Raw genomic sequence first — 115,343 nt, 5'->3', positions numbered from 1 at the left:
CAACCTCTCCTGCCCCTCAGCTTTTGAACCTTCCCATCACAACAGTATCGTAATACTGACCGTCCGCGTGTCGTCGATCCTTTTTCAACGTACCCTCGATCTCGAAGCCCATTCTTTTGTAAAGCTCCATCGCTTTATCATTCGTCCCCAGCACGGTCAAAGTCATCTTCTCAATTCCATTCGTATCTGCCCAATTCATTGAGGTCTCCAGCAGCTTCTTACCTATACCATAACCCCAGAACTCTCTCGCTATGCAGACGCCAAATTCAACTTTATGAGAAAATCGCTTTAGATCCACACCCTCACATCTGGAATACCCGACGATTTCCCCCTTTACGATGGCCACGAGAAATAAGTTTCTCTGCTTCACCGTGTCCAACCGAATAATCTCTTCAAATCCAGCCGAATCGATAACCCCTTCACCTTGTTCGCGATCCATATTCTCGGTTTCTCCATCCATCTGCACACGAAGTGAAGACATTGCGCCGGCATCCTTCTCATCGGCAGACCTAATCGAATAGGTCAATCCGTTTACGTTAAATTCCTGTTGATCAATAATCATACGTTGTAATCCGTCCAATCCACTTTATTTTTGGTCATAAACTATTCATTGCTCTACCCGATTTCAGAAGGACTCTTGCCCGTAAGCATCTTGAACACCTGACTGAAATATGTCGCGTTACGGAACCCGGTCATCTCACTAACCTCGTAGACCATGTAATGCCCTGACTGTAACAGTTCCATCGCCCGTTGAATTCGGTACCCGTTCACATAACTCACAAAATTCTCTCCGGTTACTCTCTTGAACAGCTGACTCAAATATTTGGGGTGTACAAACAGCCCCTTGGCGATTGCTTCAAAACTGATCTCTTCAGCATAATGCATTTCAACGTACTGTTTTACCTGCTCCACCAGTTTATTGCTTTTCTTCTCGCCCATCTCTTTCCGTGTCTGATCCATCCAGTTTCGAATAATGCTGTCCATCCAGCATACCAGATCCTGCAGCGCATATTTTGATTGAATCTCCCGCAAAAAGGTACTCATCGCGAGCGGTGGTGCCAGCATAGGATAATGCCGGTTCCAGCTATGAATTAGCGTGTCGAATAGACTCACAGCCACAACTTGCACATCCTGAATACTCGTACCACTCCCTTCGTCCAACAGAGTGCGCAGATGAACCCATATGTCCTCTGCCAGATCTGTCCTCATATCCGCCCAACACTCATTCCATTGTCGCAGCAATAGCGAGTAATCCGTCACGCATGGCTCTAAAGCATCTGATGAATCATACCGATATACGCGGCTCCCGCCCTGAAATTCTGCTTTCTCCAGCGCTTCCCTGCTCTCCAGATAAGAGTCCATCATCTCACACAAGTGGCCTTTGGACGTACCGATACCTGCACTCATTTCGATCTTGAGATACGTAAAAATCTGATCCATCATCCGGTCAAGCAGGGACTCCATCTGCTCTAGGTGGTCCACGTCCAATAGAAGCAGCACAAATACCTGATCCGAATAATCCACAATCTCCACCTGACCGTCAGACATCTGTACAACTTGCTGTTCCTTGACGGTCTCCTGAATAATATCCGCTGCCCCATACCTTAGCAGCTGCCAGTCCCGCTCTCTCATTCGTGTCAGGAAACCGGGGCGATGAAGCTGCAAACTAATGGCGCGTACCTGAGCGGGCATGCGAATCCCCACATATTCCACACGCTGCGCAGGTAATTCCTCTGCCTGATAGCGCGTGGTTAACAGCTCATGGAGAAACAGTTTGCGCAGATAAGGAACCACCCGTCCAATCTCTTGTTTGTACGTCTGCTCCAGCCGCTCATGCCGCTCCCGCACATCCTGTTCCAGTAATACCTCACGCAGAACAGACTCAATCTCCTCCACCTCTGCAGGCTTCAGCAAAAAATGATTCACGCCCCAGCGCATGGCCGCCCTGGCATTCTCGAATTCGTCATATCCGCTAAGAATGATAATCGGCAGATGGGGGTGATCCCGCCGCAACTTCTGCGTGACCTCAAGTCCTGTCATTCCGGGCAGATAGACGTCCGTCATGACAAGATCCGGACGCAGCCGCTGGAACAGCTCCAGTGCGTCCACGCCATTGGCTGCCGTTCCTGCAATGCTGAGGCCAAGGGATGGCCAATCAATATGTTCGGTCAATGCTTTGACAATATGTGGATCATCATCTACGAGCATAATAGTTTTCATTCATTTTCACCGCCCAGCCACAGAATTAACTGATCTTCCGTCTCAATGCGCGGCAGCGTAATGGTCACTTCTACCCCGCCCAATTCACCTGTGCATAGATCAACCCCATACCCGGTGCCACAATACAGTTGAATACGCTGATGTACATTCCGTATACCGATGCCCGACGTCTCCTCCAGTTTCCAGTCTTCAGGCAAGCCCTGTCCGTTGTCTCTAATGCGAATGATGATTTTGGGTGCATTAGCAGACTTTACGGTTGGACGATAGCCCATGGATGGGCTGCCTAATTCGGACGACTCCGTTGATGATTCGGTGAGAAGGCAGGTTGAAGAATCATTTGCTCCTGATGGATGACTGCTCTCCGACTCACCCATATCAATCTGTATGCGAAGTTTCCCTTCCTTTGGATACCCATGCATAACCGCATTTTCGATAAAGGGCTGCAAAATGATCTTGGGAATATAACAGCCGCGGACACGTGGATCAATCTTTTCCTGATAGTCGATGGAAAAAGGCAACCGCTCGGACTGAATGTTGACGTAACAACGGGCATGCTCCAGTTCATCCCTCACTCGAATAAACAGCCTGCCGCCGCTCAATCCAATGCGTAACAGTTTGCTGAGCTGTACAATCATCCGGCTGATGTCCTTGGCTTCATAATCCAGGGCACGCCAGTGGATCATATCGAGTGTATTGTACAAAAAATGCGGTTTGATTTGCGCCTCCAGTAAACCAGTCTGGGCTTCACGCTTCGCGCGGCTCTCTTCTTTGACCTGATCCATTAACGCCGTCAGCTGTGAAGCCATATGGTTGAACCCATAAGCCAAATGGGCATATTCCTCGGTGAATGATAACTGAACACGGGTATTGAAATCCCCCTTCTCCAGCTGCCTCATCCGTTTGATGAGCTGACGCAAGGGACGAACAATCCGTCGCACGAACAGATACGCGAGTACAACCGAGCATAATAACCCCAGTACGGCTATCCCAAGGACCTGCCAGCCCGCCTGCCTCACTGGAGATAATAAGGTATGCACAGGAATGGTCTGCACCAGACGCCACTGAAGCATGGCTGGCCTTGAATACAGAACAAGCTGCGCTCCTCCGCCCTTGCCGGAAACTACTTCAAATCCGTCCTGCCCGTGCTCGGCGTGCTCCTGAATCCATGCGCTGTCTACAACAGGTTCACTTTCCCCGGGTGCAGAAGCATTTGCAGAGGTATTAATAGAAGATAAAATTTTTGAGTTACCTTTGGTTAAGGTCAAATCTTCATCAGACGTTCCCTCTACATTGTCCTCACCCATCTGCATGACGACATTGCCTGCGGTATCCACCAACAGCACCTGTCCATCCAGTACCATGGGCATATCCGCAAATCTTCGTACAATGTCCTCGCGACTCAGCCTTATGAGAACGTACGCCACCGTGCCACCCCGGCTGTCAAAGATTCGCTGCGCGTATCCGATCAGCGATTGACCAGACTCGTTTTCCCGCAAAGGCACCCAGGCCGCATCCGCCTGCTCCAGTGCAGCAAACCATGAATCGCCGGCAATCGTATCCACTGGATAGATGCGGTCAGCCATCGTGACGGTGACCCCGTTGAAGGCATCCGTATACATCTCCACCGAGGTAATGCCTTCACTGACAACCAGCGTATGATCCAGTATTTTGGATAACTCCCGCCGTTGGTGGATCTGTGTCAGCCTTCCCGTTCTCTTTGTCTCCAGCAGATTCGACAGCTCACGATTGCTCGCCAGAGAGTAGGCTGTCCCTGTCACCCCTGTAATAAAATCAAAACCACGGCGTGTACTCTCGTTCAGGAGAGCCAGCCGCGCGTTGCTGATCTCGGTAAACGTAACAGCAGAGAACGACTGGTACGCCAGCCAGACAATAACTGAGACAAGCATCAGGTTAAATACAATAAAGCAAGTCACCATCAACGTGGAGAGCTTGCTTTGTTGCAGCTTTTGATTTAGGAATAACGAAAATTTTCGTTTCCGCATGCGGAGTCAACTCGTTTCGTCTTGGAATTACCCTTTGAGCCCGGAGGTCGCGATTCCTTCCACGAAGTACTTTTGACACACGATAAATACGACAAAACAAGGCACCAGCGACAGTACTGACATCGCAAACATCGGACCCCAATCCGATTGGGAACTGGAATCAAGGAACAGGCGCAGACCCAGCGGTACCGTGTATTTGCTGACATCACTCAGATAGATCAACTGACTGAAGAAATCATCCCATGTCCATAAAAAGGTGAAGATCATTGTTGTCACCAGTGCGGGAAAAGCCAGCGGGATAATAATTTTGGTGTAAATCCGTACAGGTCCGCATCCATCAATCGTGGCTGCTTCATCCAGCTCTTTGGGCAATCCCCGGAAGAACTGAACCATCAGGAAAATGAAGAATGCATCTGTTGCCAGCCATTTCGGCACCACCAAAGGCAAATACGTGTTTACCCATTCCAAATGGTTGAACAGGATATATTGAGGGATTAGCGTTACATGATGCGGTAACATGATTGTCATGAGCATGAGCCCAAAGCAAATCGCTTTGAAACGAAAATTCAATCTGGCAAAAGCATACGCTGCCATGGAGCAGGAAATGACATTGCCCAGCACAGCACCCAGCGACAGGACAACCGAATTGGTCAGAAAACGGGAGAATGGATTGCCCTGAATCCCCGTCCAGCCATTGATATAATTTTGCCAGTTCCATTCTTGCGGCCAGAACCAGGTCTCGGTGAAAATCATATGTCCCGGTTTGAATGAACTGCCCAGCATCCAGAGCACCGGGTACAGCATAACAAAGGCAATGCCTGAGATCAGTACATGTTTGGCGACTACCCACGCAGCAGAGTTTCGTTGTCCAATCATGATTTTCCACCATCCTCATAGTGCACCCACAGCTTGCTGCTGCGGAATACCAGCAATGTAAAGACACCGATCAGAATTACCAACACCCAGGCCATCGCGGACGCATAACCCATCTGGAAAAACGAGAAGCCTTTTTTGTATAGGTACAGAGAGTACATTAATGTTGAATTGACTGGCCCTCCGCTGCCGTTACTGATGACAAAAGCCTGAGTAAACGACTGGAAAGAGGTAATCAATTGCATCACCAGATTGAAAAAGATAACCGGTGACAAAATCGGCAGGGTGATGTTGAAGAATCGCCGGAAGGGACCAGCGCCGTCAACGGCTGAGGCTTCATCATACTCAGGTGGAATCTGCTTCAAGCCTGCGAGGAAAATAATCATCGACGATCCGAACTGCCATACCGACAGCAGCACGATTGAATACAGGGCATACTTCGGGTTCGCGACCCAATCAGGTGCCTTAATGCCGATCATGGCGAGCACACTGTTGAGCAGGCCGTCACCGCCAAGCATTTTGCGCCACAGCATCGCAATCGCTACACTGCCCCCAAGCAGGGTCGGGATGTAATACACCGTACGGTAAATGCCGAGCCCTCGAATACCCTTGTTCAACAGCATCGCCACCAGCAGGGCAAAGATCAGCTTGATGGGTACGGATACGGCAACATACGTAAATGTGACTTTGAGCGATTGGGTAAACAGTTTATCCGATGTAAACATGGTGGTGTAGTTATCCAGACCGACCCAGGAAGGGGCGGCCAGGATACTATAGTCAGTGAACGAAATGTATAAGGAAACGAGCATCGGGCCAAGTGTAAGAAACAATAATCCAACCAGCCATGGGGCCAGAAACAGAAGTGCAGCTCCATTATGGGCATATCTCCGTTTTACCCGCCGGGCTGTTACATGCTCGGTTCGGGCTTGGCTGACCTGTGTTGTACTCATCTTTGCAACCTCCCGTCAGAATTAGAAATGGAACCAGCCAAATGTTATTGACTTGATGCAAGTGTCGCCTTAGCCCCTTCAATGAACTGGGCAATCACATCCGGTGTGCTGCCTTGACCAAAGGCGATCTGCTCGCTTGCACTCTTGAAGCTGGTATCCACTTCGGAGAATCCTTGCGGGTATGGCGGATCAATCTCACTGGAGTTCTTCGATACTACATCGATAAATTGGAAGATGGCTTGCTCCGATTCGGGCAGCGTAGGCTGCATCTTCTCACGGATGCTGGCATTCACGGGTACTCCGCGCTCCGAACCGAGAATGGCGGTCGCTTCGGGATCATTCACCATGAAGTCGATAAACATCGCCACTTCCTTGGGATGTTTTGTTTTGGCGTATCCGGACAGGAACTGACCTGCTTTCAGGTATTCACCGATTTGCTTTTCCCCCACACCGTGTGGAAGCACTTGTATCCCGAGCTTATGATCCTGGTTTTTGTTCACCTGCTGGAACGTCAGCAATTGATTAGACCACGCAAAATCCATCGCGGCTGTACCAAGCGAGATCGGGCGTGTTTCCAGCGCATTCGTTGTGGATGCCGTCACTTCCGCAGAGGTAGCGCCCCCGTTCTCACGAAGTGCTCCCCACATGTCGAACCACTGCTGAAGCTCCTCGCTGGTTGCTGTCATCGTGCCACCATCAAATAGCCCCTTGCCTGTTTGCCGAATAAATACCTCAAACATGTTGGTGGTTCCCGAAACATCCGCCGAACCGTAGAAACCATCACCCTTCTCTGCTGCAATCTTGGCAGCGATATTGCTGAAATCTTCCCAAGTCCAGCTTTCCTGCGGCTCCTCAATGCCAAGCTCCTTGAATAAAGTCGCGTCATAAATAACCCCAGGTGCATTTACGCCCAATGTAATGGCATATAATTTATCATCGATCGATCCGGCTTTGAGCATGCTCTCGTCATGATCCTCTGTACGCAGCTCCTTGCTTTCAGCAAATGGAGTCAGGTCAAGAAGCGCACCACGGCGGGCAAAGTCGGTTAGAAAAGCGTAATCCATCTGTATGATATCCGGCGCATTGGAACCAGCTACCTGTGTGGTCAGCTTGTCAAAGTAACCATCCCAACCGGAATATTCCGGTTTGATGGTAATGCCGGGGTGTTTCTCTTCAAATAGCTTGATCACTTTGGTCGTGAGATCGTGGCGAGTCTGTGATCCCCACCAGGTCATGCGAAGTTCAATATTGCCGGAAGAGTCACTTTTGCCCCCCTCATTCGATGAAGCTGAAGGTTCTGAAGTTCCTCCTGAACAGGCTGTAGCAAACATGAATAGGGACAGGCATAACAGGGTTACCCACTTTTTGGTATTCAACATGAATGAATTTCCTCCCCTTTTGCTTATATGGAATCGCTTACAAAAACTATTGTAACGACCCATGGCTGCTCATGACATAAACAAAAGTAAGCTTTCCTGTCAAAAAAGTAAGGGGTTGAGACAAATACAGTTATCCATTCATTTCAGATGATCCATATATTTAAAGTGTTTAAATAACCACCAGGAATCTGACTCCAGGTGGTTATTCATATATACAGCAGTCTTTGTGCAGTGCCATGCCTCGTTACATCTCAACGGCATCCACCACATGTCATACAATGAAACGTTCAAGTAGATATCATGTAAGGCTTCGATAAAGGTATTCTGGAGTTGGACTGTCCGTAAAATCTCTAAACTTGGAGTTTGGATGCAGATTAGATTCTACTGGTTGTACTGACACTTTCAGGACTTCGTCACAACAGGTGATGACGCCTTATGCTGAACCAGATGTTTCTTCATCTTCGCTACTTCGGTTCCTGCCAGCATCATAATGCCAATACCATGATTGTCATTCGTCACAGTGAGCAGGTCCTTGTTGTAGTATTCAGCGGTAAACGCATATCTCGACCCGCTGCACACCCCATGTACATTCCCCTGACGGTCAATGGCTTTATTGGTTAATCCGTTCCACGCCTTCTCAGCCGCTTCAATGTAACGCTCAGGCTGATCTAACCAACCAAAACGAACTCCCCGGGCAAAACCATAGGCAAACATCGCTGTACAGGAGGCTTCCTGGTATGTTTCCGGATCATTCAATACCTGATGCCACAACCCGCCTTCTCCTTGCAGAGCTGCATATCCTTCACATAGTTCGTTAAAGAAGGAGATTAATGCCGGGCGCTCCGGGTGTTCTGCTGGCAAAGCTTCCAATACCTCAGATAACGAAAAGAGCGTCCATCCGTTACCCCGCCCCCACGGAATCTGTGTCGCCTGTCCATATTTGAAATCGTATACGTGGGACATGATCTTGAAATCAGGCATGAACAGATACTTCCGGTACAATAAAAATTGTCTGGCGGCTTCGTCCAGTGCTGATTCGTTCTCCGTCAATCGGGCATAACGCACGAGAAACGGTGTGCTCATATAGAGATCGTCCGCCCACATCGTATTCTCGGCAAAATCACCAATACACTCGCGGTAAAATGCGCCGTCTTCCTGTCGTTCCAACCGAGAGAGCATAAAATCTGCAATCCGGTCGGCAATTGGCAAGAACGTTGACTCCTGACATTCGGAGTAGGCTTCCAGCATCGCTGAGCCAAAAGAGCCACAATTGTCCAACATTTTCAGCATAACCAGCTGCTGGTTAACCGCCGGGAAACCATACTGCTCCCGGTCCCATAATGAGTACTCATACATGCGGGTACACGCCTGCACATGTTCTGCCGCATAACGGGTTATGTCCGGTCTCTGCAAATAGCGTCCGGTTTGCAACAGACCATACACGGTGACACCTAATGGATAGTCCCAGCGACCATAATTGGTCACACTGCCTACTGTCCATTTGTTACTGAGCATTGCATTTTCATAATAGGGACGTATCCACGCATCCGGTCTATCCAGTCGCCAATACATGCGTCCGGTCAGAGTCTGGTGGATCCCCGTTTCTTCTGAGTTATCCTGCGTTAAACTACCTTTATACACCCGATCTGTACGGATCAGATCCTGCAAATCAGGTTCGACATCCTCAGATGTAAAAGGTCCGAGATATAACCACGACTCCCCAGAAGCTCCGTGCACACGTTGGGGAAGCTCCAGCTCCAGTTGCTTTTCATTCACCGATGCATTTAAAACAAAAGCCCATGTCCCAGCCGTATCCCCACATTCACTGCGTACCAAAAGGTCACTCCGTCCAAAAGCTGCCGGAATATCTGCCTCAAATGGACCCGCTTTCTTCAATTGCACCGCCAGTTCGCCGTTCAGCCATATATCCAGTGGCCCGGAGGATTGACCAGACAAACGGATAGGGCAATCGCTTGAATCGCTATTGTTCAATCGTGTCCATGCGTAGACTCGTTGACCAGGAAGGTATCCGTATATTCGCTCCAGTGCTGGTTGCGTCTGCTCTTCCTCTGACCATTGGGGGTTAGGCAGCCACTCCAGTCTGTGATCCTCTTCTTTTCCAAGCAGATTCCATTCTGCATAACTGGCCTCCGCTCTGTCGGATATATTGTCCAGGTTAACCGTGAAGAGCTCTTCCGAACTTACCGGCTTCGAATACACCCATCCCGCCTGTCCTTGTCTCTCCTGAAAAGGAGCGAGCACATGCAAAATGCGCACTTTCCCCTCGTCCGAGCCAAACTGGCATCCAAATCCCGCAGGTGTATATTTCATCTCCAGCACCAACGTATTCCATCCCGGCTTGATATCAATTCCCAGCTTCACGGTCGCGTTCGGGTTAATCTCATCCATTACTGTAGAGCGATATACCAGCTGCTCATTAAAATAGAAACGAACAGGTCCATAACAGCGGACCAGCACATCCAGATTCCGATCTTCATCCCCCCAGACCAGTGCTGCAGCGTATGAAACCTGGCCTTTGTGAGCATCAGGAAAGCATTTACTTAAATTCAGATCATACAGACCTTTTTCGTTCTGCAGAATGCCAGACTTCTGAAATACCCGATATACAAAATCAGCCTGCGCATTAGCCCCAATATATCTCTCAGCCAGTACCTTCAACACCTGATCCTGGTCTTCTCCGAATCGATAGTACATGCTCTGCGGTTCACTGAAATATGTTGTCATTGAATGCCCACATTCCTCTCCTGGTGGAATTAATAGGTATAGCGCTTAACCTTTGTGAGATAATCCCTTTTTGGCGAACGTTTATGATACTTCGTTTTCTTTGGAACAATCGAATAATAAACCAAGTATAACTGACCTGCTTCATGGTGGCTACAGAATTTTGATTACGCTTACAGAAATATAAAAACAGATTCCTTTGCTTTCTTTCTCTACTTGTCGTCACTCTCTAGATCAAAGATTAATCTCCGTTTAAATCGGGGTAAGGATACCGGTATATATGATAGCTTATGATAGCTGAAATACACAAAGCCTCCGTTGCACTTTCCTTTTAAGGTAGTGAGCGAAGGCCTTTGTTCCATTATGATCAGAAAATCGTGTACATGGATATCCTTAGTGTTAAATTTCCACAGCTACGCCGTAATGGTCAGAGACCACCGGGCCATTCTTTCCGTTGAGAACTACCGTCGAAGACTTCGCCTGTACCTGGCGATTCGAGAAAATATAATCAATACGCAGATTGCGTTTGTTATCCGCCCAGCCGGCAATGGCTTTGACCACGGTTGCACCGTCATCCTTTTGCTCCGCCGTTGTGTACAGGTCATTCCAGCCCTTGCCCATCATATAATCATAGCCTTCCCCACGTACTTCTGCGACATTATTAAAGTCCCCCATCATATACAGCGGCTGGTCCATATATGGAGCAAGCTTGCTCTCTGTGAGTTCCCACTGCCCCTTAAAAGGTTCTTGTTCATCATCCCACCAGTTATAGTGTCCATTCACAAACCAGGTCGCTTCACCTTGGACGATAGTCTGTACACCTACAATTTTGCGTGTCCGATAGTTCTCGTAATCGCGCATGTGGGATACATATTCTCCAAAAGCCTGTATGATCGGCGTCCGGCTCAGGATTGCTAGCCCTTCATCGTATTTGCTGAAACCAACATGAGCCGGAATCCATGTCCAGTAATAGGTCTCGGTCAGTTGCGCGAGCAGAACGTAGGCGTAGTTATCTTTTTTGATCACAGCATCCGATTCCGTGGCAAAATAATGTTTCAGTTCCTCCGCAGACAGCGCTACTTCTTGCATGGATTGGTTGACCTCCTGCATGGAGATCACATCAAATTGATGTGTATTGATAAAGTCAGCGAGCTGGCTGATCTTGTTCAGTTGGTCTTCTTCTGCCCAAGCGTGGGTATTTAACGTAAGTATTTTCATATGCTCTCTCCTGTTGTTTGAAATTAAGCCGAAGCCCGGCCTGCATCGTTCCTAAAAGGAATACATACGCTAAGCATACACAAGACGAGCCTATTATGCATGGTATATGGTAAAAAATAGAGATTAACACTCTTGGAATTCTACCTATCAAAAAGTCTCATCCAAGTTCTCAGAACCGATGCACGGAGCACACGATAACTGATATGATGGTATATGAAATGTACACCATTACGTCAAGACGTGGTGATTACTGAACCTATGATTTCCCCAGGAGATGGAATGATGAACATACCGAATGACATGAACATGGATGATGCGCAGTGGCAACAGCTGATCAGGCAGGTCGCGGAACATTTTAACAACCTGACGATCATGCGCGGATTCCAATATTATAAACAGAAACGTGTTGGACCATTAACCTACACTGCACAAAACGGAATTTTGGCTGAAGTACAAGGCTCCGATGATTATAAGGTTACTCTAAGCTTGAAATCACTGAACACCAGTCATTGCACCTGTCCGGTAGGTTCTCATTGCAAGCATATGATAGCCGTTCTAATGAGTTATACAGAGCAACTGGGGCGACCCGTGCACGGCATTGTCAATGCTCACTCCAGTACAGCACTGAAACAGGCACCAAAACCTGCTGCTATAGCGTCCGCAGAGCGTTCGGATTACGCATCGCACGAAGAGAATCTCAGCATCCCTGATAATCAGTATAGCCAAATCAGGGAACGTGCAACGGAACTTGCAGAACTTGAGATCACGGAATGGCATGAGCTGTTTCGTGCATGTCTGAAACGACTGGGGACAGGCACGCCAAGTACATCGTATGTGCAGACCGCAGCGGACGAGCTCTATTCCATCAAACCTAGGCTGTCCGCTGGCATGGACCAGTTATTTGAGCTGCATGTTCAGTTGTACCTGATACGCTTCTGTGTGCCTGCCCGCAATTCAATCACACATGCCCCTGTGTATCTGAGCTATCCTGCTCAACTTGCCATGGATGCACTCCAGAAAGGGTTGGAACAGATTCTTAGCCGTCCATTGGATCTCTCCGGTCTGAAGGGCACGAAGCTTGAACAGCATTGGAAGCGGCTTGAGGAAACCTCAGCTTATCTGCGTACGCAGATGATATCCGAGACATCCAGCATCATGTTCTTCACCCCGATATATCGACAACTTTGGTTGAACTGGATCGTTCCTCATCTTCAAGGAGCCCAAAAAATGGTGGATTCGGAGCTGGAATTTCTTCAGGAAATAGAGAACAACCTGAGCCCTGCTTCCAAACCCGCAAATCCCGGTGGGAGCGTGTTGAGCGCAGCCAATTTAACCGAAGACGGGAATGTTACGCCGAACAAATCTGTCCCTCTACCCTTGCCGCTGGTATTGGCGCAGAGCTGGATGTATTTCCATTTGGGACAAGATGAGCAGGCTTGGCAGCGATTAGTCAGCGGAAGCTCGGCATATGGCATCCCGCCGGAGCATCTGCTTCATTTCCTCCACGTACTTGCAGATTCTTCCGACTGGAAACGGCTGGGCGAGTGGTTAGTGCACCTCGGACCTCTTCTGGCAAACCGACGGAACTCCCCTCTGAATGATTACATGCAGTTGTGGGACACAGCCATTCATCATCTGCCCGATGTAGAGCATCGCATGTGGGACACACTGGTTAGCATGCTGCCTCATTCCCGTCCAGCATATGAAGAAGCGATGCATTCACGGGGACAGTGGCGGCGATGGATTGATTTTCAACTAAGCACAGAGACAGAGCCGCTTGAATTTCGTGTAACTGTGCTACAGCCGATTGAAAAGCATGCACCAGAACTGCTGCTGCCTTTTTACCATCAGGCTGTGGAACGTTATATCGGGCACAAAAACAGAGACGGATACAAAGCAGCCGTAAAACTGCTGAAGCGACTATCCAAAATTTATAAAAAATTGAAGCAGGAAGAGCACTGGGAGCAGTTTATCACCACATTGGCCGTTCGCAACAGCCGACTGCGCGCCCTGCAGGAAGAGCTTCGGAAAGGTAAGTTGATCTCATGAGCCTATTGCACCCTTACACCGAAACGATTGAGGTCCACGTTGCATTGACCGGATATGGGGATGCCTTGTTCTATGGAGCACTGAACACCCATCACTTTGTATCGGGGCAGTCTCTCAAGCAGCGCTTATTCGCTTGGCATGCACCCTCTTTCTACGGTACAGAACTGGAAACGAGACAGATCGAAGAGATTGAACTGGTCGTACTGCCTGCGGAAGAAGTGATTCCCTTTTTCAGCGATATGCACACCCTTCTGCACATTGAATGGAAATGGGACGAGCAGGCAGAGCACCTGATCCGGCTGGCTCCGGTACTGGCAGCAACGATTGAAAACCGTAAATATATACCCAGCTTCGCTGCATTCCGTTCAGGACAATTGCAATGGACCTGGGACCCGGACAGCTTGAAAAAGCAGGATCGAACAGCTCTTGGCAAAGCCCTGGAACAGACGGATGAGAGCTATGCTGAAGGACTGAGTGCTGCCTATTCCGCTTCCGTATTCCAGCGATGGTACAGCACGGAAGAAGCTGCCACCGATCTGCGGCGCGAGTTCCCGCAGCTTTTTCCGCAAAGTGGCGCTCCTCCTCAAACAGCCGGAATGGACGCCCAATCCTGGCTGTTATCCATTGGCTGGAAGGCTGATGCAGCACCATTTCGTCCACTCCTGCAATTGCTGGAACCGGAAGATGATGAACCCGCATGGAGACTGCGGCTGGTATTGCAAAATAAACTGGATGCGACCGTATTGGTTCCCGTGCGGTTGGATTCACGTGGCAGGCTGGAAGGTGAATGGCCGGATGTATGGACGCCGTTCATCCTTGACCGTTCAGCTGGCTGGCTGGAGCAATTGCGAGCGCATCTGCCCCGAATTAGCCGCACTATTAGCGGCAGCCGGGATGTGCTGAGTGATCCATTGGGAGATCAGGATGCCTGGCTGTTCCTGACACAAGACAGCGGACGACTGCTCGATGCCGGTTGGCAAGTACTGCTCCCGGGTTGGTGGGAAGCTGCGCGCAAGAAGAGACCCAAGCTGCGTGCCAAGGTGAAACCGGAGGAAGGCAGTGAACGAGGACAGTCGTTCTTTGGCCTGGACTCGATCATTCATTTTGACTGGCGTATTGCGATTGGGGATACGGATCTCAGCGAGGAAGAATTCGCTGACCTTGTCGCCCGTAATGAACGGCTGGTCCGCTTCCGCGGGGAATGGGTTCCCCTCGACCCGGCCTTACTGGAGCAGATCCGCCGGGCCATGAGCGGTGTGGATCAGGAACAGGGACTATCGTTTCAGGATATTCTGCACCTGCATCTACTGCATAATGAGCAGCGCGAATATCGCAACCAGAAACGCAAGGAAGGACAGGCAGAGGAAGAAGAACAGCCACAATCCAATGAGAACATTCGACTTGAGGTGGAACTGAACGAACACCTGAACCGGGTCATCGCACAGCTTGGTGGTGGACAAGGCGGCGCTCCTTCCCTGCCTATTCCGGAAGGGTTGCATGCTGAGCTGCGTTCTTATCAAAAGGAAGGTTTCGCTTGGCTTGGATTTCTGCGCAGGTTTGGCCTTGGAGCTTGTCTCGCCGATGACATGGGACTCGGAAAGACGATTCAGTTCATTACGTATTTACTTCATCTCAAAGAGCATGAGCAGCGATTGCCTGGACAGGCCCCGGCCCTTCTTGTCTGCCCGACTTCCGTATTGGGAAACTGGCAGAAGGAGATCAGTCGCTTCGCGCCTTCAATTAATGTTAGTTTGCACTACGGAGCACGAAGACTGAGCGGAGAAGAGTTCCGGGAACAGACTGAACAGGTGGATATCATCATTACCTCCTATGCAACGGCTACGCTGGATCAGGACATGTTACAGTCGTATACGTGGGCATCGATCTGTCTGGATGAAGCGCAGAATATTAAAAATGCTCAGACGAAGCAATCCATGGCGGTACGCAGCTTCCCGGCAAAACACCGGATTGCACTGACGGGTACGCCGATTGAAAATCGGCTGTCCGAGCTGTGGTCGATCTATGATTTTATCAATCCGGGATATCTGGGCAGTGCACGGGCATTCCAGACTCGCTTTATCAGCGCGATCGAGAAGGATAAGGACGAGCAACGCATGCAGGATTTGCAGCAGTTGGTGAAGCCCTTCATGCTGCGCCGCAAGAAGAAAGATCCGAATATTCAACTTGATCTGCCGGACAAAAACGAGATGAAAACCTACATTCACCTTACGGGTGAACAAAGTGCACTGTATGACCAGTCTGTTCAGGAACTGATGGACAAAATGAAAGAGCTGGAAGGCATTAAGCGCAAAGGCGCTATTCTGTCTGCCTTAACCCAGCTCAAGCAGTTGTGTGACCATCCCCTGCTGCTGACCAAAGAAGCCTTACCCGAGACAATCTCCTCGGATGGATCGTCTGTAACAGCGTATGACATGTACACTCCTCAGGACATGGCCATGCTAATCTGCCGCTCCGCGAAGCTGGAACGACTGATGGAACTGGTCCGTGAATTGCGCGACGAAGGCGAACGGTGCCTGATTTTCACTCAATACATCGGCATGGGACAGATGCTGCAACAGGTATTGAGACAGGAATTGCAGGAACCTGTACTGTATCTGCATGGGGGTACGTCCAAGACGGCACGGGATCGCATGATTGACGAGTTCCAGTCCAGAACGTTGCCTGCGGCGGAGCAACCATCAGTCTTCATTCTGTCCATCAAAGCAGGCGGTGTGGGCTTGAACCTGACCGCAGCGAATCACGTATTTCACTTTGACCGCTGGTGGAACCCTGCCGTGGAAAATCAGGCTACGGACCGCGCCTATCGGATGGGGCAGACAAAGGATGTTCAGGTTCACAAGTTCATCTCGCTCGGTACACTCGAAGAGCGCATCGACGAGATGCTGGAGAGTAAGCAGCAGCTCAGCGACAATATCATCACCAGCTCCGAAAACTGGATTACCGAGCTGTCAACGGACGAGCTGAAGGATCTGTTCACCCGGCGCCGAGACTGGTCGGGCTAACCCAGACTGGATTGATGCACATATGTAAACTTGTAAATAGCAGAATATAAAAAGAGCGAAGTTTCGGAATTTGAATTCCGTCTTCGCTCTTTTTATACCTTAACCCCGGACCTTCCACTTGCAGGCCTTCAATGGTTAGGGTTGCTTTAGTAAGAAAATTCCATCCTAGCGCATATTTCCGATGATGGACGATCTTGAATCCTGCATTTTCTTGATGAAGTTCGTCATCACATCAAAAGCTTCATTGCGTTTGTTGCTCATAGATTGCAAACGCAACATATCCATTTGTTGCGAATTACTAAGTGAATCAATTTGGCCTTTCAGGGCTTGAGCTTGGGAAGTATCCCCTCTCTGAATGGCTGCTTGCAATTGTGCGTTCAGCTCTGCAATCGCTTGATTGCGATTTTGGACTTCTTGAATTTGCGACTGCAATTGGCTATCCAGCAATCTGGTGCGTTCTTGCTGAACCATCATCAAAGCTGTTTCGATATCCATGCTGCTCAGATCAATAGCTGAGAGGGAAGACCCCACCGGATTTACCACAGATACACTTGCTGCAGAAGCAGAAGTTACCACCGATACTGCTGCGATGGCAGCAACAACCGTGGAAGAAATCAATTTGCCTGATTTTTTCATAACGTACACCTCCTTAATGTTAATAGATACCCTCCATTAACTGGCATCTTTCGACATCATATATCGAAGGTCCTAGCTCCTACAACCCAAATTTGCGAAGTTGAGACTAAATTGATACAGATAGATGATTCCATTGCCTCACTATCCATCCATTCCAATACATACAAAAATCTCACTTCAGTTAATCCTGTTACGAATATCAACGTGCTGGTATAAATTCTAGCTTCTCATTTTTGTCATGTCAGGCAATGTTTGCTTCCCAGCGATCCTCTGTACGATAAAGGGAACCAGAATGGAAGTCAGAATGACAGCACATGCAATTTGAGCGATGGCCGAGTCCACATAAGGTACATACGCCGAGTTAAATCCCGCCGCCGTTGAGGGCACAACCATGGAAAGCCCAGCAACGGAACATGTTGCGGCGGCTGCATAACCGGGACGTTTCAGCAATGCACGATCAATGCCAATGAGAGGCAACATGCAGATCAGCAGAAATAATATCGTGACCAGCAAGCCGGACAAACTGGACTGAAACGCAATGCCCAGGTCAATATTGGACCCAAAGCTTGTACCAAGGAAGGGCAGCAGTATCATTGTTCCCGGAGCAAACATCTTTTGGATATTGCTATCCAGATTACCAAGCAGTATACCAATCAGGAAAGGCACCAGCGTAGCAAGAACATTAAGATAATCGATACCGACACCACTTGCCGAATTCAATATCATGACCGGAATGACGGGAACGGCAATCAGATTCAGAATTCCGAACGCGGCACGATCCACATCATCGCCATAGGAGTTCATCAACGCTAGATATAACCCCGGATTACAGCTGGTCAGAACAGCAATGAACGCAACCGCCGAGACGCCTCCAATGCCGTTGATACCGAAAAAGTGTACAAACGACCAGCCGAATAAGCAGCTGATGAGTATGCGGGAAATACAGAGCACACCTGCTCTCTTCAGAGTTAACAGCAGCTGAGACAGGTTCAGTTGTGTTCCGGACACCAGCAGGATCATGCCAATGAGCACCATCGTGCCTTTTGAGGTGAACAGTGCCGTTGTTGGATCACCGATCTGAAAGAAGGCCGGAAACAGGGTGTTGATGACAGCGGCGAGCAGCATAGGGACAATCAGCAAGCCGCCGGGAATTTTTTGGACACGCCCCAGAATATTCATCTTGGGTTACAACTGCTCTCCGTTGGTTTTGATCACATTCTGATACCAGAAGAACGAATCTTTACGGTATCTTTTTAGCGTACCGTTACCATAGTCATCCTGATCGACATAGATGAATCCATAGCGCTTACTCATCTCGGAAGTACCCGAACTGATCATGTCAATCGGTCCCCACATCGTGTATCCCAGAACCTCCACGCCATCGGCAATCGCCAGCCCCATCTGTTCAATATGCTTGCTCAGGAAGTCGATACGATAAGGATCGTTAACGGTTCCGTCCTCATTCAGCTTGTCGTAGAAGCCCGAACTGTTCTCAAGAATAAATACAGGCTTTTTATAGCGGTCATAGACCAGATTAAGCGTGTACCGCAGCCCAACCGGATCGATCTGCCAGCCCCATTCGTTTGCAGGCAAATGCGGGTTTTTGTAAACACTGTGTACGTTCCCGGCCGTCAATTCAAGCTGCTCGGTATCGCTGCTGGAGATCATGGAGTTGTAATACGACATCCCGACAAAATCAGCCGTGTACGCCCGAATACTATCGAGATCGCCGTCTTCCATGTTGATGGCAATGCCTTTGTTTTTGAAATAGGTCTTGCCGTAATACGGATACTCTCCCTGATTCAATACATCCAGGAAGAACTGGTTTTTCATCTGATCATCCTGTTGCATTTGGAGCGCATCCTCCGGCTTGCACGTATATGGATACGTTGTAAAATAGGCCACCATACTTCCGATTTTATTCTCCGGATCGATCTCGTGGGCCATCTTGGTTGCTCTGGACGCAGCCACAAATTGGTGGTGAAGACCCTGAAACAGCATTTCCTCAAAATTCGGCTTGTCATATTCGATAATGCCCAGTGTCTTCGCTCCTGCTTTTACGCTCATGTTAATCTCGTTAAATGTGATCCAATACTTCACTTTCCCTTTGTACCGATTGAACAACACGTCACAGTAATTCACATACAAATCAATCAGCTTGCGGCTGTACCATCCTCCAAACTTGTCAATCAGTACGATTGGCATATCAAAATGACTGATGGTGATGAGAGGCTCCATGCCATGCTTCAGACACTCATCAATGACTTGGTCGTAGAACTGAAGTGCCTTCTCGTTGGGAGCCGCATCATCCCCGTTTGGGAATACTCTGGCCCAGGAGATGGAATAGCGGAATACCTTGAAGCCCATCTCGGCGAACAGCGCAATGTCCTCTCTAAACGTATGATAAAAGTCGATGCCACGGCGCTTCGGATATTTTACGGTATCCGGATCATTCTTCGCTTCTTCGATCATCTCCCGATTGATCCGGATCTGCTTGGTCACCTTGCGATCGTTCTTCTCGTTAAACTTCATCACTTCCGGTATGGTTAGGCTCTTGCCATCCACATTGTAAGCTCCTTCTGCCTGACAGGCAGATAGCGCTCCGCCCCATAAGAAATCTTTTGGAAAATTTGAATTTGTCATTTGGGTTTCCTCCTGTTATTAAGGTCGTCTTATTAAGACTACGTAGCTTGTATCTGGTAGCTTGTTCAGCCAAAAGCTGGACAGCTCTTACGGAATTAGCTTGATTAAAGCTTCGCTCTCACGGATCGGGCCGCTGGTAGATGTGGTCAGTACGTCTCCATACTGCTGCATGTTAGTTACCACAATGGATGTAATGATGTTATAGCCTGCTGACGTAATGCCTTCAGGATCAAACTCCACCAATAAATCACCTGCCTTGATTGTCTGTCCCTGTTCTATGTGAGCTTTAAAATATTTCCCTTTCAGGCTGACGGTGTCCACGCCGATATGAATCAGAATCTCGACACCATTCGCGGCCTTCAAGCCGATGGCGTGTTTGGTGCGATAAAGTGCTTCAACTACTCCGTCAAAAGGAGCGTACACTTTGCCTTCCGTCGGAACAATCGCAATGCCTTTACCCATCAGCTCCTGGGCGAATGCCTGGTCCTCAACTTCAGTGATCGGTTTGATCTCCCCGGTCATTGGACTGACAATCAGCATGTCCGAAGAAGATGCAGATGTCTGAGACGAAGCTTGCTCTGCATTCGCTCCCGTTGCAGCAGCAGTCTGAATGCTGTCCACCGCACCCGTTGCCTGCTGCTTCGGCTTCGCTCCATCCGCATCTTCCTTGATTCCCACCATCAGGGTAAACACAAAGCCGAGTACGACTGCGGCAACAGAGCCAATCACCACATAGATGTAACGATCAGCAGTGTACGTCCCCAAGGCAAGGATGCCGGGCAATGAAATTGCCGTAGCACTGGCATGAACCAGACTGTAAAATCCACCGACCAATCCGGCTGCCGCACAGCCCGCAAAGAATGGCCGTTTATATCGCAGGGTGACCCCGTAGATGGCCGGTTCGGTAATTCCAAACAATGCTGTGAATCCGCTGGACCCGGCGGCAGATTTCATCGTTTTACTTTTCGTCAGTACAAACACACCGAATGCCGCTCCCGCTTGGGCCAGGTTCGCCGCCAGTGCAGCAGGCAGCAGTACGGTTGACCCCAGGCTCGCCACTTGTTGCACCTGAATGGGCATGAGCGCATAGTGCATGCCGAACATAACCATAATCGGTTTGAAAAAGCCGAGAATCAGACCCGCAAGAACACCTGCTGTGGAGAACAGATAGTTAATTCCCTGGGTAAGCCAATCACCGATATAGGAACCGATAGGTCCAAGTACGATGAGTTCTAGCGGAATCATGATAAACAGAACCACCATCGGGGTAAGTAACACCCGTAGAAACTTCGGTATGAACTGATCAACAAATCTGTACACATAGCTCATGATCCATACGGCCAGTATGATGGGAATGACCGAGGATGAATATTTCATCAGCAGAATTGGCATTCCAAGAAAATTAATCGTGGTAACGCCTGTGTCGGCGATTTGGGCAGCTGCATTCAGAATCGTTGGATGCATCAGTCCGGCTGCAAGCGCCACTGCGAGATATGGATTGGTTTTGAATTTATGAGCCGCGCTGACTGCCAGGAAGAAAGGCAGGAAATAGAAGATCAGATCACCAATCATGTTGACGATGACCAAGAATCCCGAGCCTTCCAGCCACCCCAATGCAGCGATCACTGTAGCCACACATTTGATCATCCCACAGCCAATGAGAGCTGGGAGTACTGGAGTGAATATGCCTGCAATGGTCTCCAGCACCACGTTGACCGGGTTACGTTTCTTCTTCGGGCCGCTGCTGTCTGCCGATTCGTCCACTCGATCAATGGTGTCTGAAGTCAGACTTTTCACTTCACTGTATATTGCATCTACCTTCGCTCCGATGACGACCTGAATTTGTCCCCCTGAATTTTGTGCCTTGAGCACTCCCTCCAGTTGATCCAATGTCTTCAAATTTGCTTTGGCATCATCTTTCAAAACAAATCTCAACCGGGTTGCGCAATGCGTCAGTCCCGAGATATTTTGCTCGCCGCCAACAAGTTCAAGAATGTTTTTAGCCAAGTCTTTGTTGTTCATGACCCTTCTCCTTTGTACAGAAAGATAAAATGGTTTGATTTGTATATAAAAAATGACCAAGCCGGGGAATCGTCATTCCCTACGCTTGGTCATGCCTGATCGAATCAGTAACAGTCCATTGTGTAATATTCGATTGTTTAGTTGGATATGAGTCGTTGGATATGAAGAATCAGATATAATTTTTCATCATCGGAACAGGTCCAGCCATAGTTACTCTTCAGGAAATCCGAAATCTTCTCAACACACGCCAGTTCCTTCGGAAACTTCTCCTTTACCATCAGGAACAGAGACTCGTTCTCGTCCTTGAGCGAATTACCGCTCATTTGCCGCATGATGAAGTACCGTATATGTGTCGCAAACCTCATAAAATGAATGGAATCTTCCTGAAAATCAATTTTGAGCGCATACTTGATCACGGATAGAATCTCACCCGTTACTGTCGTCACCTTGGTCGTGTCCGTCATTTCCCCTGAACCGACCTGTGCGTTGACAAAGTGAAGTGCCATGAGTGTCGTTTCTGCCGTCGGCAAGGTTACACCCGTTTGTTCATGGATCAGCTTGAGCGCTGCCTCTCCCACCCGGGTCTCATCGGGGTACAATGTCCGTACCTCCCATTCCAGTGGATTCTTGATGCTAATGCCTTCACGCGTTCGGGTCAAAGCAAAGCTGATGTGGTCGGACAAGGTGAGAAGCAGATTCGGGTTAAATGTTTTATTCAAAATCTGACTGCCGAGCTTGATCACTTCCTCAGCCAAATAAATATCCTCAATGGGAATACTGTTTAACAAGTCATACATGCGAATATTTTTGGGAGCCACAAAGATTTTTTCCACCAAATCCGTCTCCGTCAGCTCGTATGGCGTTTTAAGAAATCCCACCCCTTTGCCCACCACGAATACTTCTTCATTGTTATCATTGATGGCAATGGCAACATTATTATTTACTTTCTTAATAACCTTCAATGTTCTCACCCCCCGACAAAATAAAAAAAGACCGAAAGCGATTACAGTTAAATAATCGAATTCGGTCATGCCTGGTTTCCCCAGTAACAGTCCGTGTTATGAATATATGTATTATTATAGGCCTGTTCAACAGAATGTCAATCCTCCAATATTCGGAGACTCCACCTTCTCTTACCTGAAGGGAAGAGCTCCATTCTACTCGTCATATATACTGAACCTTTTTCCAATAAAAAATAATTGTGACCATATACAGCACCTGAAAGTCTAATCTATGTAAAAACGAACCAAGGGCTGTGTTCATACTCCCCCTAAAGAAAGGAGCTGTTATCCATGGATTCAACCGATCTCATAAACCAAGCCATACAGGGAGATCGCGATGCCTTTATCAGGCTCATAAGAGAGATTGAAAATTCCCTATACAATACTGCAAAATCCATGTTGCGAAAAGAGGAGGATGTGGCTGATGCCATTCAGGAGACTATCCTGAAAGCCTATAAATCGATGCACACCCTTCGTGAACCCCAGTATTTCAGAACCTGGATGTTCCGCATCCTTATCAATGAATGTAATACCATGTTATCCCGACGTTCCCTCTCCAACTCCTATGCGGAGGTGCCAGCACAGCAGAAGGAATATTCCAGTCCCTACGATGAGGTAGATATGAGAGAAGCGGTTGATCGGCTTGACGAACAAAAACGAGTCGTTATCGTGCTGCATTATTTCGAGGATCTCTCCCTGCGGCAAGTAGCTGAGGCGCTCGATATCTCCGAAAGCGCGGTGAAAATGAGATTAAGCCGGGCAAGACAGGAGCTGTATCACAAATTCAAAAACTTTCGGGAGGTAAAACTACATGTCAAACCCGTTTAATATCGATCAGGAATTAAGAGCACAAGCGAAGGAGCGCCCGGTCATGTCAACAACTGTACGCAAACGAATCGATGCCACGTTAGAATCTCTACCAGAATCATCGAGTATGAATTCAGAACCATTTTCACGTAAACCCCGTCTTCGCCAAGGTTTGCGTCGTACAATCGCAGCGACCATCGCTGCCGGAGTGCTGGGTGTAACCGTGTTTGCATCCGGATTTGTGTCTCCCGTTATGGCTGACTCTTTGCGCAGCATCCCGCTGGTTGGCAGCCTCTTCAGCTCCATTGAAGCCGATATGGGATTGCGTACGGCAGGAGACAAAGGTCTTACAAAGCTCGTAAACAGCAATGTCTCTTTCAAGGACGTAAAGCTGGAAGTGTCGGAAACCGTATATGACGGTACTCGTGCAGCCTTCCTGGTTCATGTCACCGCGCCTAACCTGAAGAATGGGGAGTATGACAACGGCAAGGACATCGTGAAGCTTAGCAACGGAATTGATAATGTCTTTTTCAATGTAAATGGTACAGAGCAGGGTGGCGGTTTGTTCTACGGTCCTGCAGGACAAACACAGCCGGATACATTGCTGTTCGAGCAGGTCATTCCCCCAAGCCAAGCCGCTGCTGGGCTACCGGATCAGTTTGACGCCGAGGTCACGTTCACTTTGCAGGGCATTGATCATGAATTCAAGCTGAACATTCCTTTTACAAAAACGACCGAGGATATTCAACATGTTAAACCCCATGCAATCGTCTCCAATGATCAGATAACCGTATCCGTTACGGAGGCCCGGGTTACGCCGATTACAACACGCGTGTCTACGTTGATCTCGCTTAATGGCCAAAGTACGCTCACGGCCAAAGATCAAGATCAGTTACGAAATATAGGGTTTGCGATTTATGATGATCAGGGCAGACAATTGACTGCATTAAACGGTGAGGGCTTGTACGAGGGCAATCAATTAAAATCCGAACGAATCTACGCCACAACTCCAGGAGATACAAAATATTTGATCGTGAAGCCGTTTAAGATTGAAGATGATTTTACGGAAGAGATCACAGATCGGCAATTCATCAAGGGAATGGACATGAAAATCGAGCTTAATCAACCGTAAACTATACATTCAAAAAGGAGTCTTTCCACATGTCCATTCAACTTACGGTTGCGTCCATAACTGTACTGGGTCCACTATTTATTCTCTTCCTAATTGCCCTGGTGTTCTACACCAGGGTGAACCAAATCAGGTACACGTTCAGGCAGTACACCTTAATCATTGCGTTTGCTATCTATATTTTGGCAGTCATGCATTTGGTCTTCTTCCCCATTGATGTCAATTTAGGTATATATGCCAATCAAACGCCCTGGTACAAAACGATCCAGTTCATTCCCATTCTGACGTTGGATATCCCCAGTTTTGCATTGAATATCTTGCTGTTTCTGCCGCTTGGCTTCATTCTTCCTCTGGTCAAGCCTTCGTTAGACTCCGTGAGGGAAGCCGCACGAATCGGATTGATCTTCAGTTTTTCCATAGAAGTGCTGCAGCTCATCATCCGGGTTACCCTCGGTAATGGCCGTTCTACTGACATAAACGATCTGATTGCCAATACAGCGGGCAGCATCATTGGTTATCTCATTTTTCACAGGCTTACAAAAGTTACGATGGGCCAGGACCTAATCCACCCATGGAGGCTCCCGAACCGTTCCCATCAGAAACATTCGTAGAGGACAGTTCCCTCTTAAATCCGGACTTGCATGCAGACAAAATATGGTGAACTCCCTCAGATGAAAAAAGTGATGCGCTATGGTACAATGAAGGAATTGTGTATTCACTGACAGACATAGGGGTAAAGTTGTGAATCCATCCTGATTCATTCAACATTTATCCATGCCTACGCTGTTAATCTAGGGAGGTTTATGGAACAACCATGCTCATTATTGGTATCGCCGGAGGAACCGGCTCCGGTAAAACGACGGTAGCTCGCTCCGTCATTGACCGTCTTGGATCGGGCAAAGTGACTTTCATATCCCAAGACAACTATTACAAAGACCAGTCGCAGCTCACCCCTGAGCAACGTCGACTCACCAATTACGATCATCCGTTTGCATTCGATAATGATCTGTTAATTGAGCATCTTACCCTTTTAAAACAAGGCCACACGGCATATGCTCCCGTATATGACTTCACCATAGATAACCGTGCCGCCGATGAAACGGTTGAACTGGCACCGAACCATATCGTTATTGTGGAAGGACTGCATGTCCTGATCGATGAACATTTGCGTGCCCTTCTGGATATCAAGGTATTTGTCGATACAGATTCCGATGTGCGTATTCTGCGCAGAGTACTGCGGGATATGGAAGAACGCGGCCGTACGATTCAATCCGTGTACAAACAATATCTCGAAACCGTCAAACCGATGCATGATGCATTTATCGAGCCTTCCAAAAAGTATGCAGACATCATCATTCCCGAAGGTGGACATAATGAAGTTGGTATTCAGATGTTATCCATTCTGACTGAGAAATATCTGACCGGTGAAAAATGGAATGGCGCTTAATTCAACATTAAGCTGCTGCAGTAGGCGCGCTATGGCCTACTCGCGTCCCTAGTGAGACAAAATGGACATCGCTCATAAAGTAAGACCTCTGAAATCCAGGTTGCTAATGAATGCAATCTGGATTTTTTCGGCTTTTCTATTTTATAATAGACTCCATAGCTGAAAGGAGACATCACAACATGGCTACTTTTGAAGAGTTTATGCAGCATGATATCCGGGTTGGTACAGTGGTGGAAGCCGAACCTTTTTCAAAGGCTCGCATCCCTGCCATCAAAATGGTTATCGATTTCGGCCCACTCGGCCTTAAGCGCTCCAGCGCCCAAATTACAAAACGATATACCCCCGACATGATGATCGGCAAGCAGATTGTTGCTGTAGTCAATTTTCCGCCGCGCCGAATTGCTGGTTTTGTATCCGAAGTACTGGTGCTTGGCGGTGTACCTGGAGAAGGTGATGTTGTTCTGTTAACGCCAGATCAGACATTACCCAATGGAACGCCGATTGCCTAATTATTCATCATATTGCTATCCATTCTTTTCAAATGTTTGGAAATCGGTTATTCTTGAAGTACATTATTGAACTACATAGGACTGACACCTTAAAGCATAAGGCTATGAATCTGCGGATTCGTGGCCTTTTTTTGCATTTTTTCGAGGTTAAATGGGTCTTGAGGAGGATAGTGCATACCTGGAGTGGATGGAATTTATTGAAAAATAATGCCAATTGCCTAGTTTTACATGGTAGAATATTGTTGATTATGACAAATTTAGTATCTAGTCGTGTGAAGCAGTGGCGTACATACACCAAACAGGTAACAACAATCGAGAGGAGCAGCATTTATGAAAAAGATAATGATTTCCGGGGTAACCGCATTGGCATTATTCACAGGGGGAATTGTAGGTTTGGGAGCGATAGGAAATTCGGTACAAGCCGCTCAAGCTACACTGAAATTCAAAGACGTCCCCTCTACACACTGGGCCGCTGAGGCCATCAATTCGGCAGTTGAGCAAGGATATTTTAAAGGATATGCAGATGGAACATTCAAACCAAGCTCCCCTGTCACCAAGGCAGAAATGGCAAGTATTTTGGGGCGCCTTGCAGATCAGCCTGATGCTACCACACAAGAACAAAACAACTTCACAGATGTGCCCGAGTGGGCTAAGAGCGGTGTTTCGATTGCGATCAAGAAAGGATTTATCAGCCCTTCCAAGTACAATGGAAAACTGGATGCACAGGCAGCACTTCAACGTGGAGAAATGGCCTCATGGTTAACGCAGGGACTGACTGTTGTTGATCCTGAGTACAAACAAGCCCTATCTGATGTAACCAACACCGTTGTGCCTGTGAAAGAGTACTTTACAGGTAAGCTCGCAAGCTCGCAAAAAAATGCGGTTGCAGTTGCTCTGGGTACGGGATTAATGAGCGTGGCAAATGATAAAACCTTTGGTACAGACCGCACAACCACACGGGCTGAGGTTGCTGTTCTCATTGCTCGTTATGCTTCTGTTACTAAAACGAAGCCTGCTGATTTTCAAGGTTTAAATGAGTTGCGTGAGGTGGGGCTGACTGGGACGAACTTGAGTGTTATTGCACCTAAATATAAAAAGGCAGGCAAAGAGAAGTTCTCTGATTCGTATGACTATAGTAAGGTAACTAGTGACTTCGCAAAAGTTCGTAACCAAGAGATAACTACCGTTACTAATTATGCAGATTTGAAAATAAAAAACTGGATCATCGTCAATCCTTATGTGGAGGGAATATCAAGAAGTATCTATTATCCAGTTTTCGTTGACGAAAAAGACATATTGCTAAGAGGAGCCTATTATTCTTTCACAGAATTCGATATTAGTATTAAGAACTCTATGAATCAATTACAAGGAGGAAGTCTTATAAATTCTCCAACAATTAATACTCTAACTTCACCTAGCAGCAAAGCCTTCAGCGAGTATGGACCAAAGCATATCAATGATTTCCTTGGAGCGAAAGGGATATTCACCTTAAAAAATCCCGTCTACTGGGGTCAGGGCCTCCTACACTTTGATAAATCACTTAATCCTGGAGTCCGTCTAACCCTCAAAGATGGGACGAACTATAATGTTATTCCTAATTAAATTATGACAAGGGTGATTTAATGTGCTTTTTCTCAAAAAATTAAAGAAACCACTTCTAGCATTTATCGCATTAAGTATGCTATTCCCAACCCCCTCAGCTATTTTTGCTGGAGGGGGACCGGGGACAAAACCACCATTAGAAGACTCCCGTTTTGTGCCATTAACCGCTGCTAAATCTCAAAAAAAAGTGAGTCAGGTTGAAGGTAGTGGAATGACCAATATCGGTGTATATATCTACCAATTGGATAATATGAAATGGAGCGTAGATGGAGAATGTAATGGTCAATTATTAAGTAATAACTCTTCTACCAATAAACCAAACTCATCACTAGTTTGTATAGATCTGTCTTTGGCAGCTCCAAGTTACAAACCTACAGAATACTTTGATAGTCTTGGTCAAAGTCATCCTCGGGATGAACTCACTTCAGTTTCATTAAAACCTATGTATATGGATAATACAAATTATTACCTACCAGGTAAACCTATTCTAGTAAGTGTGGAATCATTTAATGGTGAGTCGGTAAAATTCACTACACAAATCGGTGGAGCCATCGAACCGACAGCATACGGACCCTATAATCCACCAAAATACTCTGCTGATTACGTTTTTAATACAGATGTATACTGGCGGGCTATCGCAGAAATAACCAAAGAGATCAATCTCACCGAAGGCGGTCGACTTAGCCTCAACCAATCGAAGCAATTAAACGCTACGGTAAAAACGAAAACTGGAGATGGTAATTTCGGAGCTGAAACCAATGTAAACACTGGCAGTGGTGGGACAACGACATGGAGGTCTTCCAATCCAGGTGTGGCTACCATCAGTAATTCCGGTTTGGTTCAAGCCGTCAGCAGGGGAACCACGACTATCACCGTCTTATGGGAGAAGGACGGGTTCACCTTAACTACTACAACAACTGTAGGTGTAGAAGAGGATCCAGGCGATGATGGGGGCAATAATAACGGTGGCGGTGGCTCCTGTACACCAAACGTCGGACCACCTTCTCAAGGAACCACGATGATCATGAGTGATTTAGATCCGAATGCAAATGGAGTAATTAAAGCAGACAATAGATCCGCAGAAAAATTTGATGTGTTAAAAGGCATCCCGACTTCTGAATCTTTGTACACCAATGCATTTGCTGACAGCTACCTATTCAAACAAGCATGGGTCAAAATGACAGGTAAAACAACGTATGATTGTAACGTAACGATATCCTATGCCAGAGAATGGACTGAATCTGGACCAGACATCTGTACCGAGCAAGGTTGCACTCCCGGTCCACCTCTCCCAGCAAATGATACGGTACCGGTACCTTACAACTTCCAGATCACAAGAGACTACTCTTACTGGAAAATCAATAACCTTGAAGTGTACAAAATCGCTAAAGCAACAATGAAAAATTATGCCTTACCTGGTGAAACGGTCACGATGATGCCTTCAGGATACATACCACCAACGTTAGAATCGAAAAATGATGAAGCCGTAGAAAGCCATGTAAAACCGGGCCAAACGAGTGCAATCTCATACACGCCACCCAAATTAACCGGAAGTTTGAATTCACCCCCGAATGTGCCTGATGATACTTCTCGATTAAAAGGAATGGCCGAGTCCAACACACCTCAAAGTAAAGTGAATAATGACTTGGTTAAATTCAATAACACCAAAATTATGGATGATGCAGAAACAACCAAAGATGGCCCAACCCCAACGAATATTCCTAATCCAACGACCATTGGACAGGATGTTCTGTATAAGCCCAATAACATGATTAGTAATACACTCATGAATAAAGAAAATACGACCAGTTCCGGTGAGATCCATTACGAGGTGGTACCGGGTAACGTAAACGGCGGTTCAAACAAAGTGTTACCGATTAATGGCATCAACACCGTTACGGTTCATACCCCTGTCGTCAACTATGCTTTCGTCTCGGATGATCAACCGCACAATCAGAAGACCATTCCAGATACAACTCGTTCAGCTCTGATTCTGGAGCGTCCATTTATCGTGCGTATTCCCACATCAGGACAGCATTTGGAGGTAGCGAGTTACCCGGGTTATGGCAATCGGGACTATGCCAAATATTTTCGCATCAAGCAGGTTCGCTTCCCGTTTGATGTCTATAACGCAGACCGAAGACAGTTTATCCCTACCAAGACCTGGGTAGATATTCCGGTGAATCAGTTGGATACCACCTTTTATCTCCCGGTTTGGGTGGATGAGGGGAACTACCAAGTCGAATTCCGCAACATTGCGGAGAACGCACCGGCGACATTCACTGAGCAACCGGATGCCAATACCAATCTGGCGTACCATGTCGCCTCGGATACGGTCCCTGTTGAAGTCATCGGACGCTTGTATGATTTTCATGTCACCGATATATCGGACTATAACTGGGAAAATGTATTTCGCAAGCAGCTTGGCAGCTCGGAACCTACGGGGGTTAGCTACTGGACTGGATTAAATCATATTGATGGTGATCCACGAGGCAATCTGGCACCCTTCATATTGCCTATACGACCAGGCAGCCATCCGGTACAAGGGTTCCGCAACGTAGCTGTGAAGACCGGGTACCACATTAAGTTTGACCTGAAAACCAAAGGCAATATGTTTGGCAAACAGGATGGTGTTCGGATTACACCGACTTTCTATTTTGTGAGCAAAGATGGATCTTCTCGGCAGGAAGTGGATCTGTACTACCACCGGGGTCAGGAACGGCTGATCCGTATCGGAGCTGCGGAGGATTTGGAGAAACGGTTTGTCGTCCTTAATTCGCGTCTGCGAAATGTACCCGGCACGGAGCTGGGCGATACCGCGCGTTACCAGTATACCTATGAACTGACAGCCGAGGAACAGAACCGAACTACACTGGCTGAATATATGGTTCGACTGGTGGATCAGATCTCTCACCAGAAAACGTGGGTGGGACGCTATGATTGGATGATCCTGTCCGCTCCCATTCGCACATTGATTGGACCAAAAACAAACATTCCCACTGGGGTTAATGTGGATCGAGCCAATGCTGCCATTCAGCGCTGGTACGGGGAGTACAGTCTTCCCGCAGATGTCTACGCCGTGCCGAAGGGAACAGATCTCGAACCGCTTGCCCGACAAAATCAGTTGGATGAAAAGGCCGCTGTATTTCTAAAGAACGGTTATATCGTGGTCAACTTCAATCTGGAGACGTTAAGGGACGGCAATACGGATGCACCGCATCTGCAATACATTCATGCACCACTCATGAATCAGTGGCAGATGGAAGGCTTCAGTAACATTCCTGTAGACAGCCAAGGCAAAACCTGGCCTGTAAAGGATGGCGATGTGGTCTTTTATCATGCAGATCAGTCCAGCCGGAACGATTTCCAATCCCAAGTGCCGCATTAATCATCAACAAAAGGGTTGCTTCATAAGTCATGAATATGACTTTGCAGCAACCCTTTTGAATTTAAACTCTCGAACTTCATGAAGGCATCTCATCTCGTGATTCAGTGATTTTATGAAAAGTATCGTATCGCATCGCATCTATCTTCCCCTAAAGTTCAAGAAGAGCCTGATGCGATCAAAACGTTTATATACAAATAGTCCCTCTGCCACGTTGTATTTTTTTCTCTCCCACGTAAACGTTCCAAACAACATATTGACGGCTATTCTCCCTGTTCGATACTTCTCGATCCTTTCGGGGACACACCCGTCACTCGCTTAAACATCTTGGAAAACAGTAATGGATCTGTGTATCCCACAGAGTGGGCCACTTCGCTGATCGATAGGGCCGAATGCTGCAGCAGTTCAGCTGCACGATTCATCCGGTATTCAAGAAAGAAAGCCTGTAAAGACTTGCCGTACCTCTCCTTGAAAAGTCCTGACAGATAGGTGCGATCCAGACCTACAGCTCGGGCAATATCAAGGATAGAAGTCCTCTGACTATACCTGTTCTCTATAAATTGAACCGCCTGCCTGATGTATTCCTCTTTGGTCGACAGAGGCCGTTGTACCTGCTCTCCTGCAGGAGAAGATGCAATCAGCTCCGCGATCAATCGGTACAGCAAGCTCTGGTTGAACACATCTCCTCCATTGTGTTTGGATGATTGAACCATCTCGGTATACAAACGGTCGAATGTGTCCGAATCTCTGGCATCAAATACAGGATGTCCCGGACTGATATGAGCTCGCTGCATGAACGCCTTGGCATGAACACCTTTGAACCCGAACCAGGAATATGTCCATGGTTCCTTCGCATCCGCTTCATAATGAATAAGCGTGTCAGGAAGAATCACAAAGCCCTGGCCCTGTGTAAGCTCGTAATGCTGATCGGCCATAAACACAGTGCCCCGTCCTTCATGAATGTAATGAACAATATAGGCATCCCGAACACCCGGCCCCCAATAATGCGACGGATCACATGCCTGCCAACCGAAAAATAACAGTACCAATTCCATCTGCTTCAAATCCATCGGAACCACGTTCGTTTCGATTAGTTTCAACACTTCACGCTCCCTCTGTTCAACATAACGAACAATCTCTCCATTAAAATTATAACAGGTAAATAGATGAATTATTAGCTGTAAGCGAATCCATAAATGGGATTATGCCATGTTTCAGAGAGGTTGAGCCATAGTTATATTGGCTCGATCCACCTATATTGGAGATACACCATTTATTCAGGGAGGCTAAACTTGAGATGAACAAAATTACGTTCCTCGGTGCGGGAAGCACCGTTTTTGTCAAAAATGTATTGGGTGACGTCATGATGACCGAAGCACTTCAGGATTTTGAGCTGGCGTTGTTCGATATTGATGCTGAACGCCTAAGCGACTCGGAGCGCTTGCTTACAAGTATGGCCCGTTCGCTTGGAAGCGGCTGTGCCATCAAAGCTTATACCGACCGCAAGGAAGCACTGCGCGGGGCCAAATATGTGATCAATGCCATCCAGGTGGGCGGTTATGATCCTTGTACAATTACGGATTTTGAAATTCCGAAGAAATATGGATTGCGTCAGACCATTGCCGATACACTCGGGATTGGCGGGATTTTCCGTAATTTGCGGACGATTCCGGTGATGCTTGATTTTGCACGGGATATGCAGGAAGTGTGCCCTGATGCGTGGTTCCTGAACTACACCAACCCGATGGCGGTACTGACAAATGTCATGAACGTGCATGGCGGAATTAAAACAGTAGGTCTGTGTCACAGTGTACAGGTATGTGTACCGCATCTGTTTGATGCACTGGGGATTGATCAGACGGGTGTGGTCGCGAAGGTTGCGGGTATCAACCATATGGCCTGGCTGCTGGAAGTAACACGGGATGGTCAGGATCTGTATCCGGAGATTAAACGTCTGGCGAAGGAAAAGCAGAAAGAGCAGCATGACGACATGGTACGTTATGAACTGATGCAGCGCTTTGGATACTATGTAACCGAGTCTTCCGAGCATAATGCCGAGTACCATCCTTATTTTATCAAACGAAACTACCCGGAGCTGATCGAACGCTTCAACATTCCGCTGGATGAGTATCCGCGCCGCTGCGTGAACCAGATTGAAGGCTGGAAAGAAATGCGTGAGAAGCTGTTATCCAGCGAAAATATTGAACATACGCGCAGCCGGGAATACGCTTCGCATATTATGGAGGCCATGGAGACGGATCGCCCTTACAAAATCGGCGGTAATGTCATGAATAACGGACTGATCACCAACCTGCCTCGTGAAGCCTGTGTAGAGGTGCCTTGTCTTGTTGACGGGTCAGGCATCAGCCCGACGTATATCGGGGATCTGCCTCCACAACTTGCGGCATTGAATCGTACGAATATTAATACCCAACTGTTGACCATTGAAGCGGCGATTACGGGCAAAAGAGAGCACATCTATCATGCAGCGATGCTTGACCCGCACACAGCTGCCGAGCTGTCCATCGATGATATCGTGGCGATGTGTGATGAACTGATCGAGGCTCATGGGGACTGGTTGCCGAAGTACACATCATAGGCAGTTCATAATTGTTCATACTTGAAAGCGCCGGTTTCCTCTGATCAGGAGAATCTGGCGCTTTTTTGGGCTTCATGTTGTGTTGTTTTCCAATCTAATCCTGAAGCAGAAAGCGATAGCCGATTCCCGGCTCGGTCTGAATAAAACGCGGACGCGTGGGATCTTCCTGCAACTTTTTGCGCAGATGGCCCACATATACCCGCAAATAATGGCTATCCGACTCATGATGATGCCCTCCCCACACTTGTTGCAGCAGCTGGCGTTGAGTAATAATTTTGCCTGCATGGGCTGCGAGTACCTTCAGCATTTCATACTCGGTTGGTGTTAATTTCACGGGTGATCCATCCAAATCGACCTGTCTCTGGGCCAGATCAATGGTAAGCGGACCAAAGCGCAAAACAGGCTCATCCGTTGTCTTAGCTACATGACGAAGGGCAACCCGGATACGGGCCACCAGTTCTCCCATGCCAAACGGTTTGGTGACATAATCATCTGCCCCGCCGTCGAGTGCAGCGATTTTATCCTCTTCGCGATCCTTTGCAGTCAGCACAATGACCGGTACATGCGACCATTCCCGGATTCTCTGAAGTACATCCATTCCGGACATGCCGGGCAAACCCAGATCAAGCACAATCAGATCAGGATGCACAATGCTCGCCTGGACGACCGCTTCTTCGCCGTCTGCACATTCGTGAATCTCAAATTGGTGCGCCTGAAGCGTAACTTTCAGCAGTTTGCGGATTTGCGGTTCATCATCCACAACCAATATGCGTGCGCCTTGCGGTGACGTCATGTCATTCTTCCTCTCCTTGTCCCACATACGGGAATGATGCTTCGGGTTCCTCTGTGGGCAAACAGATGCATACCCGCGTCCCGCCCCCTGGATTCGGTTCTGCGGTAATCGTACCTCCGTGAACTTCGACGATTCCCCTACAGATGGCAAGCCCGAGTCCCGTACCTGTCACATGCCGTGACGATTCGGATCGATAAAATTTCTCAAATACCCGTTCGCGGTCTTCTTCCGGAATCCCTACACCCGAATCAGCCACCGCAATGGTCATTCGTCCATGCGGCTCATCCACCTTCACCATAATGACGATTTCACTGTCTTCTGGTGAATACTTAATGGCATTGCTGATCACATTGACCAGAACCTGCTCCAGCAAAACCTCATCCCCAGATACAAACGGTGGCTGATCGGGCAATTCTACCCGAATGTGGCGGTGCTGAATAAATTGCTGAACCTGGGTTAACACAATGCCAATCATGTCCCCTACATCGCACCATTTTCTACGCAGCTGCAACATGCCGCTCTCCAGCTTCACCATGCCCAGCAAATTGGTTACCAGCCTGTTCATACGCAGAGCTCCATCTCGAATATTGCCTGTCAGTTCTTTTCGATCCTCCGGGGTAAAAAGAGAGTCATTCTCCAACAGGCCTGTCGCTGAACCAATGATAGCTGTAAGGGGTGTGCGCAGCTCATGGGACACCGAGTCCAGCAAAGCGGTGCGAATTCGTTCCGATTCAGCCGTCACCTGCGCAAGTCTCGCTTCTTCAGCCAGCTTGACGCGGGCAATGGCGCTCGCTGCCAGCCCGCCACACGCTTCCAGCAAACGCAGCTCTTCCCGCTGCTCCTGAAGATCGCTGGATTCCAGATTCACGGCGAGCACCCCATGAATCTGATCCTCTGTACGCAGCGGCACATACAGACCCGCCGATTCCCGCAGGCTCGATGACCCGCGTCCGGCGATTTCGCCATGTTTATATACCCATCTGGCAATAGCAACTTCGGCTTCTCCTTCCCCCCAGCCTGTTGAATCCGAATCCTTCGAAGAGGAGGTAACCTGGAGTTCTCCTTGAACATTTGGCAGATATAATGCCGCCGAAGCCCCAAGCGTCATTGACACTTGTCTCGCAATGTTGTCAAGCAGGGTATGCAAATCAGTAACAGCCGTCATCTGACGGCTTAAAGCATACAGCGAATTCGTCGTAGCCTCGCGCTGCTTCACGACCTCCAGCTGCTGCCGCAAACGCCCTGCCAGACTCGCCGTTAACACCGCCACCGCCAAATACACAACAAAAGATAAAATATACCTTAAATCTTCAACCGTAAAACTAAGATACGGCGGAACAAAAAAGAAATCAAAGGCAACGACGCTAAGACTTGCTGCATATATGGCTGGACCCATTCCCCAGTACACAGCGCTCATCAATACCGGGAAAAGATAAATGAGCCCCACGTTAACCAGGTCTTCGCTAATACCTATCGCATGGAGCAGAATGGTTAGCAATGTGATGCCAAGGGTTACCCATATATATTTGGGAATACGGTTTAGCTTCAGCCAGACATCTTCCCCTTTATTCCGTTCAGACACAGCACATCTCACATCCCGCTCAGATCATAATCGTAGTCCGCAACGATCAATACGTCCATATGTCTGGATAACCGCACCAGCCTGCTGACCACCGTTCCCTTTCCACGATAGCCGTTCAGCCACCAGACCCGTTTCGCTTGACCAACCACCAACTGCGTTGCTTTTTCTTCAGAAGCTTTACCCGCCAAAATACCTGGCACATCTCTCAGCCTCTGGCTATGATGAATATGAAATTTGCCGCCCAGTCGAACGGTCAGCTGTTCCAGCTCCTCCAACTGGCTTTTCACTTCGTCATTCATGAGCATGCCTACGTGAACATGGTGCACATGCCAAACCGCCTTTAACCGATAGGCTGTGCGGAATCCGCGGCGGATCAGCCGTTCCGCATGTCCATCACTGCTTACGCAGACAAAGACCGCTTCCTGTCTGCGCCAGGGACCACGAAGTGCACTTTTGTGCTCCTGAGATTCCAGGCGTTCATCCACATCATCAGCCAATTCGCGCAGGGCAAGTTCCCGTAAGGCAATCAGATTGCCAATGCGAAAGAAATGACCGAGCGCCTGTTCCACCTTGGCTGCTGCATAGATTTTACCCTCCCTCATGCGTTGTCGCAAGGCTTGGGGGGCCACGTCGATAAGCTGGACCTCATCTGCCATCTGCAAAACCTGATCCGGCACTGTCTCTCTGACCCTGATTCCCGTAATATGCTCCACCGCATCGTTCAGACTTTCCAGATGCTGTACATTCACGGTGGTGATGACAGAGATTCCCGCATCCAACAGGATTTGCACATCTTCATACCGTTTTTGCTGCGTGCTTCCTGGAACATTCGTATGCGCAAGCTCATCCACCAATACCACTTCAGGACATAGACGAAGAATTGCTTCAGTGTCCATCTCCTCAAGCTGCACCCCCTGGTATACCCGCTGATCCCGTGGAATAATGGATAATTGGCCGATCTGCTCCACCGTCTCCGTCCGATTATGCGTCTCCAGCAGACCAATCCGTACGTCGATGCCCTTGCGAAGCAAATCATTGCCTTCCCGGAGCATCATATAGGTTTTTCCCACACCTGGCGCAGCACCGATGTATACCTTGAACTTGCCACGCCGAATCTGACCAATCTGTGCCTTCATTTCCTGCTCGCTTAACCTGCGATAGGTTGGAGTCTCTGTATCCGTCAATCGGGTCGGAAGCACCCGCTCGCCCTCATGCTGTGCCCGATCGGCCAGCAGAAACAGATCGACGCCCCGCACGCTTCGCAGCAAGGAATTAACGAATGATCCCCGCCACAGCTCCTGCCAGCGACTATGCCGTGAATGCCCCATAACGATGCGGGTAATCTGATGCTGGACTGCATATCGTGCAAGTGTAGTTGGAATGTTACGGCGGTGCAGCACAGGCAATTCCTCAAACTGCCCCCCGAATTTCTCCACCAGTTTGATCATATTGCGACGAAAAACGGTAGCTTCCTTGGTTAGCGGCTGCTTCATATTGCGAAAGGTTACGGCATGCAGATCCCCGTTTAATCTCTTCGCAATCTGCTGTCCCCGCCGAATATAGATGGACCCGTTCCAGTGATATTGGGTGGACACCAAAATGCGTTCCATGATGCCTGTCGTAACCGTAATCCCCATCTCTTCCCGGTGCTCACGCAGCGATTCGTTAACCCCTTCGGCCACAAGCCGGAGAGCCAGTTCGCGCAAAATGCCCAAATTGCCATGCCGAAACACTGCTTCACCCTCATATCCCCGAAGATGCCCCTCCGCGAGGCGGCTTAAAACCGTTTCCGGGGTCACATCGATCAGCTTCACTTCATCGGCCAGTTCAAGGGTATCGGCAGGCACGGTATGCTCTGCTGCTATTCCCGTAAGCTTGCGTGCAAGCTCCGTATATCCCTCCAGCTCATATACATTCACTGTTGTGATGACGCTGATGTTGTGCCTGAGCAAATACTGAATGTCTTCCAGCCGGGTTGCATGACGAGCCCCTTTCCGGTTTCGATGAGCAAGTCCGTCAACGAGCACAACCTCCGGATTACGTGCCAACAGAGCATCCAGATTCAGATCCTTCATCTCCATACCATCCTTCAAGTGAGACCAATGAATGCTTGGAATCCGCTCCAACTCGCCGAGCTGCTCCACGGTCTCCGGTCTTCGCATGGTCGACACAGCGCAGATGACCACATCGATCCCCTGCTGGCGCAAAGTGTTTCCTTCCCTGAGCATATGATACGTTTTGCCCGAACCACTGACCGGACCGATATAAATCTTCAAGGTGCCCTGCTGTAGCTTCGTGATCATCTTCAAGATGTCTTCCGGGGACTTCCGCTTGAAGTCTTCCATCCTGTTCCCCCCTAGCATACCTTTAACTTCACATGGAGAAAGCCCCTCCCGAAGCTCGGAAGAAGGCCTGATACGAATCCTGTAAAGATAACTGCATCTTCTGTGCAATGCAAACATGTATATTGTAGATCGGGGAAAAACAACACCCCCTTTAGCCTGTATCCAAAACACATCAACCCCACCCGGACAGGATGCCTGTTATTTCAGCTCCGCCTTCAACGCCAAATTCAGAGCAGTCACATTCACACGCGGCTCACCGAATAGGCCCAACGATCGCCCTTGTGTATGTTCCTCCACGATCTTGACAAGCTCTTGCTCCCCAAGGCCCGTTGCCAGGCTAATCCGCGGAATCTGTGCTTTTGCCGCTTCGGGCGAAAGGTCGGGATCAAGACCGGAACCAGAACCCGTCACAAGATCAGCGGGAATTTGCTGCAATCCCGGATTCTCTTTCTTGAGTTGAGCCACCTTTTCCTTCATTTCAACAATATACGCCTCCGAGGCGACGGCACGATTGGAACCTGCCGATGCGGTTCCATCATAGTTGGCGTTCGATGCCCGGGGCTGGAACAGCCCCGGCGATTTTACTTCCTGCGCCAGCAGCGCCGAACCGATGGTTTTTCCGTTGGCTGTAATCAGACTGCCGTTAGCCTGATTCGGGAAGAGCAGCTGCGCCACTCCGGTTGTAACCAGTGGGTAGACAATACCGCAAATCAGCATAAGTACGACAGACAGCCGAATGGCGGGCAGTACCTGTTTCATATGAATCACATCCTGATTTCGTTATTAGTTAAACCATCACACCAGATGAAGACCCGACAGCACCAGATCAATCAGCTTAATCCCGATGAACGGTACGATTACACCGCCCACACCATAAATGAACACATTCCGTCCAAGCAGCCGCGCCGCGGACATGGCCCGATACTTCACACCCCTCATGGCAATTGGGATTAGCAAAGGGATAATAATGGCATTAAAGATCAACGCTGACAGAATCGCGGACTGCGGTGAAGCGAGATTCATAATATTCAGTGCCTGGAGCTGCGGCATAGCAAGAATGAACATGGCCGGAATAATGGCGAAATACTTGGCTATATCATTGGATATCGAAAATGTTGTCAGTGCTCCGCGGGTAATGAGCAGCTGCTTACCAATGGAGACCACCGACAACAACTTGGTCGGGTCAGAGTCCAGATCGATCATGTTGGCCGCTTCCTTGGCCGCCATGGTGCCCGAATTCATCGCCAGGCCCACATCGGCCTGCGCCAGAGCAGGAGCATCGTTGGTGCCGTCGCCGGTCATGGCGACGAGCTTGCCCTCCTGCTGCTCTTTTTTGATCGCGGTAATTTTGTCTTCCGGTTTGGCTTCGGCAATAAAATCATCCACGCCCGCTTCCAGCGCAATGGTCGCCGCCGTCAAGGGATTATCCCCTGTACACATGATCGTCTTGATGCCCATGGAACGCATCTCTGCGAATTTCTCTTTCAGCCCCGGCTTTACCGTATCTTTCAGATAGATCACGCCATAAATCCGGTCATCAATCGCAACAGCAAGCGGTGTACCCCCAGCCTTCGCAATTCGGTTGGCTATATCGTCCAAATCGCCTGGTATCCGCCCGCCACGGGAGGAAATATGGCGTTTGAGCGCATCCACTGCACCTTTGCGGATCTGCGTCCCGCCACTTAGATTTAGACCCGACATACGGGTCTCTGCCGTGAAATTCACATGTTCTGCATCTGCATATTCTGTCTGCGCCCAGTTCTCGCCCTGCTTGCCGGCCAATTCAACGACTGAGCGCCCTTCTGGTGTCTCATCCACTACGGAAGCTTGCAGTGCAGCCCGGGTCATCTCCTGTACAGATACGCCCTGAACAGGGATAAACTCCGCCGCCATGCGGTTTCCGTACGTGATCGTTCCGGTTTTGTCTAGGATCAGCGTATCAATATCGCCTGCCGCTTCCACTGCTTTCCCCGACATGGCGAGTACGTTGAACTGTGTTACGCGGTCCATGCCTGCGATCCCAATGGCGGATAACAGCCCGCCGATCGTTGTTGGAATCAGACAGACAAGCAACGCGATCAGTGTCGCCAGATCAAGCCGGATGCCCAAATAGTTCGCCATGGGCACCATGGTGATGATGACAATCAGGAATATCAGGGTCAACACGGCGAGCAGTGTAGTCAGTGCAATTTCATTCGGCGTTTTCTGGCGCTGTGCGCCTTCAACGAGTGAGATCATTCGGTCGAGGAACGACTCCCCCGGATCGGTCTGCACACGCATCACGATATAGTCGGAAGTAACCCGTGTGCCTCCCGTAACGGAGGAAAAGTCACCGCCCGCCTCCTTGATTACAGGAGCCGATTCCCCGGTAATGGCAGACTCGTCGATAGAGGCCAGCCCTGCAATAATCTCACCGTCCGTGGGAATCAGTTCTCCTGCTTCTACACGGACGATATCTCCTTTTTTCAACTGGGTCGAAGGCACTTGCTTAATTGTTCCGTCCTTCTGTACCAGATTCGCCGTTGTGTCCGATTTCGTCTTGCGCAATGTGTCAGCCTGAGCTTTGCCCCGCCCCTCTGCCAGTGCTTCAGCAAAGTTGGCAAACAGCAATGTGAACAACAGGATGAGAAACACTGTGATGTTGTATCCCCGCCCCGCCTCGGATGCAACAAACAGATCTGGATTGATACATAACAACAAGGTGATGAGTGTGCCGACTTCGACGATAAACATCACCGGATTTTTGATCATGACGATCGGATTCAACTTCTTGAAGGCATCCAGAGATGCTTGGAGCAGAATGTCACGACTTAATGTTTTGGTTCTTTTGGGTGTTCCGGGGTCCGTACCCATACCTCTCGTTCCTTTTCCCTGAGTTCTGATCATACCTCTGTCTAATCCTTCCACCGTCTGCTCCCTCTTTCGTTCTACAGCATTCATTGTGATAGTCCACCTCCGCACTTTACATCCTTGCTCCTATTCCCATATCCGATTACCGTACCGTCCATCACCGGATCATCGCCAAATGTTCTGCAATCGGTCCAAGCGCCAGTGAGGGGAAGAATGTGAGCGCCCCAACTACCACAATCATCATCACCAGAATGCCTGCAAAAAGAGGCGTGTGCGTACGCAATGTACCCGTTGTTACGGGAACCATCCGTTTGGTGGCCAGTGATCCGGCAATGGCGAGCATCGCGATCATGGAAATGTATCTTCCGAGCAGCATCACCACACCAATGGCGATGTTGTAAAAATCTGTGTTAGCATTCAATCCGGCAAACGCCGATCCATTATTGGCCGCTCCGGATGCAAAGGCGTATAACACCTCGGTCAGACCATGCATGCCTGAATTCGAAATTGAAGCGACAGATTCAGGAAGCATAAGCGCCAGCGCGGTCGGAGCAAGGATAATCAAAGGATGAACAAGCAGCGCGATGGACGCGAGCTTCACTTCCTTGCCCTCAATTTTTTTGCCCAGAAATTCAGGGGTTCGCCCAACCATCAGCCCACAGATAAACACGGCCAGAATCACATAGAGCAATCCGTTGAGTAGACCTACCCCTTTACCGCCGAATACGTTGTTGAGCATCATCTCGGCCAGTGCGACCATGCCACCAAGCGGGGTGAGGGATTCATGCATATTGTTCACTGACCCGGTTGTGGCTGCTGTGGTCACCGCTGTGAAAAGTGCAGATTCGGACAACCCAAACCTGACTTCCTTACCTTCCATATTGCCTTGGATTCCCACTGCATCCAGCGCTGGCACACCGCGATATTCCGAAACAAATACCGTGGTCAGCATCACGAGGAAAAGTAAACTCATGGCCGCAAACAGCGTCCAGCCCTGCTTCCGGTTGTTCACCATAATGCCGAAGGCATAGACCAGTGCAGTAGGCAGCAGCATCATGCAGACAATATGCACCAGGTTCGACAGCGCCGTAGGGTTCTCAAACGGATGTGCGGCATTGGTTCCGAACCAGCCTCCACCATTGGTACCCAAGTGCTTGATCGACTCCAGTGAAGCGACCAGCCCGCGGCTAATCGTTTGCTGCGCTCCGTCCAGCGTGGTTGCGTTCACCGCTCCCGCCAATGTCTGGGGCACGCCCTGGAATACCAGGAACAACGCTACAATGAAGCTCAGCGGCAAAAAGATTCTCGTAATTGACCGTACCAGGTCGACGTAAAAGTTCCCCAGTTCATCCCGGCTGCCCACCAGGCCGCGAATGAATGCAATAGCGACCGCGAAGCCGGTTGCGGCTGAGGTGAACATCGGAAACGTCACTGCCAGCATCTGTGACAGATACGACAGGGCGTTCTCGCCTGTGTATGACTGCCAGTTGGTGTTGGTCATGAACGATGCAGCTGTATTAAAGGCTTGGGCCGCAGGCATATTGCTAATGCCATCCGGGTTGAGCGGCAAATATTGTTGCAGCCGCAGCACCAGAAACATCAATAACAGCATAACGAAGTTTGAGATGAGAACAGCGGACAGGTACTTTTTCCAACCCATCGACTCGTTTTCCTTGACCCCCATCAATCGATACAGCAATCGCTCAGGCCCACCAAATACCCGATCCAGACCTGTTCTCTTGCCGTCAAACACCTTCACCAAGTAACTCCCTACTGGCTTCACCAGCAGTATGATGATCAGCAGCGTCACCGCCACCTGTAATAAACCGCTACTCATATCCGTATGTCCTCCCTAAAATCGACGATCCGAGTGCCTTTGGATTTGTGCAATATGCGACCATCAGAATTTCTCCGGCCTCACCAGCACATAACCGAGGTAGATTACCAGCGCGAGCACAATCATCCCAATGAAGATCATATGACTCCTCCCCTTTCATGCCCTATGCATTCAAGCCTTCTCGCAAAATTTCACAAATCCCCAGAACACCACAAACAACAGTACAACGAGCCCGATTATCGTGGCATCATTCATCAACGCTCTCCTCCCTCTGTCTACCGTTCTTGCAACCTTCTACATATGAAATCGTAATACGAAACGCTGTAAAAAGGGGGTAAAGAAATCCCAGCCAGGGTGTAAAAAAAGCGTAAAAAAGACCCGCTCACCTCAGCGATGAGCTGAAGGAACGGGCCTATGGATATTGCAGTTTAGATAATACTATCACATATTCGGTCTTATGAACTTCGTTTAGGCATTTTCATGACTTTACGGGCGTTGTTGTCCGGTTTACTTGTCATATACTTGTTAAAAAAGTCTGTGCTTATTCCAGTCATATGATGAAAGAAGGAAGTCTCCACTTTCCAATCCTCCTCAATCATATAACGAATATCCACAAGACCTTTCTTGGAGAGCAAGTCAATGATGGTTTTGATTCGCATCGGTTTTTGCAGCGGAATTGTATGATCGAAAGGTTCCTTTTCCAGATATCCTCTTCGGTGCATCGCTGCATAGAAGTTCCGATGATCCTTTGCTTCCATCATTCCTAGATGCGCTGCTCTGTATCCCAGTACTTGTAGTGAGGTCTTCCATTTCTTTTTCAAGTCAAGATATTGATCGGGATTCGTCTTGTGAGTGATACCATTCATGTCCAATGAGAATTCTTCCTCAGGCAATAAAAATGCACCCGCAAACAGATTGGCTTCATTCTCAATCAATTTGTGTTCTTTTCGGTCCAGATTGACAAACTCAAGACGATAATGAAGCAGCAAATGGCCAAGTTCGTGCGCAATATCAAAGTTTCTGCGCACTGCTGAGCGTTTTATGTTGCCAAGTATGATAAACGGGCGATCATTTCGCGTCCAAAGGCTGTACGCATCAATTTCTTCACCGATCGCTTTCTCAAACACAAATACACCGCTCTTTTCGATCCAAAACATGAGGTTCTCATTCGTAGATGGCTCCAGATTAAGCCGTTGCCGCGCAAGATGTGCAACATAATGAATTTGAGTAGAACGATCATCGTCTGAATGATGTATATACTCAATAACCTCTTCCCGAAGCTTGATAATGTTCAGCGTAGGAATGCTAATCTGAGCAGTAATATAATTGATGAACGTATCCAAATACTCTACGTGCTTTGCTTCTGTCTGTGTCTTGGAGATCACATTCAACACCTTCGAACGATAGGCAATGTTCATAACATTGATATTGGCAGAGTTATTATGCTCTGCAAGCATATCCTTTGTATAAAAATACTTGCTTTTTACACTGAAGATGCGTTTCAACTCATTCACGATTGGCACTTTGGGAGAGGTATACGCATTTTCATATTGCCAGATTGCTTGTTCTGTCACACCTAATTGTTCGGAGAGCTGCTTTCTCGAATACCCATGCATGATCCGCAAATTGGTCAAATTTTCACCAACGAACATGCTGCTCCCTCCTTACTGAACTACCCGGGGAATTTTCCCCACTGTTCTTCTTCCAAAATTTCAATATCATATGCTGCCGGATCAACGATATCTTCCATCTCTGGTGCAAGTACCTCACGGTCACTCTCATTTAGCTCAGCACCTGAGATCAGATCCGACAAGTCTTCTATAAAATAAGCAATATTATCATGCGGATTGGGCAAATAATGCTGAACCTTCGAAATTTGATATGCATCATCAATAGCATAAGTGAGTATATGAAATTCATTATACGTAGATGCAAAGTGTTCAAGTTCTTCTTTCACACGACTGACCTGACTCTCTGAAATGGGAAAAGACAGTTGTTCGACTCTCTCCAGCTTACCTTGTCCTGTATTGATTGGCTGGGTTAAAGAGAATTTCAAATCTTTATTAATCTTGGAGAGATCATGTAGATACGTACGGAAAGCACCCTTGTTGTCACCACCCGTAGGTATCGTAGCTCTGGAGAAACTATTTAAATTAAAATAGGCGGCGTTCCTAATCAGAAACAGAACTTTTGAATCTTCGTGTGTGAACTGAAGATAGTCCCACGTTAAACCTGCTTTGGATTTTTTGTGAGTGAATCCTTGTTCACCGCAATAGTCTGCGATTTTGCTCTCAATAAAGTTGCCCTTAGTCCAGGCAAACGCTGAACTAATCTTCATTTTATCTTTCCGATCTTTACGGTGCTCAATATAGTCATGGTATCCTTCAACAATAGCATCCACAATCATCTGACTATGTTCCGACTTGAACTTATATTGTTCCATATGGATCACTCCGATTCAGAAATATGAAGGCCATTTATATTTTAATCGATATTCTCATGTAAGGATATGATTTTTTTTGTTATTTTTAAAGTGAAACTAATTTCTGCACCCTTCATCCAAACGGATTCTGCGCCCATTGCAGCAGTCTTTTCCGGGTAATTTTTCCGTGTGACGTATGTTGAATGACCTTTCCGCCGTCCAGCAGCAGAACTTGAGGCGATTCATGGTGAACCTCGGTATCTTCCGCAATGCGGCGGGACAGCGAGCGACTTTCGATGACTTTGACAATCCGGTACTCCATCTTCTGTGCGGGATCTGATGCATTCGAGCCCACAAACGCCATAAACTCCCTATACGCTCTCGCACTGGTTGGACAAGTTGTACTATGTTTCAGCAGCAGCACCGGATGATCTTGCGAACGCTCCAGCACCTCTTCCCATTCCTCCTGCTTATGCAGTTCCTTGACATGCTCACTCAGCATATCATCCAGTCCCGAGCCTGCACGTTTGCTAACGACCGATCCAACCACAACGCCCAGTGCCGCACCAAAGGCAACCCCCAGAGCCAGCTGATTTGCAGCCACACCCATACTTATTCCAATGGCGATACCCAGGACAAGCCAAAGTGCTTGGGGATTTGTTTTTTTGTCCATGAAAATCGTCCTCTCTGAAGATTAGACTTTTATATGTATACTCAATCATTCACTTTAATACAGGAACATTTATTTGTTTGTTTGCATAACCGCAGGCTCAGCCTGTGTAACAACAGGTTTTGTCTTGTGTAAAATTATAACATAGGGCGCCTACGCAGGCGCTTTATACTCTTCTATGGGTACACTTTTGTGATACACTGAATGTAATTTGGCAACGATGAATATGAAGAAAAAGATTGGAAAGGCGGAAAACTCGTTATGGCATATGCTTTTATGATTGAACCGCAGTATTATACCGCTTTGGAGAACGAGGATGAGCTGATTGAAAAGTGTCAGGAGTGGGGCCTGCTTTCGGAGAAAGCCACTAAGGCCAAAACCTTCTATTATAAAGGAAATGGGCTGAATGTGCCTTGCACCATCATTGGCTTTGTCGATCATATGGCCGCAGTCATTCAACTGGACAATGATCAAAAGCACTGTATTCATCCGTCGTATCTGAAAGAAATGCAGGCGTCCAGCTATAGTATAAAAAATCCGATTGCAGCTGGGACTGGAACAGACAAGCCTAACGAACCGGTTGCTGCACCCCCATCAGAGGATATCCTCAGCCAGTATGCTGGCTCTGATTCGGAGGAAATTCCAGCCGGTTTGAATGAGATTCATTCGAATCTGGATACGGACGATGATGATGACGATAACTCAACTGGTCTAAAAGGTGACCCGGACGGTCTGGTGGAAGAGTATATTGGACCCACAAACGGGGCAACCAGTACAGCCAAACCAAAAGCAAAAACCGCAGCCAAGGCCAAGTCGACCAAAATTGATTTGCCGGAGGGTAAGGTGAAAATGTCTGCAGTTGTGAAGGAATTTACGACTGTGCCCAATCATTTTTCCGACAACGACGACGAGGTCATCATCTACGAAGCCGTTACGATTATGGAGCCTGATGTCGTTGACATTGGCGAAGCCTGGTCCAGCCACAGTGCTACCATGAAAAAAAAGGAGCTTGAGGTTGGTGATGTGCTGACTTTTGAAGCCAAAATCATCAAGAAAAAGCTGACCAAGAACCCGGTTCCCTATAAAATCAACAATCCTTCCAAGATTCAAAAGGAAGATTAATCTCTAAAAAGGGTACTTAAAAAACCTCCACGATTGCCTTAAGCAGATCGTGGAGGTTTTTTCCATTGTAAAGCGATACGGCCGAGGGAAAGCTGTCCTACGCTTGTCCAGGTGTAGCGCTAATCTGAAACTGTACGCCAAACTTGTCCGTTACCATGCCATAGGCTGGACTCCAGAATGTCTCCTGGATGGGCATGCCCACTTCACCGCCAACTTCAAGTTTGTTGAAAATCTGTTTGGCCTCATCAGCCGTATCCGTATTGACGGTCACGCTAATGTGGTTCCCGATGATATGCGGCATGCCAGGTAACGTATCGGACAACATTAACACCGAACCACCAATCTGCAAAGAAGCGTGCATAATCCAATCTTTAGCCTCGGGCGGGATCGGGTGATCAGGACTCGACGGGCCTTCGCCGAAGGTCTGAATAGCGAGCACTTTCGCATCGAAAACCTCTTTGTAGAAATCAACGGCTTCACGTCCGTTTCCATTGGTTACAAGATACACATTCAAGCTGATCGACATGCGGTTCTTCATCTCCTTGGACTTATGTAATTATACGTTCATGCCACTTGCGACATGAGTATATATGAACCAGATCCCCTTTGACAAGCGCTTATTTCTTCACTCATCTCTACGGGCTGTTACCTGATTAGGGTTGCCAAAATATTCTTTTTCTATCCCGCTGGCAATCAGGTCACGCCTCTTGTCTCGGCACAAGAGATTTTAGATCAGAACGCGCCCCTCTCCTCAAAAAAAAAACCACTCTCCCGAATCCTGTCGGTCAAATGGCTGTGTTCAATCCTATGAGCTTATCGCGTATTGACGATGCTATCTATTTCACTTTTCAATAAGAGGTATCGGTGAACACTTCTCATGATCGGAACCTTCGTTAGTTTGTTCTTGTCCACATACAGTTTCATCTGGTCCTTGGTCAAACCGAGCAAACTTCCTGCTTCCGATACCGTCAATACGACCTCGGGATTCGTCGCATTAAACGTCTTCTTTACTTTTTGATTCCAGTCCTCGAATACCTGCATAGATCAGCGACCTCTCCCATCCATAGCCAGTTATTTTCCAGGCTGAATATATCCATTATACCATACTTGTGGCGCTCGTAACTTAATCCTTGCATAAGTCCATATTCTGTTAGTCATATTTCCTGCTTGACCCTGACGTTAACTAGAGGGTTTATACTGGCAGCAGGAGGGGATTAGCATGAGCAAGTTACCTGAACATATCACCCAGAAACGACGCAGCAGTGGTATGGCTGTGATTGGAATGAGTTGGTTAACGATGACATCGGGTCTGTTTTTTGCTACACTCGCAGGGGAACTCACCCGTACTATGGGTGCTGCTGAATGGATGATTCATCTCATCCAGGCTGTCGTCATGATTAGTATTGTCTTACCCGTACTATATGTCATTCGGAGACGCTTCCATATGAAGTCCGTTCTTCTTCCTCTGACAGGCAAAGGCGTAATTCACTTGCTTTCCGGGGCATTATTTGCCACTTCTCTGGCCTTCATCGGTTTGGCGATGGGAAGTGTGAGCGGCTGGATTACTATTACGGAATGGCACTTCTCCGCTGATTTCTTGCTTGCTGTCGCACTCAATAGCTGTATTGCTTTCTTGTATGAAGCTTTGCCGGAGGAACTATCCCTGCGAGGTATGATATATGATGGATTGCGATCCAAACTGCGACTTCCTGTGTTTTTCGCTTATGTATGTCAAATCATTCTCTTTCTGCTGGTTCCGATGAGCGTCAGCCTGTTACAAGAACTCGTCGGTATGGATGCAGGAAACCGGATAACCCTGGACTATATGATCCTGCTCTTGACCTATGGAACGACGTTACAGCTTCTGCGTAGTTTGACCAAATCTTTATGGGCCTCCGTCGGATTTCATATCGCTTACCTGGAAGTAGCCAGATTCGTTGTTATTCTAGGTGATAGACCTGCATTGTTAAGCTACACCGAACAAGATAACGGATTGGCCGAAGTATTTATTTTATATATTATGATGATCTTCGTCGGTGCGATTATTCTGACGCTGCTCAATTCATGGCGCTGGTGGAGAATACATCAATCATGAGGGAGGCACTGCCTGTTGTATACTGTTGGGCAACTATCCAAACATACCGGATTATCCATCCGCACACTGCATTATTATGAGAAGCTGGGTCTGCTGCGACCAGCCCGTAATGAGAACAATCAATATCGCACATATGGTGAAGAGGACATCTTGCGGCTTCAGCAAATTACGGTTCTGAAGAAAATGCATTTTAAATTGACGGAGATTGGAGCATTCCTCGATCAGGATGTTACCCACACCACGCCAGAGAATTCAACCTCTCTATGGAATAATGCGTTGGAACAACAACTGGCCGTCGTCAAAGAACAGCAGGAGAGATTAAGCAAGGTCGAGCATCTTCTTTTTTCAACCATATATGCCATCAGAGCTTCCGGTACGATCAGCCTGGAAGAGATGTTGGGTTTCATCCGAGAGCTGGAGCATCCCCCGGGCAGATCCCGTCGAGATGTTTTTACACCTGAAGAACTGGAAACTTTGCCCCTGAATGATCAGAACCATCCACTAACGATGGAATGGGCCGATATTCTCAGAGAAATTCATACATGCAAGATGGAACCTGCGGATTCCGAAGCCTCACGTTTACTGGCTGTGCGGATCTATGATTATGCTGAGAGGACTTTTCAAGGAAATGCAGATTTGGCGCAAAAATATTGGGATTATATTACCCCGAAGGATAATCAGCCAGCTCTTGTGTATGGTATGACAACGGAAACCATGCGTTACATTGAAACGATCCTGGATCGATGGGCAGCCCAGGACTGAGGGATCAACCTTAAGAGCCACTTCGAAAAGTGGCCCTTGATCCATTCCATCGCTATGCTTATTACGCCTCTTCCCAGAATCGGCGCAGGTTGCTCATGGCGATTTTGGACGCTGATTTGCATTCCTCCATGCCTTCGAACTCTACTGTAATGTTACCATCATACCCGGAGTCTTTGATCAGCTTCACAATTTTGCGGATTGGAATATCCCCCTGCCCAACAATGGCACCACGCAGGAAGTTCCCGTAAGCGGTTGTGAACCACTCCCCTTCGCCTGGATGCTCATCAAAAGGACGGAAATAAAAGTCTTTGAAGTGGACCAGAGAAGCGTACGGCAGATTTTTCATGACCCCGATAATCGGATTCTCATCCACGCACATAAAGTTGCCAATATCGAGTGTCGTTTTGAAGTTGGGACGATCTACGGCATGAAGCACGCGCTGCACACGGTCACTGGCCTGCACACTGAAGCCGTGATTCTCAATGGTTGTTGTAATGCCAAACTGCGCAGCATAATCAGCAATGATCTGGCTTCCCTTCACCATCAGAGGCAAATTCTCCTCAAACCAGGCAATGGTCATTTTCTCCTTAGGCAAAGTAAACGCCGTTACGTCATGACGCATATGCTTTACACCCATCCGGTGTACAACATCGACATGTCTTTTGACCCGAGCTATCTCTTCTTCAAAAGCTTCTTCCGTCTCCTGCACGAAATTCGCAGGCATCGAATAGTTGGACAGCTCAATCCCCGCAGAAGCAGCCCGCTCCCGAATGGCATCGGCGAGTTCAGGATTGTCTTCCACGGTGTAGCCATACGGAACCATCTCCATATGCTCGCCACCATTTGCAGCAATCCAGTCGATGATATCCAGAACCGTCATCTCACCCGAATTCAGATCGTTCAACAAGCTATACGTACTCAGGCCCACTTTCATCTGCTCAGCTCCCTATCGGTATTGTTGGATAAATTTAACCGCTTTGCGAATGTCCAGCTCTGGCTGGTCGCCTACCTCGCGTTCAATCGTCAGATACCCCGTATAGCCAATATCCCGGAGGGCTGCAAAGTATCCGTCAAAATCCACGCTGCCCTCACCCAGCGGCACCTCTCGGAAGAACGTTCCAGAAGAGACCATTTCGGCAATTTTCTCATGATCCATGGGCGCGTACCCTACTGCACCGTATACATCCCTGGGGTCTACTTCCTTTAGGCGCACCCCATCTTTCACATGGGTATGCACAATATAATCCTTGAGAAGATGAACACCCCGTGCAGGGTCATCTCCGGTAACCATCACCATGTTCGCCGGGTCAAAATTTACCGAAACCCCGTTGGTGGACAGCGTATCCAGAAACCCTTTCAGGTCTGCTGCCGTCTCTGGTCCCGTCTCAATAGCGAAGTACGCACCTGCGCTTTTCGCGTATTGGCCCAGCTCTTCACATGCGGCATGCAGCGTGGCGTACACTTCGGAGGAAGGATCATGCGGGACAATTCCGATATGTGTTGTAACGATATTCGTGCCCAAATCAAGAGCAAGATCCACGATGCGCTTGGACTTCTCGACTTTCCACGGGTTATCTTCCTTGACCTGAAACCCGTGACCGCCCAAATCGCCAACCAGGGCAGAAATTTCAAGACCGAGAGAATCGATATAACTTCTTAACTCCTTGCGGGCTGTCGGAGAGAGGTTTTCGGGGTCCATCTCTCCATGGACTGCATAGATCTGTACGCCTTCTGCACCTACATCCTTCGCTTTGCTTAATCCTTCACGCACACCTACACCGAAGCTATCCACGATAACGCCAATCTTGTTTGTTAATTTCATGCCATACCCTCCCGTTAAATCGGTATTTGATTTTTCATTCCTGGTGAGCCTTCATGATGAACGGAATGCTCTATTCAATTTTCGACCCCTACCCGGTCACTCCTTTTTCTCCGATCATTTCTTATCCGGTTTCCTGAGACTAATCTGTTGAAACCAGCTTCACGGTTTGAATTTCATATGGCTTGAACGTCAGCTCAAACTTCCCTTCATGACAAGCTAGTGGTCTGATTTCATCCTCCAACAGATTGATTACAGATGTCTGTATACTCGCGTCAGCCCATTGAATCTGAACCGTCTCTCTTCCACCAGATGACTCATAGAAACGAAGTACCGTTCCTGTGCCGTCTTCGGAAGCCTTGATTGTATCCAGAATGACATGTTCACTATGGAAATGAACCCAGCTATGTTCTGCCAGCGATGTGCCAGAGTGTCGTTCACTCGCAACAACCCGAACCGGGTGGTTTAGTTCCATCGCACGTCGTACCACACCCGCTTCCCGCCAATCCCCCTGATGCGGCAGCAGGGAATAAGTGAAATCATGCTCACCCTGGTCAGCATGTTCATCCGGCCATTTGGGAGCACGGAGCAGGGAAAGACGGATCGTCTGATCCTTGATGTCATATCCATATTTGCAATCGTTCAGCAGGCTAACACCACTGTTGCCCTCGGAGATATCCGCCCAGCGGTGACCACACACCTCAAACTGGGCCTGCTCCCAGCTGGTGTTGTTATGGGTTGGCCGCTCCAGCGCACCAAACGGGATTTCGTAGGCTGCTTTGGCTGAAACCAGATCAACGGGAAAAGCCACTTTGAGCAGCTTATGGCTCTCAGCCCAGTTTACCTTTGTCTTGAAATCAACACGTCGCTGATGACGATATAGAATGATATCCTGGTGAATCTCCGAGTCGTTTAACTTCCAGTGAAACCGAAGGATATCCTGCGTTACTCCACGCTGTACTACTTCTCTGGAGATCAGCTCTGCCGCTCCTGCACGTTGCGATTCAAACCGCGGATCAATATCCCAAGCATCCCAGTACGTTGGCCTGTCATGGAAAAACTGCAACTCGTTCGTTTTATCGCCCGGTTTCAGCCACTCCCGTTGGATGGACTTGTCATACCATCTGATGATCTCTCCCACATCGTTAAATTCAAGCGTGTAAAAGTCCGTTTCCCAAACCGAAGGGAAGGATTCATCCTGCTTCAATGCAGGGAGACTGGCAGCCGGTGCCTGACGTAGCCATATCGTTGTATATCCAAAGGCCGGAATGGATGCGACATAAACGGACAAGGTCAGCACGTCTCCATGCTGCTCAAGGTCACTCGCCAGACGATTACCCTGATGGCCGAATGCCGCTAAACCGCTCAGTTTCTCGTCGCCTGTAATCGTGACGACCTCTCCCCGCTCCCGCCCCAGGCTATTAAATACAATATAGGGCAGACCCTCGAAGCCATCTGTCGCAATACGTTCCTTAATACTGCCAAGGGTACCTTCCATAACCGATGTCCCCAGAGCGAACACTTTCGTATACTCCTCTGCGGATGTTACGTATACTTCGGGAATGGACGTCCCCGGGATAATGTCATGGAATTGGTTGAGCATGATCAGCTTCCAGCCTTCATCCAGATCATTCTTCACCTGTGCCGCTTCAACTCCGGCAAACTGCCCCCAGATTTCCGCTTCGCGATACAGCACTTCGGCTTTTCGATTGCTTCGTTTATTGCGCGCATGGGTTGTATAGGTGCCTCGGTGCAGTTCCAGATATAAGTCGCCATGCCATTTTGGCAGCTTAGGGTTGTTGTTCGTAATCTCTTCGAAAAACGCGCCAGCTGTACTGAAATTGCTGATGGGCTGCCCAACCATGAAATGGGATCGTTCGGCGAATGCAACCATTTCGTTCGTTACCCCGCCCCCACCATCACCATGTCCGTAAAGCAGCATTTGCTCAGGATGTACATCCTTCTGCTTGTAGGATCGCCAATGCTCATTGATATCCTTGGGCCTTGTGTGCTCATTCACACCATGATTGAGATACGCAAGCACCGAGGTGCCGTCAATGCCTACCCAATGGAACAGATCATGCGGGAAAACGTTGGTATCATTCCAATTGAGCTTGGTGGTCATGAAATAGGGGATATCCGCCAGCTTGAGCAGTTGCGGCAGTGAAGCACAGTAGCCAAACGTATCCGGAAGCCACTCGATGCTCGAACGTTTGCCAAACTCCTCCTGATAGAAGTTCTGCCCGTACAGGATCTGCCGCACAAGCGACTCGCCACTCGGAATGTTCAGATCCGGCTCTACCCACATGCCACCAACCAGTTCCCAGCGCCCTTCGGCAATTCGGGCTTTGATTCGTTCGTACAGCTCAGGATAATGCTCCTTCACGAATGCGTACAGCTGGGGTTGACTTTGCGAATACACGAATTCCGGGTACTCATCCATCAAGGTACACATCGTGGAGAAGGTGCGGCTGGACTTGCGAACGGTTTCTCGCACAGGCCACAGCCAAGCAATATCAATATGGGACTGCCCAACCAGATGCATGAATCCGTCCCGGTACTCTTCCGGATCTTCCTCCTGTACCGACTGTGCAAGCCATTCTTCCAAATGCTGTACCCAATCCGCTTCAATCCAGCGCTCCGGCTCGTTGTACATCTTATCCATCACCTGATGAATGTCCCGGACAAGACGGGTCCGCTTCATGGCTTTCTCCGGCAATACTTTGAGTGATTCGGCAAGTACCGTAATGCTATACATTAGACTCTGTAAAGGTGAATTAACACGAACCAAAGCGGCTCGGATGCCCGGAATTGGCGGCTGGATGACCGCCTGTCGATTCAAGGGGTCATGTGGTTCCGGTATCGGATCATATAACTCAATCTCCAGCAAAGGCGCATTTCCCACACGGCTCTTCGGCAGCGGTACATACCGATGATTACGGTCCAGTCCGTGATAAGGCGTGCCGTTCACCTTCAGCAGCCCTTCACCCCCGGCCTCGAAAATCAATCCGACACCCTGATCATGCCAATCGGCCGGAATCTCCACGGTTTTACTCAGAAAATAAGTTGTTCCATGTACGCTGTTCAGTGGATTCAAACTCTGCATTGTCTTGTCAGCTTGCCTATCTTCATTTTCATATGCCTGCTCATACTCGTATTCCCCTGGCTGAATGTATCTGGCTCTCTGCATCTGCCACTCTGGAAGCTCGATCGTATCCAGCCACTGCCGCTGCTTCAGATCTTCGATGAATCGCTGAATTCGAATCATGCCTCCACCCCCACCTTCTGGATGTGCAGACTGCAGGCCGTCCAGTCCATGGAATTGCGGCCAACCATTAGCCTGAATTCACCCGGTTCCACGACAGACTGGAGACGGGAGTCGATCAGTGCGAGGTGTTCTTTTTGCACAGGGAATGTAACGGTTTGGGTCTGACCTGGCTCCAGATGGATTTTACGAAAACCCTTCAGTGACATTTCAGCCCGGGTGACTGAAGCCGACACATCAGTGATATACAATTGCACAACCTCACTTCCCGCGACTGCTCCCGTATTCGTGATTTCCACCTGTACTTCCGCTTCATCGTCAGACCCGAATACTTCCGGCACTACCCTTACATTCTCGTATTTGAAATCGGTATAACTCAGCCCAAAGCCGAACGGATATTGCGGTGCAAGATCTGTCTCCAGATACCGCTTGCCCCGGGTGCGTTTGGCATTGTAGCAGACTGGAAGCTGCCCTACATGCTTGGGAATGGAGACGGTAAGACGTCCAGATGGATTCACATCACCGAACAGAATATCCGCAATGGCGTTGCCCCCCTCCTGTCCTGGGTACCACGCTTCCACAATGGCATGGACATGCTCATCAATCCAGGGTTCGGCAATGGGACGTCCGTTAATATAAACGACAATAACCGGTTTCCCCAGCTTAAGTACTTCCTTCACCAGTTCCAGTTGAACACCCATCAGGCTCAGAGACGATCGGTCTATGCCCTCACCGCACTCCATATCGTTCCATGGATCATCCGTAACAACGGATGCCCCCGTCCGCAGATCAATGGTCCCTTCGCCAAAATCACGTGCGCTGGACCCGCCCATCACCATAACGATGGTATCTGCTTCTTCAGCACACGCAAAGCCCTCCCTGGAATCGCCCTTGATCCGGCAGCCCGGTGCGTACAGCACCTTTTCGGTGTCAGCACCAAGCTTGCGTGTAATGCCATCCAGTACCGTGACGATCTGTCCCCTAGGCTGCGGCGAGGTGTAGTCACCAAGCTGGTTATAGATATGGTTTGCATTCGGGCCAATGACCGCCAGTTTTGTACCTGTTTTGCTGAGCGGAAGCGTGCTATCTTCATTTTTGAGTAAAATGATTCCCTCTTGCGCGACTTTCCTCGCCAGCTGAATATGGTCCTCACATCCGATTACTTGCTCTGCAAAGTCGGGATCAACGAAGGGTTGTTCGAATAAGCCCAATCTGAACTTCATCTCCAGAACCCGCTTTACCGCTGTGTCCAAATCCTGCTCCCCAATTAATCCTTGCTCCAGCGCCTGCCCGAGATGCTTTCGGTACATGTACCCGGACATTTCCATGTCCACACCTGCCTTAAGCGACTGAGCGACGGCCTGCTCCCCGTTCTCCGCGGTGTTATGTCCATTGACGAGCATCTGAATCGCACCAAAATCGGTAATGACAAATCCGTCAAAGCCCCATTGCTCGCGCAGGAGATCATTCAGCAGATACGAACTCGACGTACAAGGCACACCATCAATTTCGTTATACGCCGTCATGACAGAACATGCTCCTGCTTCCACCGCTTTCTTGAATGGCAGCAGATCCACCTCATGGAGCTCGCGCAATCCCATATGCACCGGAGCAGCATTACGCCCACCCTCCGAGCTGCCATAGGCTGCAAAATGTTTGAGCGTCGCCACAATTGTCCGGTCGGAATCGAGCCGGTCACCCTGCAAACCTTTCATGGCTTCAACCGCCAATTCACCGATCAGGTAGGGATCTTCGGCAAAACATTCCTCCGTACGCCCCCATCTCGGGTCCCGCACGACATCAAGCACAGGCGAATATGTAGCCGCTCCCCCTTGGCTCCGCGTCTCCACAGCAATCGCTTCGCACATCTTGCGGTACAATTCCATATTCCAGGCACTTCCTACCGCAAGCGGCACCGGAAATACAGTTGCCCCAATGGCCATATGCCCGTGAGAACACTCTTCCCCGAACAAAATGGGAATCCCCAGCCGGGAGTTCTCCATGGCATACCGCTGAATTTCATTCGTGGCAACAGCTCCCTGCCTGGGGGTCAGCCCAGTCTCCAGTGTCACTTCCGTCCAGGGATCGGCACGAAGTGCTCCATATAACGACCCAATCCCGCCCTCTGCGATGTCCGCTTTAAACTCCTCTGTAACCTGTACCGTGCCATCTGCTTCCTTCACATAAGTCTTCCAGCCCATTGGCTGGATCAGCTGTCCAATCTTCTCCTCTGTAGTCATCCGACCGAGCAAATCCTGTACCCGCTCTAGAATAGGAAGCGAAGCATCTTTATAGTCCATGTACACATTCTCCTTATGAGTTCGGCTTGGTCTGACAACCTTGGTAAATGCGATAACGGTGTTGACTCTGACAGGACGTACTCACATGGCTTTTCTGTAGTCACTTGGCGCCACACCCACCACATTTTTGAACGCCCGATTGAAGGAATTATAATTCGTATACCCAACTTCCTCGCTGATCTCCTGAATGGCCTTGTCAGTCTCCAGCATGAGCTGCTTCGCCTTCTCAATACGGTGACTAATTAGAAGATCCACGAACTTCTCACCAATTTCGTCCTTGAACAGCTTGCTTAAATATTTCGGATTAATATCGAATAAATCACTTAGATAGTTCAACGACAGCTCGGGGTTGTTGTAGTTCTGTTCAATATACTTGCGAATCTCAAGAATATGAGATCTGTGTTTTCTGGAACAATGCAGCGTCTGCATCTGCTGAGCCAGCTCCCGGAAGCCTTTCCAGCACAGATCGCGTAAATCATCCAACGTTTCCCAGCCTTCCAACCTGGGAAGCAGCGGTGTAAATACAGCGGCCCATCTCTCCTGATAATCCTGGGATAGTTCCGCGAACTCCCGATTATAATGCTGGAACAGCAATTGGACGGTATTCATAATCTCCTGGCGGGAAAGCACAGATTCACGGATCTGTTCGAACAATCGTTCAAAATGCGTTTCCCAGACTTCGTCTGACAGACGCATTGCCTGCACCAGCAGAGAGATGGTCTTCAGGAATTCATACACATCATTGGTTGAGGTCGGAACCTCTCCGCATGGGATGATTCGATTCATGCCGAGTACAGCCTTGTACTCCAAGGCATGCACAGCCTCCTTCAACGAAGCTCTCAAACCACGAACATCCACGGCCACTCTCCCAGTCCCAATGGTTACGGTGAAGTTCAGATACTGCCCCACTCTGTCCAGATAACCGGAGAGCAGGCTCCGTTCTGTTTCCTCACCCATTTCCGTCCCGGGAATCCAGACAATCGCGTACAGCCGCTGATCCGATATCCACTCTGCCCAACATTCTGTACCTTCCTGCCTTGCACTCTCTTGCAGAATGCTGGATAACACGAATTTCAGAAGGGATTGGTCTTGAGCATGATACTCTTCCAAGAACCGGGAATACTGATCAATCTCTACAACGATTACAGCCCATCGGTTCTCCAACTGTGGCAGTTTAAACTTTGCCATCTCCGTTGTCAGTTCATTGCCAATAAAGTCCCGTGTACCCTCCAGCAGCTCCTGAAAGAAATATTTCTTCTGCAAAATCAGGTTCTCTTCATGCTCCTCCTGATATTGTTTGGTTTGATCAATCATTCGCTCCAGCGTGGTCTGGATAAAACGGAACTCGTTATCCTTCGTATAGCCCATGCCCGGCTGTTTCTGCGAAGCCACCGTCTCTATCAACGTAACGATCTGCTGGATGGGTTTGTAATTTCTTCGTGTAACGTAGATCACCCACACGACACCGATCAACACAACAACAACAGCAAACACCAACCAGATATTATAAAATTGCAGGGTGAATTTGACGATTTTGCCATTGTTCAAGCCTGTCTGTACCTTCCAGCCGCTGTAGCTGGATGTAAACTCGGAGAACACTTCACCGGAGTCCGTTTTGGGAGAAACTGCTGTAATGCCATCCTGCATTCCTCCGTCCCACAAATTGCCCCCCGAGCGATTGAAGATATTTACGAAGGTAAACTCAGGGTCATACATCTGCATAATGGACTTCTGCAAAGTCGGCAGATCAACGTTAACCACCACAAGCCCCGTGCCGTTTCCAACACCGCGAATGAGTGTAATCACCTGTTTTCCTTCCACTGTCGGGAATGCCTTAAAGGATCTGGCCCCCACCCACTTTTGCGTTGCCGCTGCACGGCTGTCTTTAATAAAAGCAGCATCCGGGAACTCCTCGATCGGTACCGCCTTACCATTGCTGAAGACCGTATCGTCGTTGTATCTTACCAGATATATGGAATCAATCAGCGGATACTCTATTTTCAATTCATCAATAACCTGGACCGCTTGAATTCCGGCATATACATCCTCGCTTCCGGTTACCGAATAATAATTTTTCAGGTTGGGATTGGTCAAAATATCACGCAGCACTTTGAAGTCGATGGAGCGCAGTGAATTGTCCAGGTATTGCGTTACCTGTGATGCCAGAAATTCATTGGCCTTGAGTGCTTCTCTTCGGTTCTGTTCATTGAACACCTGGAAGAAGATAATAAACAGGATTGTGGTCACGATAAAAAAAACAGGCAAATACGATAGCAGCAAACGTCTAAACCAACTGTTGTTCATCTCCGAGGCCCCCCACCACTGTTTATACGCATGAGCATTTTGCATAAGCTGGAATGACAACAACCACGCCTTCTGGTCGCTAATTTTCCCATAAATATTCAGTAAATTATATCTAATGAAGTGGGGTTGTCAAAAGGAGAAGACCGTCCCGATTTCAGTGCTAACATCGGGACAGCCTCAATCATGAATCCATCAACTTTTATTGATTTTTCTCAATCGCACGCTGGTAAATCTCAAGGTAATTGCTGAGCCCCAGACCATCAAAACCTTTTACGTACGCGTCCCATTCCTTATCGATGCTCTTGCTGCCGATAATGAATTGAGCCATATTGGTCATCACGTAATCCTTGACGGCCGTCGTAAGCTGCGCAGCAGTTTCTGTATCTTCAGGACGGATAAATACGTTCGCAGGATAAACCTCTTTTGGTGCATATGGTTCATATACATTGGTCGCTTGTGCCAGTCGTGTACCGTAACCTTCGGCTTCCAGCGGGTTCTGACCTTCTGCAAACAGGTTGCGGAACGTATTGGACAAGTCATGTGCTCCGATCTGCGACCAACTCTCGTTGACTACAACATTTGGGTCACGCTCAGGCAGGTTATAGTAGCTGTATTTGGCAGGCTCGCCATTGATGTTTTTCTCATCAGCATCCGCTTTCTTCCAGCCCTTCCCTTCTGTCGGTCCGTACTCTGCATACAGAGCGCCTTCTTCACTGAACATGTAATCTACAATTTTGATCGCGGCAATCTGTTGTGCTTCGGTCGCTTTGTTGGTGATGGCAAACTCGAACTCACCTACACTTTGCGTGGCACCTGTCGTCTGAACACCATCCGGCCCTTTCAGCGGAGGCACGATGTCCCAGTGCTGGTGGCGGGTGATATCCTTGTCGTACGTGTTGACGAGGTAGCTGACCAGCGCTGTTGTAATGGAGCCGACCACTTCGTCGCCTTCCTTGTTACCCAGCTGTCCGATCGCCTGATCGTTCTGTGTGAAGGAAGCCGGATCAATCAGACCTTCTGCATACAGCTTGTGCATGTACTCCAGTCCTTTTTTCCACTCTTCCTTATTCGCAGCAAAATCAACCTTGCCATCGTTTACGATCAGATATTTATCGTTGTCATTATAGATAAAGCTGTTCATCAGATAGGCATCGATGTTGCCGTTCCACACGTACTTGTTGGGTGCACCCGTGAGTGGAATCTCATCGGCTTTGCCATTGCCATTCGGGTCTTGTTCCTTAAACGCCTTTAGAACCGTGTAGAGTTCGTCGGTCGTGGTTGGCATTTTAAGGCCCAGATTGTCGAGCCATTCTGTGTTGATCCAATATTTCTGCGCATACGTGCAGTGGTAACATTCATTGAAAATAGGCAAAGCGTAGATATTTCCATCTGGTGCAGTTACTGCTTCCTTGAAGTACGGCTTCTCCTCCATAATCTTGGTCAGATTCGGACCGTACTGCTTGATCAGATCCTGTAACGGGAGGAACACGCCCTGTTTTCCGTACGTTTGAAGGTCTGAGGTGGTGAACTTGCCATGGAGGAACACTTCGGGATAATCGCCACTTGCCAGCAGCAACTGTCTGCGGTCTTGCAAGGCGTCCGTCGGAGCCAGGTCCCATTTCAGGGTAACATCGAACTTGTCTTCGATAAATTTGGTGAACTCATTATCTTCCATGGACGCTTTACCTTGTGGGGCAAAGAAAGTCATCGTTACAGGGCCACCGCTCTCCTCGCTACCGTCGCTCCCTGTACCCGTCTCCTCGGATGAACCGCATGCGGACAACAAAGCCATCGAAGCAAAGACCAGAAACAACATCGAAATCCAAGATTTTTTCAATCTGACTCCTCCTTTTTGTTGAAAACGGCATAACCATCTGGTTACTGTACTCGTGTTAAACCCGATTCCGGAAGCCGGAGTGTTCCCCACCTCCTCTCAAGCGGCGTAAGGGGCGTAGATTACAAAGGTCATCCTTTGAGCGAGCCAACCATGACCCCTTTGACAAAATGCTTCTGCACAAACGGATACATGATGAGAATCGGAATGCTGGCGACGACGATCAAAGCGTATTTCAGTACCTGCTCAAACCCTTGATCCCGCAGCTGCTGGCTCGTATTGGCCAACATCGCCGGATCTGCGGCGTTTAATATGAGCAGATTCCGCAGCACATATTGGAGCGGGAACAACTTCTCGGAACGAAGATAGATCAGGGCATCAAAGTACGCATTCCAGTGGCCCACCGCATACATCAGGGTCATGACCGCCAGAATCGGCTTCGATAATGGAAGAACCACGCTGATCAAATAGCGGATATCCCGGCAGCCGTCCATTTCCGCCGCCTCCCCAAGCTCTTCCGGGATGGAAGACTGGAAGAAGGTTCTCGCTACAATGACCTGGAACACCGCGAGCGCCCCTGGCAGCCACATCGCCCAGCGTGTATCCAGCAGATGAAGGTCTTTCATCAAAAGATAGGTTGGAATCAGGCCGCCATCAAAGAACATCGTGATCATCATGAAAATGATGATGGCTCCCCGTCCGTAAAATGATTTGCGTGACAAGGGATACGCGAGCATGACGGTGAGTGCCACATTGATAAATGTGCCTACAACGGTATAAATGATCGTGTTGTAGAAACCGAGCATGAGCTGTTGGCTTTTGAAAATGGAAATGTAAGCCTTGATGTTAAAGTCTACCGGGAACAGCCACACCTGACCGGATGTAACGGCACGCGAGGAGCTGAACGAAGAACTGATGATATACAGGAGTGGGTAAAACACCGTTAAAAGTATGGCAAACAGAAAGATATAGTTGAATGTCATGAAGATGCGGTCACCGAGCGGGTCCTTGATCCGGTTACGATTTAACAGGTTGAACATGGATGAGCTCCTCCTTTACCACAAGCTGTTCTGGGATACTTTGCGGGAAATGCCGTTGACGATAACCAGCAGGATCAGGTTGATCACGGAGTTGAACAATCCTACCGCCGAGGAGAAGCTGAAGTTAGCCCCGATCAGACCCACCTTGTACACATATGTGGAGATGACCTCCGAAGCGCTTGTGTTGAGCGGATTCTGCATCAGGTATATTTTTTCGAAGCCCACGCCCATAATGCTGCCCAAACTCAGAATCAGCATGATGACGGTGACTGGTACGAGCGTTGGAAGATCGATATGCCAGATTTTCCGAAGCCTTGAAGCACCATCCATCTTCGCCGCCTCGTAAAGGGATGGATCAACGCCAGCAAGAGCCGCGATATAAATGATTGATGAATAACCCATGCCCTGCCATACACCCGACCAGACATAGATCGATTTGAAGTATTCCGGAATGCCCATGAAGTTGGTCATCGGGAAGCCGAGTAACGTAAACAGCTTGTCTACCACGCCCACATGCGGAGAGAGCATCAGAATGATAATGGATACCATCACGACCGTGGAGATAAAATGCGGAGCGTAGGTGACCATCTGCACGGTCTTTTTAAAGTAACCCGTTCGGATCTCATTCAGCGCAAGCGCCAGCAGGATCGGAATGGGAAATCCGGCGAGTAACGAGTAGAAACTGATACCAATCGTGTTTTTGATTAGCAGCCAGAAATTCGGGGAATCGAAAAAGGCTTCGAAGTGTTTGAATCCAACCCACGGGCTTCCCCAGATTCCTTTGACAACACTGAAGTCTTTAAAGGCAATCTGTACACCGACCATCGGAATGTACTTGAATATCAACAGATACAATACGGGAGGCAGCACGAGCAGATAGAGCTCCCAATGCTTCTTGAGGCTTTTGATAAATGGATGCTGCCTTTTGGGTTCTACATCATTCCTTAAATGCTGGAGCTCCACCGGTGCAGGTATGCTTTCCGTAGCTCGACTCATTCGCGTCACCCCTTCTACACCTTAAGTGTAATAATACATTACATTTACATCCCTTAAACATCCTTTTCTTTGGTCCATTCTTTTGTTCCAACGCTTTCTATGTGAGTATTAGTGTCAGGTAACGCTTTCTTAAATCGATAGTACCTTGAGTGGTGTTCTTTGATCAATTCGCAATTTTCTCTCACCTCTCCTTATTCCCAAAACCCTTGTCAGACAAGGGGAAATTGCACTTTAAACGATGTATTTTGCGAAAATCACCAAACCAAAAAATCCGGAAGACTGTATATGTCCCCCGGGATTTGGATTGTGAACTTATTGGTTTGTGAACAATCTGAACGTAAGTGTGATAGGTGCTAATGCTGTAACTGCTGTTTGCGGCAGCTCTACAGCAAGTCCATCTTCCGTCCGTTGGAACGACAGTACACCATCTGTGCCGACGAGTTCGATCCGCTCCACTTTTTCCACATATGGAATGACCAGCTGTGGTTGTACCGCCTCGTTCTCATTTCTGTACAGACGGAAGGCATATGTAACGTTGATATCTTCCTTACGTGTGAAAGCCCACTCTCCAGTGTAGTATGGTCCGCAAATTCGTGTGGCGTAAATGCCCTCACCGTGGGTACCAAGCCATTCTCCAAGGGCTTTAATGCTCTGAACTGCCCCATTTGGAAGACGTCCATCCGGTTGCGGCCCGACATTCAGTGCGAGATTACCGCCTTTGGATACTACCTCAAGCAGAATATGTGCCAGCTGTCTTGCTGGCTTATATTGATCATCAAATCCAAACGCAAAGGAATTCCCCACCGTGATACAACTCTCCCAAGGAATATTCATTGGATGCTCAGGGATGGTCTGTTCCGGAGTTACGATATTCTCATACGGCCCGCCCACCGTGCGATCGGCTGCCAGGAGCCACGGCTGTGTGGTCTGACGCGCACGCTCCACTACCTCGCCCAGTCGGATATCCTGACCATGGCGTCCTTCACGCACCCAGCCTGCATCCAGCCATAGACACTCGATCCGTCCGTAGTTGGTCAGCAGCTCCATGATCTGCTCATGCGTGAACTCGACGAATTTTTCCCACAGCCACGGGTACTCTTTCGGATCATAGGATGGCCCGCGCCACATATGACTTCCACGCTCCATGCCAGGTGTCCAGTAATATGGCGTATGCCAGTCTGCTTTGGAGAAGTAAGCCGAGATGCCGAGACCCTTGGCACGAAAAGCGTCAAAAAGCGCCCGGCAAATATCTGCATACTTATGGGTGTGAAAAGGAGTATCCTTGCCTGTGATACGATAATCGGTTGTGTGTGTATCCCACATGCAGAATCCATCATGATGTTTGGTGGTGAACAGGAAATATTTGAACCCGTTATCCGCGGCCATCTGTGCCCATTCCTCCGGCTGAAAGCGAATCGGATTGAACGTTTTGTTGAGATCAAAGTATTCCCGCTTGAAATGCTCCATGTCGTCAGTCCAGTCGATATCATTGCGCGACCAATCACCATCTTCGTCACTTAGCGCCCAGGACTCCACGAGTCCAAGCTGGGAATAGGGCCCCCAGTGCATCATCAATCCCAGCTTCTGATCCTTGAACCACTCCAGGCGTTCATTCAGCAACGGATCCTCAGGCTTCACCCATTCCTCTTCTTTGCTAAAATTGTGAACACCGGCTTCCACGACCTGTTCTTCCTGTTCCAGCACCGATTCTTTGGTTTCGCTCATCCCGTTCATCTCCTTTTGGATTGGATGTCATACGCTGAATAAATAGCATTACACTGGACCACTACGCGGTCAGAACAATCTTCCGATCGCTGTTATCCCCAGATTTTTTTTGATTCCCTTTCCTAAGAGGAAAATCCGGGGATAAAGGCGAGATTATGCTTACGAAGTAGCTTTCCTTCAGAAAGCTTTTAGCTTCGCTTCTTCAGATTCGTTCTGCCCTCCCCGTTATTGTGTAAATGTTTCGTTCAACTAAGAAAGACATATTAAGCCCAGTCATTTCGATTGCAGTGCCTTCTTCAGATTGGTCCTAACTCCATTTCGGCGAAATGTTTGGTTCAACAAGTATAGACTTGTTAGACCTCACTACTTCGAGTGGTGTTGCCATTTTCAGATCGCAACACTATATCTACAGTGAAATTTCGCGTCCTTCACGCGCCGACTCGTAGATGGCGCAGAGAATCTTCATGATTTCAACGCCATCCTCAACGGGACTAAGCGTCTCTTTGCGCCCTTGGGTACTGTCGATAAAATGATTGACTTCATTACGGAAAGAACCTGCAAAATCAAGGGATTTGAAATCCACCTGTGGTGTCATATTTAAAATGGTATCGAATTTCTCACCAATCAGTGAAATTTCCGGTTCCAGTTCAGCACCACCTTTATCGCCATAGAGTCTGACCGAAGTTTCATCCTGCTTGGCGTGCAGCGTGAAACTTACATCCACCAGCAGGCTTGCCCCGTTCTCGAAGCGAATCAATGCGTTGGCCATATCCTCCACGGTGTTTTTGTTCGCATCATAGTCCGCCGCCTGGTAGAACGACAGATTACGGATATTGGCACGGTTACCCAATCGATTGGAGACATTCGCAGAGACGGTTTTCACCTTCGGTTTGCCCATCAGGTACCAGGAGATATCAATAATGTGTACGCCGATATCGATCAACGGGCCGCCGCCAGAACGCTCAACATCTGCAAACCAGCCGCCCGGATTGCCCAAACGCCGCAGACAGGATGCCTTGGCATAATAGATCTCTCCCAGCTCGCCTTCATCAATGAACTTCTTCAGGATTTGCGCATTGTCGCTATAACGGCGTACAAAGCCAACTTGAAGCAGCTTTCCACTGCGGTGAACAGCCTTCTCTACCTCCAGCGCTTCTTCTACCGTTTGACAGAGCGGCTTCTCGCAAAGCACGTTTTTACCCGCATCCAGAGCAGCAATGCTAATCTCGGCGTGAGTGTCATTCCAGGTACAGACGCTGATCGAATGGATTTCAGGCAGTGCCAGAAGCTCCTTATAGTCTGTGAATACATGAGTAGCGTTATATTTTTTCGCTGCTTCCTGGGCACGAGCTTCATTCAGGTCACATATGGCGTATATTTCAACTTCGGGATTGCTGGCATAAGCTTGTAAATGAAAATCGGATATCGATCCCGCACCGACAACGGCAACTTTAAGTTTGGACATGGAATTTCCCCTCCATAATCTGATGAATGATGGTCACATCAGTTGATTCAAAACATATGATAATCGGCTTAACGTAACTACGGTGAATGTTTGGACTTTCGGCCACTGTTGTCTACAGATTTCTTGTATCAACCGCTCTCAGCGGTTGAAATCCGCAGACAAAGGCGGGCGCTACCACTCCTACAGTTCCAAACTTCCCCTCTGTTACTTCAGCCTTACATATAAAAATTGATTCCACTTATATAGTAGTGCAGTCGCTGCCTATGCTTCCTCCCAGAAGCGGCGGACGTTATCCATCGCGATGCGGGATGCTGTTTTGCAATTTTCCATGCCCTCGAATTCTACAGAGATATATCCGTCATAACCGGACTGCTTCAACACACGGAATACTTCTGGCATGTCAATATCGCCGTGTCCCACAATTGCACCGCGCAGGTAATTGCCGTGTGAGGTCTGGAACCAGCCCTCCCCGGGATTACGGTAAGAGGGTCTCAGATAGAAATCTTTGGCGTGCACCATGGATGCATAAGGAATGTTGTTTTTCACAGCGCTAACCGGGTCTTCATCTACACACAGGAAGTTGCCGATATCCAGCGTTGTCTTGAAATTTTCCCGAGCCGTCTCATGCACCAACCGCCGGATTCGTTCACTGGACTGCACATAGTAACCATGGTTCTCCACACTTGTGGTAATTCCGTGACTCGCTGCGTAATCGGCAATTCGCTGGCAAGCCTTCACCAGAACAGGCAGGTCGGCCTCAAATTGGGCAACGGTCCCCTCCTCTGCAGGACGAAACGCTACATCATGACGCATTCTTGTCACCCCAAGAGCTGCAGCGACATCCACATGCTTCATGACAGCGGCGATCTCATGTTCAAGTGCATCCGGGCCTTCCCCTGTAACAAAGTTGGCACCAATTGCATAATTGGAGATATCAATCCCCACGTCTTGCGCAGCCTCTCGAATCTGGTCAATTAATTCCGGTTGGTCGATCAGGCTGTACCCCATTGGAACAATCTCCACATGTTCTCCGCCCTGCTCGGCGATGTAGCGGATGGCATCCGGTACAGTCAGTTCTTTGCTATTCAGTGCCTGTTGCAGACTGTATGTGCTGAGTCCTACTTTCATATCCTCTCATCCTCTCCTGCTGGTGTGTGGCTCTACCTTACGTATACCTTTTTGCACCAGATCATTCAATTCCCAATAATCGTTCACTACTCTATTTTCCATGGGATGAATCCAAAACTGGCTTATCTACATAATGTTACGGTCCGGTCCCCAGTTCCATGCAACTCTAATATCACAATTTCATTTTCGCCTTGGCAAAGAAGCGGCGCAGGCACATCCAATGTAACCTAAGGACCTTTATTCCCAATAACGGCCTAACATTAAAACCATTTACGAAGGTAGCCTTCCGGTCCTGTCTGTCCCGTTCACATATGGCAACGAAGACAGATCATCCTTAGGCCCCTCCTTCTGTTTGCTTAGATATATACCCAGCCAGGACAATGTAGGATACCATCTGGACTCATGAATGGTTATACGAATGGTTTTGGCGGTGAGGGCATCGAAACGACAGATTCGTTTGTGACCAACAACCGTCCCGTGATACAACTTCTGCCAATCACCACTCTCACCCTTTGCCTCCAGCGTAAAACGCTCAATTCGTTGACCCGAACGGATATGTTCCATGAGGACCACTCGGTCGAACAGCTTTTCCTCCGGCAGCTCCACCTCCAGCCAAGCCAGTTCAGTTCCTTCGGATGGACACCAGAATGTATCCGATCCCTCACGCAATACCTGGGTAGCCGCATGTTCTTCACCCATGGTATCCGATGCTTGAATCCTCGCTCCAACAGCCAGACTTTGCCGATAAGTACTGCGCAAGAAGTCACCGAGCTGCTGCAGCCGCTCAACATCCTGTTCGTGAATAAGGCCGCGTGGGTCTGGCGGAAGATTAAGCAGAAAGTTGGCGTTCCCCCCGACCGCTCCATCATAGATGCCAAGCAGTTCCTCCAGTGATTTGACTTGATCATCCTCACTTGCATGATAGAACCAGCCCGGACGGATGGACGTGTTCACTTCTGCTGGATACCAGATAAGCCTGTCCTCATGCTGCCGGATCACTTCCCGACTTCCCAGATCTGCATCCTGTGTATTTATTTTGCTGGCAAACTCTCCATCGTCCACCTGTTGGGACTGCTCCTGGATCTTCTCGTTATCCTGCAAGTAAGCAGGTACAACGCTCCATTCGGAAGCCCGGGCATGCCCTGCCTCATTGCCACACCAGCGAACATCCGGGCCGCATACCGAGATCACCGCCTCTGGCTGCAACTCGCGAATGATTGCATAATAGGCCTCCCAATCATAGACCTGCCTTTTACCATTCGGCCCCTCTCCACATGCCCCATCGAACCACACGCAGAAAAGTTCACCATATTGGGTTAGCAGTTCACGCAGCTGATTCATGAAAAACTCGTTATATCGCTCCGAATCCCCGTAGGATGCTTCATGCCGGTCCCACGGCGACAGATAGACGCCGAACTTCAACCCGCCTTCCCTGCATGCATCGGCGACTTCTTTCACCAGATCACCTGTACCATTACGCCATGGGCTGGCAGCAACCGTATGATCCGTGTACTCGCTTGGCCATAAACAAAACCCGTCATGGTGCTTGCACGTAAGAATCAATCCTGTCATACCGGCAGACTTGCACGCCTGGACCCATTGCCGGGCACTCAGATCAGAAGGGTTAAAGATAGCGGGATCTTCATTCCCCATGCCCCATTCCTGATCTGTAAACGTATTCACAGTAAAATGAATAAATGCATAGAACTCCATCTGCTGCCACTTCAACTGGCGCTCCGATGGCACAACCTGTGCCGCCGTATTCACCCAATCGGTTGTATTCACTGGATTTTTCTCCTCTCATGCCGGTTCTCCGCCGAGACTAGTCCGACAAATGCCATAAAGGACCGACAGAGCACATCATCTCCAGCGGTCCTTGATTATGTTCATCTGTCATTGACAGTCAGCTTCCCAAAAGAAACTCGATTCATTTTCCACGTATACGCTGCCAATCTCGGCGGAACCGCCCATGCCCCTCCGTGCTTTCGCAACATCCAGATCGCTACATCACTTGCCTTCTCATGCTTGCCTGCAAACCGCGCCGCCTCAACCTCTCCAATTGGCAACATCGCAACCATAGACGCATGACTGCTCTGAAACGGCTGACCTTCCTGAAAGACATATTGTTTGTCCGCCATAATCTTCATGAGTGGGCCTCCTTTCGGAAAATGATTGGCATTGGGTCACGAGTTTTTGTTATTTTTGTTATTTTAAAAATGTTATTCTTTTATTCATAACCAGTCTAAGACGTTGTGATTAAAACGTCAATACACAAAAAAGACACCCCCAAGGGTGTCTCTCGCTTGATCCATATTTTGTACCTATACGATTATTTACGCTTTGCCTTTGTCATTCGATTAAACATGATCAGTGCAGCAATCAACATGGCTACAATCGCGATATTACTTGCTGCATCATGCGACATGCCGAACAGAACGCCCAGATTGGTAACCAAGCCTCTCACAATCAGCGCGACCGCAATCAGCAGAATGGGACTCCAAAAATTGTACCTTCTCATCCTTCGCAACACTCCTGACCTGATTGTTCAGAAATTCCGGATCTCATAACACAATCATAACAGTCGTCATGTTCAGTTACAACATATCAGACCATCATGCATTACACTTGTTTAAATTCAATCCAGTCGATCTGCAGACCCGGTTTGGTGAAGTCCAGCTTCAATTCGTACAATCCTGCCTCCAGCTCTACTTTGACAAGTTTCTGTCTGATCCATTTGCCCTCGGTACCATTGGTTTGAATGGTCGTCATCAATTGATCATTAAGAATGACATTACATGCACTTTGAGCCAGTTCAGGCTCAGGAGACATGATCTGTACAATAATCCGATATTGACCGGCTTCATCCACTTTCATGTAGACAGGTTCGCCCACAACGGGTTTGACCTGTGCATTGTCAGCCAGCACTTGTGCCTGTTCTGAGGAAAGTGAAGCTTTCGCTTGGAATGAAGCAACATTTTCGACAATCTCATGTTTTCTGGAGAAGACAGGCGCATTCATGATGAACTCACAAATATTCATGGCCGAACGCTGAAGCTCCCCACGTGTCAATGTACCATTTTCCAGAGATTCAATCGTGTTGTCATCCCAGCCGTTGATTTCTGCACCATAGTTAGGTACAACCATGTACAGGTCGTTTTGAGCGCGAACCATCCAATTGGTGTTTTTCCGATCTGCTGGTCCACCTTCAACGCCGTCATTCATAATAGCCCACCAGTCGGTCATTACGATACCTTGGAAGCCCCACTCTCCACGAAGAATAGTCGTGTTCAGATCGTAGTTGGAAGCCGCCCAATGTCCATTAATCGGATTGTAGGAGGTCATGATCGAATTCGCACCGCCTTCTTTCACGGCAATCTCGAACCCTTTCAGATAGATCTCACGCAATGCACGTTCGGATACAACGGCATCCACTTTACTGCGATGCTTCTCCTGATTGTTGCAGGCGAAATGTTTCAGCGTGGCATTAGAGCCACCCTTCATGATTCCTTTTGTACATGCAGCAGCAAATACACCGGAAATCAGCGGATCTTCCGAGAAATATTCAAAGTTACGTCCGTTCATCGGACTCCGGCGAATATTCAATCCAGGCCCGAGCAGTGCATCCACCTGATTTCTCAGCAATTCCTGGCCTTCCATCACATACAGCTCTTCGACGAGTTCTGCATTCCATGTTGCTGCCAGCAAAGTTCCAATGGAAACTTGTGTAGCCTTCTCCCCGCTATCCATACGAATACCGGATGGGCCATCAGCAGTACATGCGACAGGGATTCCGTAATTGAACAGACTGTCACTCACGCCGCCAAATGCGGAAGCTGTACCCGATGTAACGAGTGGGCTGCTCATACCTTCGCCTCTCACGATAGCTGCCAGATCCTGATCACTTAATTGGGCGATGAACGTTTCCAGGCTGACTTTGCCATCCTTCACATCTCTCAGCTTGTAGCCCTGATTGCCGGTTTGCTCCAGCGTTTGCGGCAAGCATTGTTCAATTCGTTCAGCCATGGATACTTGGCGAGTCGGAACATCTGCAAAAATCAGCTCATAAGATCCGTCTTCTTTGCGCGCTCCCGGCTTCATTCTCGTAAAGCTTTCAGTCGGTGCCATTGCTTCCTTGAGCTGTTCCACGAGTTGAATCGTTTCTACAACGTACCCATCTTGGCCATCAATACTGACATGCTCCACATTTTTGACACTGGTTCCCACGTACAAACGATATGTTCCTGCCTCAAGTACATACGCCGATGCATGTCCTGTTACGCCAGCATCATCATAGGAAGCCATGGAATCTACAGGGAAGCTCACAGTCAGACGCTGAGACTCACCCGGCTGAAGCAGATTCGTTTTGCCGAAGGCCACCAAAGCTTTTGCAGGTTTCCCCAATTGACCTTGTGGGGCTTCATAATAGATCTGCACTACTTCTTTACCGGCATAGGTCGTGCCCGTATTGGTTACGGTTACATTCACCTTAATGCTGTTTTCTCCGTCTTGGGAGATCCATTTTGCGTCTTCAGCCTTGGTTATGAATGTGGTATAGGACAAGCCGTATCCAAATTCAAATTGTACTTTTTCAGGTCGAAACGTTTCGAAATAACGATAGCCTACGTAGATATCTTCTTGATAAAGGTTCTTAAACTCATTCCCGTAATTGCTTGTGGAAGGATAATCTTCAATGGAATACGCAATCGTATCAGTCAATTTACCACTTGGTGTAACGTCTCCGGCCAGTACATCGGCGATCGCATTACCACCCTCCATACCGCCATGCCACGAATAAATGACACTTTGGATCGGATGAACGTAGCTTTCATCATTCAACCAGCTCATGTCCATGATGTTCGAGACATTCAACACGACGATTGTTTGTTCAAAATGGTTCGTGACCTGTTTCAGCATCGCTTTCTCATCTTCCGTCAACCGGTAGCTGCCTGGCGCATCGACGTTATCCTGATCTTCACCTGCTGTGCGTCCAATAACCACGATCGCTTTGCTGGATTTCGTTCTGGCCTGGGATACCAATTCATCCGTTAAAGGCATCTCCTTCTGATTCCACGGCTCTGCCGCCCATACTTTTCCGCCATCATCAAATGGGTTTTCTTCAATCCACTTTTCATAGACAGCTGCCAAATCTTCATTAACCGTAAGTCCTTTTTTGCTACGCAGGCCATCGAGCAAATTGGTTGTATACGCCACATGAACGCTACCACCTGAGCCTGTGCCACTGCGATAATAATTGACTTGAATCCGTCCAAACACTGAAACGTTTTCGTCTTTCTGAATCGGAAGAGCTTGTCCTTCGTTCTTCAAAAGCACTGCGCCTTCAGCGGCAACCGTTCGGCTAAACTCTGCAAACCCTTCCAATGGAACTCCGATTTGATGTGTGCTCAATGATTTCCCTCCTGATTGTCATCTCCATCTCCACGAATCACTATGTATAAAATGAATTTATGAAACTCACACTTGGGTCACTCTGATGACAGAACAACCTTCCGATCACTGTTACCCCCAGATTTCTTTAATACCTTTTTAAAAGGTTGAAATCCGGTGATAAAGGTGAACGCTTCGCTTCTTCAGGTTATTTCTGTCCTCTCCGTTATCGTGTAACTCTTCTTAGGTTCATTTTATAAAGAAAGATATTCGATGATCTGGTAGATTCACTTGTATCTAGTCTCATATTAACAGATTCTATAGTAGAAAATAAATCAGGTTAAACGTTTTTTCTCACAGTAGACATGATTTTGTAATTATCCAACTTAAAAAGCCACGAACGTTATTCGTCCGTGACTTTTATTCTTGTGTGACCGATGCATTAGGTCGTTAATTTGGCATAGACAAGGAAGAACACCATGTTCTCTCCCACAATTGCATAATTAGGCACCTGGTAGATGAGATCCACAAGAACGAACGCAGCCAGTAATCCCAGCATAATCGCCAAGTGAAGCGGACGGAGCCGCATATGGGCATGTCTGTAGCGATGGAACACAAGTGAGGTCGACAAGAAATACAGCAGCACTGATCCAAACATAAACCCGATCATGAACACATAGTTCAGTTGATTCTGATACAACAACTGGATCGAAGCGGCGATCATGCTCATGGATATGTAGATAAATAGATGACCATATATAATCGCTTGCCCGGCAGTCCGAATCTCTTTGCTTACTTTTTTCTCTACATTCTCGAAGTACTGCCACCACATAGCAATGACAAATATCGAAGTAAAAACGGCAAACAGGATTGACTTCATATCCCAATGGTCTGCTTGCAGCACAGCGATAATACTAATCACCGATTCACCCAGCAGGATGAGTGTAAAGAGTGCGAAACGCTCCAGCAAGTGATGTGTCTGAACGGGCACTTTCACCAGATTCTTGCGTCCAATCAACGGAAGTACGATATCCACGGCGATCCCCGCATACAAAATCACGTAGCGCAGCCAGGAATCGAAAAACAGAGAACCCGATGAAATCAATATACCAATGACAAAACAGGTGCCCAGGTAACGGGCAGCATGTTGTTGATGTGTACTTTTGGACTTATGAACGGTCAGGTACTGAATGGCCGTAAACGCCCTCGATCCGATATACCCAATGAAGAAGGACAGGTAGTATTGATCAAAATGAGTCGAGAGGCTTGCTGTCATCACCAGAACAGACAGGAGCTGAAGGATGAGGAATATGCGATGGCTCAGGATATCCTGACCATAACGGTTAATGAATAGGGTCTGGCCGACCCATGCCCACCAAACAGGAATGAAAATCAACACAAATTTCATCAGATATTCAAACGAAATCACGCCATGTTCGGCATGCAGCAGGACATGCCCTGCTTTGGAGACTGCGGCTACAAAAAGCAAATCATAGAACAGCTCCAGCCAGGTAACCTTTTTCTCCATCATCCTTCAATGCTCCTTTGGGTTATACTCTTATTAAGATTGTTCATTCTTTACATTCCATTTATAGGACAATTGATGCACCTCAATTATTTCAGTTCAGGCGACCTGGATCAACCATTACCGATCTGAAACAGACATTGCTGGCTCTAACGTTCTTACTTGGATCGGCTGCAAATTGCCTTCGATTTGGGCACGGTATGGTTCAAACCATTCCGGCAGCATGAGTTTTTGTCCAAGCGACTCCGCGGGCTCATCTTTCGTGAATCCAGGAGGATCGGTAGCAATTTCGAACAGGATACCACCAGCTTCTCTGAAATAGATTGCGTTAAAATATTGGCGGTCCCGAACCGGGGTCGGCTGATAGCCATACTGTTGTACAGCCTCTCTCCATTGTTCATGCTCTGCAAAATCTTTGGCACGCCACGCGATATGGTGGACCGTCCCTGCTCCACCAACGCCCAGAGCCATCCGGGTGACAGGAACATCCACAACATTACCGATATCTCCGAAGGACCGGAATCGTACATACTCCTCGTCTTCATCTACTTTGGTGAATCCGAGTATTTTATCCAGCGCATCCATCGTTCTTTGCGGATTGACGCTGAACAGCACGGCACCTCCAAACCCTTTGATGGCTTTGTCCGCGGGAATGCCTTCATGAACCCAGGTGCTCGCTGCGCCCTCTTCACGTTCAACCAGTTCAAGACGCAAACCCTCGCTGTCTTCGAACTGCAGCAGCTCTTCGTTGAAGCGATTCGTTTTGGTTACCTCAATGTTATACTGTTCCAGCCGATCCTGCCAGAAGCCAATAGTCCCAGGCGGAATCACATATGAGGTAATGCCGACCTGACCGCCACCGATTTTTCCTCGCGGTGATCCGGCTGATGGGAAGAATGTAATGATGGTGCCCGGACTTCCGTTCTCATCCCCAAAATACAGATGGTATACATCAGGTGCATCAAAGTTGATCGTTTTTTTCACAAGACGAAGTCCCAGAACTCCAGCATAAAAGTCGACATTGGCCTGCGGATCTCCCGCAAAAGCTGTAATATGGTGAATACCTGCAGTTTGAATAGTCATCGTAATTTCCTCCTTGGTTTATCGAACAATTTTGAGTGGTTTGTAGTTGAGTAATGTCGCATAGACATTTTGTTTATGTTTATAGTGGTTGAATATTATCTTTACATTAAGATATTTAGTCGGAATACATTAATTATTGTTCTGTTGAGCCTGTTCCTCTTTCAATCGATCTGGAGTAACATCGTCGCCGTTCGGATCATAGATGGTCACATTCAGCAGAATATCATTGATCGAACCGCGAAAGGTTTGCAGATATTCCTGGCGCATACGAATTTGCTCCGCTTTCTCCATCTCCGTCAACCCTGCAGCTTTGGCTTTTCTTGAAAGTTCATTTATTCTGGTCAATGTTGGGATCATCATCTTGATCTCTCCTCGTAAATCGGAATTAAGATATTTGATATTCTTGGTGTGTTTTATCTTTATATTTAATATCTTAATTTAAAGATAAATCATTTATGATCCGTTGTCAACCTTTTATCCCATATAAAAATAAAATACAAAAAAAGGCTCACTCAAAAGTAGTGCACCTCTGAGCAAGCCTTCCTGTATTTCAGTGCATTAAGCCAGTTTTTGACCACAGTTAGGACAGAAATTTGCGCCTTCATTCTTGGCCCCACAGTTCGGACAGAAGTTCGGCTTTTTATTGTCTCCAGACGAAGAAGATGCACCTGCATCGCCGTTTTGATTTGCCGCAGGCTTTTGATCCGAATTCTGGTTCTGACTGTTCTGGTTCTGATTCATGTTTTTCATCATTTCATTTGCCATGTTCATCCCCATCATCATGCCCGCCATATCCGAAGCAGCCCCGCCACCCTTAACTTTACCGGAGGATATTCCGTCAGTCATGCTGACCTGCTGATATTTTTGCAAATTGCCGATCATTTCATGTGAAGCCGTCTTCGTAATCATATCCTGGATCTCCTGCGGATAATTGAAACTCATCACCTGGAAACCTGTGATTCCGATCCCGATGTCCATCATTTGCATATCCAGATCTTCCTGAATGCCTTTCGCAATATCCGAAGCATTCGCCTGCAGGTTAAACATGTCCTTACCCTCACGGCTAATCCACTTCATCAGCAGCTGATCCAGCACAGACGTAATCCGGATTTTGACATCCTCGACCAGATAGCTCTGCTTGATACCCGCGATTTTATCGATCAATGTGACATAGTCACTCACTTTAAAATTAAACGTGCCATTCGCACGAATCGGCATCCCGCCTGGAAGTTGAGGCGTCGGAATCAATACCGGGCTTTGTGTACCCCACCGAACGGTAAATTCCTTCGTATTCACAAACAGCACCTCGACCCGCATGCCGCTGTTGAATCCGAATTTGAAGCCTTTTAAGGTAGACAGAAACGGAATGATCTCGGAATCGATATTAAACGAGCCCTCGTCCTCGAAAATTCCTTCCACCTTACCGTTATTCAGGAAAATCGCATCCTGTCCTGAACGGATAATCAGTTTACTTCCCTTCTTGATCTCCCGATTACTCCACTTCCAGAAAATCATGTCATCTCTGAACTCTTCCCATTCCACCACATTCGAAAATTGATTTTTGAAAAATCCCATACATGTTTCCATCCCTTCTATAGTAAGCATTTTGCGCATCATGTGCCCTACACTCGCTTGTATTGATTCACTCTTCTAAAAAGATCCTCTACTACCACTGTGCGAATGGCCGCCTCGGCTGGTGCCTCCGCCCCCTCCACCTCCGCCACCATTATTGTTGTTCTTCTCAATTTTGCGTTTGGTTACGGTTGTGCGAATATATCGATCCTGACGATCGATTACGCTGGAAGTATTCGAATCCTCGTAGGTCGCCCGGTTGACCGTCACACGTCCGCCAGAACGGTAAGCCATAATCCCAACAGCAATGCCTCCGATCACTACAGATGCCCCCAATTGGAACCAGCCATTAAATAAAATATTGTTCGGGTTCACACCAGGTTCATACCCCATGTATTTATAGGAGAGCTTAATATACTTCTCAAAAGCGAGCTTATAATCGCCATTAGATAATTCAGATGTAATCTTGCTTCGGATTGATTGCAGCCGACCATTGTCCAGATAATCTTCGGCTTTATAGAATCCAGCCAGATAAACATCCCGATTGTACATATCCAACGTCAGAATAACCGCATTTCCATGCGCTTTATCATACCCCAGAGCGTGCTCGTCATAGAAATCCTCGGTCATCAGCTGTACATCCTGATTCTCCGTATTATTCGTTGTTAGAATAACAAAATCCGTCTGCCTCTCCGCCCCATACTCATTCGCCAGTGCATTCAGTTCACTTTTCTCCTGCTCGTTCAGCAGATTAGCTTCATCGTAAATCAGGTTTTTGCTGTCGGCTGCCGATGCCACTGACATTGAAATCAATGGAGACACGAGATTAATCACCAATACAATGAGTGTCGCCATCCATGCCAGATGTTTTCTTTTCCTCACAGGAACCCACCTCCCATCATCCAGGAGACCAGTTTCAACGACAACAGAGAAACGGCTGATATCCCTGCGAACCATCCGGCAACTTTAGCTTTGCTAATAGGCGGTTTACCCACCACTTTACCCGTTTGACCATTCATCGCAAAGGTATACTGTGAACGATTAAAGTCATAGTAAACCATCCACACCGGAAGCAGCACATAATCCGCATTTTTTAACGTGGTATCAATCTGTTTGTCTGTGTAACTGACACTGTTATAGCCTGAAACCGTTGATGCAATATAAGAATCGATATAAGAGCTCGTTTTTTCCTTGGCGCGCGGGTAAAGCTCCTCGTCGGTATAACTATATTTTTCCGCAATGTACCCGGCGAGATACGGCGTTTTGAAAAGCTTCAACTGGTTATAAGGAAATGGCTCCAGCTTATCCATCAGTTCATCTTTCATTTTCTCCGAAGCATCAATGGGCAGATTCACATAATTAAGCCGGATTCTCCGGTAAATATCGAAATGCTGCGTTTCCGTATAATGATAATCACCCTGCGTGTAGGTCCTGATCTTTGTGCCACGGCCATGAACTTCGATTTTGTTATGTAACTCATATAACCAAAAAGGTACGTATATCCCGGTAATACTCTGGACCCGGTCAGCCGACATGAATCCGCTTGGCGTCAGCAGACCGTTTCTGCACCACTTTTTGAACGCCTGCTTGGCCTCTTCCTTGCTGATTGCAAAGGGAAGGACCATGGCCGGTGCCAGATTTCCTGTCAGTCGATCACTCAGCACAACGGCAGCTCCGCAGAAACTGCATGTCGTTGCACTTGTCTCCGGCTCAGTCACGATGTCCGCACCGCAGCTGTTGCAGTGATACTCCTTGACCTCATTCTCCGTGAACACCTGTTTCTTCAACGGATCGGGGATCTGTTCGATATTATCCTGTCGTCCGCAGCTAGGGCAGGATAACGCTCCAGTTGCACTATCAAAAAGCATTCCACTGCCACAGTTGGGGCACTTGTACTCGATTACCGGCATTTGCTCACCTCAATGTTTAACGAAATGTACTACATTATATATATCGTTATTTATCTTCCAATCTCTTCTGAATTGCTGCGAGCTCTTCCTCTGGACTCGGCGTCACCTGTCCATTATTACCCGCTTCGGCATTCATTTGCTGCTCCAACTGTGCAATGAGCACATCCAGATCATCTTCCTGTGCCCCAGCACGAAGTTCAGCCAAAGCCTCAGCTTCGTTAAGCGCCTGATTCGCCTTGTCTTCCATCGCCTTCAAAGCAGCATTCGCAGCGGAAGCGTTCCGTTCATTGGCCTGTTGTTGCGCATTGGCAGCCGCCATTCTACCCTTAAGCTCCGTATGCCGAGCTTCCAATTGCCCCATATCCGCAACCAGCTTCTCGTGCATATGCTGCATCATTTTGGCTCTGGCGGAGGCCCGATCATAGGCAGTTTGCAATTCATTCAGTCTCACAGTCTGCGCTACCTTCTTTTCCAGAAAACCACGTGCCTTGTCTTCATCCCCAGACTCCGCAGATTTCTCTGCATACCGCTGTAATTTCTTAATCTCTGCACTGCATTCGTCCAAAGCCCTCTTCGCCCTGCTCTCATCCGAGAGAACTGCAGCCGTCTCTGCCTTCACCTGACCCAAATCGCTGCTCAAGCTCCGCATATATTCATTCACGGTCTTCTCCGGATCTTGCGCCCAAGCCAGCACATGGTTCACATTCGCTTTCATCACGTCCCTAAACCTCGATAAGATTCCCATCATCCGTTCCTCCTTCGAATAGTTTACATTTACCCTATAATACATGAAATTTGTAAGGTACGTTTCACTTTTAACGATTGAGGATCAGCCAGCATCATGAACGTAATGACCCTTATTAATAACAGATAGCGCCCATTCTTCACAGACTCAACATCGTTTACTACGTAATTTTGCCCGTTCTCAACAGGTAATTCTTCTCCATTTGATAAGTAATCAAACCATCCCGATCACATTATTCACCCAGTCGGAGCTTCTCCGAGTGCTCCCTCCGGCGATATGCGCTCGGTGACATACCACTCAGCTTATTGAAGCTTCGATTGAATTGCGAGAAGCTGGCGAAGCCGCACTGCTCTGCAATTTCCGTTATTTTCATGCTGGAGTTCAGGAGCAACTGCTGGGCGTTACGAATACGAGTCATTTGGATATATTGGGTGAGTGTGAAGCCGGTAACCTTGTTGAACTGACGCGACAAGTGATGGGCACTTACGAAAAACGCCTTCGAAATGCCCTCCAGTGACAACTCCTGCTGATAATGGCTGTGAATATAGGATGTAATGGCATAAATCTGTCTGGACATGGATGATCCTGTCTCTTGAACAACGTAACCATTTTCATGGGAATAACGGTGGATGGTATACAGAAAATCGACGAATTTGCTATGGATTGCGACCGAATTGACGGCAGATGGGTGCTGAGAAAGCGCAAAGATATCGTTTAACGGTGTGAATATATCCTTGCACCGCTCTTCCGTGAACCTGAAAATCGGCAGGGATTCCTCAAATATAGAGAACAGTTCGTTGTAACCGCTCTCAAGTCCAGGTACACTGCGTGGCATAGCAAAATTAATAATCACCCGTTTGGGTGGAGCTCCCTTGGGATACTGTGTTTTGTGCAGCAATGAAGGCTTAAGCAATACAATATCAAACGGCTGAATCTCATATAAACTGCCTTCAATGATATGTGCAGCCGTCCGATCAAGCAGAATGTGCATTTCATAAAAATCGTGAAAATGCTGAAACTCCATATTTACATCGTGAGACCGTTCATCATAATCCACATAATAAAAGAGGGGATCCCCAGGCTGGTTTACCTGGATGGCATATCCCTGCTTGTAGGCCAGAACAAATGGTGTCACGGACATGGACATGCACCTCCTCAACCATTTCATTGGGATCATTTTAGCATGAAATGCAATAAAAAGACGTTATTTTAAGCATAGAATACATAGTTCATTACAATCCTCGTTTGCTATAGTGAAGTTGATAACCAACAAGCGCAGCCTGTAAATACTTCAGACCAAGGTGGGAAACGAAATGAAAACCAGTTCCTTATATACTCGAATCCATACCATTGTTAAACATTTGGAACGTGCCCGATTGACCTCAAAAATGGATGTACACGAGCTTTATCATAAAGAATGCGGTTATCACACATGGGAGCTGGTCCACGAAGACCCTTCCTCCTGGGATATTTTTCGGAAGGGAGACGGCTGGGGTGGCAAGGATGTGCACAGTTGTTTCAAAACCCGAATTCGCATACCAGACCGCATGATCGGAAAAAAAGTGGTTTGTGGCATCGTCACTGGTGCTGACGATATATGGAACTACGACAATCCGCAATTTCTGGCTTTTCTGAACGGTGAACTGGTCTGTGGATTGGACGTTAACCATACGGAAATTGACCTGACGGCAGCGGCGAACGCTGGCGAAGAGTTTGAGCTTGCGCTGTATGCGTATTGCAGCACTTCGGCGGCTGATGTCTTTTTGAACGTGTATATCGCTGAACACCATCAGCCTGTGACCGATTTATATTACGATCTCAAGGCGGCCCTTGATGCCGCTGATCTGCTGCGTGAGGATGATCTGGAGCGAATGAAGCTGATCGAGCAATTGAATCAGGCCGTGAATCATCTCGATCTGCGCCAGGAAAACAGTGACGCTTTCCATGCCTCGGTGCTGGAAGCTCGCCGCTATATGCAAGAGAATGTCTATGGCGAAGCCCGTCCTGCTGGAGACCAGATGCCTACGGTCCACTGCATCGGTCATACCCACATTGATGTGGCGTGGCTGTGGACGCTGGATCAAACGCGGGAAAAAGTAATACGCAGCTTTGCCAGCGTGCTGTATTTAATGGACAAGTTCCCGGAGTACACCTTCATGTCCTCTCAGCCCAAGCTGTATGAGTACCTGAAGCACGACTATCCACCCTTGTACGATAAGATCAAACAGAAAGTCGCGGAAGGCCGCTGGGAAGCCGAAGGCTCCATGTGGCTGGAGGCAGACTGCAACCTGATCTCCGGCGAGTCGATGGTCCGTCAGATTATATACGGGAAACGTTTCTTCAAGGAAGAATTCGGCGTAGACAATCGCGTATTATGGTTGCCGGACGTCTTTGGTTACAGTGCAGCCATGCCGCAGATTATGCGCAAGAGCGGCATCGATTATTTTATGACAACCAAAATTGCCTGGAATGATACTAACCAAATTCCGAACGACACGATGTACTGGAGAGGTATTGACGGCTCGGAGGTATTAACCCATTTCATCACAACCACGGATTATGACAAGCATCCCGACCTTAAACTTCGCCGCCGGTTCGAAACAACATATAATGGCCGTTTCAACGCAAGCCAGGTCAAAGGAACATGGCAGCGCTATCAGAACAAAAGTATCAATTCGGATGTTTTACAGTGCTTCGGATTCGGAGATGGCGGGGGTGGGCCAACCGAGGAGATGCTGGAACACGGCAGACGACTTGAAAAAGGATTGCCTGGGGTACCAACGGTTAAGCGTACCTTCGTACGGGAGTTTTTCGAGAAGCTGGAGGACAACTTAGCCGATGTTCGTTCAGTTCCTCGCTGGTCCGGCGAGCTCTATCTGGAATATCATCGTGGAACCTACACCTCCATGGCCCGCAATAAACGCTATAATCGTCATGGCGAATTCGCGCTGGCCGATGCCGAGCTTTTCTCCGTCATTCGTCAGCAGATGGATTCGGGAGCCGTTTATCCTGCAGAAGCACTGGAACATGCGTGGAAATTGACGATGCTGAATCAGTTTCATGACATTCTGCCCGGCAGTTCCATTGGGCAGGTGTATGAGGATTCCAGGGAACAATATGAAGAGGTCCTTCGTGTCACGGATGATCTGAAGGCAAGTGCGCTGAGCGATATTGTGAGCGAGATTCAATCTGATGGAGGAGCGATCGTTGTATTTAACACCACAGGTTTCGAACGGACCGATGTCGTGGAAATTCCTTCTTTTGATCAAAAGGTAGCTGTGTATGACGGAGAGCGACGTGTTCCGAGTCAGCACACACCGGATGGAGGATTGGTGTTTCTGGCCGGAGGTGTTCCGGCTTCCGGGTACAAAAGCTTCCGAATCACTACGGCGACCGCCGATGATGCAACGTCTAACGAGTCTTTGACGCAAGGAGAACCGAGCTTGATCCAGACGCCTTTCTACGAGATTCGTCTGAATGACAGCGCCGAATTTGTATCGATATGGGACAAGGCCGAAGGCCGGGAACTGCTCCAGCCAGGCAAACGCGGTAACGTATTGCAGGTGTTCGAGGATCGTCCTGCGGAATACGAAGCATGGAACATTGATGACTACTATGAAGAGAACATGTGGGAAGTCAGCGATCTTCAACAGCTCGAATGGATAGAAAGCGGCCCCGTGCGTTCCCTGCTCAAAGTAAAACGTCAATTCCTTGATTCCGTCATTGAGCAGACGATCATCTTTTATGCACATACGCGCCGTATTGATTTCCGTACCTTTGTAGATTGGAAACAAGAACATCTGCTGCTGAAAGTGGCATTCCCGCTCGATATATGGAGTGAAAAGGCCGTCTACGAAATTCAGTACGGCAACGTGGAGCGAGCAACACACCGTAACACCAGTTGGGATCAGGCCCGATTCGAGGTGTGCGGTCAGAAATGGGCCGACCTGGCAGAGAACGGGTATGGTGCCGCCCTTTTGAACGACTGTAAATACGGGTATGACATTCATAATTCCGTCATGCGCCTGTCGCTGATTAAAAGTGCAACCTATCCTAATGAAACAGCGGACAAAGAGCAGCACATATTCACGTACTCCCTCTATCCGCACAAGGGAGATTTTCGGGAAGGGCGTGTCATCCAGGCCGCATACGATATCAACCGACCTTTGGTTGCTCGCGAGATTCCACAGCAAACAGGCATGATGCCTGCGGCGTGGTCATTCGTATCGGTCGATCAGGACAATGTCGTCTTGGAAGTAGTTAAAAAAGCCGAGAATAACGATGATCTGATCATCAGGCTCTATGAAGCACATGGACGTCGCAGCCGGGCAGCGATCAAGCTGCCGCAGGGATTATCCTCCACCGCTTATGCCTGTGATTTGCTGGAGAATAATGAAGCCACATACGACGTGGTCAGCGACCAGATTTCTTTTGAGATTAAGCCGTATGAAATTTTGACCTTTCGTGTTCCGACCGCTCAGTAGTCAATTGCCTTGCCAGTAACTTGGCGCTTGTTGAATCACTTGACGTTAGTCCCATAGCCTGGCGCTTGTCCAATAGCATTACGCCTGTTCCATAACATGGCATTAATCTAATCGGACAGTGTTTATCCATACCAAAAGGGGATGTCCCATAAGTCATGAATATGACAGGGAACGTCCCCTTTTAACGTTATTTTTTAAGGAACCTGACACACGCTATTCGCTCCCATTTGCGCAGATCTGAGATCTTACGAATCACAGAGACGTTATTTTATCGATTCGATCGATTTTTTAGGTTTTTACACTGTTTTATGATGGAATAGCGTTACTGAGGTTCGTTAAATCTTGCATACGTAGATGACCCGCCTTTTAAGTTACGGTAGGTTCGTTAGCGCTTGGAGCGAGGGGAATTCTTTTGAGACATCCCCTCTTCAACAACGTAAATTCAACATCCCTATGCTGTCACTTGCGCTTCATCAGGAATTAGCCCTTGATTGCACCAGCAATCATGCTTTTCTGTACCTGTTTGTTCAGCAGCAAATAAATAACGATGGTTGGCAGAGTAGTGATCATCAGTCCAGCTCCAATAATGCCCCATTGGGTGATATAAGTCCCCACCATGGACATCATGCCCACCGTCAGCGTTTGATACGCCTCGTTGTTAATAAATGTAACGGCAAACATCAGCTCATTCCAGCAGGCGAGAAAAGTAAAGATGGCAACCGTGGACACCGCAGGACGAACAAGCGGCATGATGATGAAGAAAAAGGTTCTGTATATACCACAGCCATCGATGACCGCCGCTTCCTCCAGTTCACGTGGAACCCCTTTGAAAAAGCTGCCCAAAATAAACACAGCCATCGGAATACCAAAAGCAACGTAAGGAATAATCAATGACCAATAGGTATTCAGCAATCCCAAATTCTTCAATATGATGAACAGGGGAAGGAGTGCGGCGTGAATAGGAACCATGATGCCCAGAAGGATCAGCGTCATCGTGAAGCCGCTCCATTTCCAGTTCATCCTCGTAATGGCGTATCCCGTCATAGAGGCGAGAATCAATACAAGAATAATGGAGATGACCGTCACGATTACACTGTTAAAGAAATAACTCAACACATGCCCATCCGACAACGCCTTGGTATAATTGCTCCAAAGAAAGGATTTGGGGAGTGCTGCCACATCGCCGCTAAATATCTCGCTATTATCCTTCAGGGAGAAAAAAGCCAGCCAGACGAGCGGATACATCTGTAAGACGGCTACAATGATCAAAAACAGATGCAACATTATTTTCCCCACCGGTTTTGATCTTGGAGACGACAACACCACTTCAACTGTACTCAGTTTTTCCACCCCCTAGTCCGTCTTGAACCATTTATTGATTAAGACTGTACAGATCAGACATTCCAGAATGATAAAGACGGATATCGCACTTCCATAACCATACTGGTATGTACTAAAAATCGTCGTATACATTAACGTACTTGGCACTTCGGTCGTAAACAGCGGGCCACCACCCGTCAGTACATAGATCAGGTCGAATACCTTAAACGCTCCGATGACCGAAAAGATAAGACAAACTTTGAGAATGGGCTTCATCAGTGGAATGGTAATCGAAAACGCCGTACGCAAACGTGAAGCCCCGTCCATTTTGGCCGCCTCCACAATATCCTGAGAGATCGACTTGGCCCCTGCGTACATTAGCAGCATGTGATAGCCAATATACTGCCACAACGTTGGCACAAATGAGGCCGCGAGGGCTGTATTTTTCTGTCCAAGCCAGTCCTGAGCCAGGTGGGACAACCCTATACTTTCAAGCAGAGCGTTCAAAAGACCGTAGTCCGCATTATAGATTTTGGACCATAACTGTGCAATCACAACGGTAGAGATCAGAACCGGTATAAAGTAGACCGTGCGATAAAATCCTTCACCCTTCACACTTGATGCCAGTACAAGAGCCAACAGCAGTGAGATCGGCAATTGAACGAACACCGATGCACCTGCGAACAGCAGTGAATTCTTGATCGAATTCAATACACGTGGGTCTTTAAACATCTCAACATAATTATCCAGTCCGATAAACACACCTTTGCCTATGCCATTCCAATCCAGCAAACTATAATAACTGGACACAAAAATCGGAATGAGTACAATACCGCAGAACAGCACCAGCGTGGGCAAAACAAATATGGCGATCGTGATTTTATTGGAAAATACAGCGTTCATTATCGTTCTCCTCTCCAAGTTGCAGCCAGGGATTACCCCTGACTACAGTCTTGTGTGGGTATTCATGGATCAAAGACTCAACTCCGTTGGTTTCAGCTGAGCCATCTGTTCGCAGAATTCCTCTGGAGTAACGTCTCCGGCCAAAAGCTGTGCAATCAGGTTTTTGTGTGCCTCTGCGGATTCGGCGGGCAAAATGTTATCCCACCATGCAATGAACGAAGTCGCCGTTTTCATAATTTCCGCACTAGACTGGTCAAGCGTGGATAATCCGGATGTATCCAGATCGTCCGTATTCCAGCTAGGGAGCCCTGCGCCTGCCAGATAACCTTGCGTGCCGAGCTGTTCACTCAGATACTTGAGGAATTCAACCGCCTCTTCGGGATGCTGAGTGTTATTGCTAATATAGAAGCCATCCACGGCTCCGCCGAATATTTCAGTGTTGTTCCCTTTGCCATCTTCAAATACAGGAAAGGGAATGACCTTTACATTGCCCTTGGTTGCCGACGAAGGATCTTCAATACCCGCATTCACCCAGTTGGCCTGGAACATCATAGCTCCATTCCCTGCGTTGAATGCACCCAACATTTCATCGTAGCCCATGCTGAACATACTGCTGTTGAATGCCGCTGCTTTGGCGAGATCCTGCATTTTGGTGGCCGCTGCAATAAAGTCGGGCGAATTCCATTTGGCTGGGTCCTTGAATGCTTCAATAACTGCTTCATTACCTGCCTGCCGCATCGCAATGATGTCGTACCAGTACATGCCTGGCCAGCGATCCTTTTCCCCCAGGAGAGCCGGAGTAATTCCTGCCGCTTTCAATTTCTCTACCGCATCAAGCAATTCCGTATAGGTGGTCGGCAGCTTAGCTCCTGCCTGCTCGAACAGCGCTGTATTCACATACAAATTGGCGATATGGGTGTAGACCGGAAGGGTGTAGATTTTCCCATCCTTTTCAATCGCCTCTGCCATGCCTGGGGCCATTCGTTTTTTCAGGTCATCCGTAATATACTTGGTGATCTCCAGCACATTTCCAGACTGGATATAGGGCTCCATAAAACTTCCTCCACCCATGCCGTAAAACAGATCAGGGGCCTCACCTGCCGCAATGGATGTCTTGACTTTGGTTTTGTACTGCTCACCTGTTGTGCCTGTCCGTACAATCTGGATGTCGGGATGTTCCTTGTTCCATTTCTCGATGATTTGCGGCAATAATTTCGCCGACGGGTCTGTATTGCCAACGGACTGATCCCATAACGTCAAGGTAACGCTTCCATCTTTGCCTGCACTTGTTCCCTCCGATGACCCGGATGAACATGCGACCAAGCTGCCTGCAATACCCAAAGCCAACACCATACCCAACGATCTTTTTAATAGCGCTTTCATCTTTTGACCTCCCCTAGTCAGGTTTTGTTCTACTTGTCCTATTTTAGGCAGCTATTACCAATATCACCATTTAGAAAACGAGCAATTCCTTTTAAAATTCGAACATATTCCAGGTCATGATTTGCGCTGTCTGTACTCATTCATGGATCTGCCCATGATTTTTTTAAATAAAACGCTAAAATAGTGTGGGTCCGTGATCCCGACCTGCTCGCCGATCTCATATCCCTTTAATTGAGTCTGCTTCAGCAATGCCTCTGCCTTTTTCATACGCAAATTCGTAAGATACTCGACAAAGGTTCTTCCCGTCTCCTTCTTCATCAGCCTTCCCAAATGACCTGGACTAACAAAGAAAGCCGCAGCGGTATTCGCAAGTCCAATGTTGGGATCGCCCATATGATCCTCCAGGTACGTCTTGACCTGACTGATCAGATTGTCTTCCTTGGTCTGGTTCTTGGCATATACCGTTTCGGATACATATCGGACGTAACTCTCCAATCGGTTTAACAGTTCCGGCAAATGATCGACAGTAAGAATAGAAACGAGCGTTTCTTTGTTAAACACCTGATCACTTTCAAGCTGCTGCTCCATTGCCGATCGCTGACATTCCGTAATGACATCCATTGCTGCCAGGCGAAACTGTGACACACTCGAAAAAGATACATCAAAAATATGATGCAGGACTTCAATTGCACGCGAGGAAGAACCAACGCTGATGTAAAATTGGAATCGCTGAAGAAGATCAGCATTTGACCGATAACACTGCTCCCGGTTATCTACAATATCCTCGAAGCAGACCACCTGATTTTTTCCGACAAAGGCCTGATACGCCAGAGCGCGGCAGGCTTCCTGATAGACTGCCGGCGCATCCTCTACAAGACCATGTTTACGCCCAATCCCCATGCTCACAGCACAGGGATAGGAAGTGGTAAGAAGGGAAATGAGTTCTTCTCCATCTTCAATAAAATCCACATTCGGATTTAAGCTGATGATCACAATTCGGTTTCGAGTATCCGTCAAACGAATAACACCTGGTTCTTTTTCATAAAATGCATCGATTTCGTTGCTGCACTCCATGCTGAGCAAAATCAACTGCTCCTCTGTTTCTTTGGCTGATGCCGTTGAAATTTCAATAACTGCTACTTGAATGCCATCGCTCTCCAGAAGCATTGGAATATTAAAATAGGCCGCTTTCTCTCGGATTTCTGCCTGCGTAGGGAGCACGCCATTCAACCATTGCAGCAAAAATTTTTCCCGGAGATACGGGAAGTTGCGTTCCAGGTCTGCCCGGAGTTTCCGAATCTCCTGTCCACGCTTTCGCTCATCATCAATCATGACTCTCAGCTTGTCTGTCACTGTATGCAGTTCGGCAGCACGAATAGGCTTCAATAGATAATCCACGATGCCTATTTGAATGCTTTTGCGTGCGTATTCAAACTCATCATGCCCTGTGACCACGACGATCTTAATATCCGGATACTTCTCCAGAATCACTCGACTTAATTCAATCCCATCCATGTTCGGCATATAAATATCGGTAAAAATAATATCTGGCTGCTGCTTGTCCACCAAAGCCAGAGCTTCTTGTGCGTCCGAAGCTTCGCCCATGATCCTCATGCCCTGCTCTGCCCAGTCAATGCGCATACGGAGTAAGTTGCGTATCAGATATTCATCGTCTACAATCAGCACATTTAATTGTCCCATGATGCCTCCGCTCCATTCGGTATTCTGATCAGGATGGTTGTTCCTCGTCCAGGTTCACTATGAATCGTGATGCCGTCCTGTATTCCATAGAACATTCGCAAGCGTTCCAGTGTACCCCACAGACCAAAGCTTCTGATTTCGCCTTTTCTCTCCATGTGGAGAATCTGATCAATCTCTTCTCCCGACATGCCAACACCATCATCAGAAATGAACAGATTCACGCCACCCTTTGTTTTACTCGCATGAATCTGGATGGTTCCCTTCGTTCCTTTCGGACGTATACCGTGGTAGAGTGAATTTTCAGCCAAAGGTTGCAGCACAAGCTTGGGGATCGGCGTCTGTAGACAGTCCTCATCCACATCGAATTCAATCTCAAACGTATCCTGATAACGTGTTTTCTGAATTTTCATGTAATTCCGTACAATCTCGATTTCCTCCCCAAGAGTGATCACCTCACGACCTTTGCTGACACTCATGCGATAATACGTGCCCAGCGCCTCCAATAGCTCGCAAACCTGATCATTGCGGCCTGACAGGGCCAAGGAGGTGATAGAGTCCAGCGTGTTGTACAGGAAATGTGGCTTGATCTGGGCTTGGAGTGTACTCAGTTCAGCTCTGCGAATCATCTTCTGTTCTTCCATCTTGCGTTTTAACATCTGGTCCATTTGTTCAATCATTTGGTTGTACCCCTTAAATAGCTGTTCAAATTCATAACTGTTCAGTTCCGCATTCACTTTTCTGAAGTTGCCGCTTGGTGCTTTGTTCATGGATCGCAGAAGTTTATGAATGGGTTTGATAATGCTGTTTGAAATAATGAACGAGCTGACAAAAAACACCGTTCCGTTGATGATTAACATCACCAGCGCCAGTAATACAAGTGACTTGTTACGGGAATCTACCCTGCCATATGAATTCATACTGATGAACTTCCATTGGTCATTTCCATCCGTGCGATATGAGACGGCATATTTCTGTGATCCGTTATTCAGCGTTAGCGACCCTGAGCTGCTCTGCGCAAAATGTTGTTCCAGTTCATCTTGGTGCCCAGACAGAATGTCCTGAAAAGAAGTATTGTCTGGATCAACGGTGGAGTTATCAACAATGATTTGATTATGCTCATCCAGAATAGCCATCTGAAATGAATCCTGATTGAGGAGGCTCGCGTAGGCTTGTGCAAAGGACTCTCCTTTGATATTCATCACCAGAATCCCGAGCGGGGAGGTATTATCGATATCCCTAATCATTCGAATGAAGGAGACAAACGGTTTATCTTCGGCATTGGTGGAACCAGACTCGCTTCCATTGCGAATCAGCACATATTTCCCCTTATTACGCACGACCTGTTCATACCACGAGGTTTCCTCAACGTTCGCTTCCAGAAATGAAGGCAGTTCCTCTGTACCGACGGAAAATCGATGTCCAGAATTGTCATAAATATATACCGAATCAATCATTGGAACCGCTTGCATAAGATTCACCAAATAGGTACTGACCTTGGCCTGGGTTTGCAGGTTGGCATATACATCTCCTTGTCTTAGCAGGTTTTGCAGGTTGTGATCCGAGAAAATCATTTTGGAATAGTTGTTTACATTGTCAATAATCAGCTCCACATTGGTCTGGATGGAGGTGAGCGTCTGCAAGGACGTCTCATTGATTTTTTTCTGGGCCGAGTTCGCAGAGATTTGTGTTAGTACCCAGTAACTGAATACAACCGTGAGCAAAATGATTAGAAAGTAGGCAAATGGTATTTTAAAGGCCAGTTTTTTCGGTTTGCTGCGAATAAAAGAATGCCATGTACTCATTTTTTTTATGATCACTGTATCCCCCCACTTGATATGACCTTGTTCTGCCGTCACCATATATCATTATAGCCGCAGCTCCGTTTATCTCAATGCACGATATGTGGCGCACTCCGTTAAAATAACATCGGGGTCTGCATGAGCCATAGATGCCATTCCTCTGCAAGTTGGCTATAATAAGGGAAGTCTTCTCATTCCGCAACATCCGAGATGGCCAATGAATGATTTTTATAAAAGGCAGGAAAATTATGCGAACACGAGTTCATATTATCGCTCCTTACGAATCCATGACTACGATTATAGAAGAATGCATTCCGCTATTTCCGCAATTAGCCATTCAGTGTGAAGTAGGCGATTTAATGAAAGGCGCCGAGCTGGCGGCCCAAGCCGAACGAAATGGTGCGGAAATTATTATTAGCCGCGGCGGTACTGCCCAACTGATCAAGGAAGCCGTAACCATTCCCGTCATTGATGTGCAGTTGACTGGATATGACATGATTCGTTCCCTTACGCTCGCCAGCCAGTTCAACGGCCTCACGGCCATCGTTGGCTTTTCCAACATTACTTCAGGCGCACAATCCATTATTGATTTAATGGACTTACCTTTAAAGGTATATACCATACGTAGTTCCGAAGACGTGGCAAGATTGCTGCTGGAGCTGAAAGCTTCCGGATACCGGCAGATTGTTGGAGATGTCATCACTGTAAATACGGCCAAGACTTATGGAATGGAAGGTTTATTGATCCAATCCGGTAAGGAATCGATTCTTAGGGCCCTTGAAGATGCACAGTTGGTATATCGTTATTTGAGCAAAAATCATGCGATATCGATCATCCTAAACGACCTGGTTACCAAGGAGCATCCCAATCTCATGATCCTGGACGACCAGAACGAAGTTGTATTTGAGAACTTGACTGATTTCGAGCAGAATCCACTAACGGATAATCACATTTATCTTACCAATACCAACCTGGAGTTCCACCGATCGAAAATTCAAAATGTATTCATCGTTGACGATTACCAACTGACGGTAACAGCCTACGAAACTGCGTTGGATAACAAAAGTTATAAAGTCTATTTTCTTGAAAAAGGACAGCCTTACGCTTTTGCACAATATGGCATAACAGCATATAACGACATATCCATGGAACCGATTGTTGCCGAATCTCCTGCCATGCAGGCCGTATTGAGGAACATCCGTACTCTGTATGAAAATCACGAACCCATCTATCTGCTAGGCGAGGCGGACTCAGGGAAATCTTTTCTGGTGAAACATATTCATCAGATGTACTCTGGCGGCGGGTTACTTTTACAAATGGATTTGACACAAATGCCTCCAGGTCATTTGCACAAAATACCACTTTCCAAGGTTCGAAATGTGGAGATTAACCATATGGAAGATCGGCTGGAGGATGAGGAGCTGATCTCATTCATTCAGACCTGTCTACACAGGCGAATCGGTGTGTTTATCCTCGGTGAACAGCGATTGAATCCGAATCGAACCCTGCATATCGAGCTCAATACAATCATTATGCCGAGCCTTGTGGACAGGCAGGAGGATCTTGCACTTCTGATCCAGCATTTTCTCAGCGATTACTACCAGAAGTATGGGACGGTTGCCGTGAAAATAAAAGAGGAAGCACTGCAGCTGATCAGAGATCAAATCCCGCATATGACAGTCAACCAATTGAGGCATCTCATCAAACAGGCTGCACTGAATGAACAGGAATACGTGATCTCCGCTTCGACCTTGTCACATCTGCTTGGTCAACAACCCTCATCCAATACAATGAAGTTAAATGGTACGTTGAAGGAGATCGAAAAAGAGATTATTCAATACGTTCTGCAAGAGGAAAACAATAATCAATCCAAGGCGGCCGACCGCTTGGGGATTAACCGTGCCACGTTATGGCGTAAACTTAAAGAGTAACTTTAGGTTTACGCCTTTTTTATGATTATGAGTGTTGCATTATTAAACAGTTATAAAGATTACTTAAAATTTACAATAAATAAGTGTTGCTATAATAAACAATATGGGATAACATAATCCATGCAAACGCTTCATAAAAACGATTACTTCATAAGGGAGCCACTACTATGAACATTAAAGCAACATTAGATCGTATTCCTGGCGGCATGATGGTTGTTCCCCTGTTGCTCGGCGCAACCATTAACACATTCTTTCCGAATGCTTTGCGGATTGGGGGTTTCACAGAAGCCCTGTTCGTAAACAGTTCAAGCACATTGATCGCCCTGTTCCTGTTGATTGCCGGTACGCAAATCACGTTCAAGACGGCCGGTTCTTCGGTTGGTAAAGGCGTTACACTGCTTGTGTTCAAGTGGGCAGTTGGTGCAATATTAGGTTTGATCGCCATATTCTTTGCGGACTCCAATGGTTTATTCCTTGGTTTGGCGCCACTCGCCATTATCGCCGCAATGACGAATTCCAATGGTGGACTGTACATCGCGCTGGCCGGACAATACGGCAAAGAAGATGACAAAGCGGCTTATCCGTTCCTCGCGCTCAGCGACGGACCATTTCTCACCATGGTTGCTCTTTCCATCTTTGGTGCGATGGGTTTTGCCAATGGCATGTTCTCCCCGATGTCCTTTGTAGCTGTACTGCTTCCGCTAATCGTCGGCGTTGTTATTGGTAACCTGGATCGCAACATGGCTGAATGGCTGCATAAAGGCAGTGATAAGCTCGTTCCATTCTTCGCCTTTTCACTGGGTATGGGAATTAACTTCTCATCGATCATTCAAGGCGGACTCAGCGGTATCTTGCTGGGGGTACTGACTGTATTGATCACTGGTGGCATCGGTTTCTTGTTGTTCAGAGCTATTGGCTGGAACCCGATTGTCGGTGCTTCCGAAGGCTCCACAGCCGGTAACGCTGTAGGTACGCCTGCTGCCATCGTGGCTGCAAACGCTTCTTTTGCCCCGATTGCCGAGATTGCTACGGTACAGATTGCTGCAAGTGTTGTGACAACCGCCATTCTGCTGCCGATCTTCATCGGGTTCCTCTCCAAGAGACTGGAGAAATCAGGCGGCGTCGAAAAATACAATCAAAGACCGTCCACCTAAATGCACTGAATTTAATTGACCGGACTTATAAATATTTTGCTTTCAAAGGAGGGATGACTGCATGAAATTAGCCATTATTGCAGATGATTTGACCGGCGCTAATGACAGCGGGGTGCAGCTTGCCCGTCATGGATTAAAGACAAGCGTGCTTTTCAACATGGACGAAGATAACATTCGTCATTACGATGCGGTCGTGTTCGATACCGATAGCCGTTCCATCACACCGGAGGATGCGTATCAGCGGGTTAGCGGAGCAGCCGAACTGCTGCTCCGGAACGGATTTGGCACCATTTTCAAAAAAATGGACTCGACCATGCGCGGAAACATCGGGATTGAGATCGACGCCTTGTACGACGTGGTCAAACCTGATTTTATGATGATCGCCCCTGGCTATCCCAAGAACAATCGCACCATTCTTAATGGCACGCATTATCTGAACGGCATTCCACTGGCTGATACCGAGATTGCGAATGATCCAAAGACACCTGTGACTCTTTCGTATCTTCCGGATTTGCTCAAGCTCCAGACCAAGTACGAGGTGGGCGAGATGAAGATAAGCGATCTTGAATCGGGTACAGATCATATTAAGACGCTACTGGAAACCTATAAGGCAAATGGCATTCCCTATATCCTCGTCGACTCGACGGATGAGAAGCACTTGGAGCAGGTTCTGAATATCACCAGCGAGCTGGATTATACCTTTGCCTGGGCAGGCTCGGCGGGTATTGCCAACTACCTTCCAACGCATTACGGCTTGGGAGCCAAGTCCGCGGAATTGACCATCCCAGCAAATCCGGGTCCAATCCTCACCGTTGTGGGGAGTGTGAATAAAAACTCCCGTGAGCAGCTTAAGCAGTTACTACAGAAAACCAACGTATCATCCATCCGGTTCCACTCCTTCAAAGCCGTATCGGGTTCGGCAGATCGTGAGCAAGAAATCGATCGTGTGTATGAAGAAGTGAAGGACAAAGCCGTGGAAGGCAATGACGTTGTCCTCTATTCGACCGCTGAACAGGTCGATATTGAACTAGCACGTGCTACGGGTGAAGTCAGAGGACTTAATCACACCGAAGTCAGCAATGAGATTGTACGGGCCATAGGTGAAATCTGCGCCAGACTGCTGGAGAATGGGTATTTCAAAGGTGTATCCATGACGGGCGGAGATACGGCCAAACAAATCTGTATGAAGTGGAATATCAGCGGTTTCGAACTGCTCGATGAGCTTGAAATTGGTGTACCGATATCGAAATTTATTGGAATTGAAGATTTGCACGTGATCACTAAAGCGGGCGGATTCGGCAAGCCCGACGTCTTTATCCATGCGATTGAAAAATTAAAAGGAGGAGTTCCGGCATGAAACCAACCGTTGGAATTACAATGGGCGATGCAGCAGGCATTGGACCCGAGATCATTATGAAAGCACTGGGTCATCAGGAGGTCTACAACAACTGCAATCCACTTGTCATTGGCGATGCGAAAATATTGGAGCGTGTCCTGCCTGTCATCGGATCGAATCTGAAGGTAAATGCCATTCATGAGCCATCCGAAGCCAAGTATGCATTCGGTACTGTGGACGTTATTGATCTGGACCTCGTTCCCGCAGATCTGGAATACGGTATAGTATCTGCCGTTGCGGGAGATGCAGCGTTTCAGTTTCTGGCGAAAGCTATTGATCTGGCCAAAAAAAAGCAGATTCACTCTATCTGTACGGCGCCTCTGAACAAGGAAGCTCTGCATCTGGGTGGGCACCTGTATCCGGGTCACACCGAGATTTTGGCTGATCTGACCGATACCGAGGATTTCTCCATGATGTTGACCACGCCCAATCTGCGAGTGATCCACCTTACGACGCATATGGGCCTGATAGACGCGATTGCTAGTATCAACCCGGAAAGAACGTACACTGTGGTTAAACTGGCCCATGATACATTGAAAAAAGCCGGCTTCGAGAATCCGCGCGTTGCAGTATGCGGTATCAATCCGCATGCAGGCGAGAACGGATTGTTCGGTCATGGTGAGGAAGAAGAAAAACTGCAGCCCGGCATCGAACGTGCGCAAAAGGAAGGCATTAACGTCGTTGGTCCACTTCCGGCGGACACGTTATTCTTCCGCGCAGGGCGCGGTGATTTCGATATCGTCGTTGCCTGTTACCACGACCAGGGGCATGCACCGATCAAAGTTATGGGTATTGAAGAAGGCGTGAATATCACGGTGGGTCTCAAAGGCGGCATCATCCGCACTTCTGTAGACCATGGAACGGCCTTTGACATCGCAGGCAAAAACATCGCTGATGATAAAAGTATGCTGGCCGCTATCCGTTCCGCCATTGAGCTTGCGCCCAAAACACAAATTTAAAGTAATAAAAGAGATTGTTACAGCAACGACCGTTTCCCATTCTTCTACTGGGCAACGGTCGTTTTGTATTCAAGTGTGGTAAAGAGCATATGGACTTTTCGCAATCATCATCACATACCTTAAAGTAAAAAACGATTGAGGGTGTGTGAACTCCGTGAACAATACTTCCCTGCCATCTTCTACTATGGAGAAACCCAACTTTCTCATCATTCTTGTGGATGAAGAGCGTTATCCTCCTCTATATGAAAGCAAAGAAATCCAGGCATGGCGCAGAGAAAATCTGATTACCCAGGAACGTTTAAAGTCCCACAGTATGGAATTCCATCGACATTATATCGGAACAACCGCCTGCTGTCCCAGCCGGGCTACCATTTTCACAGGTCAGTATCCGTCACTGCACGGTGTCAGTCAAACTGTTGGCATTGCCAAGGAATCGTATGACTCTGACATGTTCTGGCTGAATCCCAATACGGTACCTACAATGGGGAATTACTTTAGAGCAGCAGGATACCAGACGTACTATAAGGGAAAGTGGCATATATCCAATGCGGATATCATCTCTCCCGGCACCCACCAAAGTGTTCCCAGTTATCACCCCCTAACCGGGGTTCCTGAGCCCCAGTTAGAAAGCCTATACCTTCAAGCGAGCCGCTTGGAGGACTTCGGATTCTCCGATTGGATCGGCCCTGATCCCATAGGCAGAAATCCTAGGAACTCCGCTTCCTCCGCCGCTTTTGGCTTAAGTGGACGGGATGAGGTATATGCCGCCGAAACGGTTCATCTCATCGAGGCCCTTGATCGCAAGAAGAACGAACACCAACATGTTGAGCCCTGGCTCATTATCTCTTCCTTTGTGAACCCGCATGATATTACGTTATATGGTGATCTCAGCGCGCGCCTACCCGATTTCAAATTCGAGGTAGATCCGATGCCCGCAGTCGACGCTCCGCCGACAATGCATGAGTGGCTAGGCACCAAACCACGTTGTCAGGCAAGTTACCGAGACTTATACCCAAGAGCTTTACAGCCTATCACCGATCAGAGTTTCTACCGCCAGCTCTATTACCAATTGCAAAAAAATGCGGATCGCGAAATGTTCAAAGTGTATGAGGCACTTACGCGCTCCTCCTTCTATGACAATACCATTGTTATTTTCACATCAGATCATGGCGATTTGTTGGGTGCTCACGGCAATCTTCATCAAAAATGGTACTGTGCCTATGAGGAATACCTTCATGTTCCTTTTCTAATTCACAATAAACGGCTGTTTCCCGAGCAACAACATGTGCATAGCCTGACAAGTCATGTCGATCTTCTGCCAACCATGCTAGGTCTGGCCAATATTAACGTTTCCGAAATCCATGGACGATTGCAAAAAGAATTCAGTGAAGCCCGCCATTTGGTAGGTCAGGATCTCACGCCTCTTGTCTACGGAGACCATAATCCGGCGCTGACCCAGCAACCGATCTATTTTATGACCGACGATGATGTCACACGTGGTCAGCACCAAACCAATCCATTGGGCGTGCCCTATTCGTCTGTTGAACAACCCAACCACATCGAAACCGTAATGACCACCCTTTATAAAAACAAAAAACCGGAAATCTGGAAGTTTTCCCGGTACTTTGACAATGCTCAATTTTGGAGTCAGCCTGGGGCAAAAGATGTCCTCACACAGCCTGTTGGATATCCTGCTTCAGGACAATGCGTCACGACCACGAAAACCATTCCCGTACAGGACGAATATGAATTGTACAATTTGACGGACGATCCGCTGGAAACCTGTAATCTGGCCCATGCCGCCTATGCCACTTCGCAAACGATGACCATTCAGCACTGGATGATGCAGCTTCTGGAGGAACAGCGGCAGCAAAAACGTTTGTATCCTCAACAACCTACGATATAAAGGATAGGGAAAATAACATCTTTTTGATTCGTTAAACCAAACCGGCAGACTTATGGATATCGCAGCAATAACATGTGCTCGGTTCGTTAAACCGAATTAACGCCAAAAAGGATGCCCTCGTCATGTTCATGACTTAAGGACATCCGCTTTTGCGTATAAATTTTGATTATTTTAAATGTAACTCAACAAACTTCCACCCTATCGATCATACCAGTACCCGGGAATGCCTCGTTCCAGACGCATCAACGCCTCAAGATAGAAATAATCACCCCAGATCGTGTAATCGTCAGGTGAATCTCCGCCTCTTACGGAGTAGGAACCATGCTTCAGCAAACCCTCCGCTGTATCTGAGCCCTGCGTGGAATAATGATTAACTAAGGATTTCATGGAGGATTCCGCTGCATTCTGGAAAACCTTCCGCTCAGGATCAGCTTCATCCAGCCATCCGGCAATTTCCAACAGGCCACAGGCAGCAATGGCCGATGCAGAGCTGTCCCTTTCCGTAGTAGGCGTCTGCGGAGCATCAAAATCCCAATAGGCTACTTCATCCTCCGGAAGATGGGCAATGAAATAACGTGCGAGACGCTTGGCTGTCTCCAGCATTTCTGCACTTTGCAGATAACGGCTGCACAGTGCAAATCCGTATATTCCCCATGCCTGTCCGCGCGTCCAGGTGGAGCCGTCGTGGTAACCCTGATGTGTGCCGCCCCGGATAGCTTCTCCCGTAACCTGATCAAAATAAAAGGTATGATAACTTGAGTCATCCCCACGAACGAGGAAACGGCGACTTTTCAGCGCATGCAGCTCGGCAACGCGGCGATACTCCTCGTTATTCGTCTGCTCATACGCCCAAAACAGCAGCGGAAGATTGAGCAGGCAATCGATAATAATTCGCCCTCCGTTGTGCACATCGCCTTTGCGTCCCCAAGCCTGGATCAGTTCAGCTTCCTCCCGCCATCGTTTCATCAGCATATCGGCAGCTTCCAGCGTCAGTTTCCTTGCGGCAGCGTCATGCTCCACAATCCATTGTGCCTTGGATGACAATGAATAGAGGAAACCAATATCATGATGGTCGAATATGATTTTCTGCTCCATTCGCCGACGGAAGTTATCGACGGTACTTGCTGCTGCCTCACGAAACAACGGGTCTTGTGTATACTCCGTGCATAACCACAGGATGCCCGACCAGAAGCCTGCCGTCCACTCCGTATTATCGTTAAGCACATAATGCTCATCCCCGTTGCTAACATGGGGAAAGCGTCCCTCAAATCGTTCTATATTATGCCGGGTGACATGGAGCGCATCTTCAATAGCCTTTTTCCACATGGAACAGTTCCTCCTCTAAGCATGTGATATTATTCAATCCTCTTGCTGGGCAAGTCTGCTGTTTTGCTTATATTGGCCGGGTGTAATTCCCTCATATTTTTTGAAGACACGAATGAACGAATTGCTGTTCAGGAAACCCACCCGCTCGGAAACGTCCTGAATCGTCAGTTCCTCTGCCTGTAAAATTTTTTTGGATTGCTCAATTCGATATTGGTTGATGTAATCGATCACGTTGACTCCGGTCTGTTCCTTAAAGTACTTGGAGACATAGGTTGGATGAAAACGAAACCGCTCCGACAAATGGGTCAGGCCCAAATTGACATCTGCATAACTCTCATGGATAAATTCCACCAGTTGATCCCTCAATTCCTCACTGCGGAATCGCTTGCGCTCATGCACCGTCTGGCATACCGTCTCCAGTATTCGCAACAGCTCAGCTTCGATCTCCTCAAAGGTCTCACATGCAAACAATTGCCGGATCAGATCGTTACGCTGCGTCATCTCGTTATGGTCATCTGTCTTGATCTGTTCAGTGGCTTTCAGAAAGGTACCGATCAACTCAAACATCAGACAGCGAGCAAGTTCAACAGACAAGGGCTCTCCTGCAAAATTGGTCATGAGAATTTCGTTCATCACTTCCGTGGAACGGGCATAATTCCCGGTAGCAATATAGTTGATGAGCTGTCTTTCCAGATCGAGAGGGTAATACAGCTCCTCCTTCGGTCGACGAATCCGGTTCGGGTCAATAATCTGACCGATGCCCAGAATCAGCCGGTATTCCAGCGCCTCTTCCGATTCCCGGAAACAATCCGCGATCTCCACCATACGGTGGTGAACATGGCTTACGCCAACAGAAAAGTATACGCAGAATCGGGAACCGATGAAACGCTGGGCTTCTTCGACTGCACGAATTAACCGTTGACTGGTATCCTCTTCACAGTCCCGAATATTGATCAGGAATGCGATTCTTCCATTAATGTCCACAGAGTATACGTGACCAATCGATCCGATCATCTCCTCCAGCACATTGGTCAGGATCAGATGCACAAATTGGTGTTTCTCCTCCTGGTCCTGCTCACGTCCTCTGGAACGGAACAGTCCTTCAACATCCTCAATGTGCAGGAGCAATACGGCAAATGAATCCGTCACGAACCGAATGCCCGACCGTTCCAGCGCCGCAGCAAACCCCTCACCCACCTGTACCCTTCCCTTCATCAGCTTGGAGAGAAGACTGCCCCGCACAACGTTTTGCTGATCCTTAAGCCTGTTTGCAAATTGATCCTGCTCCTCCCAGGCTTGCATTAGGACGGACTGCAAGATGCCATATTCATTATCTGGCTGCTCCAGTTTCCATTTGACCTTATCGGAGATAATGTTCATGATCCGTCCCAGCGGACGGTAATTCCTCCTGGTAAACCACCAGGCTGCCACCCCACCGAGGATAAGTCCTGCGGCAACGCCTCCAAGCGTAATATCGCGGATGACCGTCAGCTTCTTGGCATAGATTCGGGTAGGTATGATGGATACATACTTCCAATCCTGAATCTTGGAAGAAATCTGCGATACGGTCACGGATTCTCCGTTCCAATCGATCGTTTCCGTTCTTTTCCCGCCATTCTGAAAAAGGTTCAGATCATCACCCTGTATGTAAGGGGTTTCAAATGATCCGGTGGAAAATAACGTGTTTCCGTCGTGATCCAGAATGAACACGGTGCTCTCTTTTTCCAAACGTACGTGATCAATGGCTTGCTGGAATCGGTTGGGGTCCAGGTTAACAACGAAGGTCGCAGGGCTGTCAGCGCCATTCTGAATAGGAAACGGCTGAATATAGACCAGCGTGTCTTCGATCCGTCGGTCTTCACTCCGGACCTCCATCTTGCGGTACATGCTCTTACCAGAATCGTGCATAAGCCGGGTCCACGCTTCCTCAGTTACATCCGTACCCTGATAGAATATGTCATATAGATATTTTTTCTGAATGAGTGAAGAAGAGGATAAGGCGATATCGGATTGTTTGATATAAATATACAGTTCACTAATCAAGCCGTTTCCGACGCGTGTGGATTTCAAGTTCTTGATCAGATCAATCCCCATGAACCTCCAACGAGCATCTTGTTCCGAGGCATGATTAATGAAGCTCATGAGTTGGGAGTCAGCCATTAATTGATTACTGATGCTGCCAATATCACCAATCTGGTTATCAATGGTTTCCTGTACCTGAGATAACAGCACCATGTTGGAACGATTAACTTCTTCCTCAAGCAGCATGCGAGACTCGGCAAAAACAGCAGCACCGATCACTATAGGTATGAGCAGAATGACCATGTAAGAAATGCCCCAGGACAACAGGATGCTTTTCCTCTTCATGCGTCTCCTCCTCACATTGTGTTATTGGATAGGGTATAAGGCTGATTTATTCCTTGATTGCTCCGATCATAACACCTTTAACAAAGTATTTCTGCAGAAACGGATAGATGAACAATATAGGCAGGGTGGCTACCATGACGGTTGCATATTTTACACTTTCCCCGATGGCCTCTTTGTCCATAGCGGTCGCTCCTGTTGTCATCGAATCTGTACTGTTCTGAATCAGAATTTCTCGCAGCACCAGTTGAAGTGGAAACAGGTTCCGGTCACGAATATACAGGATCGCACTGAACCATGAATTCCAGTGACCGACGCCGTAAAAGAGAATCATCACCGCAATGACGGGCATGGACAATGGCACAACGATCCGCCAGAGAATGAGCATCTCCCCAGCCCCGTCTATACGGGCCGATTCTAGCAGACTTTCCGAGATTTCCGCAAAAGAAGTCCGCATAATAATCAGATTATAGCTGCTGATCAAACCGGGTACAATCAAAGCCCACAGGCTGTTCCCCATATGAAGCGTGTTATTGATTAACAGATAGGACGGGATAATTCCTCCGTTAAAAAACATCGTGAATACAATCGCCAGCATAATCGGATTGCGGAGCATAAAGCTTTTTCGGGACAACGTATACGCCCCCAGAATCGTAAACAGCAGATTAAGCGCCGTGCCCACCACCACAATGAATATCGTATTCCGGTATCCAGACAGAATGTTGGGGTTGCTTAGCACCAGCTTGTAGCTCTCCATTGTAATTCCTTTGGGGAAAAGCAGCAGGCCTCTATGGGCCATGAGTTGACCTGAGTCGCTAAGCGATGCATTCAGCACATGCAGCAGCGGATACAAGGTTACGACAATCAGCCCTGTCATCAGAATCGCGTTGGCACCACCAAACAGCCGCTCTCCAATGGATCTTTTCATTTGCAAAGAAATCCCTCCCTTCACCTCGTTCTTGGCTAGAACAGCTTGGTATTGGATATCACCTTGGACAGGCGATTGGCACCGATTAGCAGCGTAAAGTTAATGACCGACTGGAAGAGACCCACCGCGGTTGTATAGCTGAACTCGGCACTTTCACTAATCCCTTTGCGGTAGACAAACGTTGAGATCACATCTGCCGTATCATACACATTCGGATTATAGAGCAGAATTATTTTCTCGAACCCAATCTCCATCAGTCCACCAATGCGGAGTATGAGGAGAATCATAATCATCGGGATGATGCCGGGAAGCGTAATATGCCACACCTGGCGAAGCCGACTCGCTCCGTCCACGTTGGCAGCATCGTAGAGCTCGGGGTTAATGCCGCTTAGCGCAGCCAAATAAATAATGCTGGAGAAGCCAAGCTCCTGCCAAACCGATGAAGCCGTGTAAATGGTACGAAAATTGGCCGGATCGCTGAGAAGCGCGCTGCTCTGACCACCAAAATAACCAATAATGGTGTTGAATAGCCCATCACGCGACGAGAAATCAACAATCATGCCACAAATGACGACAATCGAAATAAAGTGGGGAATGTACGAGATCGTCTGCACCGTGCGTTTAAAGATTTGACTTCGAAGCTCATTAAGCAGAAGGGCAAGGAGAATGGGAGCCGGGAAACCGAACAACAGCTGATAAAAACTTAACAATAGAGTATTCTTCAGGATTCGCCAGAAATAATAACTTTGAAAGAAATCACGGAAATGCTGCAATCCGACCCAATCACTGCCCCATATGCCTTTGCCCACCGAGTAGTCCTTGAACGCAATTATAGCTCCGTACATCGGCAGATATTTGAAGACGAGAAAATATAAAACGACGGGAAGAGCCATCCAATAGATGGCTTTATTCTTTTTGTAGTTGAGCCATAACAAGGAGAGCTTGTGCGACACCTTCTTCATCCCCTTCCTTTTTCATTCCAAAGAGGGCATCCACGGCGGTAAAAGCGGTAAGTGCTTTACCACCCGTGGACATCTCTTCCTTATCTGGCGTTATAACGATCCAGGGCAGCTTGCTGAATTTCAATAGCCCGTTTCACGTTAAACTTGTTGATCTGATCCACAAACTTGTCAAAGTTCTCAATCGGCTCGACCCCAATGACAAATTTGACGAACATCTCGTCCCGATAGGTTCCAATATCACTCATAATTTTGCTGTATTCCGAAGATTCCTCCGTTGTCAGACTGGTAGGAGGAAGTCCTACTTTCAGCGTATTCTCACTGTATTTGGAGAACAGAACAGCTGCATCCTTCTGCTGCTGGAGCTGATAATATTGCTCGTTGTACCGATCATCATCCTCCCCTACGAAGGGATAGTTCGCAATAAAATGTTTGGCCATGGCCTGAGCAACCGACAAACCATCCGGATTTTTTAAAATCTCATCGGTATAGGTCGGGTAACCGTCCTTCATCGTATACGTTAGGCCCTCCACACCGAAATTTTTCAGCATATGCCCTTCTTCACTGAAGAAATAATCGAGTGCCTTGACCGTTTCTTCCGGGTGTTTGTTGCTATTGGTGATCACAACGCCGCTACTGCTCCACTCCCAGGAACGTCCGGTAAACATCGGTTCATCCCCTTTGGTCAGCACCGGATATTGCACGGCTGTCAAATTGGCGCTCGGGTCCGTTTCCTGCAGAGCGGGCAGGTAGCGGCCTACGCCTCCACCGATGAAGGTGAAAAACGCACCAGCTTGACTGCTTAAAATTTTGGCATCGTATGTTTTCTGATCATTGGTAGCAAAATCGGGATCAATCAATCCCTCCTGATACCAGCGATGGAACATCGTTAGAAATTCCTTGTATTCCGGCTCGATTGGTCCATAGACCACCTTGCCATCTTTCATAAACGTATTATTAGTGATGCCATAAGCCTCCAGATACGTCGGTGCGGCTGGTCCCATCGTGGTCATTTTGGGTGGTGCACCAAACAACAGGGGCGCTGCTACACCTTTTTTCTCCTTGAAGGCCTTGAGTACCGTCTCCCACTCCTCAATCGTTTCCGGTTTCTCCAGCTTCAGCTCATCCAGCCAATCCTGACGGATGAACGTACCGCCGAAGGTTTTGTATTCCCCCAGACGCAGATGCGGTATCGCATAGATATCTCCGTTGTCCGCTTTTAACTGTTTGGCAACCTCGGGATTCTCATCCAGGATTTTTTTCAAATTGGGAGCGTATTCATCAATGAGTTCGTTAAGTCGAATGATGATGCCATCATTGAACAGTTTGGCGTAATCTCCATTGACAAACATGGCATCAGGCAGCTGATTCGAGGCAATCATGACATTGAACTGTTCGGTCTCGGCACCCACAGCAGGATGCTGGAATTCGATTTTGGTATTGGTTTTCTTCTCCCATTCCTTAATCGCCGTAATTTCATTCATGCTCTTGAGTGTGATGGACGCATTCGTATTCATCGACATCCAGATTGAAATGGGTGTAGGTCCATCTCCTTCTGCTTCACCTGCACTTCCGTTGTCTCCCGAGCAGCCTGCAAGAGCAGTAATACTCATCATCAGGCAGATTCCAATTGCCAGTCGTTTTCTCCATGACCGTTTCATTGCTTCACGTCCCCCCATTGAATTCGTATCGTTGATAAGCAGCCCTGTTATTGCTCCCCATAAAGTTACCGCTTGCCCGTTACAATGGCTATCTTCCATTCTTGCCGACATATCCAAAATTTGATATTTCCTTGTGCAGCGCAGGATTTGCACATGAATGCAAGAGATCAAGATCATATTTCCAGATTGAATGGTAAGCAAAAGAAGGAGATCGATCAAGCCTGTTTCCAAAATCAGAGGGTGTTTGACCAGTCGCTAGGACATATATGGAATAAACTAATATCACTTCTTACTTGAACGTGTTCTTTCATAAGGAGCATCCAACCACGTAAAGGAGGAAACAGGAATGGCGATCCGCTACAGCGTCATTATCCCAACCTATAACCGTGCCCATCAGTTATTGCTTACACTGGCAGCCCTCGAGACACAAACCTATCCGAAACACCTTTTCGAAGTCATCGTAGCTGATGATGGTTCCACTGATGGAACGAAAGAACAGATCCAGGCATTCCAGTCTTCATATTCTTTGACCTACGTATCGCAAACGGAGCAACGTGGCAGATCAGCGATTCGGAATTTGGGGCTTCAGCATGCCAAAGGTCTGTATGTTATCTTCTGTGATGCTGACTTTCTGGCATTACCCGAATTCATCCAAACAGTGCGTCAATATCATCGTAAAAATTCCAGAGCTGTCGTTTCGGGTTTTCCGCATTCCTTTGCCGATGCTTATACTCACTACTATCCAGACTTCTCGCCATCGGAAAAAGAACATTGTCGTTCGATCCTTACCCCTTCAAACTTATGGCGTCCTGAATTTGATGCAGCGAATGAAATTGTCCCACTGGTCACCCCAGAAGATATCATTCATCAGACAGATGCATTGTCCAAAGTGATATTCCCATCCAAAATACCGCCTGGTGTCATCAAGCAATTTGCCAGCACCGATGTGGCTCCATGGATGTTGCTTGTCACACGGTGTGTATCCATCCGCCGAAGCTTTCTGAATCGAGTTGGAGGTTTCAACGAGCGGTTTGTACTCTATGGGCTTGAAGACTGGGATCTTGGCTACAGGCTGCATCGTTTGAAAGTGCCCTTCTACTGCATGAAAGAGGTCGTAGGTTATCATCAGGAACATCCCACTCATTTCCGAGGGGAAGTGCTCAATACAGAGAATCTGAAAATCATGCTTGAAACCTATGGATTCAATGATTCCGCACTCAATTTATTCTGCGTTGTACCACCATCAGCTGACCTCGAAACCTACAAAAAAACGCTGCGAATTTTGCGCAGAGGCCTCCGGTCCAGAACAACGCGTTCTTCCGCACGATTGTTAAAGAAAACATTACGGATTGCCGCCAAACACTTCGCGCTTCAAACAGATGTGGAAGCGTATAAAAAATCTCTCGCAAGAATACAGAGAATAGCAAAAGGCAGAAAAAGTAAGGTGGCTCGCGTTTTACAGGATATGGCACAGAGGTCTGAAAAACTGGTGGAGTAGTTTTAAAACTTATTTTGCAAATATGAAAATTCAAAGTACTACTAGATACATGAATAACTTCGCCCATACTACTCCTGCTCCAACTGCATTCAACTCTTTTAATACAACAAAAAGCCCCCTATCTACAACTTCGTAGAATAGGAGGCTACGTTTCCTTCATACTCGTTTTACTCACCTTACGGTGAATCGCACGTTTTTCAAATTTAGCAATTTAAAACTCTTCGTATTCACTCGGGTCCTGATTCCACAACCGTCCATCCTCACGGTTATAAGAAGAAATGACTTCCATCTCCTTCTCGCTCAGCTCGAAATCGAAAATATCGATATTCTCTTGCTGGTGTTGAAGAGAGCCAGCTTTAGGAATAGGAATTGACCCGAGCTGGGTATGCCAGCGCAAAATAACCTGAGTACCCGTTTTCCCATGTGCCTCGGCAATACGAAGGATCTTTTCGTCTTTTACGATATCCTGTACCGCATCATTGCCACGCCCAATGGGACTCCACGATTCATTAACAATACCATGTTGCGAATCCTTCTCCCGCTGATCCGCTTGATCAAAGAATGGATGCAGCTCAATCTGATTCAGACTTGGCGCTACTCCGGTCTCTTTAATCAAGCGTTCATTATGTTCGGGAAGAAAATTACTAACTCCGATGGAACGGATATATCCGCGTTTCTTCGCTTCGATGAGTGCCTGCCACGCTTCCACATACATATCCTGCTTGGGGTTCGGCCAGTGAATCAGATATAGATCATAATAATCCAGATCTGCTCTGTATAGGGATTCCTGAATGGCTACAATCGCCTTTTCAAAAGCATGGTAACGCCCTGGCAGCTTGGATGAGATCAGCAGCTCTTCTCTGGAAACTGGGCTCTGCTTGATCGCCTTTCCGACAGTCGCCTCGTTCTCATAGTTATACGCGGTGTCGATCAAGCGATAACCTGCATCCATCGCGGATGCTATGGATTTGACGCCCTCTTCTCCTTTTAAGCTGTAGGTACCAAACCCAATGGCAGGTACTCTCAAGCCATCATTCAACGTATATTCCGGGATTGTATGATTCATCTAAAGAACTCTCCTTTGCGAAAAGTATGTAAACGATATGGAAAAAGTAATATGCCCTCTCGTTTATTCTACCCCTCCGTACGCGGATGAATCAAATGAAAGCCACCAACCCGTTTAACGGGGTAGTGGCTTTCTCGCTAGTTCTATTGAAGGGCAGTCCCCTCTTCATTCAACCGAAGAGATGGTTGTGACCGATATCGACTGCTTACCCATAAGGTCCTTTATCGCCCTAGCAGCCTGCTTGTACCCGCCAGCTTCGCGGAGCGTTCTCCCAATAACCTCTGCCTGTTCCTTATAGGAGGCGTTACCAAGCACCTCTAATACCGCGCTTCTCAATACATCGGCTGTGAGGTTATTTTTATCCACGATAACCCCTGCCCCCAGCTCCTCTACCCGGCCTGCTACACGCGGCTGGTCTGAAGTTAACGGGAGCATTACCAACGGTACATTGTAATATAAAGCTTCGCTTGTACTGTTCATACCTGCATGTGTCAGAAAAACATCTACATGCTGCAACACTTCCAATTGTGGGAGATAGGGTCTTATGATGAAATTTTCAGGAATGAGATCTGCAATGGGTTCTATATCAGTATCCTTCCCCGAAGACAGTATAAACTGCACAGGCAGATCATGAAAAGCCGTAAAGCAAAGTTTATAAAAATCAAGATCCTTATTTAAAATGGTTCCCATCGAAATATAAACTGCCTGTTTATATAGAGCATGCAGAGATTCGTTTGCAAAAGATGGTGCATCCTTGCGAGGTGTAATAGATGGGCCGGTGAATACAAAGCTGTCGTCCAGCTTGTCCCCCATGGGTTGAAAATAACGACTTGTATAGACAATCTTCAATTGCCCTGAATGTCCTGAAAGTTCCGCCAGAGAAGGCACAGCCACATTAAACTGGGAAGCTATTTGCTGGGACATCTCCATGATTCCGTTATACAGCTCCTTGACCTCCTCCGTGTCATCCTTAAGCTTGCCTGATCCAAAAGGCTCTACAAAGACAAAAGTGGTGGTTGAGCATACCGTTGGTATACCCAGCTTTTCGCCTAAAATTTGCCCTCCCCAACCTATTAAGGAGTCAAAAATTAAATAATCATAGGTTTCATTTTCGATCAGATTCAGAACATCCGGAATAAACCGTTGAATTATTTTTTCCAACATCATATACAAAAATTGATAAGGGTGCTTAATTTCAAATGGCTTCAGATTTGGGTTGTTGAGCAGGGTTGCCTCGTTGAAGGAGTAAGCTTTAAACTGTGCGCCTAACGCTTCAATCTTCATCCGGTATTTTTCCGTGCAACAGTAGACGACTTCATCCCCGTTCTCAACCAGTTCCTTGATTACCCCGAGCGACGGATTGATATGTCCTTCTGCAGGCATCATTACAACTAATACACGTGCCACAAAATTCACCTCCATTAAATTTTCCAATCTTCAAAGCGGGACATTGTATTTCTAGCTGCAAGATGATAAGGGTAAAAAAACTGGAAATCACACCCATATAATTATACTATTAATTATTTCCATTTTTGTAAATAGTATATATGTCACTTTTTAAACAAAAAAAAAGCACCTTTACGGTGCTTCCTCTGTTCATATTTATTGAATCAGTTAAATAACAGCTCTCAATATCCTCTCGAATATTGTGGGCTTTCTTTGAGTTGCACGATATCATGACCCGTTGGATTCTGGAAGGCACGAAGGCCAAATGTCGGCGCAACCGCAAAGATGTGGTCAAAGATATCCGCTTGAACCGATTCATACACACCCCAATTGATATCATTACTGAATGCATAGATTTCAAGCGGCAGTCCGTTATCTCCCGGCGCTAACTGTCTCACGATCAACGTCATATCTTTATGAATTTTCGGATGATTTCTCAAATATTGATGAATGTATTCTCTGAATACACCCACATTCGTAAGCTGTCTACCGTTCACAATACTTTCCGTATTAATGTGGTGTTCCATGTTGTATTCGTTAATCTCATTTAATTTGGTCACGAGATAATCCGTAAGATAGTGGATCTTCTGAAATTCCCCAATCATTTCCTTGGTACAGAAGCTTATGCTGCTTGTATCGATATAGACACTTCGCTTAATCCTTCTGCCACCGGATACCTGCATGCCTCTCCAATTCTTAAACGAATCCGAGATGAGCGCATAGCTTGGGATCATGGTGATCGTTTTATCGAAATTCATTACCTTTACCGTGTTTAATGTAATATCGATGACGTCGCCGTCGGCATTATACTTGGGCATTTCAATCCAGTCACCGACACGCACCATGTCATTCGATGATAATTGCACGCCCGCCACCAATCCCAATATGGAATCCTTGAAGACCAGCATCAGAACGGCTGACAACGCACCAAGTCCACTAAGAATAATTAACGGATTCTGACCAATGAGGCTCGAGATGACGATAATGCCCCCAATGATAAAAAGAACGATTTTGGCCACCTGAATGTATCCCTTAATCGGTCTGATCTTGGAGACTTCATATGAACGATATATCGTGTCAAAAGCATTGAGTAATGCATTCAATACCGTGATAGTTACGACGATCATATACGTTAAAGCTGCTTTTTCAATCAAAGCTTGATAGGACGGAAAGATATACGCCGAATAATAGATGATGATTGCCGGTACGAGATGCGAGAGCTTGTGGAACACTTTTTTCTCCACAATGATTTTATCCCACGTGTACCGATTGTTGTTGACGATTTGGATAATAATCTTCAGCACGATTTTTTTGGCTATAAAATTGGCCAGTATGGAGACCACAGCTATAAATACCACCATGATCATGTTCGCAAGATATCCAATGGTTTGTTCACTCATGCCCGTTCCGTCTAGTTGATTTTTGATAAAGTCCATTGTATCCTCCTGACGCAGTTTATATTAGCCTATTATTATAGATTAGATTCTAGTACGAAGTAAAATTTCAAAAAAAGTCCTTTAATCTACCCAAAAAGGGCCCTACCATTCTAAAGAATGAAGGGCCAGCAGTTCAGGTTCGTTTCGTCAAACATCACTGGAGTTTGCCAACATTTCGCTTACCGTTACGAAGCGGTACCCCGCTGCGGCCAGTTCCTCGACCAGCACACGAACCGCCTCCACGGTCTGGGAACGATCTCCGTACCCGTCATGGAACAGGAAAACGCTGCCTGGCTTCACCGTAGACCGGGTATGTTCCAGAATATGATCGACACCGGGATTATCCCAATCCTTCGCAGCGCCGTTGACCGCACCTATTGATCGATATCCCCGCTCCGCAGCCAGAGATAGAATGTCATCATTCACGCCAAAATACGGTGGTCTGAAACACTTCGTAGGTTCCCCCGTCACCTCCCGGATGAGGATTTCCGCACGTTGCAGTTCTTCTCCGGCTTGCTCCAGCGTCAGCTTGGTTAGATCCGGATGAGTATAGGTGTGATTAGCAATCTCATGCCCTTCACGATGCACCTCAGCCGCTATTCCCGGGTATTCTTCCACTTCCTTGCCAATCATAAAAAAAGTCGCCCGCCCACCCACATTACGGAAAATCTCAAGCAATTGAAGCGTATATACAGGATGTGGTCCATCATCAAACGTGAAGGCCACGGCCTTTTCCCGGATAGAAACCTGCTCTATTAACGATATGTTGACCATGAAACCACGATCTCCTCTCCATTACAGCTTGACTATGCTAACCCTTATTATTCCATGTCCAGAGCCTTAGGTCTGTTCCGGTTAACCCTAATTGTTTTTTACTCATGGCAATCAAATTCCTGTCTTTGTCCTGTTGTATCAGAAATGATCTCGAGTCTGTATCCTTCTGCATCTTCACGTACACGTTTGTTGTTTTTAATATAATAAATGGATGCACCTGATTCTTTGACTTGCTTTTTTTAAAATTTCTTGGAGCTGTTCTCGATTTTCAAACATCTTGAGTCCCTCCATCTAACTATAAAATAATTATATCATAAACTGAAAAACCACCAACCAGAACTGGTCAAGACCCCATTTTGTAGACATTATAAAAAGACCCTAGGCTGCAAACTGGCGTCGGTATTCTACCGGTATCAGTTTTTTTAGTTTTCGTTGTGGCCGTTTTCGGTTGTAAAAACGGATAGATTTTTCGATTTTGCTTTGTGCCTCGGTAACCGTTCGGATATGTTAAGGATAGGGTCCTTCCGTTTTGAGATGCGAGAAGAAACTCTACATAGAGGCATCGTCATAACAATTTCCTCGGCGAGACATGCTGATTCGGGCGCCAACCTTTAGCAGCATGTCGTGGTAAGCATGAGACGTGTACTGGAACACTTGGTCGCTATGAACGACCAGTCCGGTCACGTCTTTTTGCTTCGCAAACGCCTTGCTGAATGTGCGAAGCACCAGTTCATTATCGTTGCGTTCACCACGAGATACTTCCCAAACCGTTGATAGCTCCCGCTCATCCACCATCAATTCTAACGCCATACTGTACTTTGCTGGCATTCCCCGTACCAAGAGGGAGCGTTCTTCTTCAAATGAGCGTAGAAAACAAGCTCATGCTGCCAACGGTACTGTGACCACCCAAACGATGCTGCGTTCTTAACCTAAACACATTGACTACGAACGACAATGCCGGCAGTGTTCATGGCATCCTTCAAATTTCCGTTGATAAGAGGAAGGGTAAGACACATAGATCCCGGCTGCAGAGTTCATCAAGTTCGCGTACTGTTCAAATACTGCATGCAAGAAGCCCGCAAATTCCTCTGCGGGCATGTCGTCGTTTTGTATGATACTCCGGCTGTCAGCGGCCAAGCGCGCCGAATCACTCTTTATAACTGTAAGGCGGTTCGGTCACTACCAGGTTGGCCAGCTCCCCATCCATCAGGAAACCGACATCCTCTTCACTGGTAGAATCTCCGCACATCAACTTATGGGGACCAAGCTGCCAGATATCACCCCGCTGCGCCTCAGGTACCTGAATGTTATCTAATGCACCTTGAACATCGAAATCATCCTCAACGACTGGAACTTCAATCTCCGTATCTGGAACAGTACCAATCTCTGCTATCAGATCCTCGAATTCCTCCTGGTCAAATCCAGACAACACCAGGTCGGCCCCATCAGCCCGCAACTCACCCAGCAATCTACCCAGAGCCTCATCATCCCAACGACCAGATACCTTGTTCAAAGCAATATTCAGGAGCCGTTCCTGCGGATTGTCCAGATCCACCACGGATACCCGCAGCTCAGTGTGGCCCAGCTCGTTGACCATGATCTTATACCGTTGATGGCCGCCGACAATGTTCCCGGTCCGTTCGTTCCAGACAATCGGCTCCACATAACCGAATTCCTCTGTGCTGCGTCGAAACTTTTCACACTCCAGATCCCCAGGCTAGAGATCAACGAGGGGGTTGTAGGCTGCTGCATTAATCTGATCGATTGGCACATTCTGATGTTCATGTTCTCTACCTCCAAAAATAATTTTAAAAGCCTCCTAAAGCACCAATAGATGTTCCCGTATAAGGTCATGAGGCAAGTTAAGTAACTCTCACCGCACCCTTTCGCTGAGATGGACCGACTACTAGAGTATGGAATGAATTGCTAAAAAAGTTTTCATTCAATACCAGCACATTTTAATCTCTCAGCAACTCTAACTGGAGAAAGCACGATGAATAAGGCAAGAAAACATTAGGAGGACTATCCACTATGACAGTTATTGAAATGATTTATGAACTCTTGAATGCTTTACTAAGCGACACTCTTCCCAAAATGTTCGTTGCTGTTAAAGCTTACTATTGGTTTCGTGGCCTACA

The 115,343-nt window shown here is 47.7% G+C and carries 87 protein-coding genes (1 of these 87 only partly in view); 21 read left to right on the top strand and 66 right to left on the bottom strand.

Annotated features, from left to right (window positions below; all coding sequences use genetic code 11):
* Positions 1 to 16: 16 nt before the first annotated feature.
* From ACFTRD_RS30005 to ACFTRD_RS29970, 8 genes are all read right to left on the bottom strand, one after another.
* Positions 17 to 562 carry a GNAT family N-acetyltransferase gene (locus ACFTRD_RS30005; RefSeq protein ID WP_379386366.1) on the bottom strand — a complete coding sequence of 182 codons (546 nt, stop codon included), beginning with the start codon at positions 560 to 562 and terminating at the stop codon, positions 17 to 19.
* Between the two features lie 53 nt (positions 563 to 615).
* The gene (locus tag ACFTRD_RS30000) at positions 616 to 2,220 is read right to left on the bottom strand and encodes a response regulator (protein WP_379386364.1); all 1,605 of its coding nucleotides are present in this window, start codon (positions 2,218 to 2,220) and stop codon (positions 616 to 618) included.
* Positions 2,217 to 4,223 (bottom strand): sensor histidine kinase, encoded by a 2,007-nt coding sequence (locus tag ACFTRD_RS29995; protein WP_379386361.1) that lies wholly within the window; start codon positions 4,221 to 4,223, stop codon positions 2,217 to 2,219. The genes ACFTRD_RS30000 and ACFTRD_RS29995 overlap by 4 nt, the downstream gene beginning before the upstream one ends.
* 27 nt (positions 4,224 to 4,250) lie before the next feature.
* Complete coding sequence (locus tag ACFTRD_RS29990) at positions 4,251 to 5,099, bottom strand: carbohydrate ABC transporter permease (RefSeq protein WP_379386359.1); 849 nt, start codon at positions 5,097 to 5,099, stop codon at positions 4,251 to 4,253.
* Complete coding sequence (locus ACFTRD_RS29985; protein ID WP_379386357.1) at positions 5,096 to 6,046, bottom strand: carbohydrate ABC transporter permease; 951 nt, start codon at positions 6,044 to 6,046, stop codon at positions 5,096 to 5,098. The genes ACFTRD_RS29990 and ACFTRD_RS29985 overlap by 4 nt, the downstream gene beginning before the upstream one ends.
* Before the next feature lie 44 nt (positions 6,047 to 6,090).
* Positions 6,091 to 7,425, bottom strand: a complete 1,335-nt coding sequence (locus ACFTRD_RS29980; protein WP_379386355.1) for an ABC transporter substrate-binding protein — start codon at positions 7,423 to 7,425, stop codon at positions 6,091 to 6,093.
* A 402-nt stretch (positions 7,426 to 7,827) separates the two neighbouring features.
* Positions 7,828 to 10,170: a glycoside hydrolase family 88/105 protein gene (locus ACFTRD_RS29975; protein ID WP_379386353.1), complete on the bottom strand. Its 2,343-nt coding sequence runs from the start codon at positions 10,168 to 10,170 to the stop codon at positions 7,828 to 7,830.
* Between the two features lie 396 nt (positions 10,171 to 10,566).
* Positions 10,567 to 11,385, bottom strand: a complete 819-nt coding sequence (locus ACFTRD_RS29970) for an endonuclease/exonuclease/phosphatase family protein (protein WP_379386351.1) — start codon at positions 11,383 to 11,385, stop codon at positions 10,567 to 10,569.
* 279 nt (positions 11,386 to 11,664) lie between these two features.
* On the opposite strand from ACFTRD_RS29970, the gene ACFTRD_RS29965 reads away from it, so the two are divergent.
* Complete coding sequence (locus ACFTRD_RS29965; RefSeq protein WP_379386348.1) at positions 11,665 to 13,434, top strand: SWIM zinc finger family protein; 1,770 nt, start codon at positions 11,665 to 11,667, stop codon at positions 13,432 to 13,434.
* Entirely contained in the window at positions 13,431 to 16,457 is a 3,027-nt protein-coding gene (locus ACFTRD_RS29960; RefSeq protein ID WP_379386346.1) for a DEAD/DEAH box helicase, read from the top strand. The genes ACFTRD_RS29965 and ACFTRD_RS29960 overlap by 4 nt, the downstream gene beginning before the upstream one ends.
* A gap of 165 nt (positions 16,458 to 16,622) precedes the next feature.
* Here ACFTRD_RS29960 and ACFTRD_RS29955 read toward each other — a convergent pair whose 3' ends face one another.
* From ACFTRD_RS29955 to ACFTRD_RS29935, 5 genes are all read right to left on the bottom strand, one after another.
* Entirely contained in the window at positions 16,623 to 17,093 is a 471-nt protein-coding gene (locus ACFTRD_RS29955) for a hypothetical protein (RefSeq protein WP_379386344.1), read from the bottom strand.
* Between the two features lie 219 nt (positions 17,094 to 17,312).
* Positions 17,313 to 18,272, bottom strand: coding sequence for a 2-keto-3-deoxygluconate permease (locus ACFTRD_RS29950; RefSeq protein WP_379386342.1), 960 nt, complete (start codon positions 18,270 to 18,272; stop codon positions 17,313 to 17,315).
* 6 nt (positions 18,273 to 18,278) lie between these two features.
* Positions 18,279 to 19,736: a glycoside hydrolase family 1 protein gene (locus ACFTRD_RS29945; RefSeq protein ID WP_379386340.1), complete on the bottom strand. Its 1,458-nt coding sequence runs from the start codon at positions 19,734 to 19,736 to the stop codon at positions 18,279 to 18,281.
* Positions 19,737 to 19,823: 87 nt separating this feature from the next.
* The gene (locus ACFTRD_RS29940) at positions 19,824 to 21,758 is read right to left on the bottom strand and encodes a beta-glucoside-specific PTS transporter subunit IIABC (RefSeq protein ID WP_379386338.1); all 1,935 of its coding nucleotides are present in this window, start codon (positions 21,756 to 21,758) and stop codon (positions 19,824 to 19,826) included.
* 137 nt (positions 21,759 to 21,895) lie between these two features.
* Positions 21,896 to 22,729, bottom strand: a complete 834-nt coding sequence (locus tag ACFTRD_RS29935; protein ID WP_379386336.1) for a PRD domain-containing protein — start codon at positions 22,727 to 22,729, stop codon at positions 21,896 to 21,898.
* A gap of 321 nt (positions 22,730 to 23,050) precedes the next feature.
* Here ACFTRD_RS29935 and ACFTRD_RS29930 point away from each other — a divergent pair, with 321 nt between their 5' ends.
* The 7 genes from ACFTRD_RS29930 (at position 23,051) to ACFTRD_RS29900 (ending at position 31,641) form a co-directional block, all read left to right on the top strand.
* Positions 23,051 to 23,587 (top strand): RNA polymerase sigma factor, encoded by a 537-nt coding sequence (locus ACFTRD_RS29930; RefSeq protein ID WP_379386334.1) that lies wholly within the window; start codon positions 23,051 to 23,053, stop codon positions 23,585 to 23,587.
* Positions 23,571 to 24,698: a DUF4179 domain-containing protein gene (locus tag ACFTRD_RS29925; RefSeq protein WP_379386332.1), complete on the top strand. Its 1,128-nt coding sequence runs from the start codon at positions 23,571 to 23,573 to the stop codon at positions 24,696 to 24,698. The genes ACFTRD_RS29930 and ACFTRD_RS29925 overlap by 17 nt, the downstream gene beginning before the upstream one ends.
* A gap of 29 nt (positions 24,699 to 24,727) precedes the next feature.
* A complete protein-coding gene (locus ACFTRD_RS29920; protein ID WP_379386330.1) occupies positions 24,728 to 25,306 on the top strand; it encodes a VanZ family protein in 579 nt (192 codons plus the stop codon).
* Positions 25,307 to 25,509: 203 nt separating this feature from the next.
* Complete coding sequence (gene udk / locus ACFTRD_RS29915) at positions 25,510 to 26,142, top strand: uridine kinase (protein WP_379386328.1); 633 nt, start codon at positions 25,510 to 25,512, stop codon at positions 26,140 to 26,142.
* 179 nt (positions 26,143 to 26,321) lie between these two features.
* Positions 26,322 to 26,651 (top strand): chaperone CsaA, encoded by a 330-nt coding sequence (csaA, locus tag ACFTRD_RS29910; RefSeq protein ID WP_192272506.1) that lies wholly within the window; start codon positions 26,322 to 26,324, stop codon positions 26,649 to 26,651.
* Between the two features lie 330 nt (positions 26,652 to 26,981).
* Positions 26,982 to 28,253 carry an S-layer homology domain-containing protein gene (locus tag ACFTRD_RS29905; protein ID WP_379386326.1) on the top strand — a complete coding sequence of 424 codons (1,272 nt, stop codon included), beginning with the start codon at positions 26,982 to 26,984 and terminating at the stop codon, positions 28,251 to 28,253.
* Positions 28,254 to 28,464: 211 nt separating this feature from the next.
* Positions 28,465 to 31,641 (top strand): DUF5704 domain-containing protein, encoded by a 3,177-nt coding sequence (locus ACFTRD_RS29900; RefSeq protein ID WP_379386324.1) that lies wholly within the window; start codon positions 28,465 to 28,467, stop codon positions 31,639 to 31,641.
* Positions 31,642 to 31,901: 260 nt separating this feature from the next.
* Here the strand turns inward: ACFTRD_RS29900 and ACFTRD_RS29895 are convergent, their stop codons facing one another.
* Positions 31,902 to 32,738 (bottom strand): AraC family ligand binding domain-containing protein, encoded by an 837-nt coding sequence (locus tag ACFTRD_RS29895; protein ID WP_379386322.1) that lies wholly within the window; start codon positions 32,736 to 32,738, stop codon positions 31,902 to 31,904.
* Between the two features lie 197 nt (positions 32,739 to 32,935).
* On the opposite strand from ACFTRD_RS29895, the gene melA reads away from it, so the two are divergent.
* On the top strand, positions 32,936 to 34,237 hold the full coding sequence (gene melA / locus ACFTRD_RS29890; protein WP_053783005.1) for an alpha-glucosidase/alpha-galactosidase: 1,302 nt from the start codon (positions 32,936 to 32,938) through the stop codon (positions 34,235 to 34,237).
* A 94-nt stretch (positions 34,238 to 34,331) separates the two neighbouring features.
* Here the strand turns inward: melA and ACFTRD_RS29885 are convergent, their stop codons facing one another.
* The 10 genes from ACFTRD_RS29885 to ytxJ all read right to left on the bottom strand — a co-directional run bounded on the left by ACFTRD_RS29885 (position 34,332) and on the right by ytxJ (position 46,739).
* The gene (locus ACFTRD_RS29885; RefSeq protein ID WP_379386320.1) at positions 34,332 to 35,030 is read right to left on the bottom strand and encodes a response regulator; all 699 of its coding nucleotides are present in this window, start codon (positions 35,028 to 35,030) and stop codon (positions 34,332 to 34,334) included.
* A 1-nt stretch (position 35,031) separates the two neighbouring features.
* The gene (locus ACFTRD_RS29880) at positions 35,032 to 36,612 is read right to left on the bottom strand and encodes an ATP-binding protein (RefSeq protein WP_379386319.1); all 1,581 of its coding nucleotides are present in this window, start codon (positions 36,610 to 36,612) and stop codon (positions 35,032 to 35,034) included.
* Between the two features lie 8 nt (positions 36,613 to 36,620).
* Complete coding sequence (locus tag ACFTRD_RS29875) at positions 36,621 to 38,957, bottom strand: histidine kinase (RefSeq protein ID WP_379386318.1); 2,337 nt, start codon at positions 38,955 to 38,957, stop codon at positions 36,621 to 36,623.
* 198 nt (positions 38,958 to 39,155) lie between these two features.
* Positions 39,156 to 39,716, bottom strand: coding sequence for a potassium-transporting ATPase subunit KdpC (gene kdpC / locus ACFTRD_RS29870; RefSeq protein WP_379386316.1), 561 nt, complete (start codon positions 39,714 to 39,716; stop codon positions 39,156 to 39,158).
* Between the two features lie 36 nt (positions 39,717 to 39,752).
* Positions 39,753 to 41,843 carry a potassium-transporting ATPase subunit KdpB gene (gene kdpB / locus ACFTRD_RS29865; protein ID WP_379386383.1) on the bottom strand — a complete coding sequence of 697 codons (2,091 nt, stop codon included), beginning with the start codon at positions 41,841 to 41,843 and terminating at the stop codon, positions 39,753 to 39,755.
* Between the two features lie 121 nt (positions 41,844 to 41,964).
* Complete coding sequence (gene kdpA / locus ACFTRD_RS29860; RefSeq protein ID WP_379386314.1) at positions 41,965 to 43,644, bottom strand: potassium-transporting ATPase subunit KdpA; 1,680 nt, start codon at positions 43,642 to 43,644, stop codon at positions 41,965 to 41,967.
* A gap of 63 nt (positions 43,645 to 43,707) precedes the next feature.
* Complete coding sequence (locus ACFTRD_RS29855; RefSeq protein ID WP_363325773.1) at positions 43,708 to 43,770, bottom strand: potassium-transporting ATPase subunit F; 63 nt, start codon at positions 43,768 to 43,770, stop codon at positions 43,708 to 43,710.
* A 329-nt stretch (positions 43,771 to 44,099) separates the two neighbouring features.
* Positions 44,100 to 45,296, bottom strand: a complete 1,197-nt coding sequence (locus tag ACFTRD_RS29850) for a spr1629 family repressor/antitoxin (RefSeq protein ID WP_379386312.1) — start codon at positions 45,294 to 45,296, stop codon at positions 44,100 to 44,102.
* 20 nt (positions 45,297 to 45,316) lie between these two features.
* Positions 45,317 to 46,087 carry a spr1630 family ClpXP-sensitive toxin gene (locus ACFTRD_RS29845; protein WP_379386310.1) on the bottom strand — a complete coding sequence of 257 codons (771 nt, stop codon included), beginning with the start codon at positions 46,085 to 46,087 and terminating at the stop codon, positions 45,317 to 45,319.
* A gap of 112 nt (positions 46,088 to 46,199) precedes the next feature.
* Positions 46,200 to 46,739 carry a bacillithiol system redox-active protein YtxJ gene (gene ytxJ / locus ACFTRD_RS29840; RefSeq protein ID WP_379386309.1) on the bottom strand — a complete coding sequence of 180 codons (540 nt, stop codon included), beginning with the start codon at positions 46,737 to 46,739 and terminating at the stop codon, positions 46,200 to 46,202.
* A gap of 258 nt (positions 46,740 to 46,997) precedes the next feature.
* Between ytxJ and ACFTRD_RS29835 the strand changes: the two genes are divergently transcribed.
* Positions 46,998 to 47,858: a hypothetical protein gene (locus ACFTRD_RS29835; RefSeq protein ID WP_379386307.1), complete on the top strand. Its 861-nt coding sequence runs from the start codon at positions 46,998 to 47,000 to the stop codon at positions 47,856 to 47,858.
* Positions 47,859 to 47,955: 97 nt separating this feature from the next.
* On the opposite strand, the gene ACFTRD_RS29830 is transcribed toward ACFTRD_RS29835, so the two are convergent.
* Both ACFTRD_RS29830 and ACFTRD_RS29825 read right to left on the bottom strand, forming a co-directional pair.
* On the bottom strand, positions 47,956 to 48,384 hold the full coding sequence (locus tag ACFTRD_RS29830; RefSeq protein ID WP_379386305.1) for a VOC family protein: 429 nt from the start codon (positions 48,382 to 48,384) through the stop codon (positions 47,956 to 47,958).
* 287 nt (positions 48,385 to 48,671) lie between these two features.
* The gene (locus tag ACFTRD_RS29825) at positions 48,672 to 48,899 is read right to left on the bottom strand and encodes a hypothetical protein (protein ID WP_062326583.1); all 228 of its coding nucleotides are present in this window, start codon (positions 48,897 to 48,899) and stop codon (positions 48,672 to 48,674) included.
* A gap of 178 nt (positions 48,900 to 49,077) precedes the next feature.
* Here ACFTRD_RS29825 and ACFTRD_RS29820 point away from each other — a divergent pair, with 178 nt between their 5' ends.
* Both ACFTRD_RS29820 and ACFTRD_RS29815 read left to right on the top strand, forming a co-directional pair.
* Positions 49,078 to 49,953 (top strand): CPBP family glutamic-type intramembrane protease, encoded by an 876-nt coding sequence (locus ACFTRD_RS29820; protein WP_379386303.1) that lies wholly within the window; start codon positions 49,078 to 49,080, stop codon positions 49,951 to 49,953.
* A 15-nt stretch (positions 49,954 to 49,968) separates the two neighbouring features.
* On the top strand, positions 49,969 to 50,715 hold the full coding sequence (locus ACFTRD_RS29815; RefSeq protein WP_379386301.1) for a MerR family transcriptional regulator: 747 nt from the start codon (positions 49,969 to 49,971) through the stop codon (positions 50,713 to 50,715).
* A gap of 61 nt (positions 50,716 to 50,776) precedes the next feature.
* Here ACFTRD_RS29815 and ACFTRD_RS29810 read toward each other — a convergent pair whose 3' ends face one another.
* The 23 genes from ACFTRD_RS29810 to ACFTRD_RS29700 all read right to left on the bottom strand — a co-directional run bounded on the left by ACFTRD_RS29810 (position 50,777) and on the right by ACFTRD_RS29700 (position 81,952).
* Positions 50,777 to 51,649 (bottom strand): sugar phosphate isomerase/epimerase family protein, encoded by an 873-nt coding sequence (locus tag ACFTRD_RS29810; protein WP_379386299.1) that lies wholly within the window; start codon positions 51,647 to 51,649, stop codon positions 50,777 to 50,779.
* Positions 51,650 to 51,661: 12 nt separating this feature from the next.
* Positions 51,662 to 52,537: a sugar phosphate isomerase/epimerase family protein gene (locus tag ACFTRD_RS29805; RefSeq protein ID WP_379386297.1), complete on the bottom strand. Its 876-nt coding sequence runs from the start codon at positions 52,535 to 52,537 to the stop codon at positions 51,662 to 51,664.
* Between the two features lie 139 nt (positions 52,538 to 52,676).
* Positions 52,677 to 55,802, bottom strand: a complete 3,126-nt coding sequence (locus tag ACFTRD_RS29800) for an alpha-mannosidase (protein WP_379386295.1) — start codon at positions 55,800 to 55,802, stop codon at positions 52,677 to 52,679.
* On the bottom strand, positions 55,799 to 58,099 hold the full coding sequence (locus ACFTRD_RS29795) for a glycoside hydrolase family 3 N-terminal domain-containing protein (RefSeq protein ID WP_379386293.1): 2,301 nt from the start codon (positions 58,097 to 58,099) through the stop codon (positions 55,799 to 55,801). The genes ACFTRD_RS29800 and ACFTRD_RS29795 overlap by 4 nt, the downstream gene beginning before the upstream one ends.
* Before the next feature lie 81 nt (positions 58,100 to 58,180).
* The gene (locus ACFTRD_RS29790) at positions 58,181 to 60,403 is read right to left on the bottom strand and encodes a helix-turn-helix domain-containing protein (RefSeq protein WP_379386291.1); all 2,223 of its coding nucleotides are present in this window, start codon (positions 60,401 to 60,403) and stop codon (positions 58,181 to 58,183) included.
* A gap of 199 nt (positions 60,404 to 60,602) precedes the next feature.
* Entirely contained in the window at positions 60,603 to 62,240 is a 1,638-nt protein-coding gene (locus tag ACFTRD_RS29785; RefSeq protein WP_379386289.1) for a type 2 periplasmic-binding domain-containing protein, read from the bottom strand.
* 128 nt (positions 62,241 to 62,368) lie between these two features.
* On the bottom strand, positions 62,369 to 63,277 hold the full coding sequence (locus ACFTRD_RS29780) for a carbohydrate ABC transporter permease (RefSeq protein ID WP_094938511.1): 909 nt from the start codon (positions 63,275 to 63,277) through the stop codon (positions 62,369 to 62,371).
* A 15-nt stretch (positions 63,278 to 63,292) separates the two neighbouring features.
* Entirely contained in the window at positions 63,293 to 64,273 is a 981-nt protein-coding gene (locus ACFTRD_RS29775) for an ABC transporter permease (protein WP_379386286.1), read from the bottom strand.
* 312 nt (positions 64,274 to 64,585) lie between these two features.
* Positions 64,586 to 65,998 carry an alpha-L-fucosidase gene (locus tag ACFTRD_RS29770; protein WP_379386284.1) on the bottom strand — a complete coding sequence of 471 codons (1,413 nt, stop codon included), beginning with the start codon at positions 65,996 to 65,998 and terminating at the stop codon, positions 64,586 to 64,588.
* Positions 65,999 to 66,404: 406 nt separating this feature from the next.
* The gene (locus ACFTRD_RS29765; protein WP_379386282.1) at positions 66,405 to 67,463 is read right to left on the bottom strand and encodes a Gfo/Idh/MocA family protein; all 1,059 of its coding nucleotides are present in this window, start codon (positions 67,461 to 67,463) and stop codon (positions 66,405 to 66,407) included.
* Between the two features lie 261 nt (positions 67,464 to 67,724).
* Positions 67,725 to 68,591, bottom strand: coding sequence for a sugar phosphate isomerase/epimerase family protein (locus ACFTRD_RS29760; RefSeq protein WP_379386280.1), 867 nt, complete (start codon positions 68,589 to 68,591; stop codon positions 67,725 to 67,727).
* A 270-nt stretch (positions 68,592 to 68,861) separates the two neighbouring features.
* Positions 68,862 to 70,304, bottom strand: a complete 1,443-nt coding sequence (locus tag ACFTRD_RS29755) for an alpha-L-fucosidase (RefSeq protein ID WP_379386381.1) — start codon at positions 70,302 to 70,304, stop codon at positions 68,862 to 68,864.
* 173 nt (positions 70,305 to 70,477) lie between these two features.
* On the bottom strand, positions 70,478 to 70,738 hold the full coding sequence (locus ACFTRD_RS29750) for a hypothetical protein (RefSeq protein WP_379386278.1): 261 nt from the start codon (positions 70,736 to 70,738) through the stop codon (positions 70,478 to 70,480).
* Between the two features lie 182 nt (positions 70,739 to 70,920).
* Positions 70,921 to 71,109: a hypothetical protein gene (locus ACFTRD_RS29745; protein WP_024629467.1), complete on the bottom strand. Its 189-nt coding sequence runs from the start codon at positions 71,107 to 71,109 to the stop codon at positions 70,921 to 70,923.
* A gap of 101 nt (positions 71,110 to 71,210) precedes the next feature.
* On the bottom strand, positions 71,211 to 73,997 hold the full coding sequence (locus ACFTRD_RS29740; protein WP_379386276.1) for a glycoside hydrolase family 3 C-terminal domain-containing protein: 2,787 nt from the start codon (positions 73,995 to 73,997) through the stop codon (positions 71,211 to 71,213).
* A gap of 421 nt (positions 73,998 to 74,418) precedes the next feature.
* Positions 74,419 to 75,507 (bottom strand): low temperature requirement protein A, encoded by a 1,089-nt coding sequence (locus ACFTRD_RS29735; protein ID WP_379386274.1) that lies wholly within the window; start codon positions 75,505 to 75,507, stop codon positions 74,419 to 74,421.
* 114 nt (positions 75,508 to 75,621) lie between these two features.
* The gene (locus ACFTRD_RS29730; protein ID WP_379386272.1) at positions 75,622 to 76,584 is read right to left on the bottom strand and encodes a ring-cleaving dioxygenase; all 963 of its coding nucleotides are present in this window, start codon (positions 76,582 to 76,584) and stop codon (positions 75,622 to 75,624) included.
* Between the two features lie 129 nt (positions 76,585 to 76,713).
* Positions 76,714 to 76,941 (bottom strand): DUF896 domain-containing protein, encoded by a 228-nt coding sequence (locus tag ACFTRD_RS29725; protein WP_379386379.1) that lies wholly within the window; start codon positions 76,939 to 76,941, stop codon positions 76,714 to 76,716.
* Between the two features lie 201 nt (positions 76,942 to 77,142).
* Positions 77,143 to 78,159: an SPFH domain-containing protein gene (locus ACFTRD_RS29720; protein WP_379386270.1), complete on the bottom strand. Its 1,017-nt coding sequence runs from the start codon at positions 78,157 to 78,159 to the stop codon at positions 77,143 to 77,145.
* Positions 78,160 to 78,234: 75 nt separating this feature from the next.
* On the bottom strand, positions 78,235 to 79,011 hold the full coding sequence (locus ACFTRD_RS29715; protein ID WP_379386377.1) for a TPM domain-containing protein: 777 nt from the start codon (positions 79,009 to 79,011) through the stop codon (positions 78,235 to 78,237).
* 23 nt (positions 79,012 to 79,034) lie between these two features.
* The gene (locus tag ACFTRD_RS29710) at positions 79,035 to 80,066 is read right to left on the bottom strand and encodes a TFIIB-type zinc ribbon-containing protein (protein ID WP_379386268.1); all 1,032 of its coding nucleotides are present in this window, start codon (positions 80,064 to 80,066) and stop codon (positions 79,035 to 79,037) included.
* Positions 80,067 to 80,112: 46 nt separating this feature from the next.
* Positions 80,113 to 80,811 (bottom strand): PspA/IM30 family protein, encoded by a 699-nt coding sequence (locus ACFTRD_RS29705; RefSeq protein WP_379386375.1) that lies wholly within the window; start codon positions 80,809 to 80,811, stop codon positions 80,113 to 80,115.
* Between the two features lie 232 nt (positions 80,812 to 81,043).
* The gene (locus tag ACFTRD_RS29700) at positions 81,044 to 81,952 is read right to left on the bottom strand and encodes an AraC family transcriptional regulator (RefSeq protein ID WP_379386266.1); all 909 of its coding nucleotides are present in this window, start codon (positions 81,950 to 81,952) and stop codon (positions 81,044 to 81,046) included.
* 172 nt (positions 81,953 to 82,124) lie between these two features.
* Here ACFTRD_RS29700 and ACFTRD_RS29695 point away from each other — a divergent pair, with 172 nt between their 5' ends.
* A complete protein-coding gene (locus tag ACFTRD_RS29695; protein WP_379386264.1) occupies positions 82,125 to 85,295 on the top strand; it encodes an alpha-mannosidase in 3,171 nt (1,056 codons plus the stop codon).
* Between the two features lie 480 nt (positions 85,296 to 85,775).
* Here ACFTRD_RS29695 and ACFTRD_RS29690 read toward each other — a convergent pair whose 3' ends face one another.
* The 5 genes from ACFTRD_RS29690 to ACFTRD_RS29670 all read right to left on the bottom strand — a co-directional run bounded on the left by ACFTRD_RS29690 (position 85,776) and on the right by ACFTRD_RS29670 (position 92,419).
* Complete coding sequence (locus ACFTRD_RS29690) at positions 85,776 to 86,579, bottom strand: carbohydrate ABC transporter permease (RefSeq protein ID WP_379386262.1); 804 nt, start codon at positions 86,577 to 86,579, stop codon at positions 85,776 to 85,778.
* A 69-nt stretch (positions 86,580 to 86,648) separates the two neighbouring features.
* Complete coding sequence (locus tag ACFTRD_RS29685; protein WP_379386260.1) at positions 86,649 to 87,518, bottom strand: carbohydrate ABC transporter permease; 870 nt, start codon at positions 87,516 to 87,518, stop codon at positions 86,649 to 86,651.
* 69 nt (positions 87,519 to 87,587) lie between these two features.
* Positions 87,588 to 88,901 (bottom strand): extracellular solute-binding protein, encoded by a 1,314-nt coding sequence (locus tag ACFTRD_RS29680; protein WP_379386258.1) that lies wholly within the window; start codon positions 88,899 to 88,901, stop codon positions 87,588 to 87,590.
* Positions 88,902 to 89,015: 114 nt separating this feature from the next.
* Positions 89,016 to 90,602, bottom strand: coding sequence for a response regulator (locus tag ACFTRD_RS29675; RefSeq protein ID WP_379386256.1), 1,587 nt, complete (start codon positions 90,600 to 90,602; stop codon positions 89,016 to 89,018).
* A complete protein-coding gene (locus ACFTRD_RS29670) occupies positions 90,590 to 92,419 on the bottom strand; it encodes a cache domain-containing sensor histidine kinase (RefSeq protein ID WP_379386254.1) in 1,830 nt (609 codons plus the stop codon). Before ACFTRD_RS29670 ends, ACFTRD_RS29675 begins: the two co-directional genes overlap by 13 nt.
* Positions 92,420 to 92,649: 230 nt before the next feature.
* Here ACFTRD_RS29670 and ACFTRD_RS29665 point away from each other — a divergent pair, with 230 nt between their 5' ends.
* The 5 genes from ACFTRD_RS29665 (at position 92,650) to ACFTRD_RS29645 (ending at position 99,747) form a co-directional block, all read left to right on the top strand.
* Complete coding sequence (locus tag ACFTRD_RS29665; RefSeq protein ID WP_379386252.1) at positions 92,650 to 94,332, top strand: PrpR N-terminal domain-containing protein; 1,683 nt, start codon at positions 92,650 to 92,652, stop codon at positions 94,330 to 94,332.
* A 167-nt stretch (positions 94,333 to 94,499) separates the two neighbouring features.
* Positions 94,500 to 95,486, top strand: a complete 987-nt coding sequence (locus ACFTRD_RS29660; protein ID WP_379386250.1) for a 2-keto-3-deoxygluconate permease — start codon at positions 94,500 to 94,502, stop codon at positions 95,484 to 95,486.
* Positions 95,487 to 95,547: 61 nt separating this feature from the next.
* The gene (locus tag ACFTRD_RS29655; protein ID WP_379386248.1) at positions 95,548 to 96,843 is read left to right on the top strand and encodes a four-carbon acid sugar kinase family protein; all 1,296 of its coding nucleotides are present in this window, start codon (positions 95,548 to 95,550) and stop codon (positions 96,841 to 96,843) included.
* Positions 96,840 to 97,841, top strand: a complete 1,002-nt coding sequence (pdxA, locus tag ACFTRD_RS29650; protein WP_379386246.1) for a 4-hydroxythreonine-4-phosphate dehydrogenase PdxA — start codon at positions 96,840 to 96,842, stop codon at positions 97,839 to 97,841. The genes ACFTRD_RS29655 and pdxA overlap by 4 nt, the downstream gene beginning before the upstream one ends.
* A 184-nt stretch (positions 97,842 to 98,025) precedes the next feature.
* On the top strand, positions 98,026 to 99,747 hold the full coding sequence (locus ACFTRD_RS29645) for a sulfatase family protein (RefSeq protein ID WP_379386373.1): 1,722 nt from the start codon (positions 98,026 to 98,028) through the stop codon (positions 99,745 to 99,747).
* A 198-nt stretch (positions 99,748 to 99,945) separates the two neighbouring features.
* Here ACFTRD_RS29645 and ACFTRD_RS29640 read toward each other — a convergent pair whose 3' ends face one another.
* From ACFTRD_RS29640 to ACFTRD_RS29620, 5 genes are all read right to left on the bottom strand, one after another.
* Positions 99,946 to 101,073 (bottom strand): glycoside hydrolase family 88 protein, encoded by a 1,128-nt coding sequence (locus tag ACFTRD_RS29640; protein WP_379386244.1) that lies wholly within the window; start codon positions 101,071 to 101,073, stop codon positions 99,946 to 99,948.
* A gap of 33 nt (positions 101,074 to 101,106) precedes the next feature.
* Positions 101,107 to 103,440: an AraC family transcriptional regulator gene (locus tag ACFTRD_RS29635; protein ID WP_379386242.1), complete on the bottom strand. Its 2,334-nt coding sequence runs from the start codon at positions 103,438 to 103,440 to the stop codon at positions 101,107 to 101,109.
* 46 nt (positions 103,441 to 103,486) lie between these two features.
* Positions 103,487 to 104,371, bottom strand: a complete 885-nt coding sequence (locus ACFTRD_RS29630; protein WP_379386240.1) for a carbohydrate ABC transporter permease — start codon at positions 104,369 to 104,371, stop codon at positions 103,487 to 103,489.
* Between the two features lie 29 nt (positions 104,372 to 104,400).
* Positions 104,401 to 105,327 carry an ABC transporter permease gene (locus tag ACFTRD_RS29625; RefSeq protein WP_379386238.1) on the bottom strand — a complete coding sequence of 309 codons (927 nt, stop codon included), beginning with the start codon at positions 105,325 to 105,327 and terminating at the stop codon, positions 104,401 to 104,403.
* 80 nt (positions 105,328 to 105,407) lie between these two features.
* Positions 105,408 to 106,985 carry an extracellular solute-binding protein gene (locus tag ACFTRD_RS29620; RefSeq protein WP_379386236.1) on the bottom strand — a complete coding sequence of 526 codons (1,578 nt, stop codon included), beginning with the start codon at positions 106,983 to 106,985 and terminating at the stop codon, positions 105,408 to 105,410.
* Between the two features lie 346 nt (positions 106,986 to 107,331).
* On the opposite strand from ACFTRD_RS29620, the gene ACFTRD_RS29615 reads away from it, so the two are divergent.
* Entirely contained in the window at positions 107,332 to 108,483 is a 1,152-nt protein-coding gene (locus ACFTRD_RS29615; protein WP_379386234.1) for a glycosyltransferase, read from the top strand.
* Between the two features lie 211 nt (positions 108,484 to 108,694).
* Here ACFTRD_RS29615 and ACFTRD_RS29610 read toward each other — a convergent pair whose 3' ends face one another.
* The 7 genes from ACFTRD_RS29610 to ACFTRD_RS29580 all read right to left on the bottom strand — a co-directional run bounded on the left by ACFTRD_RS29610 (position 108,695) and on the right by ACFTRD_RS29580 (position 114,868).
* A complete protein-coding gene (locus tag ACFTRD_RS29610; RefSeq protein ID WP_379386232.1) occupies positions 108,695 to 109,549 on the bottom strand; it encodes an aldo/keto reductase in 855 nt (284 codons plus the stop codon).
* 165 nt (positions 109,550 to 109,714) lie between these two features.
* Complete coding sequence (locus ACFTRD_RS29605) at positions 109,715 to 110,956, bottom strand: macrolide family glycosyltransferase (protein WP_379386230.1); 1,242 nt, start codon at positions 110,954 to 110,956, stop codon at positions 109,715 to 109,717.
* Between the two features lie 221 nt (positions 110,957 to 111,177).
* Entirely contained in the window at positions 111,178 to 112,431 is a 1,254-nt protein-coding gene (locus ACFTRD_RS29600; RefSeq protein ID WP_379386228.1) for a mechanosensitive ion channel family protein, read from the bottom strand.
* Positions 112,432 to 112,578: 147 nt separating this feature from the next.
* Entirely contained in the window at positions 112,579 to 113,205 is a 627-nt protein-coding gene (locus ACFTRD_RS29595) for a polysaccharide deacetylase family protein (RefSeq protein WP_379386226.1), read from the bottom strand.
* A 378-nt stretch (positions 113,206 to 113,583) separates the two neighbouring features.
* The gene (locus ACFTRD_RS29590) at positions 113,584 to 113,709 is read right to left on the bottom strand and encodes an IS3 family transposase (RefSeq protein WP_379386371.1); all 126 of its coding nucleotides are present in this window, start codon (positions 113,707 to 113,709) and stop codon (positions 113,584 to 113,586) included.
* A 45-nt stretch (positions 113,710 to 113,754) separates the two neighbouring features.
* A complete protein-coding gene (locus tag ACFTRD_RS29585) occupies positions 113,755 to 114,015 on the bottom strand; it encodes a DDE-type integrase/transposase/recombinase (RefSeq protein WP_379386224.1) in 261 nt (86 codons plus the stop codon).
* Between the two features lie 337 nt (positions 114,016 to 114,352).
* Positions 114,353 to 114,868 (bottom strand): ParB N-terminal domain-containing protein, encoded by a 516-nt coding sequence (locus tag ACFTRD_RS29580; protein WP_379386222.1) that lies wholly within the window; start codon positions 114,866 to 114,868, stop codon positions 114,353 to 114,355.
* 368 nt (positions 114,869 to 115,236) lie between these two features.
* On the opposite strand from ACFTRD_RS29580, the gene ACFTRD_RS29575 reads away from it, so the two are divergent.
* On the top strand, positions 115,237 to 115,343 hold the 5' portion of the coding sequence (locus ACFTRD_RS29575) for a hypothetical protein (RefSeq protein WP_379386220.1). Its footprint extends 28 nt past the window's final position; the window shows 107 of its 135 coding nt (coding positions 1–107); it begins with the start codon at positions 115,237 to 115,239; its stop codon lies beyond the right edge, outside the window.

This window comes from Paenibacillus sp. NPDC056933 (assembly GCF_042674385.1).
In the GTDB taxonomy this organism is placed as follows: Bacteria; Bacillota; Bacilli; order Paenibacillales; family Paenibacillaceae; genus Paenibacillus.
Note: the sequence above shows the minus strand (reverse complement) of the source record. Positions and strands in the feature narration are given on the sequence as shown.

What these genes read in the sequence shown, in the direction of transcription:
- udk (WP_379386328.1), top strand. Translation starts at nt 25,510, where the DNA reads ATGCTCATTATTGGTATCGCCGGAGGAACCGGCTCCGGTAAAACGACG.
- ACFTRD_RS29635 (WP_379386242.1), bottom strand. Translation starts at nt 103,440, where the DNA reads ATGAAGAGGAAAAGCATCCTGTTGTCCTGGGGCATTTCTTACATGGTC.
- kdpB (WP_379386383.1), bottom strand. Translation starts at nt 41,843, where the DNA reads ATGATCAGAACTCAGGGAAAAGGAACGAGAGGTATGGGTACGGACCCC.
- ACFTRD_RS29965 (WP_379386348.1), top strand. Translation starts at nt 11,665, where the DNA reads ATGATGAACATACCGAATGACATGAACATGGATGATGCGCAGTGGCAA.
- pdxA (WP_379386246.1), top strand. Translation starts at nt 96,840, where the DNA reads ATGAAACCAACCGTTGGAATTACAATGGGCGATGCAGCAGGCATTGGA.
- ACFTRD_RS29825 (WP_062326583.1), bottom strand. Translation starts at nt 48,899, where the DNA reads ATGCAGGTATTCGAGGACTGGAATCAAAAAGTAAAGAAGACGTTTAAT.
- ACFTRD_RS29950 (WP_379386342.1), bottom strand. Translation starts at nt 18,272, where the DNA reads ATGAATATTCTGGGGCGTGTCCAAAAAATTCCCGGCGGCTTGCTGATT.
- ACFTRD_RS29985 (WP_379386357.1), bottom strand. Translation starts at nt 6,046, where the DNA reads ATGAGTACAACACAGGTCAGCCAAGCCCGAACCGAGCATGTAACAGCC.
- ACFTRD_RS29770 (WP_379386284.1), bottom strand. Translation starts at nt 65,998, where the DNA reads ATGAGCGAAACCAAAGAATCGGTGCTGGAACAGGAAGAACAGGTCGTG.
- ACFTRD_RS29845 (WP_379386310.1), bottom strand. Translation starts at nt 46,087, where the DNA reads ATGGAACAATATAAGTTCAAGTCGGAACATAGTCAGATGATTGTGGAT.
- ACFTRD_RS29620 (WP_379386236.1), bottom strand. Translation starts at nt 106,985, where the DNA reads ATGAAACGGTCATGGAGAAAACGACTGGCAATTGGAATCTGCCTGATG.
- ACFTRD_RS29885 (WP_379386320.1), bottom strand. Translation starts at nt 35,030, where the DNA reads ATGACGTCACCGCAAGGCGCACGCATATTGGTTGTGGATGATGAACCG.
- ACFTRD_RS30005 (WP_379386366.1), bottom strand. Translation starts at nt 562, where the DNA reads ATGATTATTGATCAACAGGAATTTAACGTAAACGGATTGACCTATTCG.
- ACFTRD_RS29665 (WP_379386252.1), top strand. Translation starts at nt 92,650, where the DNA reads ATGCGAACACGAGTTCATATTATCGCTCCTTACGAATCCATGACTACG.
- ACFTRD_RS30000 (WP_379386364.1), bottom strand. Translation starts at nt 2,220, where the DNA reads ATGAAAACTATTATGCTCGTAGATGATGATCCACATATTGTCAAAGCA.
- ACFTRD_RS29765 (WP_379386282.1), bottom strand. Translation starts at nt 67,463, where the DNA reads ATGTCCAAACTTAAAGTTGCCGTTGTCGGTGCGGGATCGATATCCGAT.
- ACFTRD_RS29970 (WP_379386351.1), bottom strand. Translation starts at nt 11,385, where the DNA reads ATGAAAATACTTACGTTAAATACCCACGCTTGGGCAGAAGAAGACCAA.
- ACFTRD_RS29900 (WP_379386324.1), top strand. Translation starts at nt 28,465, where the DNA reads ATGACCAATATCGGTGTATATATCTACCAATTGGATAATATGAAATGG.
- ACFTRD_RS29720 (WP_379386270.1), bottom strand. Translation starts at nt 78,159, where the DNA reads ATGGGATTTTTCAAAAATCAATTTTCGAATGTGGTGGAATGGGAAGAG.
- ACFTRD_RS29700 (WP_379386266.1), bottom strand. Translation starts at nt 81,952, where the DNA reads ATGTCCGTGACACCATTTGTTCTGGCCTACAAGCAGGGATATGCCATC.
- ACFTRD_RS29680 (WP_379386258.1), bottom strand. Translation starts at nt 88,901, where the DNA reads ATGAAAGCGCTATTAAAAAGATCGTTGGGTATGGTGTTGGCTTTGGGT.
- ACFTRD_RS29735 (WP_379386274.1), bottom strand. Translation starts at nt 75,507, where the DNA reads ATGATGGAGAAAAAGGTTACCTGGCTGGAGCTGTTCTATGATTTGCTT.
- ACFTRD_RS29975 (WP_379386353.1), bottom strand. Translation starts at nt 10,170, where the DNA reads ATGACAACATATTTCAGTGAACCGCAGAGCATGTACTATCGATTCGGA.
- ACFTRD_RS29925 (WP_379386332.1), top strand. Translation starts at nt 23,571, where the DNA reads ATGTCAAACCCGTTTAATATCGATCAGGAATTAAGAGCACAAGCGAAG.
- ACFTRD_RS29705 (WP_379386375.1), bottom strand. Translation starts at nt 80,811, where the DNA reads ATGGGAATCTTATCGAGGTTTAGGGACGTGATGAAAGCGAATGTGAAC.
- ACFTRD_RS29990 (WP_379386359.1), bottom strand. Translation starts at nt 5,099, where the DNA reads ATGATTGGACAACGAAACTCTGCTGCGTGGGTAGTCGCCAAACATGTA.
- ACFTRD_RS29715 (WP_379386377.1), bottom strand. Translation starts at nt 79,011, where the DNA reads ATGGCGACACTCATTGTATTGGTGATTAATCTCGTGTCTCCATTGATT.
- kdpC (WP_379386316.1), bottom strand. Translation starts at nt 39,716, where the DNA reads ATGAAACAGGTACTGCCCGCCATTCGGCTGTCTGTCGTACTTATGCTG.
- ACFTRD_RS29930 (WP_379386334.1), top strand. Translation starts at nt 23,051, where the DNA reads ATGGATTCAACCGATCTCATAAACCAAGCCATACAGGGAGATCGCGAT.
- ACFTRD_RS29955 (WP_379386344.1), bottom strand. Translation starts at nt 17,093, where the DNA reads ATGAAAAAATCAGGCAAATTGATTTCTTCCACGGTTGTTGCTGCCATC.
- ACFTRD_RS29610 (WP_379386232.1), bottom strand. Translation starts at nt 109,549, where the DNA reads ATGAATCATACAATCCCGGAATATACGTTGAATGATGGCTTGAGAGTA.
- ACFTRD_RS29695 (WP_379386264.1), top strand. Translation starts at nt 82,125, where the DNA reads ATGAAAACCAGTTCCTTATATACTCGAATCCATACCATTGTTAAACAT.
- ACFTRD_RS29745 (WP_024629467.1), bottom strand. Translation starts at nt 71,109, where the DNA reads ATGAGAAGGTACAATTTTTGGAGTCCCATTCTGCTGATTGCGGTCGCG.
- melA (WP_053783005.1), top strand. Translation starts at nt 32,936, where the DNA reads ATGAACAAAATTACGTTCCTCGGTGCGGGAAGCACCGTTTTTGTCAAA.
- ACFTRD_RS29595 (WP_379386226.1), bottom strand. Translation starts at nt 113,205, where the DNA reads ATGGTCAACATATCGTTAATAGAGCAGGTTTCTATCCGGGAAAAGGCC.
- ytxJ (WP_379386309.1), bottom strand. Translation starts at nt 46,739, where the DNA reads ATGGACAAAAAAACAAATCCCCAAGCACTTTGGCTTGTCCTGGGTATC.
- ACFTRD_RS29820 (WP_379386303.1), top strand. Translation starts at nt 49,078, where the DNA reads ATGAGCAAGTTACCTGAACATATCACCCAGAAACGACGCAGCAGTGGT.
- csaA (WP_192272506.1), top strand. Translation starts at nt 26,322, where the DNA reads ATGGCTACTTTTGAAGAGTTTATGCAGCATGATATCCGGGTTGGTACA.
- ACFTRD_RS29940 (WP_379386338.1), bottom strand. Translation starts at nt 21,758, where the DNA reads ATGAACAACAAAGACTTGGCTAAAAACATTCTTGAACTTGTTGGCGGC.
- ACFTRD_RS29810 (WP_379386299.1), bottom strand. Translation starts at nt 51,649, where the DNA reads ATGAAAGTGGGCCTGAGTACGTATAGCTTGTTGAACGATCTGAATTCG.
- ACFTRD_RS29905 (WP_379386326.1), top strand. Translation starts at nt 26,982, where the DNA reads ATGAAAAAGATAATGATTTCCGGGGTAACCGCATTGGCATTATTCACA.
- ACFTRD_RS29790 (WP_379386291.1), bottom strand. Translation starts at nt 60,403, where the DNA reads ATGAACAACAGTTGGTTTAGACGTTTGCTGCTATCGTATTTGCCTGTT.
- ACFTRD_RS29920 (WP_379386330.1), top strand. Translation starts at nt 24,728, where the DNA reads ATGTCCATTCAACTTACGGTTGCGTCCATAACTGTACTGGGTCCACTA.
- kdpA (WP_379386314.1), bottom strand. Translation starts at nt 43,644, where the DNA reads ATGAGTAGCGGTTTATTACAGGTGGCGGTGACGCTGCTGATCATCATA.
- ACFTRD_RS29780 (WP_094938511.1), bottom strand. Translation starts at nt 63,277, where the DNA reads ATGTTCAACCTGTTAAATCGTAACCGGATCAAGGACCCGCTCGGTGAC.
- ACFTRD_RS29960 (WP_379386346.1), top strand. Translation starts at nt 13,431, where the DNA reads ATGAGCCTATTGCACCCTTACACCGAAACGATTGAGGTCCACGTTGCA.
- ACFTRD_RS29795 (WP_379386293.1), bottom strand. Translation starts at nt 58,099, where the DNA reads ATGGACTATAAAGATGCTTCGCTTCCTATTCTAGAGCGGGTACAGGAT.
- ACFTRD_RS29655 (WP_379386248.1), top strand. Translation starts at nt 95,548, where the DNA reads ATGAAATTAGCCATTATTGCAGATGATTTGACCGGCGCTAATGACAGC.
- ACFTRD_RS29850 (WP_379386312.1), bottom strand. Translation starts at nt 45,296, where the DNA reads ATGTTCGTTGGTGAAAATTTGACCAATTTGCGGATCATGCATGGGTAT.
- ACFTRD_RS29980 (WP_379386355.1), bottom strand. Translation starts at nt 7,425, where the DNA reads ATGTTGAATACCAAAAAGTGGGTAACCCTGTTATGCCTGTCCCTATTC.
- ACFTRD_RS29775 (WP_379386286.1), bottom strand. Translation starts at nt 64,273, where the DNA reads ATGAGTCGAGCTACGGAAAGCATACCTGCACCGGTGGAGCTCCAGCAT.
- ACFTRD_RS29725 (WP_379386379.1), bottom strand. Translation starts at nt 76,941, where the DNA reads ATGATCCCAACATTGACCAGAATAAATGAACTTTCAAGAAAAGCCAAA.
- ACFTRD_RS29800 (WP_379386295.1), bottom strand. Translation starts at nt 55,802, where the DNA reads ATGATTCGAATTCAGCGATTCATCGAAGATCTGAAGCAGCGGCAGTGG.
- ACFTRD_RS29625 (WP_379386238.1), bottom strand. Translation starts at nt 105,327, where the DNA reads ATGAAGAAGGTGTCGCACAAGCTCTCCTTGTTATGGCTCAACTACAAA.
- ACFTRD_RS29675 (WP_379386256.1), bottom strand. Translation starts at nt 90,602, where the DNA reads ATGGGACAATTAAATGTGCTGATTGTAGACGATGAATATCTGATACGC.
- ACFTRD_RS29710 (WP_379386268.1), bottom strand. Translation starts at nt 80,066, where the DNA reads ATGCCGGTAATCGAGTACAAGTGCCCCAACTGTGGCAGTGGAATGCTT.
- ACFTRD_RS29685 (WP_379386260.1), bottom strand. Translation starts at nt 87,518, where the DNA reads ATGAACGCTGTATTTTCCAATAAAATCACGATCGCCATATTTGTTTTG.
- ACFTRD_RS29945 (WP_379386340.1), bottom strand. Translation starts at nt 19,736, where the DNA reads ATGACAAATTCAAATTTTCCAAAAGATTTCTTATGGGGCGGAGCGCTA.
- ACFTRD_RS29755 (WP_379386381.1), bottom strand. Translation starts at nt 70,304, where the DNA reads ATGGAGTTCTATGCATTTATTCATTTTACTGTGAATACGTTTACAGAT.
- ACFTRD_RS29835 (WP_379386307.1), top strand. Translation starts at nt 46,998, where the DNA reads ATGGCATATGCTTTTATGATTGAACCGCAGTATTATACCGCTTTGGAG.
- ACFTRD_RS29615 (WP_379386234.1), top strand. Translation starts at nt 107,332, where the DNA reads ATGGCGATCCGCTACAGCGTCATTATCCCAACCTATAACCGTGCCCAT.
- ACFTRD_RS29645 (WP_379386373.1), top strand. Translation starts at nt 98,026, where the DNA reads ATGGAGAAACCCAACTTTCTCATCATTCTTGTGGATGAAGAGCGTTAT.
- ACFTRD_RS29875 (WP_379386318.1), bottom strand. Translation starts at nt 38,957, where the DNA reads ATGGAAGACTTCAAGCGGAAGTCCCCGGAAGACATCTTGAAGATGATC.
- ACFTRD_RS29640 (WP_379386244.1), bottom strand. Translation starts at nt 101,073, where the DNA reads ATGTGGAAAAAGGCTATTGAAGATGCGCTCCATGTCACCCGGCATAAT.
- ACFTRD_RS29690 (WP_379386262.1), bottom strand. Translation starts at nt 86,579, where the DNA reads ATGTTGCATCTGTTTTTGATCATTGTAGCCGTCTTACAGATGTATCCG.
- ACFTRD_RS29600 (WP_379386228.1), bottom strand. Translation starts at nt 112,431, where the DNA reads ATGGACTTTATCAAAAATCAACTAGACGGAACGGGCATGAGTGAACAA.
- ACFTRD_RS29830 (WP_379386305.1), bottom strand. Translation starts at nt 48,384, where the DNA reads ATGTCGATCAGCTTGAATGTGTATCTTGTAACCAATGGAAACGGACGT.
- ACFTRD_RS29585 (WP_379386224.1), bottom strand. Translation starts at nt 114,015, where the DNA reads ATGGCGTTAGAATTGATGGTGGATGAGCGGGAGCTATCAACGGTTTGG.
- ACFTRD_RS29660 (WP_379386250.1), top strand. Translation starts at nt 94,500, where the DNA reads ATGAACATTAAAGCAACATTAGATCGTATTCCTGGCGGCATGATGGTT.
- ACFTRD_RS29730 (WP_379386272.1), bottom strand. Translation starts at nt 76,584, where the DNA reads ATGACTATTCAAACTGCAGGTATTCACCATATTACAGCTTTTGCGGGA.
- ACFTRD_RS29750 (WP_379386278.1), bottom strand. Translation starts at nt 70,738, where the DNA reads ATGAAGATTATGGCGGACAAACAATATGTCTTTCAGGAAGGTCAGCCG.
- ACFTRD_RS29995 (WP_379386361.1), bottom strand. Translation starts at nt 4,223, where the DNA reads ATGCGGAAACGAAAATTTTCGTTATTCCTAAATCAAAAGCTGCAACAA.
- ACFTRD_RS29805 (WP_379386297.1), bottom strand. Translation starts at nt 52,537, where the DNA reads ATGAAATTAACAAACAAGATTGGCGTTATCGTGGATAGCTTCGGTGTA.
- ACFTRD_RS29760 (WP_379386280.1), bottom strand. Translation starts at nt 68,591, where the DNA reads ATGAAAGTAGGACTCAGCACATACAGTCTGCAACAGGCACTGAATAGC.